The organism is Longimicrobium sp., from assembly GCA_036377595.1.
GTDB lineage: Bacteria > Gemmatimonadota > Gemmatimonadetes > Longimicrobiales > Longimicrobiaceae > Longimicrobium.
Window position 1 is genome coordinate 1 of the sequence record DASUYB010000089.1, and the last position, 111,390, is coordinate 111,390.

Consider the following 111,390-nt stretch of genomic DNA (forward strand, 5'->3'; position numbering starts at 1 on the left):
CCGGTGCCGCTGTTCCCCGGCTTCGACACGCTGGGCACGCTCGAGCACATCATGACCACGGGGCACGAGCACACCTGGTTCATCCTCACCCAGAAGATCATCGAAAAGGAGTTCGCGCTCAGCGGCAGCGAGCAGAACCCCGACCTCACCGGCAAGAACGTGCGCATGGTGCTGGGCCGCGCGCTTCCCGGCGCGCCCGCCCCGGTGGAGGCGTTCAAGCAGAAGGGCGCCGACTTCGTGGTGGAGAAGAACCTGCCCGACCTGGTGCGCCGGATGAACGCGCTGACCCCCGAGCCGCTGCTGGACCCCGCGCAGGTGGAGCGCGAGGTGCGCGCGCGCGACCGCGAGCTCGACAACGTGTTCACCAAGGACGCGCAGCTCACCGCCATCCACGGCGCGCGCAACTACCTGGGCGACAAGCTGATTCGCGTGGCCAAGCCGCATCGCCTGCTCGACCCGAAAGCCGGCCCGCTGATCGCCGTGCGCCTGCACATCCTCACCCGCAAAACGCTGGGCGGGCTGGAGACGGACCTTTCCTCGCGCGTGCTGCGGGAGGACGGCGAGCCGCTCTCCGGCCTGTACGCCGCGGGCGAGGCGGCCGGCTTCGGCGGCGGGGGGATGCACGGCTACCGCGCGCTGGAAGGCACCTTCCTGGGCGGCTGCATCTTCTCCGGCCGCGCGGCGGGGCGCGCCGCGGCGGGCGCGGTGGGGTGATGCGGACGGAGGAGAAAGGTGCCGAGTCGGGTGAAGCATTGGCGGGTCTGACCGAATCTCCGTGCTGACGCAATGATAGATCCTTCGGCCTGCGAACGCTTGCGCAGACGCTGATTGCGGTCTGGCCGGCCTCAGGATGACGTCGGCGTGGGATCGGTCCGGGTGCATCAACCCAATTCCCGGATTCCGTATGATCATCCTATGATTGAGACAAAGCGACGGGGCGGGAGGCCGCGCCGCCTCCCGCCCCGTCCATCCGTCGGCCCGGTCAGCGGTCGCGACCGATGGCTCTCTGGGCCTTCCCGAAGGTTTCCTGGATCTTCCCCTTCACCTGGTCGAGCTTGCCTTCCCGCTCCAGGCCCTCGGCCCGGGCACCGAGCTCCTCCTTCACCCGCCCCTTCACCTGGTCGAGCTTGCCCTCGCGCTCCAGGTCCTCGGCGCGGGCGCCGATCTCCTCCTTCACCCGCCCCCGCACATCCGTGGCGCGGCCCTCGAGCTGGTTCCCGACGCCCTTTCTGGTCATGTCGCGGTCCGCCATCGCACTACCTCGCTGTGAGAGTTCTCCGGCACCGAGGGGGGTGGGGAGGCCGCGCAAGGACGATACCCCACACCCGCGATGTGAACGGGGCTATCTTCAGGTCTGCCAAGAACGTACAACGCGAAACCCGGCGCAGGCGCGGGCGCTTGGATCCCCCTCCGGGGATCTCGGACCTCCGCACGAGACGGGGCGGGAAGCCGCGCGGCCTCCCGCCCCGAATTCCGTCACCGCGCCCCGGTCAGAGGTTGCGGCCGACGTCCTCCTCACCCTTGCCGAAGGTGTCCTGCAGCTTCCCCTTCAGCCGGTCGAGCTTGCCCTCGGCCTGGAGGCTCTCGTCGCCGGTCAGGCCCCCGACCGCGTCCTTCACGCGGCCCTTGAGGTCCTCGCCCTTGCCCTCGAGCTGGTTCTCCACGCCCTCGTTGATCATGTCGCGGTCCGGCATCACTCCACCTCCCAGGTGATAGGTCTCCGTCACCGGCAGGCGGAGGGGAGTGCAAAGCCTGTACCGCACCCGCCCGACGTGAGCGGAGTCATCCCCTTACGATTGCATCACTTGCACGGCGTCCAATCACGCCGCCGGCGCGGGCTCGTGGATCCCCTCCAGCCGCAGCGCGCCGGGCGCCAGCGGGTGCGCCTTCAGCAGCTGGGCGTAGTAGACGAGGTTGCGGGCGAGGTTCCGCGCCATGGCCGGCGAGGCGGGGTTGCGCAGGCGCTTCTCGCGGTCGTCCGCGGGCGGGAAGCCCACCTCGCCCACCCAGTACGCGGCGCACTCGGGCGGCAGGGTGAAGCCCATCCAGGTGAGCACCATCATGATGCTCCCCATCGTGGCCAGCGCGCCGTCCTCGCTGCCGGTGATCACGATCCCCGCCACCTTGTTGTACAGCGCGCTGCGCCCCGAGGCGTGGTACTCCTCGTCGAGCGCGTCCAGTCGCTCGATGGCGCGCTGCATCAGGCTCGACCGCCCGCCCCACCACACCGGCGTGGCGAAGAGGACCACGTCGGCCGCCTTCAGCAGCCCCACGATCTCCGGCCACCCGTCGTCGTCCGACTCGCGGAAGCCCAGCCCCACGGGGATGTTGCGGTCCGCCAGCCGCACCACGTCGGCGTGGACGGGCGCGTGCTCGCGCATGGCGTCGAGCACCAGGTCGGCGAGCTCGGCGGTGTTGGAGATGCCGGGCGCGTGCTTGAGCGAGCCGTTCAGCACCAGCACGCGCAGCTCGCGCGCGGCCGGCATGGGGCACGGAAGATGGGGCTTCGGCTTGTACATCGGCGGGATCTCCGAGAAAACGCGGGGATGACGGACGGGCGTGAATCACACCGCGTTTGGAGATCACGCCGCCGCAGCCGGTTACAGTCGACGGCAGGCGGGAACAAACGCTCCACTTGGAATTGTGGCGCCCGCGCACCACCTTGGTGCGGCTGCACCAGCGCGGTTCAGCCGCCGCGAATGGGACATCAGGTTCTAAGTACAATCCCACCAATTACTTAGAAATGTCGAGCCAGGCGCCGTGAGATGGCGCCGGGCTTGCCGCGACCAGCGACCGTGCGATTCCCATCGCCACACCACCACCCGACCTGTCCTGCCGGGTGACGGACGTCTCACTCAGCTCCAGGAGATCCCACGCATGGCACGTCTCCACACTGCGGCCGTGGCCGCGCTGGTGCTGGCCGCCGCCTGCGCCGACGGCGGCGACACGGCGCTGGCCCCGACCACCGACGGACCGCAGCCCTTCGCGATGAAGGCCGTTCCCGAGCAGGTGATGCCGGGCGAGGTGCTGGTGAAGATGAAGCCGGGGATGAGCGCCTCGGTGCTCAGCGCCGCCCACGGGCTGCGCCTGAGCGCCACCGGCTACGCCGCCGCGTTCACCGTGCTGCAGGCCGAGGTCGGGCAGGAGCGCGCGGTGGCCGCCGAGCTGGCGAAGGACCCGCGCGTGCAGTGGGCCGAGCCCAACTACCTGCGCCATGTCGACGCCATCAATCCCAACCTGTGGGCGTTCTTCAACCCCGGCGGACTGAACATGACGTTCACGTCCGGGAAGAACTCCGGGCAGCCCATCGGTCCGAGCTACGCCTCGACGCTGGACTCCGACATGGACAACATCGAGGGGTACGCGGCGGGCGGCAGCGACGTGGTGATCGGCAGCATCGACACCGGCGTGGACCTGACGCACCCCGAGTTCACCGGGCGCCTGATCGCCGGGCAGGACTGGTACAACAACGACAACAACCCGGCCGACGACGACGGCCACGGCACGCACACCACCGGCACCATGGCCGGCGCCACGGTGGGCGTCGCCGGCGTCTCGGGCGCCGCGGCGCACGTCCGCGTGTACGTGCAGAAGGTGTGCGGCCGCCGCGGCTGCCCGGTGAGCGCCACGGCCAGCGCCATCCGTGCCGCCGCCGACTATCCGGGGATGGTGGCGGTGAACGTGTCGATCGGCGGCGCCGGGCTGTCGAGCGCCGAGGCCGACGCCATCGCCTACGCCACCGGCAAGAACGTGCTGGTGATCGCGTCGGCGGGGAACAGCAACGTGGGCACGGTGGAGTGCCCCGCCTGCGACCCCAACGCCATCTCGGTGGCCGCCACCACCTGGGCAGACCAGAAGGCGCCGTACTCCAACTGGGGCTCGGGGCTGGACATCAGCGCGCCGGGCGGCAGCTGCTACAGCAACACCACGTCCAACGGGTGCATCTACAGCGCGTACAAGGGCGGCGGATACGCCTGGATGCAGGGCACGTCGATGGCGGCTCCGCAGGTCACCGGCACGGCCGGCGTGGTGGCCTCGGTCACCGGCCTGCGCGGCGCCGCGCTGCGCAGCCGCATCCTGGGCACCGCCGACGACAAGGGCGCCAACGGCTACGACACCACCTTCGGCAACGGCCGCCTGAACACCTACCGCGCGGTCACCAACAGCTCGCTGGCCGCGGGGCTGTAAGCCTCTCCGGTCTCCGCGGACAAGACGGCGAGGCCGCACCTCCGGGTGCGGCCTCGCCGTTTTTTTGGTGCGAGAGTGCGAAAGTGCGAGAGTGCGAGAGTGCGAGAGTGCGAGAGTGCGAGAGTGCGAGAGAGTGCGCCAGTTCCGGCGCGAACTGCCGCACTCAGCACTCAGCCTCAGCACTCTCGCACCTTCGCACCTTCGCACCTTCGCACCTTCGCACCTTCGCACCTTCGCACCTTCTCACTCTCACGCCGTCGCCAGCATCGCCGCCGGGTGCTCGTGCCCCTCGGGGAGCGCGTCGACCACGCGGCCATCGAACAGGTGGATGGTGCGCTCGGCGTACTCGGCGTAGCGCGGGTCGTGCGTCACCATCACGATGGTCGAGCCCTGGCGGTGAAGGTCGGCCAGCAGGTCCATCACGTGGCCGCCGTTGGCCGAGTCCAGGTTCCCCGTCGGCTCGTCGGCCAGGAGGACGGAGGGTCCGCCGGCGATGGCCCGCGCCACGGCCACGCGCTGCTGCTGGCCGCCGGAGAGCTGCGACGGGTAGTGCTTCGTCCGGTGGTCCATCCCCACCTTCTGCAGCGCCTCGGCCACGCGCGCGCGGCGCTCGGCGGCGCCCATCCCGCGGTAGGTCAGCGGCAGCTCCACGTTCTCGGCCACCGTCAGGTCGCCGATCAGGTTGAACGCCTGGAAGATGAAGCCGATCTCGCGGTTGCGGATCGTGGCCCGCTGCGCCGGGGTCAGCCGCGCCACCGGCTGCCCGTTCAGCACGTGCTCGCCCGCGGTGGGCGAGTCGAGCAGGCCGAGGATGGACAGCAGCGTGGTCTTGCCGCACCCCGACGGGCCGGCGATGGACACGTACTCGCCGCGGCGGATGTCCAGGCTCACGCCGGCCAGCGCGTGCGTCTCCACCTCCTCGGTCAGGAACACGCGGGTCACGTCCGCCATCCGGATCAGGGCGTCGTTCGCTTTCATCGTTCTTTATCTCCGGTCTCAAGTCGGTGCGCCGGCCCGCGCGGGGCCGGCGCGGTTCGGTTCACTCGTAGCGGAGCGCCACCATGGGGTCCACGCGGGTGGCGCGGCGCGCGGGGATCCACGACGCGGCCAAGGCCGACAGGATCAGCACCGCGAAGGTGACGCCCACCACCACCGGGTCCAGGAAGCTCACCTGGAAGAGGATGATCTTGAGCCCGCTGGAGAGCAGGAACGCCAGACCCGAGCCGAGCAACAGCCCGATCGCCAGCTGAATGGCCCCCTGGCGCATCACCAGCCGCACCACGTCGGCGGGCTGCGCCCCCAGCGCCATGCGCACGCCCATCTCGCGGGTGCGGCGCGCCACGTTGAAGGCCATCACCCCGTACAGCCCCACGGCGGCCAGCACCAGCGCCACCGCGCCCATGATCATGAACAGCGCCCCGAACACCCGGTAGAACCAGGTCTGCTCGTCGATCCGCTCCTGCAGCGTCTTGACGAAGTAGATGGGAAGGTCGGGGTCCATGCTGCCCACCAGGCCCCGCACCGGCGCCGTCATGCTCCCCGGCGTCACGCCGCGCGGGCGGATCACGACGGAGACGAAGCGCTGCGGCGACTGGGCGAAGGGAACGTAAACCGACTCGGGATCCTCGTTCTCGGGCCCGTCGTTCCACATGTCGGGCACCACGCCCACGATCGTCCGCCACGGCTCGGTGCTCTTCGAGTCGCCGAAGCGCACGCGCCGGCCGATGGGGCTCTCGCGCCCGAAGTGCTTCACCGCGAACGCGTGGTTCACGATCGCCACCGGCACCCCCGCCTGCGTGTCGGAGGTGTTGAAGTCTCGCCCGTCGACCGACACCTGGAAGGTGCGGAAGTACCCCGGGTAGGTGTTGATGAAGTGCGCTTCGGGAATGTCGCGGTCCTGCGCGTACACCTTTCCCTCCACCATCATGGAGATGGTCGGCGCGCCGAGCCCGGGAAGCATCCCGGTCAGCGTGTAGCTCTCCACCCCCTGCACCTCGGCCAGGCGCTGGTAGAGCTGGTCGTAGAAGCGGATCTGCGCCGCGCTGTCGCGGTAAGCGGTCTCCGGCAGCCCCACGCGCGCGGTGAAGATCGACCGGGTGGGGAAGCCGTAGTCCATGTTGCGCAGCTTGGTCACGCTCTTGATCGTCAGGCCGGCAGCGACGAGGAGGCCGACGGAGAGCGCGATCTCGAACACCACCAGCGCGCGCGACAGGCGGCCCCCGCGGAAGCTGCTGGACCCGCGCGACTCGTCCTTCAGCACCTCGTTGACGTTGGCGCCCGACGCGCGGATCGCGGGAAGGACGCCGGCGACGAAGGTGGCGAAGAGGGTGATCGCCAGCACGAACAGGAGGATCGGGCCGTCGATCCGGATGTCGATCCAGAAGGGCGGCTCGGTGCTGGCGATGGCCGCGTTGAACAGCTTCACCCCCTCGGCGGCCAGGCCCACGCCGAGAACGGCGGCCACGATCGCCATCGCCAGCGGCTCGGTGAGGAACTGGAGGATGACGCGGCCGCGGCTGGCGCCCATTGCCGTGCGGATCCCCACCTCCTTGGCGCGCATGGCGGCCTGGGAGAGGAGGAGATTCGCCACGTTGGCGCAGGCGATCAGCAGCACCAGGAAGACGGCGAAGAGCATGGTCTGCAGCAGCCTGGTCGGCTCGTCGCCGATGAAGCTCTTGGTGTACGGCTCCACATAGGCGGAGATGTCCTTGTTGCTCTCGGGATACTGCGCGGCCAGGCGCCGGGCGATCCCCCGCATCTCCACGTTGGCGCGGTCGATCGTCATCCCTTCCTTCAGCCGCGCGAACACGAACAGGTCGGTGCCGTCGCCGCGCTTGGCGGGAAGCGCCTGGCGGAGCGGAAGCCACAGCTTCTCGCTGGCGGGGAAGGCGAAGCGCGGCGGCATCACGCCGATGACCTCGGCCTGCTCGCCGTTGACGCGGATGGTGCGGCCGATGACGCCGCGGTCGCCGCCGTAGCGGCTCTGCCACAGCTCGTAGCCCAGGATGGCCACGGCGGGCGCGCCCACGGCGTCCTCGCCGGGGCGGAAGGTGCGGCCCAGATACGGCTTGGCGCGCAGGAGCTGGAAGGCGTTGGCGCTCAGGTAGGCGCCGTCGAAGCGCTCGGGCTTCTCGGCGCCGCTCACGTTCATGGTGCCGTTGGTGAACGCGGCCACGCCCTCGAACACGTGCTGCTGCGCGCGGTAGTCGGCGAAGTCGTGCAGCGTGACGGAAAGCTCGTGCTGGTCGCGCACCGGGTTCTCGCGGCGGACGCTGACCACGCGCTCGCCGTGCTCGAAGGGGAGCCCGCGCATCAGCGCGCCATACACGATGCTGAACATCGTGGTGGTCAGCCCGATCCCCAGCGCCAGGGTCACGACCGACACGGCCGAGAACCCCGGGTTGTGGAGGAGCTTCCGCGCGCCGTAGCGGAGGTCCTGTAGAAGGCTCATGGGTCCGGCTCTGCTGTAGGGGTGCGGAGCGCGCGGGTCGCCGCCCCGGGCCCGGTCGGCCGGGCGAGAGTGGAGGGAGGCCCGGTGCCGGTGTTCTGAGATTGCGCTGGCCCCTACGGGAGCACCCGGACGGAGGTTTCGCTCCCCCGCGGATTCGTTCCACCGCGGCACGAAGCGGCCATGACGGGGATGAAAAAACGAGGAGGAGCGATCAGGTTCGATCTCTCCCTCCTCTTCACTTCTCTCGCGCGATAATCACGCGGAGCGCCAATCACCAAAAACGCTTACATAGTTTCGTCTTCACCGTAGATGTCGCGGATGCTGTGCGAGCCTGCCATGCGTCGCACACCCTCGAGCACCTCTGCTTTGAAGGCGATCATATCGAGCGCGGCGTCGACCGTCTCGGATGCCGTCCTGGTTCCGAGGATCTTCTGTACACGCTCGAGCTTGTCCTGTGAAATCCGCATGGTTTTGCGGACGATGCGCTCGGGCCGATGCATGGTCTCTCCACCGGTTACGCGGGGCCGATGCGGGTGCGGACGTCGGCGAGGAAGTGGGGCGGGAGGACGGGCTTGATGAGCACGCCGTCGAACCCCTCGCGCTCCAGCCCCTCGCGGTCGATGGAGAGCGCCATCGCCGTCAGCATCACCACGGGAATGTGGCGGGTGCGCGCGTCGGACTTGATCAGGCGCGTGGCCTCGCGGCCGTCCATCACCGGCATGGCCAGGTCCATCACCACCAGGTCGGGATGGTGCTGCAGCACCATCTCCACCGCCTCGCGGCCGTTGCGCGCGCCGAGCGTGCGGTAGCCCTCGCGCTCCAGCATCAGCTGCAGCGCGACGCGGTTGTCCTCGTGGTCGTCGGCCAGCAGGACGGTTTTCGGCATCGCGGCGCGGTTCGGGAGGGTGGTGCCCGTGTGTGGCGGTATGCGGAAGGTGACCAGCGCCGCGCCGCCGCGCAAGCGCCCGCCGCCCTGCATCGCAGGCCTCGCCCGACGCGCAAGAACGGCGCCGTCAAAGTAACGGAGTGTACGCCCTTGCACTTACGCGAACAGGTCCTCCTGCACCCCGGGCGTGGCGGGGTAGATGACGGTGCCGTCGCCGCGGACGAGCGCGTGCTCGGAGAGCCGGGCCGGTGCCGCCCCACCCGGCCCGGTGATGTCCTCGACGGGGATGCCGCGGGCCAGCAGCGCGTCGGTGATCAGCCGCCGGTGGCAGCGCCAGGGGACGGCCTCGGCGCACATGATCGTCGTCCTGCGCTCGCGCGAGAGGGAGATCAGCCGGTCCAGCGCGGCGCGGAACCCGGGCGTGGCCATGTAGTCGGCGTAGGCGCGGAAGGCATCGTTGCGCCACGCCGTGTTCGGCGACGCCGCCACGGCCTCGCCGCTCCGCCGGCCGCCCAGCAGCTCGGCGTGCACGTAGCCGATCCCCGCCTCGGCGAGCGAGGCTGCCAGCTGCGCGCTGCCGAACTGCGGGTGCCGCCGCGAGCCGGGAAAGCGCCGCACGTCCACCAGCAGCTCGATCCCGTTCTCCCGCAGCAGCGCGATGAACTGCTCGATCGTCCGCGTGCTGTGCCCGATGGTGTAGATCGTCGCTGCGTCGTCCATCGCCCTCGCGCTGTTGTGATCCTCCCGATCCTACCCGAAGCGCAGGTTGCGTGCACAAACCGGACGGGTGGACGCGCTCCGCGGTGATGCGCTGCCGGAGAAATCACCATCTCCCGCATGTACAAAGCTTGTACACGCCAATGACGCTCAACTCGGGATTCCGCTTCGACTTACCGAATCCGTACAGCGGCCCGATGCTTGCGTTTCGCCCGCGGCGCACCCTGTGGACCCGCTGGTCGAGGACGATGAGGACGCTGCAAGACAACGAAGGACGGACCTGGCGCGCGTGGCACGTGCGCCCGCAGAGCGGGGTCCTGAAGGGATCGTCGCCCGAGCTGGCTCAGGGGTGGCTGTGCTTCGAGACGGACGGCGAGAAGCGCCGCCTGCCGCAACCGCGGGCCGACTGGGAGTCGATTCCCGACGCGGAGCTATTGGAGTTGCTGGCGCAGGCCGGCCTGGTGCCGAGCAAGCGGGTGCCTGCCTGAGCGGGATGTGATCGAACCTCACGAGGGGCGGCGGTCCGGAGAACCGGGCCGCCGCCTCTTCGTCTCGACCACCATCACTCCCGCTGGTGAGGGCGGGTCGCAAACCGTAGTTTGCACCGCCGTCCATCCCCCGATCTCCACCCGATTCCGCGAGGGCTTGCCCGTGCTCGTTCGCTTCGCCGTGCCCGCGGCGCTGCTGGCGTCCGCCGCCGCGCTCCACGCCCAGCAGATGCCGGGCTACTCCGCCGACGCCGCCGCGCGCGAGCAGCGCGTCGAGGCCGCCGCCGTGGCCGCCACCCGCCCCGACCGGGCGTCGGCGCACTCGCGCGCGCTCTCGGCCGAGGTGCACGTGGCCGGCACCCCCGCGCAGGCGCGCACCCGCGACTACGTGGTCGACCAGATGCGGCGGATGGGGCTGGAGACGGAGGTGCGGCGCTACCGCGTCTTCCTTCCGCACGCCACCGCCGTGCACGTCTGGCGCGTCTCCCCCGATCCCCGCGAGCTCACGCTGGCCGAGCCCGCCGTCCCGGGGGACAGCACGTCGGGGCTCTGGCAGTATCCCACGGTGAACGGCTCCAGCGCGCCCGGCGACGTGCGCGGCGAGGTGGTCTACGTCAACTACGGGCTGGTGGAGGACTACGCGAAGCTCGACTCGCTCGGCGTCTCCGTGCGCGGGAAGATCGCCGTGGCGCGCTACGGGCGGAGCTTCCGGGGGATCAAGGCGCGCGAGGCGGGGCGGCACGGCGCGGTGGGGCTCGTCATCTACAGCGATCCCGCCGACGACGGCTACGTGCGCGGCGACGTCTATCCCGAGGGCCCCATGCGCAACGAGCGCGGGGTGCAGCGCGGGAGCATCCTCAACACCGACGGCGATCCGACCACGCCGGGCTGGGCCTCCACCGACAGCGCGCGGCGGGTGACGCCGGACGTCCCGCGCATCCCCGTGGTCCCCGTCTCCTACGCCAACGCGGCGGAGCTGCTGCGCGGCGTGCGGGGGACGGGCGTGCCGCAGACGTGGCAGGGCGGGCTCCCCTTCCGCTACCACGTGGGGCCGGGACCGGTGGTCGCGCGCATCCAGGTGGAGACGGACGCGGCGAGCAACGCGTACAAGGAGATCTGGGACACCTTCGGCGTCATCCGCGGAAGCGAGCTCCCCGACGAGATCGTGATGGTGGGCGGCCACCGCGACGCCTGGAGCCCCGGCGCGGCCGACAACGTGAGCGGCACGGTGAGCGTGCTGGAGTCCGCCCGCGCGATCATGGACCAGGTGCGCGCCGGCCACCGCCCGCGCCGCACCATCGTCTTCGCCACGTGGGACGCGGAGGAGTGGGGGCTGGTGGGCTCGACCGAGTACGTGGAGGAGGATTCCGCGCGGCTGATGCGCGGCGCGGTGGCGTACCTCAACCAGGACGTGGCCGCGCAGGGGACGGCGTTCAACGGAGGGGGATCGCCCTCGCTGCGCGCGACGCTGCGCGACGTGGCGCGGCTCGTCCCCGACCCCTCGGGCAGCGGGAACGTGTACGAGGTGTGGCGCAAGCGCTCGAACCTCCCCGACTCGGCCGAGGTGTCGATGGGGAACCCGGGCGGGGGCTCGGACTTCGCCGGCTTCTACAACCACCTGGGGATTCCCATCACCGACTGGGGGTTCGGCGGGCCGGGCGGCGTCTACCACTCGCAGTACGACTCGTACGCGTGGATGAGCCGCTTCGGCGACCCCGGCTTCCTCTACCACGCGGCATCGGCCTCCGTCGGCGCGGCGCTGCTGCTGCGCCTGGCGAACGCCGAGATCCTGCCCTACGACTACGCCGAGTTCGCGCGCACCATGCGCGGCTACCTCCCCGACGTGCAGCAGATGCTGAAGGGAAAGGGGTGGGATACGACGACGGTGGCCCCGCTGCGCACGGCCATCGACGGGATGGAGGCCGCCGCGCGCGACTTCGCCACCGCGCGCGACCGGGCGCTGGCGGGCGCGCTGCCGTCCGCGCGGCGCGACGCGACCAATCGCGCGCTGCTGGGCGTGGAGCGCGCGCTCACGCGGCCGGAGGGACTGAAGGGGCGCGAATGGTTCCGCAACCTGATCTACGCATCGGACCCGGACAACGGCTACTCCGACATGGTCTTCCCCGGCGTCGCCACCGCCGTGCGCGGCGGCGAGCGCCCGCTGGCCGAGAGCGAGCTGGCCGACCTCGCCCGCCGCTTCGCCGCGGCAACGGCGGCGCTGCGCGAGGCGACCCAGGCGCTGAGTGGGAGCTGAGGTTCCAAACAGATTGGGCTCACGCAGAGTTAGCAGGGTCAGCAGTAATCAGCAGCGGTTTCCCTGCTGTTTCTGCTGACCCTGCTGACTCTGCGTGAGACATTACGGTCTGTCCCAATCTTCTGGCGGAACTCGGCCGCGCACCCTATGTACACGGGTGCCACCATCCCTCGTCATCTCCAACCGCGGTAACTCACGATGATCCGATCGCGAATCGGGCTGGCCGCCGCGCTCGCCACCCTCGCCGCCGGCACGACGGCGGCGGTGCGCGCGCCGGACGGCGTGGCGGCGGTACCGCGCGGCGCCGCCTGCGCCGACACCACCGGCCTGGCGTGCCGGGACTTCTACTCCTTCGCCAACCAGGCGTGGCTCGACAGCACCAGGATCCCCGCCATCTACCCCGCCTGGGGCGCGTTCTACGAGCTGGCGGAGAACAACGAGAACGTGCTGAAGACGGTGCTCGAGGACGCCGCCGCGCACCGCGGCGACGCGTCGAACCCCTACGCCAGGCTGGGGACCTTCTACGCCGCCTGCATGGACTCCGCGGCCGCCGAGGCCGCCGGCGCCGCGCCGCTGCAGGCCGTGCTCGCGCGCATCGCCGCGGCGAACACGCCGGCCGCCATCGCCGCCGAAGCCGCGCGGCTGCGTCGGTCGGGGGTGGGCGCGCTCTGGTCCATCGCCGGCGGGCAGGACGACAAGGCCAGCGACCGGGTGGTGCTGCAGATCGCCCAGTCGGGGCTGGGGCTGCCCGACCGCGACTACTACCTGAAGACCGACTCGGCCTCCGTCGCGCTGCGCAGCGAGTACGTGGTCCACGTCGCGCGCATGCTGGAGCTGGCCGGCGAGACGCCCGCGAAGGCGAGGGACGACGCGCAGAAGATCCTGCGCATCGAGACGGCGCTGGCGCAGGCGTCGATGACGCGGGTGCAGCAGCGCGACCCCAACGCCATCTACCACAAGCTGTCGATGGCGCAGCTGCGCGCGCTGGCGCCGGGCTTCGACTGGACGGCGTACCTGCGCGAGGTGGGCGCGCCCACGGTGGACAGCGTGCTCGTCCGCCAGCCCGACTTCGTCTCCGCGGCTGGGCGGCTGCTGACCACCGCGCCCGTGGCCGACTGGCAGGCGTACCTGCGCTGGCAGTTGGTGAACCAGGAAGCCGCGCGGCTGTCGTCCGCGTTCGTGAACCAGAACTTCGCGTTCGGCAAGCGCTTCACCGGCGCCACCGAGCTGCAGCCGCGCTGGAAGCGGTGCATGTACGAGGCCGACAACGGGCTGGGCGAGCTGCTGGGGCAGGCGTACGTGGCGAAGGCGTTCACCCCCGAGGCCAAGTCGCGCGCCGACGAGATGGTGCGGAACCTCCGCGCCGCGCTGGCCGAGCGCATCCGCGGGCTGGCGTGGATGTCGGCCGCCACCAAGCAGGCGGCGCTGGCCAAGCTCGAGGCGTTCATGCCCAAGATCGGCTACCCCGACCGCTGGCGCGACTACTCGGCGCTCGAGGTGCGGACGGGTGCGTACGCCGCCAACGCGATGGAGGCCGACCGATTCGAGTTCGACCGCCGGATGCGCAGGATTGGCCGCCCGGTGGACCGCGCGGAGTGGGGAATGACGCCGCCCACGGTGAACGCCTACTACAACCCGTCGCTGAACGAGATCGTGTTCCCCGCGGGGATCCTGCAGCCGCCCTTCTTCGATCCCGCCGCGGACGACGCCACCAACTACGGGGCGATGGGCGCGGTGATCGGGCACGAGGCCACGCACGGCTTCGACGACCAGGGGCGGCAGTACGACGCGGTGGGCAACCTGCGCGACTGGTGGACGCCCGAGGACGCGGCGCGCTACAACGCGCAGGCCGACCGCATCATCGCGCAGTTCAGCGGCTACGTGGCGGTCGACACCATGCACCTGAACGGGCGGCTGACCGCGGGCGAGAACATCGCCGACCTGGGCGGGCTGACCATCGCCTACGCGGCGCTGCAGAAGGCGCTCGAGGGGAAGCCGCGCACGGTGATCGGCGGCTTCACCCCCGAGCAGCGCTTCTTCCTGGGATGGGCGAAGGTGTGGCGCGAGCTGCGCCGCCCCGAGTACCAGCGGATGCTGACGACCATCGACCCGCACTCGCCCAGCCAGTGGCGGGTGAACGGGCCGCTCAGCAACATGCCCGAGTTCGCGCGCGCGTTCGGGTGCGGCGCCGGCGACCCCATGGTGCGCGCCGACCCGCTCCGCGTGCAGATCTGGTGATCTTCCTTCTCGGAAGATGAGAATCGAGGCGGTGGAGAAGCATCTCCGCCGCCTCGGTTTTTCTTGAACTGCTTTGGATCACACGGAGGGAACGGAGGAAACGGAGTTAGTTCCTCCGTTACCTCCGTTTCCTCCGTGTGACATCCTTCTTTTTGAAGATCGGGGGGATGGAGATCGGCTTCTCCGGCGCTTCATCCCACCCGGGGCCAGGGGATGTCTTCTCGTCCCACGGGTGCGGGATCTCGACCTTTTCCGCCGGCGGACCGGGGCGCTTTCGCGGTTGATTCGATCCGAACACGATTCCCCTCCTTCCTGCGAACCTCGAAGAAATCTCTCACAGAGGGCACAGAGGTCACAGAGAACAGAAGCGCCTCTCTGTGTTCTCTGTGTCCTCCGTGAGAGACCTGCTTTTTCGATGCCAGACGCCGGACCTTACAGCAGCGTCCCGCCGAGGATCATCTGGGCGATGGAGAAGTAGATGACCAGCCCGGTGACGTCCACCAGCGTGGCGACGAAGGGCGCGGACGAGTTCGCGGGGTCCAGTCCCAGGCGCCGGAGGACGAGGGGGAGCATCGAGCCCGTGACCGTGCCCCAGAGCACGATCCCCACCAGGCTGAACGCGACCACGGCCGCCACCAGCATGTAGTGCGGCCCGTAGACGTGGCCGACCGCCTGCCACACGAGGATGCGCACGAAGCCGATGGCCGCCAGGATCAGCCCCAGCGCGAACCCGGTGGCCACCTCGCGCCGGATCACGCGCCACCAGTCGCGCAGCCGCACCTCGCCCAGCGCCATGGCGCGGATCACCAGCGTGCTGGCCTGGCTCCCCGTGTTGCCGCCGGACGAGATCATCAGCGGGACGAACGAGGCGAGCACGACGGCGCGGGCGATCTCGTCCTGGAAGTGCGCCATCGCCGTGGCCGTCAGCATCTCGCCGATGAAGAGGACGACCAGCCAGACGCCGCGCTTGCGCACCATCGCCGCCAGGCCCACGTCGAAGTAGGGCGCGTCCAGCGCCTCCATCCCGCCGGCCTTCTGGATGTCCTCGGTGGCCTCTTCCTGCACCACGTCGACGATGTCGTCGACGGTCACGATCCCCTTCATCCGCCCCTGCGAGTCGAGCACGGGAAGGGCGAGGAGGTCGTTCTCGGCCAGCAGCAGCGAGAGCGCCTCCTGGTCCATGTGCTCGGGGACGGTCACCAGCTCCGTCTCCATCACCTCGTGGATCGGCCGGTCGCCGGGAGAGGCGAAGAGCTCGCGGAAGGAGACCACGCCCTGCAGCCGCTGCTCGGCGTCGAGCACGTAGGCGTAGTAGATGGTCTCCAGGCGGCGGCGGGCCTGGCGGCGGAGGTAGGTAATGGCCTCGTCCACCGTCATCTCGCGCCGCACGCGCGCGAAGCGGGGGCTCATCAGCCCGCCGGCCTCGTCCTCCTCGTACGCCAGCAGCGCGCTGACCTCGCGCCGGGTGACCGGGTCCAGGAAGTCGATCACGTGGACGCGGTCGTCCGGATCCAGCTCCTGCACCAGGTCGGCCGCGTCGTCGGGCGGGAGGAGGCGCACCCAGCGGCGGCGCGCGCCCTCGCGCAGCTCCATCAGCAGCTCCGCCTGGTCGCGCGTGCTGAGCCCCAGGAAGAAGTCGTCCGCCTCGTCCGCGGGCAGCAGCGTGAACCCCTCCGCGCGCTCGTCGCGGGAGAGGATCGGCCACACGTCCTGCAGCTCTTCGGCGGTCAGCGCTTCGGAGGCCGGCGGAATCATCCGGTTCGGTCGCGGTCGGCTACGGGTTCGGAGACGGCGGAGCTTCGGCGGGCGTACGATACCCGCGGGGGCGCGGGCGCACCAGCGTTTTCAAGCGCGGAAGTGCGTCAGTGCCGAAGTGCATCAGTGCGCCGCCTTGCGATGAGTGAACGCACTCACGCACTTCCGCACTCTCGCACTCTTCCGCTCAGATCCACTTCTTCCGGCGGAAGTATACGTACAGCCCCAGGCCGACGGTCAGCATCACCCCGATGGCCCACGCGTAGCCGTACTGCCACGACAGCTCCGGCATCACGTGGAAGTTCATCCCGTAGATCCCCGCCACGACCGCGACGGCCATCAGGATGATCGACCACGCCGCCATCAGCCGCATGGTGATGTTGAGCTGGTTGGAGACCACCGACAGCTGCGCCTCCATCGCCCCCGTCAGCAGGTCGCGCAGCGTGTCCAGCTCCTCCACCACGCGCATGAGGTGGTCGTGCACGTCCTGGAAGTACAGCATCAGGTCGGCCGACAGGAACGGCAGGTCGCGGCGCAGCAGGGTGGAGAGGAGGTCGCGCTCGGGGCCCAGCACCTTGCGGAAGAGCGTCATCTCCCGCCGCACGTTCAGCAGCCGCTCCAGCCCGCCGGGATCGTGCCCCGTGAAGATCTGCCCCTCCATCTCCTCCACGCGGTCGGCGAAGTGGTCCATCACCGGGAAGTAGTGGTCCACGATGCTGTCCATGATCGCGTGGCCCAGCACCCCGACCGAGTGGAACGCCCTGGGGTCCGCGCGCCAGCGGGCCAGCACCTCGCCGAACTCGTGCACCTTGTGGTCGTGCACGGTCACGATGTAGCGCCGGCCCAGGAAGATGTGCACCTCGTGCAGCGCCATCCGCTCGCGCTGGGGGTTGAACGCGGCGGCGTAGAGGACCAGGAAGTAGTAGCCGGGATAGCGGTCGAGCTTGGGGCGCTGCCGGCCGCGCACGCAGTCCTCCACCGCGAGGGGATGGAAGTGCAGCCGCTCGCGCAGGAGCTGCTCCTCGCCGGGCCCCGGGCAGGCGATGTCGATCCAGACGAGCGGCGCCTCGCGGTCGTCGGCGCTGCGGGCCTCCTGGCAGCGGTCGAACAGCGCCAGCCCGTCTTCCAGCGGCACCGCGTGCACGCCGCTGCCGTTGTCGGCGTAGCAGACGGTGCGCGACCTGGTGGGCTGGTCGGCCTCGGTCAGCTCGCGCGCGTGGAAGTGGCGGTCGGCGGGGAGCGACGGCTCCGGCCCGCCGAACCCCATCTCGTCGGCGGGGATGATGTCACCGCGCGCGGCGCCGCTCATAGCCCGGTACGGTGTCGGTGATCACGGCCACGGCGATCTCCAGCAGCCCCAGCGCCACGTGGGGGATCCACACCTCGGTGTCGAAGCCGAACAGCCAGGGGCTGACCGCCAGCAGCACGCCCGAGATCCCGTCCAGCCAGAGATGGACGGGCATCTGCAGGCGCTTGACGACGCCGAGCTCGTAGTCGGTGAACAGGGAGTAGACGATGGCCGCGCCGCCCAGCGCGACGAAGATCCACGTCTGCGGGCCCGGCCCGAAGCGCAGGACGAACGGGAGCGCGATCATCAGCGCGCCCACCGTGTAGTCCAGCACGCCGTGGGTGCGGGTGGGAATCCGCATCAGCGTTCCTCCATTGGGGGGGATTTGCGATTCGCCCGTTTACGCGGCGGGCGATTGCAAGGGGCGCGCCCTAACTGCAGTGCTGAGTGCTGAGTCGAACTTCGCGCGGCATCAGCTCCAGCGCTCGATGATGCCGTCCGCCGCGTCCGCGGGGAAGACGTCGGGGTGCAGCCAGGCGGCGAGCGCCTCGATCCCCGCGACCACGCGCGGGCCGGAGCGGCTGAAGTACGCGCTGTGGCCGATCGCCGCCGCGCCACGCTCGATCGCGCGCGGGGCGAGCGCGTGCAGCCGCTCGCGCGCGCGATCCGCGTCCACCCGCGCCTGCTCCAGTGCGTAGCCGCAGGGAACGAGGAGGAGGCGGTCGGGATCGAGTCCCTCGACGTCCGACCACGGCACCTCCACCGAGTGCCCGCCCGGCGCGCCGATCAGCCCGTCCCCACCCGCGATGTCGATCATCTCGGGGATCCAGTGGCCGGGCGCGAACGGCGGGTCCAGCCACTCCAGCGCCAGCACCCGCGGCCGCGCCCGCCCGGCGACGGCATTGCGGACGCAATCGATGCGCGCGCGGAGGCCGGCCGCGGTCTCGTCGCCGCGCGCGGGCTCGCCGGCCGCGTCCGCCACCTGCTCGACGGAGTCGATGATCTCGTCCAGCGTGTGCGCGTCGAGCGACAGCACGTGGGGACGGTGCGGCAGCGCGGCAACGGCGTCGTGCACCGACGGCGTGGGGACGGCGCACACCTCGCACACGGCCTGGGTGAGGATCAGCTCAGGGCGCGAGTCGGCCAGCGCGCGGGCGTCGATCTCGTAGACGCTGCCGAACTCCTGCATGCAGCGCCGCACCTCCGCGTCGATCTCGCCGCTGGTCAGCCCCGACGGGTCGAAGCGCACGCGGCTGAGCCGGGGGAGGCCGAGCGCCTCGGGCGGCCAGTCGCACTCGTGCGAGATGGCCACGAGCCCGTCCTGCAGCCCCAGCTCGTACACGATCTCCGTTGCGCTCGACAGCAGCGACGCGATCCGCACCATTCCTCCGCCGTTCGGGTGTGCCGCCACAACCTGCGCGCGCGCCGTTCCCCCGCGCAAGCGAAACGGTGGCGCGCGACCCGTTGTCCGCGCGGCGGCGGCGGCCTAGTTTCCGCGCCCACCCGCACCGTCCACGGAGCCGACCCCCATGCAGATCATCCGCCAGCCCCGCGTCACCGTCATCGCGCGCCAGCAGTTCACCGTGCCGCCGCACATCAACTGGCGCAGCGACAGCGAGGTGGCCGGCGAGGCCCTGGCGGAGTTCGCAGGCCGGCTCTGCTACCTCAGCTTCGGCGAGGACGCGGGACTGGAGGGCGGCCACAAGACCATCCCCGGCCGTACGACGAACCAGGCCTATCTCGCGAACATCCTGAAGACGAAGCACGGCAGTGTGCTCGAGCACGCCGTCTGGAGCTTCCTGTTCGAAGGAGTCAGCCGTTCGCTGACGCACGAGTTGATCCGGCACAGGGCAGGCATGGGATACAGTCAGCTGAGCCAGAGGTACGTGGACGAGTCGGAGATCGGGTTCGTGCTCCCGCCGGAGATCGAGGAGGGCACGCCCGAGTTCGAGACATGGCGGCAGGCATGTGAGCGCTCGCTGGCTTCCTATCAGCAACTCCTTGCCGGGGTAGCGGAGAAGGTTGGCGATGAAGGCCCGGCAACGATGAGGAAGAAGCGCGCGCGGCAGGCTGCACGCTCAGTGCTGCCCAACTCGGCAGAGACGAAGATCGTAGCTACCGGGAACGCCCGCGCACTGCGCCACTTCTGCGAAATGCGAGGCGCAGGGAATGCAGATCTGGAGATTCGCCGTCTCGCGGGTGCGGTGCTGCGCGTGCTGCATCAGGAAGCACCAAATATGTTTGGCGACCTCCGCTTGGTTCCCAGCTCAGACGGGATCGACACGATCGAGACGGAGTTTTCAAAGGTCTGAGGCCGTAATCACAGCAAGTCCAACCTCTCTCCTTATCTCACCAGGCTCAAGCCGTGAGCACCCCGCGCGTTCCGCATACGCTCTGGACAGAACGCGCGGGTATTATCGCTGTTGCTTCCGAGATCAACCGGCTCGGGTTGATCTGGCGTGAGCAGCCCTCCGTCGACGTCGGTATCGACGGTCAGATTGAACTGGTGGATCCAAACGGCCGTGCAACGGGCAGGATCGTAGCCGTTCAGGTGAAGAGCGGACCTTCCTTTTTCAAGGATGACGGCGAGCACTGGATGTTTCATCCTGACGAGAAACACCGGTTCTATTGGGAAATCTTCCCGCTACCGGTGCTTCTGATGCTCCATTCACCGGCTGACGGAATCACATACTGGGTCGACGCGCGTCAAGCATTACGGAGTACGCCGGCCGAAGCTATCAAGGTGCCCAAGAACAACCAGCTTCAGAGCGCAACCGCTGCAGATCTCTTCTATACGGCTGGACATCCGACCCAGTCCCTCCTCGAGCTTCCGGCGGTAATCGACGCCCTCTGCAGGGCGAGAACCGCTTCGGCAACGTTCCATCTCACGTATTTCGACTTGTTTGTAAACGGACTTACGAACATCGCCAATGCCATCTACTTCGGGATGGATTTAGCAATGGAAGTAGCGGAAGCAAAGCTTCCCGAGGATGTAGAGTGGATGTCGTTCGGTTCGGAAGCGCATGATTTCTTGTTCGGATTCCTGAACTTCCTCGTCGAGCAGAATCTTGCGACTGTAGACGTGTCCAGCTGTCTGGTCGATTGGAATACGCGGGGGTTGCTTCCAAAAACCATCGCCCCGCTCACCTCGCGAGGACGCGCGCTGGTCCGGGTCATCTGGGAATTACAGGAACGATTTCAACGTGAGGGTCGCCTCGACGTTCCTCCCGGGCTGGGAGTCGCCCAGGAGGATTTCGTCCGGATGGAGTTCACTGCCTCGCACTATTATCGGATCCCGCTGATCACTGCGTTCCAGCAGCTCATCCGAGAAGAATCGGATCGAGCCACCTCATAGCTCCTCATCGCGCTGTAGGCGCTCCAGAATAACCGCCAGCTCCGCCACAGCCTCCTCCAGCGGCCGCGAGGTGTCGATGACGGGGAGGGCGAGCGCGTCGGCCTGGCCGCGGAGGTAGGCGGCCCAGCAGTCCATGTCGCGGGTCGCAAGCTCGGGCTGGCAGCGGGGGCCGTGCAGCCGCGCGTTGCGTTCCGCGTGGCCGCAGTCGGCCAGCGCGATCTGCCAGCGCCGCGCGCCCAGCCGCACCAGGTGGTCGCGCGCCATGCTCGCCCGCACCTGCCCGTCCAGCACCGCCACGCGCACGCCGTCGTCGTTGCGCAGCAGACGGGCGATCCACTCCGCCGTCATCGCCGACTGCCACCCGTCCCCGCTCCCGAAGCGGCGCACCATCTCCTCCGGCGAGGGGACGCCGATGGAGTCGAAGAAGTAGCATCCCACGCCCGGCAGTCGCAGGGCGTCGAGCGCATGGACGAGCGTCGTCTTCCCCGCGCCGGACGCGCCGGTGAGGACGAGGATTGCGGGTTGGGGATTCATCGGGATGGAGATTTGGACGACGTCGGCTCTGCCGCGAATGGGCAGGCGTACGGCTCCGCTTGGGATGGCGTTTCAGCGGGAAGATGCCGAGGGCGGGAGTGGAGATCGTATCTCCTTACGCGACCACACGGTCCTTCCCGAGGCGCTTGGCTTCGTAGAGCTTGCGGTCGGCGTCGGCGAGGAACGTCTCGGGCGTGGGGTGCCGGCCCGCCTCGGCCACGCCCGCGCTGATGGTGACGGCGAGCCCCGGATGCACCGTCTCCCAGGCGTGCTCGCGGACCAGGCGGCAGACCTTCTCGCTCGCCGCGGCCGCCTGCTCCAGCGTGGTGGCGGGGAAGAGGACGACGAACTCCTCGCCGCCGAAACGCGCCACCACGTCGCTCTGGCGCACGTGCTGGCGCAGGATGCCTGCGACGGCGCGCAGCACCTCGTCGCCCACGGCGTGCGAGCAGGTGTCGTTGATGCGCTTGAAATCGTCGAGGTCGCAGATCATCACGCTCAGCGGCTGCACGCCGCGCACGGCCAGCGGCAGCGCCTCGGCCAGGCGCTGGTCCAGGTAGCGACGGTTGAACGCGCCGGTCAGCGGGTCGCGGATGGTGAGCGCGTGCAGCTCGCGGTTGCGCTCCTCCAGCTCTGCCTGCGCGCGGGCCAGCGCCGCCTCGGCCTCCTTCCGCTCGGCGATCTCGCGCTCCAGTTCGATGGTGCGCAGGCGGTGGATCTCGCGCTCCTGCAGCGCCCGCTCGGTGTCGAACTGCACCATCATCGCCGCCATCTTCGCGTTCGCCTGCTCCTGCAGGTGCTGCACGCGCAGCTCGTCGAAGCGCTCGAAATAACGCAGCGCCTCCTCGAACCGCCCCATCGCCGCGTACGCGCGCGAGAAGCGCCGCTGCAGCTGCGCGGTGTGCGAGGGCGGCCGCTCGGTGCGGACGAACAGCGCCTGCGCCTGCTCGTAGCACGCCAACGCCTCGGCGGGTCGGCCGCGGTGCAGGTGCACGTCGCCCTGCACCCACACGGCGTCGGCATAGTAGCCCACGTGCAGGGGAGCGTCCGCGAGCGCGTCGAGCGAGCGGACGATCGAGGCTTCCGCCGCGTCCACGTCGCCGCGCTCGAGCAGGAGCTTCGTCAGCCCCAACCGGCCCAGCGCAGCGCCGGCGGCGTCTCCCTCGCGCTCGTACAGCTCCAGGCAGCCGCGGTAGTATTCCTCCGCCGCCGCGAGATCCTCCAGCTCCTCGGCGGCGATCCCCATGCGGTACAGCGTGCGCGCGGTGTTGAGCGGATAGCGGTCGCCCATGCTCTCCAGCGCCACGCGGTAGTAGGAGAGCGCGCGCTCGAACTGGTCCATGTTGCTGTAGACGATGGCGATGCGGCCGACCAGCTCGGCGCGCTCCCACCGCCCCTCGTCGTCGGCGTCGCCCGCCCATCCGCCGGCGGTGGACTCGTGCAGCTCCAGCGCCTGCAGCAGCAGCGGAAGCGCCTTCACGAAGCCGCCCTGCGCGGTGAGCACGGTGCCCATCACCCGCAGCGCGCGCGCCTCCTCGTCCGGCCGGCCCGCCGCGCGCGCGGCCTCGATGGCGTCGCCCGCGTGGCGGAGCGCGAGGTCGAAGTCGTACGTCGACGCGCGGTTGGCGGCGAGCTCGACCAGCACCTCGCAGCGCAGGGCGTCGTCCCCCGCGCGCTCGCAGCGGGCGAGCGCGTCGTGCAGGATCTCCCGCGCGCGCGGCACCTCCGCCGCGACGGCGGAGAGGCACGCGCCCAGCGCCGCCATCGCCCGCCGCTCCATCTCCGCATCGCCGAGCTTTTGCGCGGCAACGAGCGCGCGCTCGGCCAGCCCGCGCGCAGCCTCGGGCTCGCGGTGGCGGATGGCCAGCGCGCGGGCGCGGAGCGTCGCGGCGTTCTCCTGGTCTGCGGCGGAGATGAGCGCGGGAGCCATCGGGGCAGATCTGTCGGCGGAGACGCGCGGGAGGAGGGGATTGCACCGCGCGCGGCTGCGGAGGGCGTAGTAATAGTTTCCCGCGGGCTCGAACGGAAGCCTCGTCGCTCGCGGCGGCGCTCTTGACCGGCGTCGCCGTTGCGTATCCCTTCCCCGGGGATCGCGCGATCCCAATCTCTCACGTACTGGGGATTTCGATGGGGCTGTTCGACTTCCTCCGCAAGCGCGGCGGCGATGATCGCGCCGCGGCGACGCCCGCGCCCGGCGAGTTGCCGACGCCGCTGTCGGAGCTGATGGCGCGGGTGATGGAGGACGGGTCCGACGCGTCGTGGCGCGCGTTCGGCGAGGCGTTCCTCCGCTCGCGCGTGGGCGTTGTCGCCAGCGACGTGCCCGCCCCGGGCGAAGATCCCCCGCGTGGGCGGCCGATCGCGCCGATGCCGCCGGGCGGCGGATCGTACGTCGTGCCCGCGGGCCGGGCCGGGCTCGGGAAGGCGGCCACGCCGGACGGGCGGGTGATGATCCTGGCCTGCGCGGACCGCGATGCGTTCGTACGGAAGTTCCACGCTCGCTTCAACCGCGAGGTCATGGGGCGCGATCTCGCCCAGGTCGCGCTCGCCATCCCCGACTGCGAGGGGATCCTGCTGAACAGCGCCGCCAGCCTCCATTCCATCGCCCTCGACCGCACGCGGCTCACGAGCCTGCTCGAGCAGCGACCGTGATCTCCCGTGCACCCATACGGGCCTTGGCGAAACTGCTGTCACTTCCGCGCTGAGAGTCGCGAGCGAAGCGAGCCCAGGTCCCTCCCCAAGTCGGTTTTGGGGGAGGGACAGGCGCGAAGCGCCAGGGAGAGGGCGCGGGAGCGGCGCCGCGCGCAACGCGGACGATCGCCAGCGGATCGAGCGTGCGCTCCGGGCCCGCGCAGCGTAGGTTGTCGGCGTCCGCGGGGAAGTCTTCGTCACCCCGAGTCGGCTTGACACCCCCGCGGACCCGGCCTAAACTACCGCCGCCGAACGAGCGTTCGAACGAGACTCCTTGGCGAGGGTAAAAGGGGCGCGGGCACGGCCTTCGCGGCTGCCCGCGTCCGGTGTTTCCCCGCCGGAGACGGGGGGAGATTGTTCAGTGTCCGAGCAAAACCATCCAACGATACGGGAGACCAGCGGATGGCCCGCTACACCGATGAAGAGCTGAAGGAGAAGGTCCACAACGGCTTCATCGTCGAGTACCCCGACGAGATGACCGAGGGATACAAGAGCGCGCTGATCGTGCAGCTGCTGGTGCAGGCCGACACCGAGCTGATCTCCGCGCCGGCGTACTTCGGCGCCAGCCGCGACGCGCCGTCGACGAACACCATGGTCTCGGCCACGGCCATCATCCAGGACGAGCTGGCGCACGCCAACATCGCGTACCGGCTGCTGGAGGACCTGGGGCTCGACAAGGAGCAGCTCGTCTACGGCCGCGAGCCGCACGAGTTCAAGCACCCCTACGGCTTCGACCACCCGCTCGACAACTGGGCGGAGCTGGTGGTGGCCAACGGGCTGTACGACCGCGCCGGCATCACCCTGCTGGGCGACGTCTACAAGAACACCAGCTACGGCCCGCTCAAGCGCGCGCTGGTGAAGGTGGACCAGGAGGAGACCTTCCATCTCCGCCACGGCGAGATGTGGATGAAGCGCCTCTCCAAGGCCGGCGGCGAGGCCAAGGCGCAGATCCAGCGCGCGGTGGACTGGATGTTCCCCATGGCCGTGGAGTGGTTCGGGCTGCCCGACGACATGAAGCGCCATTCCGGCCAGTTGGAGTACAAGCTGAAGGGGATGACCAACGACGAGCTGCGCCAGACGTGGATGAAGTCCACGGTGCCGCTCTGCGAGGGGATCGGCATCGACGTTCCAGCGCACTGGAGCGACGAGGAGCAGAAGTTCGTGCTCGACTATCCGTTCCCGTGCGAGTACGACGAGAGCGAGAAGCGCTGGCTGTTCGACGAGGGCGAGATCTCCTGGTCGAAGGTTTTCGAGCGCTGGAAGGGGCGCGGGCCCGCGAACAAGCGGTACGTGGAGATGATCCAGGAGGGCCGCGGCTTCCGCCACCAGCTGGAGATGGCCGCCTGATGGCCGCCTGCGCATCGTCCGCATCGCGCTTCGCGGCGGAGGGTGACGGGGGGACGGCGCTGCTGGACGCGCCGTCCGCGTACCCCGTCCCCTTCGACGAGCGCACCGGCCCGCTGTGGGACGCGCTCCGCGAGGTGATGGACCCCGAGATTCCCATCTCCCTCGTGGACCTCGGCCTGATCTACGACGTCCGGCAGGAGGGGAACCGGGTGGAGGTGGACCTCACCTTCACCGCCACGGCGTGCCCGTGCATGGCCTTCATCCACTTCGACATCCAGGACCGGCTGCAGCGCGAGCCGGGGGTCGACGAGGTGAAGGTGAACGAGGTCTGGTCGCCCGCGTGGACCAAGGCGCGCATCACCCCCGAGGGCCGCGAGACGCTGCGGACCTTCGGCGTGTCGATGTAGATGAACAACTGAAAGTCCTAAGTCCTTAGTCCCAAGTCCTAAGTGGATCCGCTGCGCGGGATTGGGCTCAAGGACGAAGCACTCAGGACTTAGGACCCAGGACTCAGGACTTCTTCTCCCCGATGAAAGAGCCCGTATTCGAAGTGTTCGCGCGCAAGTCGCGCGAGGAGCCGCTGCGGCACATCGGCTGGGTCAACGCCATGGACGGCGACCTGGCCCGCGTGTACGCGTGGAAGACCTACGACGAGCAGAACTGGGCGGAGATGTGCGTGATCCCGCGCTCCGCCATCATCCCCGTGGACCCCGACGAGAGCCAGTTCGTGACCGCGGCGAAGAGCGACGGCGAGGACGAGATCGTCCACAGCCGCGGCACCGGCAGCTACGGTGGCGGCGACGTGGCCGGCAAGGAGGGGCGATGACCGAGACGCTCGCCGCGGCCACGTACGAGGCCGCCGACCAGCTCCCCGCCGACGCGCGCGCGGCGCTGCGCGACCTGGTGCTGGCGCTGGCCGACAGCAAGCGCGTGCTGGGGCTGCGCTACAGCGACCGGATGCTGGGCTCGCCCACGCTCGAGGCGGGGATCGCCGCGTCGTCGATGGCCCAGGACGAGTGGGGGCACGCGCGGCTGACCTACGCGCTGCTGGGCGACCTGGGCGACGACCCCAAGGCGCTGGAGCACGAGCGCGACGCCGCCGAGTACCGCAGCATCGGCACGCTCGACGCCGACCTCGACGGGTGGAACGGGATGACGGCCGCCGGGCTGCTGATCGACATGGCGCTGACCGCGCAGTACGCGGCGCTGGTCGACAGCCGCTACACGCCCGTGCGCAACCGCGTGCAGAAGCTGCTGGACGAGGAGAAGTTCCACTTCCAGTACGCCGCCGGCTGGGCGCGCCGCATCGCCCAGGCACCGGAGCTGCGCGACGGGCTGGCCGCCGCGCTGGCGAAGGCGCTCCCCGAGGCGCTCCGCTGGCTGGGCCGCGACGACGCGCCGGGGATCCGCCGGCTGGTGGAGGAGGGGATCGTCCGCGACCTGCCGTCGGACCGGCGCTCGCGCTTCCTGGCGCGCGTCGGGCCGGTGCTGGAGGAGATCGGGATGGCCGGCGCGCTGGGCGTGGTCCGCGACGCGGGCGAGTGGACGTACGCCGGCGAGCTGGACTGGAGCGGGTGGGACGACGCCACGCGCCGCGCCGGCGGCTCGCTGGACGAGCAGACGGCGGCCCGCGCGCGCGGCGACAAGAACCGCGCCCTGCTGATGGACTGACGATGGAGCCCGCCACCCGCGAGGCCGGCACCCCGCCGGAGCACGCCCCCTGCCCCTTCTGCGAGGGGACGGACACGCGGCTGCTCAACCCGTTCGGCGGGCAGCTGTCGATGGCACAGTACTGGTGCAATCGCTGCCGCACCGGCTTCGAGTACATCAAGTGGGAAGACGACGGAGAGGGATTCGACTCCTGATCCGACACGAAATATCCAAGCAGCGGCCCGGCGGAGACCCTCTCCGCCGGGCCGTTTCGCATTCATCTCACGTGCGCTCCGTTCACGCCACGGCCGGATCATCGGACAACCCTTCTCATCTATTCTACTTTAAATGACGGTAAATATTGTTGTCTGAAGGATGGCTCAGATTGCATCTGTAGCAGCCACTCGTGGATGAATCCAACTGTTTCTACCGGTGAATGTGGCTGTTGATCGGAATTTATACAGATAGAATGCACGGAGTCACCAAGCCGCGCGATGCCAATCAGTTGCAGACACACTTGCGGAAGTTGTACAGTGTCGCTATCCTGTACGCTGGATGTTGCGGCTGAATGGGTGCGGTCTACCCGATCCGCCGCTCCGCTGGTACCGGTTCGGCCTGCCCCGCCCCGCTGCCACGCAATCCCGCAGACAGATCATTCACTTTCCGCCCTCGCGTGTCCCCGGCTGGAGACGCGATGGGAGCCACACAACGTCCTAGGGAGAGACGATGGACACTCGCAAGTACGCAACCCTGCTCTCGGTGGCCCAGGAAGCCCAGGCCGGACGCGAGGCCTCGGCGCGCGCGCTGCTCGACCGCGTGGTGAAGGAGCGCATGGACGCGGGGGGCGGCGCCGGCGACCTGCACTTCTACCTCTTCGCCCGCGCGCTGTCGAAGCGGCTGTCGTCGGAGAAGACGGAGGAGATCAACCTGTACCTGCGCCAGTTCCAGGACACGCAGATCTCCCTGTTCAACCTCCTCGCGCGCCATCTCCCCACCGTGGCGCTGACCGCGCCGCTGGCCAACCAGCTGCTGGCGCGCTTCGTGGGCGGCCACGAGGAGGTCACTATCTTCGACATCGGCATCGGCTCGGGGCACCAGGAGATCGCCATGCTGCGGCTCCTGGCCGCGCAGCACCGCCTCCCCCAGCGGCTGAACGTCGTGGCCGTCGAGCCCGACGCGGGGAGCCTGATCGAGGCGCAGATGGGGCTGTTCGAGGCCAGCGTGGAGCTGGGCTTCGAGCTGGAGTTCGTCCCCGTGCACAAGGTGGTGGAGGACATGACCGAGGCCGAGTGGGCCGAGCTGGCGGTGTTCGACTGCCCGCTGGTGGTGAACGCCTCGTTCGCGGCGCACCACATCCAGTGCACCGAGGGGTCGCGCCTGCGCGACCAGATCTTTTGCCGCATCCGCGAGCTGGACCCCAACGCGGTGGTGCTGGCCGAGCCCAGCTCCAACCACCACACCGCCAGCCTGGTCGAGCGCTTCAAGGCCTCCTGGCACCACTTCGGGCTGACCTTCCGGCTGATCGACGAGCTGGAGGTGGAGCCGCACGAGGCCGCGGCGATGAAGATGTTCTTCGCGCGCGAGATCGAGGACATCGTGGCCAACGGCGAGGCCACGCGCTACGAGCGCCACGAGCCGGCGGAGGTCTGGGTGGAGCGCCTGCGCCGCGCCGGCTTCACCCCGTACGCCGACTTCGAGTTCGCGCGCGAGACGCGGCACGACCTGGTGCGCGTGGCCCCGCGCGAGGGCTACATCGGGCTCGATTACGCCGACGAGACGCTGGTGGCGGTGATCTGCGCCACCTCGGGTGTTCCCGCCGCCCCGCGCGTGCGCCGCGTCCACCGCGCCCGCGCGTTTACTCCATCCCGCTGCTCCGCCGGTCTCCAGGTTGGCCGCGGGGTTCCGAATCAGCCGCTTTGGCCGGAGCGGGACGAAGGGGACTGCATGGAAAGTAAATGGCTCCCGTACAAGGTGTTACACTTGACGGTAGCAGGTGCGCCCGGCATATTCCACGCTCTGTCCGTGACATCGGGTGCCGGAGCACGCTCCGGCGCCGAACGAAGCCCCCTCCCGCCTCCCTTGCGCGCGCGTCCGGTGCCGTCCCGGGCCGCCGCGGGCACCCCCCTCCGGGAAGCACGATCCTTCAGACAGGACGTACAGGACCTTGAGCGACGACGTGCGCGTACCCGCAGACGCCACCGTGAGCGGTGGCAACATCCTTTCCATGCTGGCGGCGATGGGTCCGTTCCGGAAGCGCGGCGAGCAGATCCTGGAGGAGTACGGCATCCACGGCGTGGACGTGGAGAAATGGTATCCCCTTCCCGCCTACGTGCAGTCGCTGCGCACCATCGGGCAGAAGATGGGGCCCAACACGCTGCTGCAGATCGGCAAGCAGATCCCCCACCACGTGCCGCTGCCGCCGGGGCTGGACACCTTCGAGAAGGTGCTGGCGTCGTTCGGGATCGCCTTCGACATGAACCACCGCGGGATCACGCCCGGCGCGATCAGCTACCGGCTGCAGAGCGAGCGCTCGGCCGACATCACCACCGGCACGCCCTATCCATGCGAGTTCGACCGCGGCGTGATCCAGGGGTTCTTCCAGGTGCTGCTGAGCAAGCGGGTGACCGTGCAGCACGGCGACGGGGGATGCAAGAACGAAGGCGCGGCGACGTGCACGCATCACGTGGTGGTGCCGCTGGCATGACCGAAGTGCGTGAGTGCGTGAGTGCGGAAGTGCGAGGGTACGGATGTACGGAAGTGCTGAGTGCTGACGAAAATGGCCCTGCTCGCCGAGTGGCGAGCAGGGCCGTTTCCATTGCGCGCGGCGCCCTCTCCCTGGCGCTTCGCGCCTGTCCCTCCCCCAAAACCGACTGGGGGAGGGACCCGGGCTCGCTTCGCTCGCGGCGACTCAGCGCGGTCCGGGTGAGGGCCTACCGCAGGCGGTAGCTCAGCTCGAAGGTGCCGTAGGTGTGGGGCGTGGGCTGCGTCTCGTACTGGCGGGCCTGGGTGAGGGCGCGGTACTCCAGGGTGAGGCCGCCCAGCCGCGCGCCCGCGCCCACCTCGTACTGCCAGAGGAACGGGCGCCGCGCCACGCTGGGGCTGCCGCCCGCGCCGTCCAGGAACAGGTCGCGCGCCACGGCGTCCTCGCGCACGCGGGCGATGGCGTACACCGACGCGGGGCCCGCGCGGCGGTCGGCGGCGCGGCTCCACGGGTGCGGCACGTTCCACCCCGCCCGCAGCGTGGCGCCCGCGTGCGCGCCCACGTGCACGTTCCCGGCGTCGGCGCCCCACTCAGGCGCGAGGGTGGCGACTCGAACATCCCCCGAGCGCAGGTCGGCAAGGATGCGCGACTCGTCGTAGCGCACCACGATCCCCGGCTCGAAGCGGAGCTGGTTGTCCCATCCCTCCGGGTCCCAGAATCCCGCCAGCCGGTGCCAGCCGGTGTGGATCGCCTTTCCCAGCGAGGGCGGGCCGGTCACCCCGATCTCCACCCCCACCGAGCGGCGGCCGGCGGCGGTGAGGACGTTCCCCGTCGCCGACAGGTAGAGCCACCCCGCGTACGGGCGCTCGCCGGGGACGGGCTCGGCGGCGTCGACGCGCGGGGTGAACAGCTTCTGCCCGAACGCGAAGGTGGTGCTGGTGCACGCGCTGTCGGCGGACTCGCCGCCGGAGCAGCGGGCGGAGCGCGGCGCCAGCTTCCCCGCCCACAGCGGCCCGCCGGCGATCTCCATCGACAGGTCCACGCCGTTGGTGTAGTCGTGGTCCGGCCGGCTGTCTACGGGGATCCAGAAGTCGTACGCGTCGTTGTCCAGCGACAGCCGGACGTCGCGCACCTGCGCCGACGCGGGCGCGGCGGCCAGCGCCAGCGCGAACGCGAGCACGGCACGGCCGGGGCCGCGTCTGTGTGAGCCTGCTTTCATTCGGGGAACCTGCCTGGGGAACCGGTCCGGAGCCTCGGTCGCCGATGCGCGGAGGGGACGCGGATGCCGCGCTCGCATGGGGAGCGCGCGACAAAGGTAATGCATCTCCTCGCAACGACCAACCGCCTCACAGCGAACGCGCGTCGGCCGCAATCTCTGACGACACGCCATCTCACCATCACCCTCGGGCCAGGGATACGAGCGTCACGTCACGGTTGGATCTCCGTCTCACCATCTCCTGAACACGTCCGTGAAGTGCTTGCGTGGCATGGGGTTGGCAGAACAGAAGGGATCGGGAGACGAGGGGAACCGGACCAGGGGAGGAGACGATGCCGAGAGGGTGGAGCAGCAAGGACGAGCGGATGTACGACCACATCAAGGACAGCAGCCGCGAGCGCGGGATGAGCGAGGACCGCGCGGAGGAGATCGCCGCGCGGACCGTGAACAAGCAGCGCCGCGAGGAAGGGCGCACGCCCAACCGGACCACGCAGGGCACCGGCAACCCCAACCGCGGCTACGAGGCGCGCAGCCGCGACGAGCTGTACAACATCGCGAAGGAGAAGGACATCCCCGGGCGCAGCAAGATGGACAAGGACGAGCTGATCCGCGCCATCCGCGGGAAGTAACGGAAGATAGCTCACACGGAGGGAACGGAGGAAACGGAGGAGGTCTTTCCGTTCCCTCCGTTCCCTCCGTGTGAGACTTCCAGGATCGCCTGACCGTGCGCGTTGCTCGCCCTTTCGCGCGGGCGTATCTTCGCATCCGTGCGCAGGATGAGCGCGCGAGCCACCCCGATCGACACGACCGATGCCGTCCCAGATCGCGCCCGCCACCCTCGAAGGGTGGTACGCGCTGCACCAGATGTTCTCCATCGACTGGCCGCTGGGCAGCCGCGCCGCCGCCTTCGCCGACGAGGCGCGCGCGCTGTTCGAGCGGCTGAACGCCTCCGCCGGCGAGGGATGGAGCGAGCCGGTCCGTCTCGTCGGCGCGAGCGGCGCCGACTTCATGTTCATCCACTTCCGCCCCACCCTCGACGCGCTGGCCGAGGTGCAGCGCACCATCGCCACCTCCGACGTGGGCCGCGCGCTGACGCTGGTCTACGAGTACCTCTCCGTCACCGAGGCGGGGCTGTACCACGCCACGGCCGAGGCGGCGGGGCTGGGCGAGCCCGAGTCGGACGCCTTCAGGCAGCACCTCGCCACCGTCACGGCGGCCGAGGCCGGGTCGGCGCACGTGAAGACGCGGCTCTTTCCGCAGGTGCCCGAGGGGATGCGCTACGTGTCGTTCTATCCCATGACGAAACGACGCGGCGCCGGGCAGAACTGGTACGCGCTCGACGTGCGCGAGCGCAGCCGGCTGATGCGCGACCACGGGATGACGGGGCGGCGCTACGCCGGGCGCGTGTTCCAGGTGATCACCGGCAGCATCGGGCTGGACGACTGGGAGTGGGGCGTGACGCTGTTCGCGCGCGACCCGCTGGACTTCAAGCGGCTGGTCACCGAGATGCGCTTCGACGAGGCCAGCGCGGTGTACGGCGAATTCGGCCGCTTCTTCACGGGCATCCGATTTGCTCCCCCGGAGTGGGGCGGCATGCTCGGCGCGGGCTGAACGCCGCGCCCACGCGCCCTCCCGGACGGCCTCCAGACGCCCGGGCCCGGTCGGGGTCCGGGCGTTCCTGCGAGCCCCGGCCTCGCATCGACTCAGACGCGATCTCCACGGGTGCCCGTGCTGGCGTGGCACTCCGGACGCCCCGTATCTTGCGCCGCATGGACCTGAACCGAAGCCTCACCGCGCTGGGCGCCGCCACGCTGCGCATGTTCGGCGGCGTGGGCGTGTTCAGCCGCTTCACCGCCGAGGCGTCGCGCTCCGCCGGCAACGTGCGCACCTGGGGCCCGCTGCTCGTCGGGCAGATGCGGCGCCTGGGGGTGGACTCGCTGCCCATCGCCCTGTTCCTGTCCGCGTTCACGGGGATCGTGCTGGCGCTGCAGGCCAGCTACACCTTTACCGGGGCCGTGCCGCTGTACTTCGTGGGCACGCTGGTGGAGAAGACGATGGTGCTGGAGCTGGGCCCCGTACTCACCGGCCTGGCGCTGGCCGGCCGCATCGGCGCCAACATCGCCGCCGAGCTGGGAACGATGCGCGTGTCGGAGCAGATCGACGCGCTGGAGACGATGGCGTACGACCCGGTGGCCTACCTCGTCGTCCCACGCGTGCTGGCGGGGATGCTGATGTTTCCCATCATCGTGATCTTCGCCAACCTGGTGGCCATCTTCTTCGGCCTCGTCACCAGCATGGCGCTACTGGAGATGAGCGCGCAGACCTTCATCCGCGGGCTGCGGCTCTTCTACCGGCACTTCGACATCATCTACTCGGTCATCAAGTCGTTCTCGTTCGGGTTCGTGATCACCCTGGTGGGGTGCTACCAGGGGTTCCACACGCGGGGCGGCGCCGAGGGCGTGGGGATCAGCACCACGCGCGCGGTGGTGATCTCGGGGATGCTGATCCTGGTGCTGGACGCCTTCTGGGCCGCCACGATCCTGAAACAGTGAGCATCGAGCTGCGCGACGTCCATAAGGCGTTCGGCCCCAAGCGGGTGCTGCGCGGCCTGTCGCTGGACGTGGAGGAGGGCGAGACGGTGTCGCTGGTGGGCTTCTCGGGCGCGGGGAAGTCGGTGGCGCTCAAGCACATCAACGGCCTCCTCCGCCCCGACCGGGGCACGGTGTTCGTGGACGGGCAGGAGGTGCCGCGGCTGCCGCGCGAGGAGCTGTACCGGCTGCGGCTGAACATCGGCTACGTGTTCCAGTTCGCGGCGCTGTTCGACAGCATGACCGTGGCCGAGAACATCATGATGGGGCTGGTGAAGAAGGGGGGCTTGAGCGAGGGGGAGATGCGCGAGCGGATCGCCCAGTCGCTGGCGCTGGTGGACCTCTCGGGCTACGAGGACCGCTTTCCCGCCGAGCTCTCGGGCGGGCAGCGCAAGCGCGCGGGGCTGGCGCGGGCCATCGCCTATCGCCCCAAGTACCTGCTGTACGACGAGCCGACCAGCGGGCTGGACCCGGTGACCACCACGGTGATCGACCGGCTGATCATGCGGATGAAGGAGGAGCTGGGGGTCACCAGCCTGGTGATCACCCACGACATGAAGAGCGCGTACTCCATCAGCGACCGCATCGCCATGCTCTACGAGGGGCGGGTGGTGGAGGTGGGCACGCCCGACGAGATCCGGAGCAGCGAAAACGAGACGGTCCGGAGCTTCGTGGAGGGCCGCCCCGACCTGGCGCACGACGCCGAGCAGCCGCTGGAGCAGCCACGGAGGGATGCATGAAGCTGAAGAACGAGGCGCTGGTGGGGATGGTGGTGATCGCCGGCATCCTGGTGGCCCTGGCCGGCGCCATCTGGCTCTCGGGGAAGTCGTTCGGCACCCCCACGCGCGAGCTGTCCGCCGTGTTCGCCGAGGTGGGCGTGCTGGCCGAAGGGAGCCCCGTGAAGTACCGCGGGGTGAAGGTGGGGCGGGTGACGCACATCGAGCTGGCCCCGCGCGGCGACGGCGTGCTCGTCTCCATGGCGGTGGACGAGCGCGTGGTGCTCCCCCGCGACCCGGGCGTGCTGGTGGAGCCCGAGTCGTTCTTCGGCGACTGGCAGGCGGCCATCGTGTCGCGCTCGGCGTGGAAGACGCTGGACTTCGTGCAGATGCCCGGCGTGCGCGCGCTTCCCGGCGCCACCATGCCCGACATCACCCAGCTGACAGCGGTGGCGGCCGACATCGCGGGGAACCTGCAGACGCTCTCCGACCGCATCGGGCTGGCGTTCACCGAGCAGACGGCGCTCGACATCCGCCGCACGGTGGGGAACGTGGAGGACATCTCCGGCCAGCTGAAGGGCTTCATCGACCAGCAGACGCGCCTCTACGGGCAGGTCGGGCAGAACGTGCTGGACGCCACGGGGAACATCCGCACGGCCACCACCGAGTTCACGCTGACCGCGCGCGACGTGCGGCGCAACTTCAACTCGGGCGACGTGCAGCAGATCCTGGGGAACGCGCGGCAGGCCAGCGCCAACCTGGAGCAGTTCAGCCGGCAGCTGAACACGGCGGCCAGCGGCGTCCCCGGGCTCGTCGCCAGGACGGACACCACCATCCGCACCTTCGGGCAGACGGCGACGACGCTGAACAGCACCATCCAGGGGATGCAGCCCGGGCTGGCGCAGGTGGCGCCCACGCTGGCCCAGGCGCAGCAGGCGATGACCACGCTGAACCAGGCGATCCAGAAGATCAACGAGGGGAACGGCACGATGGGCCGCCTGATCGCCGACCCGGCGCTGTACGAGGAGACGCAGCGCGCCATCCAGACGCTGCAGCGGCTGATGGCGGACATCCAGCAGAATCCCGGGAAGTACATCGGGCAGCTGCAGGTGTTCTGAAGTGGTGAGTGCGTGAGTGCGTGAGTGCGTGAGTGCGTCGAGCCTTGGTGCATCCAGCCCCACGCGCAAAGACGTCATCCTGAGGGAGCGCCGCACCGACCCGGCGTCCGCACCGAATTCCGGCGCTCCCGAAGGATCTATCGCCGGCCCACGAGCGACAGCCGGGCTCACGCGCGGAGGCAGGCCACGGATCCTTCGGCCTGCGACCTTCGGCGCCGGCGCGATGACGGTGTGGCCGGCCTCGGGCTGACGTCCGTCGGTGGCGCGGAGGCCCGACACGGCGACGTGGCGAAGAGCAGGTTCTGACCGTCAACACATCACCTGATCCATATGCTGCTGGTCCAGAAGTACGGGGGAACGTCGGTGGGGTCGCCGGAGCGGATCCGCGCGGTGGCGATGCGCGTGGCGAACGCGCGCCGGCGCGGGCACGACCTTGTGGTCGTCGTCTCCGCGATGGGCGACACGACGGACGACCTGACGACGCTCGCCTCGCTGGTGACGGGACGCGAGCGGCCGCAGGACGAGCATCCACGCGAGATGGACATGCTGCTGACCGCCGGTGAGCGCATCGCCGCGGCGCTGCTGACCATGGCCATCCGCGAGCAGGGCTTCGAGGCACGCTCGTTCACCGGCAGCCAAGCCGCCATCATCACCGACACGCGCCACACCGCCGCCCGCATCCGCGAGGTGAAGGCCGGCCGCGTGCGCGAGGCGCTGGACGACGGCTGCATCGCCATCGTCGCCGGCTTCCAGGGCGTGTCGACGGAGAAGGAGATCACCACGCTCGGCCGCGGCGGGTCGGACACCACCGCCGTCGCGCTCGCCGCCGCGCTGGGGGCGGACGCGTGCGAGATCTACACCGACGTCGACGGCGTCTACACGGCCGACCCGCGGCGCGTCCCCGGCGCGCGGGTGATCCGCCAGCTGACGCACGCGGAGATGATGGAGATGGCGGCCAACGGGGCGCAGGTCATGCATGGCCGCGCGGTGGACATCGGCGACCGCTTCGGCGTGGACATCCGCGTGCTGAGCAGCTTCGTGGACGACGGCGGCGACGGGGAGCGCGGGACCCTCATCACCCACAGGGCGCGGACGATGGAAGAGATGGTGGTGACCGGGGTTGCGCCGAAAGGCGGGCAGGCCAAGCTGGTCCTGCGCGGGCTGGCCCCGGGGATGCAAACGCAGACGGTGCTGCTGGAGGCGCTGGCCGCCGCCGGCATCAGCGTGGACATGGTCAACGAGAGCTTCGCCGGCGATGGGCGGATGCAGCTGCAGCTGACCGTACCCGAGGAAAGCGCGTCGCAGGCCGAGGAAGTGCTGCGCGGGGCGCTGGAGCCGCTGGGCGGCGGGCACGTGGCCGCGCACACCGGCCTCTCGCGCATCGCGCTGGTAGGGAACGGGATGACGGGGCGGCCGGGCGTCTACGCCAGGGCGTACCGCGCGCTGCTCGACGCGGGGATCGAGGTGCAGGGCGTCTCCACCTCGTCCATCTCCATCACCGTCCTGGTCCCCACGGAGCGCGAGACCGAGGCGGTGCAGGCGCTGCACGGCGCCTTCCGGCTGGAGGAAGCGGGCACGGCCGCCGGGGTCGCGGAACGATAAAAGGGGAGAACGATGCACGTTGCGGTACTGGGTGCCACGGGCGCGGTGGGACGGACCATGCTGGACGTCCTGGCCGAGCGGCGGATCAAGGTCGATCGCCTGACGGCGCTGGCCTCGGAGCGCTCCGCGGGGAAGACGGTGCGCTTCGGCGGGCGCGACGTGACCGTAGAGGCGCCGCGCCCGGGCATCTTCCAGGGCGTGGACGTGGCGCTCTTCTCCGCCGGCGCCACGCGCTCGAAGGAGTGGGGCCCGCGCGCGGCGGACGAGGGCGCGGTGGTGATCGACAACTCGTCCGCCTGGCGGATGGATCCCGACGTCCCCCTGGTGGTTCCCGAGGTGAACATGGCCGCGGCGGAAGAGCGGCCGAAGGGGATCATCGCCAACCCCAACTGCTCCACCATCCAGATGGTCGTCGCCCTCCAGGCGGTGCGGCGGGCGGCGGGGCTCGCGCGCGTGGTGGCCACCACCTACCAGTCCGCCAGCGGCGCGGGCGAGACGGGGCGCGACGCGCTGCTGCGGGAGCTCGAGGGCGAGGGGCTGCAGGCGGTGAAGCTCGGCGCGCCGGTGGACGGCTCTCCCTTCACTCGCCGCATCGCGGGGAACGTGGTGCCGCAGATCGGCGACTTCGACGACGAGGGGTGGACGGGCGAGGAGCGGAAGATGATCAACGAGACCCGCAAGATCCTCGGCCTTCCCGACCTTCCCGTCGCCGCGACCTGCGTGCGCGTTCCCGTCGAGGTCGGCCACAGCGTGCAGGTGATGGTGGAGACGGAGAAGGAGATGCTGCTGGACTCGCTCCGCCGCGCGCTGGTGGTGTTCCCCGGGATCCTGATGGCGGGGGGGCCGGAGTCGTTCCCCACGCCGCTGGAGATCGCGGGGCGCAACGAGGTGTTCGTGGGCCGGCTGCGGAGCGACCCCGACCTGCCGCGCACCTTCCACCTCTGGGTGGTGGCCGACAACCTGCGCAAGGGCGCGGCGACCAACGCCGTGCAGATCCTGGAGCGGCTGGGCGGTGGGTAAGCGGCGCGGACGCGGCGGGCGCGGCGGCGCCATCCGGCCGGTGGTGGAGACCAGCGCGGGCGGGGTCATCTACCGCTGGAGGGACGGCGCCGCGCACGTGCTGCTGATCCGCGACCGCTACCACCACTGGGGCTTCCCCAAGGGCCACCTCGAGGGAGCGGAGACCGCCGCCGACGCCGCGCTCCGCGAGGTCGTCGAGGAGACGGGGCTGCAGGAGCTGCGTCTCGGTCCCGAGCTGCGCACGATCGACTGGTTCTTCCGCTTCCGCGGCCGCCTGATCCACAAGTACTGCCACTTCTACCTGATCGAATCTCCCGAAGGCGACACCTGTCCCCAGCTGGAGGAGGGGATCACCGAGTGCGTGTGGCTGCCGCTGCACGAGGCCATCGCCAGCATCAGCTACGACAACGCGCGCGAGGTGCTGGAGATCGCCGCGCGGCTGCTGCTGGGCGATGGGCGGCCGGCGAATCCTCCCGGCCGCGACGGCGGCGACCCGCTGGACCTGCACGCGGCGGAGGAGCTGGTGGAGGTGATGGAGGCGGACCGGCGATCCTGATCGAGCTCACCTCGAGCGAAGACGACGGCCTCGCGCGGAAACGCGTGAGGCCGTCGTGCTTACGGACGGGTGACGATTCGTCGCGGCCCCCTCCCCAGCGCAGCGGCGGAAGGGTCCGTCCCCGCTTCCGCGTCAGCGTCCGGCGCGTGAGTACGGGTGCTCCAGGCTCAGGTAGAGGAACACGCCGCGCTCGCCGCGGCTGGGTCCGATGCCGATGGGCACCGCCACGCCCGGAACCACCTGCAGCCCCGAGGGGAAGTCGATGGCGAAGCGGACGCCGGGGGAAAGGAGGAGGCTGCTCGCGGCGGCGCGCTCACCGGGGCCGGTGACCTCCTCCTCGCGCGTCCAGGCCGCCTCCAGCAGCAGGTTCGCCTTCGGATGGACGAGCCAGACCAGGCTCTGGCCCAGGTTCACGCCGGTGGTGCGCGCCTCGTTCCCGTCCGCGTCGCGGGCGGCGGGCGTCAGCGTGGCCCCGGCGTTGGTGTGGGCCACGACGCCGGCGGAGAGGGTGAGGCTGACCGGGAGGTTCACCTGCACGGCCGCCCCGCCCGCTCCCCTCCCACGGGCGGCGTCGCCCGTGGGAAGGAGCACGCTCAGCCGCGGCGCCACCGCCAGCGGTCCGCCGGCGGCGCCGGCGAGCTGGTAGCGGTAGTGGAGCGCGACGTCGCCCACCCCCACCCCGCCGCCGGACGCCCCGCCCGCGTTCTGGAAGGGAAGCGTGAAGCTCGCCTGATGGCGCCGCCCGAAGAGCGGCCACTCCTGCGTGAAGCCGTACTCCCACGAGCGCCCTCCCCTGGTCAGGGAGACGGCGCTGATGTGCTGCACGACCCCCGACTCCTGGTTGTAGGCCTCCTCGATCAGGAAGCTGTTGTCCTGGATCGGGGCGGGCGGCGCCGACTGCGCGCGCGCGGACGGCGCCGCGAGCAGGAGGAGGGCGACCGGCAGAGTACGCTTCATGGCAGGCGTTCCCGGAAACGTGGGTTCAGGCGGGCACGAGCAGCCCGGTGGCGTACATCACCAGCAGGCCGGCCAGCAGCCCGGCCGCGTTCAGCGGGCGCAGGAGCGCGCCGCCCTCGCGCCCGGCCAGCATGCGCCAGAGCACGAACACCACCTGCGCGATGGCGCCCACGCCCACGGCAAAGAACAGCGTGGTCCAGAACGGCGAGTGGGTGAAGCCGCCGATCCACGCGCCCACCACCGTGGGCACCCCCGCCAGCGCGCCCAGCAGCAGCAGGCGGCCCGGCGCCGGCCGCTCGCGCGCGAGCGGGGCCACGATCCCCAGCCCCTCGGTGGTGTTGTGGATCAGGAAGCCCACCACCAGGAAGGTGCCCAGCGCGATCTCGCCCGTGGCGTAGGCGCTCCCGATCAGCAGCCCCTCGCCCAGGTTGTGCAGCCCGATCCCCGCCGCCACCAGCGTGGCCACGGCCCACGGCGTGGCGGCGCCCGCGCCGGACCTGCCGCGCCGCCCCAGCGCGCCCAGTGCCAGCGGCGTGCCCGCCACCCCCAGCAGCACCAGCCCGGTTCCCTGGTACGGACCGGGAACGCGCCCCGCGAACTCCAGCGCCTCGCCCAGCGCGTCGACCCCCAGGAACACCAGCAGCCCCACCGTCAGGCTCAGGAAGAAGTCGACCCAGCGGCGCTCGAGCGTGCGCAGGAAGGGGAGCCAGAGCAGCCCCAGGAAGACGGGGATCACCCCCGCGTAGATCCCCAGCAGCGCGAAGGTGCCCACGAAGCGGCCGCTGGCCCGCGGCGTCTCGGTGGCCACCGCCACCTCGCCGTCGAAGGTCAGCCCGGTGGCGGTCACCAGCTTCACCGCCACCGGCTCGCCCTCCACCCAGGGATAGGGGATGGTCACGGTGCGCCGCTCCAGCCGGCCCAGGGTGCGGCCGCCGTCGAGCGAGTGCGCCCACGCCGCGTCGTCCACCAGCACCTGCGCGATGGTCACGGGCTCGGGCCCGCTGTTGACCACCGACACGCGCAGCTCGCCCGGCCGGGGAAGGGTGATCCGCTCCACCGTGAGCTCCTCGACGGGCGGAAAGCCCTTGCGGAACACGCCGACCGGGCCGAAGCGCAGGAAGGCCAGCACCAGCACGGCCAGCAGGAGGAGCGGGCCGGCGCCCTTCGCCCACCCCGGGAGCGCGCGCCGCGGGCCCGGCGCGGGAGGCGCGGCCTCTCCGCGCGGCCCGGGCGGCGCCGTCAGCGTCTCAGGCATGGGGCTCCTCCCGGACGTCGAACACGCCCGTCCACCCGAGCTCGGCGAACTCGCTCTGGTGCGCGTGGAACATGTACTTCCCCGGGTACTTGAACGAGAACTCCAGCACGGCGCGCTCGCCCTGGCAGAGCATCACCGTGTCGGTGTACTCGTAGCGCTCCAGGTCTGTCCCCGTGCGGTAGCAGCGGAACAGGTTCCCGTGCAGGTGCAGCGAGTTGATCAGGTCGAACTCGGTCACGTTCACCAGGTACAGCCGCACCAGCTCGCCCAGGCGCACGGGGATGGGGTGCTTCTGGTAGTGGTGCGCCACCGTGTTCACCGCGTAAACCTCGTTCTCGCCGTCGAGGTTGGTGTCGAAGCCGTTCATCACCATCACCAGCTCGCGCGCCGGGGGGCGGCCGCCGCGGGGGTCGATGATGAAGGTGCCGTACAGCCCCTTGTGCAGATGGCGCTTGAGGGGAACGGCGTGGCAGTGGTAGAGGTGGAGGCCGAAGGGCTCGGCGTCGAACTCGTAGAGGAAGCTCCCCCCCGGCGGCACGATCTCGAACGAGCCGTCCATCCCGGCGGGGTGGATGCCGTGGAAGTGGATGGTGTGCGGGTGGCTGCCGGCGTTGGCGAAGCGCACGCGCAGGCGGTCGCCCTCGGTGCAGCGGATGGTGGGCCCCGGCACCTGGCCGTTGTACGTCCACGCGGGGAAGAAGACGCCCGGCGCCACCTCGATCTCGCGCTCCATCGCCACGATCTCGTACTCGCGCAGCGTCTGCCCCGAGGCCAGGCGCGACACCTTGCCGCCGTCGAAGTGGCCCAGGAACGCCGCCGGGTCGAACCCGCCCGGCCGCAGCTCGCCCACGGCCATCATGCTCTCGTGCGAGCCATGCGCGCCCAGGTGGCCGCCGCCGGTCACTACGCCCGCCAACCCGGCGGCGGCGGCGTGCCGGGGAAGCGCCAGTGCGCCGGCGGCGGTGGCCAGCGCGGCGCCGCCCAGCACGCCCGCGCGCAGCAGCTCGCGGCGGGTGAGCCCGGGGGTAGAAAGCGCCGGCTCGACTCCGGCGGTGGGGCCGTCGTCCACGTACATCGTTCCTCTCTCGTTCAGGCCGCGCCGGGCGCGGCTCCCATGATGTCCGGCACCGTCCTCCGCACCGCACCCGGGCGGGCAGGGATCGGCGCGCCGTGCGGGTCGTGCTCGGGACTGCCGAGGAAGCGCGCCATCGCCTCGACGAGCTCGTCCGACGCGGCGTGCTCCAGCCGCTCGGCCTCGGGATGCACGGCGTCGGGGCGGAAGCCGAGGGTGCGCACCAGGAAGGTTTCCAGGATCCGGTGCCGCCGCAGCACGCGGACGGCCTCGTGGCGCCCGCGCAGGGTGAGCCGGGCGCCGTGATACGGCTCGTAGTCCACCAGGCCGGCCTCGGCCAGGCGCTTCAGCATGGCTGTGGCCGCCGCCGCGCTCACGCCCAGCAGGTCGGCCAGCACCACCGTGCGCGCCTCCTCGGCCCGGTTGGCGAGCGCCAGCAGGGCCTTGAGATAGTCTTCGACGGTGGCAGTCAGGCGCATGGGTATCAACAGGTCCGAAGTCTTTATTTAGACTAATCTAAAATTTTTCTTCGTCAAGACGCATCTACCGCAAAAATTCCATCTCCTCTTGGTGAAGACGTCGATCGAAACAGATGCCTGTCGGGCTAGAAGCTTGCGCCGACGCGGGTTGCGGTGTGCGATGGAGGTCTGGAGCGATGGCCATGCGAGGAACTGCGAGCGGTGCCGGGAGAACCGTCTCCCGGCGCCGCTTCTTCATCCCCCTGCCCCGCCCTTTCAGGCGAAGCGGCGGCGGGCGTAGCGGGCGATGGGGACCAGCGCCGCGGCGGTGGTCAGCGCGTGGCCGGTCAGGCGCAGCGCGCGGTGGTCCTTGTCGCGCAGCTTCTTCCCCGCCCAGCGGCTGGCGCCCGCGACGGCCGCCGCCTGGAGGCCCTCCAGCGCCAGGAACGTAAGCCCGGCCCGCTTCGCCAGGTTCAGGATCCGTCTACGCTTGCCCATCTCGTTTCCTCCGTTGTAGTTACGGCATCTCTCGCTTGCCGTTTTCCATCGCAGGAAGCGTGCGCGATCCATCTCGCATCTGCTCCAGCAAACCGTCGCAGAGGGGAAACATGCGGATCATTTCATTGCGGCGTCTCCATTGGGGACGTACTATACGCGCGCTTCCCCACCCCGCCATGGACCACCCGGGCGACGCGAACTCGGCGGCGCGTGGTGAAGCACTGCCGGTCTGGACATGGTGAGGGGAGCGCCGCGCCACCGTTGCGGTTTCGGGCGGAAGCGTGGTGGGGTGGATCCGAAACCTGTTCCCGGAGGGGAAATGATCACGAACCGCGTCGACCACGATACCAATCAGCCGCGAAGACGGCTGCGGCCCGCGAAGGTGATGGCTCCCGCCTTCGTGCTGCTGATCTCCGCCACGGCCCTGGCCGAATGGGCCTGCGCGCCGCGCACCCGCACCGCCGCAGAGCCCGCCGGATCGAGCTCCTTCGTCTCCGCCGCGCAGGCCGCCGTCCTGCAGACCCCCGCACCCGATCCGCAGCCCGCCGCCGCGGCGCCCGCGCCCGCCCAGCCCGCCACGCTGGCCGAGCTCGACGCGCAGCTGGTGGCGCGCATGCGCCAGCAGATCACCGACGAGGTGACGGCGCAGATGCAGGGGCGCGTGGAGCAGGCGGCGGCCGAGGCGTTCCCGGTGCGCCAGCGGATGGAGATGAGCTCCACCATGTACTGCCTGAAGGGGCACATGCGCACCGGCGTCCGCACCCGCGACGGGATGGCGGCGGGCGACCCGCGCGTGCTGCCGCTGGGCTCGGTGGTGCGGGTGAGCCGGCCGAACGGCGAGCTGATCGGCATCTTCGTGATCATGGACACGGGCGGCGCCATCAACGGCAACAAGATCGACCTGTACGTCGACTCCTGCCGCGAGGCCGAGCGCTGGGGCCGCCACCCGGTGGTCGCCGAGGTGCTGGACATCGGCAAGCGGATCTGATCTCCGCCGATCGGGAACGAGAAGACGGGCCCGGCGCATCCCGCGCCGGGCCCGTTCTCGTTGCCGCGGTGGAGGCTAGAAGTCCTCCGGGCCGTCGTATCCCACGTCCGAGGTCTTCGTCAGGACGAAGTGGCCGCTGCGCGTGGCCGGGATCGGCTGGTCTCTGGCGAGGCCCTCGTACGCCTCGAGGTAGCCCTCGATCTGCGTCGGGTGGAGCTCGCCGAAGCTGTGCCAGTCGCCCGAGAAGGAGAAGTGCACCCGCCCGTTCTCCACCTCGCCCTCCATCCGCCACGCCTCGGAGTTCAGCGTGTCGGGCTTCCCGGTCACCGGGTGCACGCAGATGCGGGGCGCCGGCTCGGACTCGCCGAAGACGTGGGACCCGTTCTGCCGCAGATGGAGGGTGATCTCCGCGTGGCAGTGCATGTTCGGGATGGTGTAGGGGAACATCCTGTACTCGGTGGCCGTGTACCGCCACGTGCCGGTCAGGGGCCCGTCGGGGGCGTCGCTCAGGGCGTTCTGGCAGGCGGGGAGGGCCAGCACGAGGGCCGCCACGGCGGCAATACGGAGCTTGGGCATATGGGTCGCCTCTTGAAGATAGCGTTCGGGAAGATGGTCTCGGTACCGGGGCCCGGGGCGGCGCCGCCCTTCGACCTGTAGAATTCGCCACCGCGGATTTTTATGACCCGTCACCGGAAGATTGGACATTCTGCTGTCGGTCCGCCTCGGGGGACGGGCGGCTGAAGCCGCGGCTACAGGAGATGGGAAGCCTCGCAAACCGCGCGAGGCTGTTTGGGAGATTTTAAGGGCGGCCGACTCGTTTGTCATAGAACCCATGCGCGGGGCATTGCAGGGGAAACGGAACCGCCGCTCCCTCCCCTCGTACGCGCATGCCGATGCTTCCATCCCGCCGCGCCTCCGCCGTGATCGCCCTGTTCCTCCTGTTGCCGCCGGCGGCGGAGGCGCGCGCGCAGTGCGAGCACTGTGCCCCGCCCAGCGTGCGCGGCGAGGCGCTGTCGCTGGCGGGGAACGCGCTGATCGGCGGCGTTACGGCGGGGATCGGCGCGCGGCTGCGGGGACGGCCGTTCCTGCGCGCGTTCGCGGGGGGCGCGGCGGGCGGCGCGGTGACGTACGCGGGGAAGCGGATCGCCGCGGAGCACGTGGAGGGCGCCGGGTTCGCGGGGCGCGAGGTGGCGGCCGTGGGGTCGTCGATCTCCGCCAACGCGGCGGCGGGGCGCGGCGCGCTCGACCGGCTGGTGCTTCCCGTCGGCCCCGTGCGCGTGTACCTGGCCCCGCGCGGCGAGGGGCCGGCGGTGCGCGCGCGGGTCGACCTGGCCGCGGTGGCCGCCGCGGCGTTCGCGGCCACCGCGCGCGGCTCGCGCTTCGACGCGCGCGAGAGCCTGTCGTCGGGCGCGCTGGTCTTCCGCGTGCCCGGGGCGCTGGAGGAGGTGGGATACGACGGGCGGCACCTGGCCGGCGTGGTGCAGGTGCGCCAGGGCGGCGACTCGCTGCGGGCCGAGCGCACCGGGGCGCACGAGCGCGTGCACGTGATCCAGTACGACCAGTCGTTCATCCTCTGGGCCGCCCCCGCCGAGGCCGCGCTGATGGACCGCGCGCGCTGGAGCCGCGGTCTCCACCGCTGGATCGACCTGGGGATCAACGCGCCGGCGCTCGCCGGGCTGGGCGCCGTGGTGCCGTACCGCGCGCAGCCGTGGGAGACCGAGGCCGTCTACCTCGCCCGCACGTCGGCGGGCGAGGCGCGGTGAGGATGATGGTGCCGGCGCGGACACCCCCTCGGGTGTCATCCTGAGGGCGCATGCGCCGGCGCGTCCACCGCGCGGATGTCCGCGCGCCCGAAGGATCCAGCCGACGCGGCCGGAAGCTCCGCCCGGTAGCGCAAACATCTCCGCGGGATCGAGTAGATCCTTCGGTCGGCGCCAAGTCGGGGTGTGGACGCGAGTTGGGCGCGGCGCCTCCCTCAGGATGACATCGTTGCGGGAGCGCGATCACAGGCCCCCCGATATCATCCCCGGTCATAAAGATCAGCCGTCGCGCATTCAGTCTCCGCCGGGTCCGGACGCGGACGCGGCATCGAACATCGAATCCGGATCAACGGTGAAGGTTTCTTCCATCCTCGTCTCGCTGGTGATCGCGTCCGCCGCCGCCGGGCCGCCGCTGGGCGCGCAGGCGGTGACGCAGGCGCGGCCGGTGGCGGGCGCGGTGTCCGGCAGCATCGTGGACGCGCAGAGCGAGCTGCCGCTGGCCGGCGCGTCCGTGGCGCTGGAGGCGCGGGCGGGCGGCGCCGCGCGGTCCACGCGCACCGACGCGGCGGGGCGGTACGCGTTCGACGGGGTGACGGCCGGCGAGTACACGCTGCGGGTGCAGCGCATCGGCTACGTGGCCGGCTCGGTGGACGTGGTGCTGCAGGGCGCGGCGAGCGCGTCCGTCTCCCTCGGCCTGCAGGTGCAGCCGGTGCGGCTCCAGCCCATCGCGGCCACCGGCAGCATCCCGGCCGCGCCCGCCAACCCGTTCGCCGCGCGCGAGGGAGCCGCGGACGCGGCGGGCGAGGCGCGGATGGAGGCCGAGCGGCGGCGGCAGCGGACGAACCTGGCCCCCGACGTCCGCGTGCTGACCCGCGCCGACGTGGACGAGGCGGTGCCGCTGGCGGAGAGCGACCTCTTCCGGACCCTGCAGCGCCTTCCCGGCGTCTCCGCGCGCGACGACTACAGCGCGGAGCTGTGGACGCGCGGCGGCTCGTGGGACCACACGCGCGTCTACTTCGACGGGCTGCCGCTCTTCAACCCCGTCCACTCCTCCGGCCTCTTCTCCGGGCCCAATACCGACGCCGTCGGCGCCGCCGCGCTCCACCCCGGCGCGCAGCCGCTGTCCACCGGCGGCGGCGCGGCGGCCACGCTCGACGTCACCTCGCGCCGGGGCGGCGAGCGCGGGCCGGTCGCCGCGGCGGGCGAGCTGTCGCTGGCCAGCGCGCGGCTGGCGCTGGACGGGCGCGCGGGGCCGCAGTCGTGGATGATCGCCGCGCGCAGCAGCCACTTCGGGACGCTGACGCAGCAGGTGGAGAAGCACAGTCGCGACGAGGAAGTCTGGGTCACCCGCCACTTCGCCGACGTGGCCGCGCGGTACGACCTGCGGCTGGGGGATCGAAGCGGCGTCGAGGCGAGCGCGCTCTGGCAGCGCGACGTGGTGGGCGACGGCCCGCAGAGCGACTGGCTGCGCGAGAGCACGCCCACGTGGGGCAGTCTCGCCGCGCGCGCCACCCTCCGCGCGCCGCTCGGCGGGCTCGACGCGCGGGCGACGCTGGGCGGCAGCGGCTTCGGCGCCGAGGTGCGCGACCTCGGCAGCGCGGAGCCGCGCTCCGGCGGCCTCATCTCCTGGCCCACCCTGCTGGCCGCGGAAAGCAGCGTCCGCCACGGCTTCGCGGAGATGCGCGTCGAGCCCGCCGTATCTCCATCCACCGTCACACCCTGGGCGATGGGAATCGGCGCGGTCCGCGAGGAGGCGCGCTACGACGGCCCGCCCATCTACCCGCTCGACGAGTCGCTGCCGCCCCGCACGGTGGATCGCGACGCGGCGCTGACCTATGTCTACGCGTGGGGCGAGCGGCGCTGGAAGCCGGCGCGCACCCTCTCCGCCGAGGCGGGCGTGCGCGTGGAGGCGGGCGAGCGCGTCCCCGGCGCGGGCGCCGTGCGGATCGCGCCGCGGGCGGCGGCGCGGTGGCAGACGGGGCCAGAGCTGACCGTCTCCGCCGCGGCGGGGCGGAGCTGGCACACGCTGCAGGCGGGGCCGGAGCTGCAGGAGCAGGCCATCACCCAGCACCTCTGGCTCCTGGCGGGCGGCGACGTCCCCGCGCTGCGCAGCGACGTGGCGACCGTCGGCGCGGAGCGGTGGATGGGCGGCGGCTGGCTGGCCTCGGTCACGGGGTACGCGCGGCGCTCGACCGGCGTCGCCGTCCGGGACCCCGAGCCGGGGGTGGTGATCGGCCGCGGCTTCGTGGCGGGAACGCTGGACGCGCGCGGGGCGGAGATCTCGCTGCGGCGCCTGGCCGGGCCGTGGACCGCGTCCGCCTCGTACTCGTGGGGCCGCGCGACCATGCGCGCGAGAGGATTCGCCTTCCCCGCGGAGACGGACCAGCGGCACACGCTCGACCTGGCCGCCCGCGTGCGCGTGCCCTTCGGCGTCCGGCTCGGCGCGGCGTTCTCGGCGGGGACGGGCGGCGCGTTCACCCGCTTCTACGGCGGCGTGGCCACCTGCCGGCCGAACCTGGGGTGCGAGTGGACGGAGCTCCCGAGCTCGGGCGAGCCTGGGGGGCTGCGCGCGCCGGCCTTCGCCAGCCTGGACCTGTCGGCCGAGTGGTCGCGGGAGATCGGGGGGATGCGGATCGGCGCGTACGCGCAGCTGCACAACGCGCTGGACCGCGACAACCCCGCGCGCTACCACCGCAGCATCCGCTACGAGCGCTGCGGCTACGGCGCGCCCGACGGCAACGGAGGCTGCACCGACGACGTGTGGGGACGCGGGCTGCCGCGCCTGCCGCTGGCCGGCCTGCGCGTGACCTTCTGATGGACGCGGCCGGGCTGTTCGCGGAGCACCACGCGCCGCTCTTCCGCTATCTCTCGCGCCTGACGGGAGATGCGGACGTGGCGGAGGACGCCGCGCAGGAAGCGTTCGTGCGGCTGATGGAGCGCCCCCCCGCGCCGGGAGAGACGCGCGCCTGGCTCTTCCGCGTGGGGACGAACGCGGCGTGGATGGCGCTGCGCACGCGCGGACGGCGCCGCCGGCTGCTCGAGTCCGCGCCCCTGCGCGCCCCGGTGGGCGACGCCCCGCCGGCGCCGGACGCGGCGGCGGAGACGGCGGAGGTGCGCACGAAGGTGCGGCGGGCGCTGGACGCGCTGGGCGAGCGCGAGCGGCAGATCCTGCTGATGCAGCAGGAGGGGTTCAAGTACCGGGAGATCGCGGAGGCGGTGGGCACCACCACCCAGTCGGTGGGAACGATGCTGGCCCGCGCGCTGAACAAGCTTGCCGCCGAGCTGCGGCTGGACGAGGAGGACGGATGGCACCCGACGCGCTGACGAACGCGCACCCCGACGACGGGCTGCTGCTGCGGCTGATGGACGGCGAGGCGGACCCCGCCGAGCGCGCCGACGCCGCCCGGCACGTGGAGACGTGCATCGCCTGCCGCGAGCGGATGGCGCGCGTCCGCCTGCGCCGCGAGCGGCTCACGGCGATGCTGGCGGCGGCGGACTTCCCCATCCCCGGATCGATCGCGCCCGCATCGGCGAAGACGGAGCCGGAGGTGATCCCGCTGCGTGCGCGCCGCCCGGCGCCCGCGCGGCCGCGGGCGACGTGGCTCCGCGCGGCCGCCACCATCGTCCTCCTCCTCGCCGCCGCGGCGATGGCGACGCCGGCGCGCGCGTGGATCGCGCAGTGGCTGGGCGCGCGCTGGGCGGCGATCACGCACCGGGAGACCACGCCGCGCCCCGCGCCCGCACCGGCGCCGGCCGCTCCGGTGGCGCCGCAGACGCGCACGTCGGCGCAGGTGCGCTTCGTCCCCGCGGGGAGCGAGCTGCGGGTGGACGTCGCGCATCCGCAGGCGGCGGGCGCGCTGACGCTCGTTCCCGTCGCGGGCCCGTCCGCCGGCGCCGAAGTCGTCGGCGGCGACGAGGTGAACCTGCTGGTGATCCCCGCGGGCGTGCGCATCGGCAACGCGGACGGGACCGTCGCCAGCTACCGCATCACCGTCCCCGAAGCCGTCCGCCGCGTCCGCGTTCGCATCGCTGGCGGCGGCGAAGTAGTCGTCCCGCGCGCGGAGATCGGCGGCGGGCGAACGATTCCGCTCGCGCGGTAGGCATGAAATCACCCTCCCCCCAGTCGGGTTTGGGGGGAGGGTCGCGCGAAGCGCGGGGAGGGGGGCGGGGATGCCGCGGCCGCACCGTCCTCTGCGCCCCGCGCCCTGGGTATCCGTCGAAGATCCCGCCGCACGGTCGGTTGCGCCGCATCTGCGGGCGGGCGAAGTTCGTGGGGTGACGATCGAATTCATCATCGCCCACCCGGTCGTGGGGCTGCTGGCGCTGATCGGCGCCGCCGCGATCATCTACCGTCTCGCGCGCGCAACGCTCCGGCTGGGGCTGTCGACGCTGGAGAGCGCGTCCGCGGGCGGGCTGGTGGAGATCAGCATCCGCCACGGCGACCTGACCGGGATGGCCGAGCGCCAGGAGCAGGCCCGCATCGCCCGCCGCGCCCGCCTCCGCGCGATCCTCTTCGCACTGCTCTGGCTGGCACTCCTCGTCGTCCCCGTCGTGGCCGGCATCTCGCGTCCCGTCTTCGCCGCGGCCGCCCTCCTCTGGCTCCTCCCCCGCAAGCCCATCCGCCTCGCCACCGCGAATCCGACGCGGACCCGGGTTCCGCGCGAGAGCGACTGATCCCGCCCGACCAACCTCTGTCGGGCGAATAAATTCGCTGCAACAACTACACGAAGTCCGCCTTCGCGGACTACTGGCCACGGTGTGGCCGCAATGCCGGTGCGCGCGACAAATTTCGGAGAGGTGCTCACCGAACTTCGTCGCGTGCACCGCTCTCTGGTCTGAGCCGAAGCTGGTAGTCCCCGCAGGGGGACTTCGTGTTGTTGTTGCCGCGAATTTATTCGCCCCCCCCAACCGATTTCCATCCAACCCCTCCCCGTAGCCCCGATGCCGGTACGCGTCGTGCACGCGGTCCGCGGCCCGGAAAACCGCGCATTGCGACCGAGCAGAGGAGCGAGGATGGGCGAGGAGCACGTGAAGACGTTCGGCGCCGGTAAGGCTACGTCCCGCTGATGGCGATGCGCGTCGGCTACCACTGCAGTCACGAGCAGTACCCGCCGGGCGAGCTGCTGCGGCTCGTCACCCGGGCGGAGCGTGCGGGGTTCGAGTGCGCCATGTGCTCGGACCACTACATGCCCTGGAGCGAGACGGAGGGGCAGAGCGGCTTCGCGTGGAGCTGGCTGGGTGCCGCGCTGCAGGCCACGAAGCTGCCGTTCGGCGTCGTCACCGTGCCGGGGGGATGGAGATACCACCCGGCGGTGCACGCCCAGGCGGCGGCCACGCTGGCGGAGATGTTCCCCGGGCGCTTCTGGATGGCGTGCGGGAGCGGCGAGCGGCTGAACGAGCACGTGGTGGGCGGCGAGTGGCCGCCGAAGGAGGAGCGCAACGCCCGCCTCCGCGAGGCGGTCGACATCATGCGCGCGCTCTGGGCGGGCGAGACGGTGACGCACCGCGGCCGCATCGCCGTGGACGAGGCGAAGCTCTACGTGCGCCCCGCCGAGCCGCCGAAGGTGATCGCCGCGGCGCTGAGCGCGGAGACGGCGGAGTGGGCGGGCGCGTGGGCCGACGGGCTGATCACCATCGTCGGCGAGCGGGACGGGATGCGGGAGATCGTCGACGCGTTCCGCCGCGGCGGCGGCGAGGGGAAGCCGCTGTACCTGCAGGCGCAGCTCTCCTTCGCGCGGACGGACGACGAGGCGCTGGAGGCGGCGTGGCGGCAGTGGCGCGCGGCGATGTTCCCCAGCCCGGTCCTCGCCGAGCTCAAGCTCCCCGCGCACTTCGACGCCGCCGGCCAGCACGTGCGCCGCGACGACGTGGCGGCGAAGATGCGCATCTCCGCCGACCCCGCGCGCCATCTCGAATGGCTGCTGGGCGACGCGGAGATGGGGTTCGAGGAGATCGATCTCCATTGCGTGAACCGCGCGGAGCAGGAGCGCTTCATCGACGTCTTCGGCGAGCGTGTGCTGCCGGAGCTGCGCAAGGTGGGGTGAGGTTTTCATCGCGATCCCAGCTGACATCGGGATTGGCGTGGGGAACGGCGGGGGCGCTTCGCGCGGGCCCTCATCCCCCCCGACCCCCCTTCTCCCGAACTGCAGGAGAAGGGGGGAGACCTCAGCACGGGGACAGGGTCCGGAGCGAGTTGGGATGTATCCGGTCCGCCGCGGTTGGCCCCCTCCCCCGCTGCGCAGGGGAGCCACTCAGCGCGGCGGCGATGGTGGCGCGGAAAGCGGGATTCGCCGCCACGATCGCATCGCACCGGATTATCGAGGTGCGCCGTGGGCTGCGGCGGCGCGCTCGAAGTTACCCCCTCCCGTTATCGGGAGGGGGTACGCGGCCCCAGCCGCGGGGGGAGGGTCCGCGGGGGGAGGGTCCGCGGGGGGAGGGTCTCACGGGGGCCGCGCAGAAGATCTGAGATCAATCACGGAGCCGGAGGCGGATGGACGGGACGTATCTGTGGTGGCAGCGCGGGGTGGTCTACCAGGTGTACCCGCGCTCGTTCATGGACTCGGACGGCGACGGGGTGGGCGACCTCCCCGGTATCACCTCCAGGCTCGACCACCTGCGCTGGCTGGGCGTGGACGCGGTGTGGATCAGCCCGATCTACCCCAGCCCCATGGCCGACTTCGGCTACGACGTGTCGGACTACTGCGGCATCCATCCGCTGTTCGGCACCATGGACGACTTCGACCGCCTCCTGCGCGAAGCCCACGCGCGCGGGCTGAAGGTGCTGCTCGACTTCGTCCCCAACCACTCGTCCGACCAGCACCCGTGGTTCCAGGAATCGCGCTCGTCGCGCGACAACCCGAAGCGCGACTGGTACATCTGGCGCGATCCGGCTCCGGATGGCGGGCCGCCCAACAACTGGCTGAGCAACTTCGGCGGCCCGGCTTGGACGTTCGACGAAGCGACCGGCCAGTATTACTACCACGCCTTCCTCCCCGAGCAGCCCGACCTCAACTGGCGCAACCCCGAGGTCGTGGACGCGATGCTCGACGTGCTACGCTTCTGGCTCGATCGCGGCGTCGACGGGTTCCGGGTGGACGTGATCTGGCACCTGATCAAGGACGACGAGTTCCGCGACAACCCCGCGAACCCCGGCTTCCGCGCAGGCGACAACCCGTTCCACCAGTTCGCGCCCGTCTACACCACCGACCGCCCCGAGGTGCACGACGTGATCGGCCGCATGCGCGCGCTGTTCGACGAGTACGACGAGCGCGTGCTGATCGGCGAGATCTACCTCCCCGTGGAGCGGCTGGTGACGTATTACGGCGCGGACCTGAAGGGGGCGCACCTCCCCTTCAACTTCCAGCTCATCCAGGCCCGCTGGGACGCGCGCGGCATCGCGGCGATGGTGGACGAGTACGACCGGGCCATTCCCGACGGCGGGTGGCCCAACTGGGTGCTGGGGAACCACGACCAGCACCGCATCGCCACGCGGGTTGGCGCGGAGCAGGCGCGGGTGGCCGCCGTGCTCCTGCTCACCCTGCGCGGCACGCCCACGCTGTACTACGGCGACGAGATCGGGATGCACGACGTTCCCATCCCCCCCGGCCGGGTGCAGGACCCGTTCGAGAAGAACGTCCCCGGCAAGGGCCTCGGCCGCGACCCCGAGCGCACGCCGATGCAGTGGAGCGCCGCGCCGAACGCCGGCTTCACCACCGGCGAGCCCTGGCTCCCCATCGCCGACGACTTCGCGGCGATCAACGTCGAGGCGGAGCGCGACGACCCGCGCTCGATGCTCTCGCTCTGCCGCCGGCTGATCGCGCTGCGGCGCGCGGAGCCGGCGCTGGCGGTCGGCGCCTACCGCTCCGTCCGCGCCGACGGCGACGTGCTGGCGTACGTCCGCAGTGCGGGAGATGCGCACTTCCTGGTGGTGATGAACCTGGGCGCCGCGCCCACTGCCCTCCGCCGCCGCGAGGGCGACCCCGGCGGCACGGTGGCGCTGGGGACGGAGCTGGAGCGCGAAGGAAAGCGGGTCGAGGGAGATGTCGATCTGGCTGCAAACGAAGCGGTCGTGATCCGGCTGGACGCGGCGCCGCCGTCGCGATGAAGATGGTCGCGGCGGACGGATGGGGATGACGATCGAGGCGGCGAAACCGGTCGATTCAAACCGCCGCAGGCCGTGGCGCATCCAACCCCCTGCGAACACCCTCCATTCACCCGCGGACCCTCCAATGACCAGACTCTCTCTCCGCGCCGCGCTGCTCGCCTGCACGCTGGGCGGGATCGTCACCGCGCCCGCCGCGGCACAGGAAAGCACCATCGACCGCACCTTCCCGGCGCGCCCCGGCGGCACGCTGAACCTGGACCTGCGCCCCGGCGGCTCCGTGCGCGTGGAGGCGTGGGACCGCGACGAGGTGCACGTGCAGGGCACGCTGGGCGGCCGCGACTGGCGCGAGCAGGTGGTCACCGCGCGGCCCACGGGCGACGGCGTGGAGCTCCGCGTCAGCTTCGAGGGCGAGCGGGAGAGCTACAGCACCGACAACCGCTTCGAGGTGCACGTGCCGCGGCGCTACTCGGTGCGGATGAGTTCCGGCGGCGGCGACCTGTCGGTGCGCGGGCTGGAGGGCGAGTTCTCCGGCAGCACCGGCGGCGGCGCCATCCGGCTGGAGAACGTCTCGGGCGAGGCGCACCTGAGCACCGGCGGCGGTGGCATCAACGTCACCGACTCGCGGCTCGACGGCAACGTGTCCACGGGCGGCGGCAACGTCGTCTTCCGCAACGTCACCGGCAGCGTGAATGGGCGCACCGGCGGCGGATCGGTGACCCACGAGGATTCGCCGCGCTCCGGCACGGTCCGGCGCGCGTCGGCCTCGGGCGGCCGCGGGCGCACCATCGAGACGGGCGGTGGCGACGTGAACATCCCCTCGGCCGACGGCGACGTGCGCGCCTCCACCGGCGGCGGCGACATCACCATCGGCACGGTGGACGGCGGCGTCCGCGCCAGCACGGGCGGCGGCGACGTGCGCATCGCCTCCGCCGCGGGCGACCTGGAGCTGCGGACGGGCGGCGGGTCGGTCGTGGCCACCCTCGTGCGCGGTGCCGACGTCGACATCACCTCCGGCGGCGGCGAGGTGACGCTGTACCTGCCGCGGGGCATCGGCGCCGAGTTCGAGATCGAGACGTCGACGCAGCGCAACCGCCGCCACGTGGTCATCGACGGCGATTTCCCGCTGCGGGTGACGGAAGACGACGACTGGGACGACGACCACCGCCGCGTGCGCGCCACCGGCCGCACCGGCGACGGCAGCCATCGCATCGTCATCCGCACCGCCGGCGCCGACGTCCACATCCGCAGCCGGTGATGCGATCGCGGCGATACACCGCCAGACGTCATCCCGAGGCCGGCCAGACCGTGACCGCGTCCGCGCCGTAGGTTGCAGGCCGAGGGATCTATAGCCTGCATCCGAGCACCAGCCAGGCTGTCGCTCGGATGCAGGCGATAGATCCTTCGGTCGGCGCCAAGCTCCGGCGCGGACGCAATGCCGGTGCGGCGCCTCCCTCAGGATGACGTCATCGTGGGGGATTCCTCATCAAACAATACGGAAGGGCCCCGGCCAGTCAGCCGGGGCCCTTCGCATCCGCGCGCGATCGCCGTCAGGCGACCATCATCATCGGCTCCTCGAGGTAGCTCTTCAGCGTCTCCAGGAACTTGGCGCCAGTCGCGCCGTCGATCACGCGGTGGTCGCAGGACAGGGTCACGCGCATGCGCTGGCGCACGGCCATGTCGCCGTTCTCATCCACCACCACCTTCGGCGAGATGGCGCCGACGGCCAGGATGGCGGCCTCGGGCGGGTTGATCACCGCGGTGAACTCCTCGATCCCGAACATCCCCAGGTTGCTGATGGAGAAGGTGGAGCCCGTGTACTCCTCGGGCTTCAGCTTCTTCTCCCGCGCGCGCCCGGCCAGCTCGCGCACCTCCGTGGCGATCTCGGTGACGCCCTTCCGATCCGCGTCGCGCACCACGGGGGTGATGAGGCCCTCGTCCACCGCCACCGCCACGCCCACGTGCACGGCGTCGTGGAAGCGGATGGCGTCGCCCGTCCACGCGGCATTGACCCATGGATGCTTCCGCAGCGCGGCGGCCACCGCCTTGATGATCAGGTCGTTGGGGCTGACCTTCACCCCCTCGTCCTTGAAGCGGTCGTTGATCTTCGCGCGCAGCCGCATCGCCTCGCCCATGTCGATCTCGACGGTGAGGAAGAAGTGCGGCACCGGGCCGATGGACTGCGTGAGCCGCTTCGCGATGGTCTTGCGCATCGGCGAGAGCGGGAGGTCGCGGTCGCCCGCACCCGGGGCGCCCGCCTGCACCGGCGCGGGCGCCGGGGCCGCCTCGGGCCGCGCCTCGGCGGGCGCCGGAGCCTCGGCCTGCGCGCCGCCCTGCATCGCGGCTTCGACGTCACGCTTGATGATGCGGCCGCCGGGGCCGGAGCCCTGCACGCTGCCGATCTGCATCCCCGCCTCCGACGCAATCCTGCGCGCCAGCGGCGACGCCTTCACCCGCCCGTTCCCCGCCGCGTCGCCCCCCGCGGCCGCGCCGGCCTCCGCGGCGCCCGACGCGGGAGCGGCCGTCGGTGCCGCGCCCTTCGGCGTGCTCTCGGAGTCCTCCTCCGTCTGCCCCGCGGCAGCCACCGCAGCCGCGCCGCGGCCGACGTCGGACGACCCCTCCGCCATAGCCGCCGTCTCCTGCTTCGGCGCCTCGGCGGTGGACGCGGCCTGGCTCGCCTGCGCCTCGCCGCCGCCGGTGAGGGCGGAGACGTCCTCGTCCGCGCCCGCGATCACGGCGATGACGGTGCCGACGTTGGCGGTGTCGCCCTCGTTCAGCATGCGCTTACGCAGCACGCCCGAGCCGCGGGCCACCAGCTCCATCGTGGCCTTGTCGGTCTCGACCTCGGCCAGGACGTCGCCCTCCTTGACGTGGTCGCCCTCGTTCTTCAGCCAGGTGGCCAGGCGCCCTTCCTCCATCGTGGGCGAGAGCGCCTCCATGTAGACCTTGGTCGCCATCTTCTTTTTCAGTAGAAAGTGCCCAGTGCCAAGTGCCCAGTGCCCAGTGCGCGCAGGTCAGTTCCTGGGCACTGGGCACTGGGTACTGGGCACTTATCGGTACAGCACCCGGTTCACCTTCTCCACCACCAGCTCGGCGCTGGGCTTCACCGCCTTCTCCAGCGCCTTGGCGTAGGGCATCGGCACGTCGGCCTGGGTCACGCGCAGCACCGGCGCGTCGAGCAGGTCGAACGCCTCCTCCTGGATCAGCGCCGCCACCGTCGCGGTGATCCCGCCGTGGGGCCACCCCTCCTCCAGCAGCACCGCGCGGTTCGTCTTCCCCACGGAGTTGAGGATCGCCTCGGTATCGAGCGGGCGGATGGAGCGGAGATCGACGACCTCGGCGTTCACCCCGTCCTTCTCCAGCATCCCCGCGGCCTGCAGCGCCACGTGGATCATCTTCCCGTGGGTGATGATGGAGACGTCGCTCCCCTCGCGCTTCACCTCGGCGACCCCGAGCGGGATGACGTAGTCGTCGTCCTCGGGGACCTCGCCCTTGAGGTTGTAGAGCATCTCGCCCTCGAACACGCAGACGGGGTCGTCGTCGCGGATGGCGGCCTTGAGCAGCCCCTTGGCGTCCGCCGGCGTGCCGGGGACCACCACCTTCACGCCGGGATAGTGGGCGACCTGGCTCTCCAGCGCTTGGGAGTGCTGCGCGGCGAGCTGGAGGGCGGCGCCGGTGGGGCCGCGGAAGGTGACCGGCATGCTGAACTGGCCGCCGCTCATCGACCTCATCTTGGCCGCGGAGTTGAAGATCTGGTCGAACGCCAGGATGGCGAAGTTCCAGGTCATGAACTCGATCACCGGCCGCACCCCCGTCATCGCCGCGCCCACACCCAGCCCCGCGAACCCGAGCTCGGTGATGGGCGTGTCGACCACGCGCATCTCGCCGTACTTGTCCAGCAGCCCCTTCGACACCTTGTAGGCGCCGTTGTACACGCCCACTTCCTCGCCCATCAGGAAGACGTCGGGGTCGCGCGCCATCTCTTCGTCGAGCGCCTGGTTCAGCGCCTCGCGATACGTGATCACCGCCATCGTCAGCGATTCCTCTCCGTTAAAGTGCCCAGTGCCAAGTGCCCAGTGCCCAGTAACTGCTTATCTCTCTCCAGCGATTTACGCAGAGAGACGAGCATGCGGGTGATTTCCGAGCACTTCTCCAGCAAGGCACCGAAATCCTTTTCTCCGACGTACTCCAGGTCGCGCGCCAGATACAACTGACTCCGGACCTCGCCGGCAGATCCGCGCGCGAAGGTGATGAAGCGCGCGAACTCCGGCTTGCTGTTCCGCTCGAACCCTTCCGCGATGTTCGACATCACCGACACGGATGCGCGCTGGATCTGGTCTCTCAACCCAAAATCCCTCGCGAACCTGCCGCTGCCGGTTACCCGATAGATGTCCACGCACAGTTGCTTCGCCTTCTGCCATGCTTTCAGGTCCTCGAACCTCGAAACCGGCAAGCGAGCCTCCCGGGTTTGGGGTTACTGGGCACTGGGCACTTGGCACTGGGCACTTCAGTTCAGCGATTCCTCATGTCGAAATAGAGCCTGCCGTTGACGTCCTCTTCGGCGTAGATGTCGGTGTAGACCTGGTCCACGCCCGGCTCGGGCGACTTGTCGGCGAACTCGGCGGCCTCCTCGGAGACGCGCTTGGCCTCGGCGTCCATCTCCTCGAGCTCCTTCTGGCTCAGGATCTCGTTGCGAGCCAGCAGCTCGCCGAAGATGGTGATGGGGTCGTTCGCCTTCTCCTTCTCCACGTCCTCCTTGGTCCGGTAGACGCCGGAGACGGGGTCGGACATCGAATGGCCCACGTAGCGGTAGGTGCGCGCCTCGATCAGCGTGGGCCCCTCGCCCGCCCGCGCGCGGTCCGAGGCTTCCTTAGCCACGCGGTACATGTCGAGCACGTCCATGCCGTCGGCGACGGCGCTCGGCATGGCGTAGGCGCTGGCCTTCTGCCAGATATCGTAGAGCGACGCGGCGCGCTCCCACGCCGTGCCCATCCCGAAGCGGTTGTTCTCCACGATCAGCACGAGCGGGAGCTTCCAGAGCGCGGCCATGTTCAGCGACTCGTGGAAGGCGCCCTGGTTCACCGCCGCCTCGCCGCAGTAGACCTGCATCACCCGGTCTTCCTGCTTGTACTTGATCTTCCACGCCACGCCGAGGGCCAGCGGGATCTGCGCGCCCACGATGCCGTGGCCGCCCAGGTACCCCGTGTCGGCGCGGAACATGTGCATGGAGCCGCCCTTCCCCTTGCTGCACCCGTCGGCGCGGCCGTACAGCTCGGCCATCACCGCGCCGGGGTCCACGCCCTTCTGCAGCGCGTGCACGTGCTCGCGGTAGGCGGTCATCACGTAGTCGTCGTCGCGCAGCGCGTGGATGGCGCCGATGGCCACCGCCTCCTGGCCGATGTACAGGTGGCAGAAGCCGCCGATCTTCCCCAGCGCGTAGCTCTCGGCCGCCTTCTCCTCGAAGCGGCGGGCCAGGAGCATGTCGTACATCATCTGCCGCAGCGTATCGCGCTCCAGCCCCTGCAGCCGCTCCTCGTCGCTCTTCGGCTGCTGCTGCTCGGGCTGCGCGGCGGGCGCTCCGTCCTGGCGGAGCCCGGCATCGTCGTGGGAGGGCTCGGCCGCGCGGGCGACCGGCTGGCGGGTCTTGGTCTCAGGCATCGTATCCATCTCGAACCAGTGATTTTCCCGGGTTCGTGTCGGTGATCTCGGATCGGTTAATCGCGCGTCTAAGCCGCGCGCGTAGGTGCTGCTGTGCCTTCTCCCGCGCGCGCTGCCCGCGCCCGCTCGGCGGCCACGCGCGGGTCAACGGCAGGCGGAAGCCCCAGCTCCCGCGCACCGTCTTCGCCCTCTCGGTTGATGAACTCGACGCGTTGCTCCGGCGTCATGTATGCCATCTTGCGGGACAGATCATCACGCAGCTCGCGCATCAGGCGCACAGCGTCGAACGGCTTCTCAGTCGTCATCGTCCACCACCTCCTGCGGAGTGCGGATCTCCAGTGGCCGCAGTCCCGATCCGAGGTTCACGGCGTTGAAGCCCTTGATCCGCAGCAAGTTGACCACATGCTTGAAGTTCCAGCTCACCAGCACGTCCACTTCGGCCAGCGTCGCCGCCGCGATGTGCTGCGCGTCGGCGGTCATTCGCTTGGGGATTACGCCGGCCGCGAGATAGAGCGCTGCAAGGCGCTCGCCCTCACTCGTCAGCTGCAACCGCTCGATGTGATCGTCCGGCACCCGGTTGAGCACTTCCTGCACTGCGGTGGGTGCATTCCGCAGTTCTCCGACAGTGACGCTGGACAACACGAGCACGTGCTCGCCCGACTCGAACTTGCTGAACAGATTCCGCGACGCGGCCTCGAACTCCGGATCGAGACAGCCGCCGATCACCGAAGTGTCGACGTAGATCCGCAGCCTGCCCGAGCCCGCCGGCGTCCCGCTCACAGGCTCCCGAGCTGCACCAGGCGCGGGGCGGGCGGGGTGACGAGCGAGGCGCGGAGGGCGGCCTCGGCCTCGTCGATGCGCACGTCGCCGTCCACGTCGGCCTCGACGATCTCGGTGATGCGGCCGGGGCCGTCGGGGTCGATCGTGCGCGCCTGCTCGCGCGCGTGGTAGCTGGAGCGCACCAGCGGCCCGCTCTCCACGTGCCCGAAGCCCAGCTCGCGCTCGCCCGTCTCCTTCCACGCGCGGAACTCGTCGGGCGTGACCCAGCGGTCCAGCGGCACGTGGTGCTCGCTGGGGCGCAGGTACTGCCCTAGCGTGAGGATGTCGACACTCGCCTCGCGCAGGTCCTGCATCGACTGGCGGATCTCGTCTTCCGTCTCGCCCATCCCCAGGATGATGGCGCTCTTGGTCAGCTGCCGCGGGTTCATCCGCTTGACCGCGCCCAGCAGCGAGATCGACCGCCAGTACCGTCCGCCGGGACGCACCCAGCGCGAGAGGCGCTCGACGGTGTCGATGTTGTGCGCCAGGATCTCGGGCCCGGCCTCGACCACAGTGCGCAGCGCCGCCTCGTTCCCCTTGAAGTCGGGGATCAGCACCTCCACGGTGCACCCGGGGACGCGCTCGTGGATCTGGCGGATGGTCTCGGCGTAGATGGCCGCGCCGCCGTCGGACAGCTCGTCGCGGTTCACCGAGGTGATCACCGCGTGCTCCAGCCCCATCGCCGCCACCGAGTCGGCCACGCGCCGCGGCTCGTCCCGGTCCAGCTCGGTGGGCATCCCGTGGGCGACCGCGCAGTACTTGCACGCGCGGGTGCACACGTCGCCCAGGATCATGAAGGTGGCGGTGCCGCTCTCCCAGCACTCGCCGATGTTGGGGCAGTGCGCCTCCTCGCAGACGGTGTGCAGCCCCTGCGAGCGCATCAGCCCCTTCAGCCGCAGGTAGTTGGCCCCGCCGGGCGCGCGCACCTTCAGCCACTCGGGCTTGCGCGCGCGGTGGTGCACCGGCTCGCGCCCCTCGGCGCGCGGCAGGTTCACCGTTCCCTTGCTCTTGACGATCCCGTTGTCCTTGCCCCGCGGCGCGTAGCCGCCGGGCGCAGGCACGTCGGGCGCCTGGGTGCTCATATCTCCCTCTCCCGGGCGGCGCCGCCCCTCGGGCCGCCCACGGATCGAACGCCTGTAAAGCCGGCGCGGACACGGCACGGGTCCGGAGCCGAGCCCCGGACCGCATGGACCGTTCCGCGCCTGTGGCTCGGAAAAACGATGAAAGTTACTGTCCGTGCAGGGCGCGAGCAACCGCGCCCCCCGTCTCCACCCCGCGGCGGCGTTCGCGACATTCTGCGGTCGCGCCGCCGTCCGCGCCGCGCGATATTCGCTGGGAGCCTCCCGGTCCGCGCCGGTGTCCCCCGACCCTTTGCGCCATGAGAACCGCGTCCCGCCCGTTCCTTCTCCTCCTCGCCGCCCTCCTCTGGTACCCCGCGCGTTCCGCGGCGGCGCAGGGGAGCGCCGTCGTCTTCACCGTTTTCGCGGCGGAGACGCAGGCGCCGCTGCCGGGCGCGCAGGTGTCGGTGGACGGGCGGGGGCGCGGCGTGGCAGACGCGCAGGGCGTCGTCCGCGTCGAAGGCCTCTCCCCCGGCCGCCACGGGGCCAGCGTGACGCTGATGGGCCGGATTCCGCGCGGCGTGCGGATCGACCTCACAGCGGGCGAGGAGCGCGAGGTGATGGTGGTGATGGAGGCGCTCTCCGTGACGCTCGCGCCGCTGACCGCCGCCGCGCGCGCCCGCTCGCGCGACTGGCGCATCGAGGACTTCTACCGGCGCGCACAGAACTCCAGCACGGGCCGCTTCATCACCCGCGCGAAGATCGAGGAGCAGAACGCAATCCGCTTCACCGACCTGTTCTACGGGGTGCCGGGCGTGCGCGTGCAGCCGGGGCCCGACGGCAACACCGTCCGCTCCACGCGCGCGCTGTCGATGAGCCAGGGCGGCGACTGCCCGCCGCGCTTCTTCGTGGACGGCTTCCCCTACACGCTGAGCGGGCCGGTGGACGTGGAGTTCGGGGTGACGGAGATCGAGGGGGTGGAGATGTACTTCGGCAACGTCCCCGCGCAGTGGGGTGGATCGAGCGCGATGTGCGGGGTGATCCTGGTATGGACGCGCACCTCCGCGGCGCCGGCGACGCGAAGCTGACCGCCCTCCCGTGACGGATCCCGATAAACAGAAAGGCTCGCGCAGAGTCAGCAGGGTTAGCAGAGGGAACTGCGGTTCTCTGCTGACTCTGCTAACTCTGCGTAAGACCTTCTTTTAGCGGTGGAGACTTACGCGCCGTTGGCCGCCCGCGGCTCGCGGCGGAGGATGCGGGCCAGCGTGGGGCGGGAGATGCCGAGGAGCCGGGCCGCCGCGCTGCGGTTGCCGCCGGTGAGCTGCAGGGTCACCGCGGCGGCCTCGCGCTCGATCTCCTCCAGGCTCTTCCCCTCGTGCGGGATGCGGATCTCCGCCGCCGCGGGAAGGTTGGGCGACGCGCCCGAGCGCGCGGTGCGGTACTGCACCACCAGGTTCCCGGCCAGGATCGCCGGCCCCTCGGCCGAAAGCGCGAAGGGCCGCGGCTCGGGGTGAGCCGCGGCCCTTCGTTACTCCTGGAGGCGCCGCGTCAGAAGCCGCAGTGCTTGTAGTCGAGCGTGCAGCTCACCCACTCGGTCTCTTCGCCGCAGGTGTCGCCGGCGCTGTAGTAGCCACCGCCGCCACCGCAACCGGCGTAGCACGAGTAGAACGCCGAGCACCCGTCGCCGAGGTCCGAGGCGCCCGCCTCGGTGCCGGACTCGTGCGCGTTCACCGTACCGGTCGCGCGGTCGGTGGTGCGGGTGGTGAACGATTCCACGCTCAGGTCGTCGAGGTTCAGGCTCAGCTTCTTCATGGTCCGGATATCCTTCTCGGTTTCCCGTTGGGCCGATCCGGGCGCCACGCGCCCGTCGATCGATGCGGCAGCGTGCCGCTCCACGCCGCGCCGTGACGGAGGCGGGCATTGCGCCGGTGAGCCCGGCGACGACCCCCGATAAGTCAGGATGTGTGCCGGGCCGGACCCCGCGACATTCTGCGTGTGAGGCGCTCTCCGTGCGGCGGATCCGGGGTGCCGGGTTCCCGGTGGTGCAAGGCGTTTTTGCGGAACGAGATGGGGATTCAAGCAAACGCGCACGGAAACACTTATTTGTCCAATCCGGGAAACATCTGTCAGAAAATTAGATCCTTACGAGTCCTGAGGAGAAGATGGTACAACGTGGGACGTCCGATCCACAGCCGGTGCGCCATTCCGGCATCTCCTACCCATGACGCGCGTGGCGGTGTGTGGGGAGTCGCGTCGCATTCGGGGGAATCACCTCGCCTCCCCGGATGGCTCCGGCTCCGCGGCAGGAACGTCCTGCGGCTCGGGCACGCGCGCGTCCAGCAGTAGCCGCGAATCGTCCGCGTCCACCGCGGCGATGAGATCGAGCCCGTTCGCGGCCAGGCGGCGCGCGGCGGCGGCGGGGCGCAGATCGCCGCGATCGAGCGACCACTGAGCGTGATGCGCGAGCAGAGCCGTCTCCACCGCACGCCCCAGCGTCATCGCGAAGCGTCGCGCACCCGCCTGCACCGCCGGCTCGCCCGCGCGGGTGGCGGCGCGCAGCCACTCCGCCGCGCGCTCGAGGGACCGCAGCGCCGCGCGCGTCGGCGCGCCGAGCGAGGGGTCGCGCACCTCCGACGCGCACCGCGCCACCTCGGCGACGAGCGGGTCCAGACCGCCCGCGTCCTGCAGCGCGCGCAGGGTGTCGAGGGAGAGCACGTTCGTCGTCCCCTCCCAGATCGTCAGCACCTGGCTGTCGCGCAGCAGCGTGGGCAGGCCGGTGTCCTCCACGTATCCCGCGCCGCCGAACGACTCCACGATCTCACTGGCGACGGCCACCGACTGCCGCGCCGTGGTCAGCTTGGCGATGGGGGTGAGGATGCGGAGAAGCGCGCGGCCGGCGTCGTCCAGCTCGCCGGCCTCGGCGCGGCCGAGGAGCTCGACCACGCGGAAGGTCAGGTGCAGCGCGCCCTCGAGCTCCGCCTGCGCGCCGGCGAGGGTGTCCACGTGCAGCGGCAGCCCGGCCAGCGGCGCGCCGAACGCCCGCCGCAGCGGCGCGTACGCCCGCGCGAGGGCCACGCCGCGGCGCATCAGGGCGGCGGCGCTCACCGCGTTCCAGGTGCGCGTCACGTTCAGCATCGGCGCGATGCTGCGCACGCCGCCGTCCAGCCCGCGCACGGGAACGGCGACCGCGCCGTCCAGTGTCAGCTCGGCGGTGGGCAGCTTGCGCGTCCCCAGCTTGTCCTTCAGCCGGTCGATGCGGATCCCGTTCAGCCGCCCATCCTCCCCGCGCGTCTCCAGGTAGAAGAGCGCCAGCCCGCGGCCGCCGGGCGGATTCCCCTCCGGCCGCGCGAGCGTCAGCGCCATCTGCGACGTGGCGGCGGAGGTGAACCACTTCCGCCCGTAGAGGCGCCATCCGCCGTCATCTCCCCGCCGCGCCACCGTCTCCGTGTTGCCGACGTCGGAGCCGCCGGGCGTCTCCGTCATCCACTGCCCGCTGGTCCAGAACGTCTCCGGGTCGCGCGAGGTCAGGCGCGGAACCGCGCGGCGCACCAGCTCGTCGTTCTCCGCGGCGATCAGCGCGCGGGCGGCGCCGTCCGTCATCGCCAGCGGGCAGGAGTAGATGTCGGTGGACGGGGTGAAGAGGTACGCCAGCGCGAACTGGTGCACGCGCGAGAAGCGGCCGTGCGCGCGCTCGTACGCCACGGCGACGACGCCGTGCTCCGCCGCGATGCGCTCCGCCGTGCGCCAGAGCGGCGTCAGCTCGATGCGGTCGACGCGGTTCCCCCACGCGTCCCACTGCACCAGCCGCGGCTCGTTCGGCAAGTCGGCCAGCTGCGCGGGATACAGCTCCGCCGACAGCCGCCCCATCTCCCGCAGCGACGGCTCGACCTCGGCCAGGACGTCGCCCGGCAGCACGCGCGCGAGCAGCGACCGCAGCGCGAGGTCTTCGTCCCACTGGTTGCCGAGCGTCGGCGGCGTCTGCGTGAAAGACATGGGGAGATGGAGATGGGGGATCGACTCAGCGCCTGCAGCACATTCGGTGATGAACGACACTCACGCCAGCGACCATTAAGTAATTTAAATTACGGTAATCTGAATTACTCAGATTGACTTTCTCCATTTATAGCGTAATTTGAATTACCGTAAATGAAATTACTCTGGAGCGAGTGGCGATGGAAACGGTATTCGTTGGCCGGGAACGAGAGCTCGCCGCGCTCGGCGCCGAGTTCGACAGCGCGAAGCCTTCGCTGGTAGTGATCTTCGGCCGCCGGCGCGTGGGCAAGTCGACGCTGCTCCAGAAGGCGCTGGAGGGGCGCAGGCACGTGTACTTCCAGGCCACGCGCGTGACCGATGCGGACTCGCAGGCGCTGCTGAGGAACGCGATCGCACAGGCGCTCGGGCCCGATCCGCTGCTGGCCGCGGTCTCCGGCTGGGAGGGCATCTTCGCGTACCTCGTCTCGCGCGTGGGATCCGACGCGGAGGGCGGCCTGGTGGTGGCGCTCGACGAGTTCCCCTACCTGTGCGAGGACAACAAGGCGCTCCCCTCCATCCTCCAGAAGGTCTGGGACGAGGTACGGCGGAGCGGCGTGCCGCTGAAGCTGGTGCTGTGCGGATCGGCGGTGGCGTTCATGGAAGACCTGCTCGCGGAGCGCAACCCGCTGCACGGCCGGCAGTCCCGCGACCTGGAGGTGGGGCCGCTCCCCTACCGCGAGGCCGCGAAGATGCTGCCGGGCTGGGGTGCGGAGGAAGCGTTGCGCGGGTTCGGCGTGTTCGGCGGGATGCCGTACTACCTGTCGCTCTGCGACCCCGCGGAGGACCTCGCGGCGAACGTCCACCGGCTGGTGCTGGACGACGGCGCCCCGCTGCGCGACGAGCCGATGCACCTGCTGCAGGCCGAGCTGCAGTCGCCGGCGCGCTACGCCAGCATCCTGCGCGCCGTGGCCGACGGCCTGACCGAGCGCGGAGACATCGTCAACCGGGTGATGCACAAGGGCGAGCAGAGCTCCAGCATCACCCCCTACATCGACCGGCTGGAGCGGATGCGGCTGCTGCGGCGGATGTGGTCGATGGACGTGCAGGCGCCGGAGAAGAGCCGCAACACCCGGTATTTCCTGGACGACCCCTTTCTCAGCTTCCACTTCCGCTTCGTGCTGCCGAACCTGTCGGCGCTGCAGTCGGGACACGCGGACGCGGTGTGGAAGCTCAGGATCGAGCCGTACATGGACGACTACATGGGGCTGCGGTTCGAGGAGATCTGCAGGACGTGGGTGGCGCTGTACGGCCAGGAGAAGCTCGGCGTTCCCGCTGGCCCGGTGGGCAAGATCTGGTCGTCCGACTACGACGTGGACGTGGCCGGCGAGCTGCTGGACGGGCGCCGCGTGGCCGGCGAATGCAAGTGGTGGAAGAAGCCCGCGGGCATCAACGTTCTCGCGGACCTCCGGAGCGAGGCGGCGAAGAACCGTTACTACGCCGGGTCAGATCCTGTGCACCTCGTCTTCGCGCGCAATGGGTTCACCCCTGAGCTCGCGGCCATCGTTCAGCGCGAGTCGGACGTCCTGCTGCTGGGTCTCGCAGACCTGCTGGAGAGCAGAACAACGTAATTCTAATTACCGTAATTCAAATTACCTTACCTGATGGATCTTCCCCCTTCTCTCTGCTCTTCAGGGAGAAGGGGACTTTTGCGTCCGGCCTCCCGCGCGTGGATCACACCCGCACCTCGCAGCGGGAGATGACAGGCGCGAGCCGCGCCGACTCCAGCACGCGGGCGGCCAGGTCCACGCGGCGCCAAGGGATAGGCTGGGTGACGGCGACGAGCCGGTCGCCGTCGGCCACGACGTCCGACGCGGTGATGCGGGCGCGGTGCAGCGTTCGGTCGAGCGTGATCTCCGCGCGGTCGTCGCGGGCGATACTGACGACCCAGGCGTGCTGGCGCGCATCCTCTATGGGCGCGCGCGGTGCGGCGTGCGGGCGGCCCGCGCGGGCGGCGGAGCGGAGCACGTCGCCGAGGAGGGCGCTGGCGGTGGGGGCGCCGCCCGCGCCGGGGCCGGCCAGTCGCACGCGGCCGTTCCACCGGCTCTCGATCACGATCGCGTTCTCTTCGTCGCGCGTGCGGCCCAGCTCCGACGCGGCGGGGACGATCACGGGCTCCACCGCGGCGGCGATCCCATCGCCCGTGTCCACCACCTCCGCGACGAGCCGGGGGATGCCGCCCAGCAGCGCCGCATCCGCCGCCAGCCGCTCGGGATCGGGGGTGATGCCGCGGCGGCGCACCACCAGCCCGCCCGGCGCGATGCCGAACGCCAGCCACGCCAGGATGCGCAGCTTGTCCGCCGCGTCCTCGCCGGAGAGGTCGCGAGCGGGGTTGGCCTCGGCGAAGCCGCGCGCCTGCGCGTCCGCCAGCGCGTCGGCGTAGCGCCACCCCTCGCCGAGACGGGTGAGGATGTAGTTGGTCGTGCCGTTCAGCACCCCACGGATCGCCGAGATCCCGGTGAGTCCCAGCGAGTCGCGGAGCGCGCGGACGATGGGGATGCCGCCACCGACCGCGCTCTCGAAGTCCAGCCGCCCGCCCGTGCGCCGCGCCAGCGCCGCCAGCTCCGGCCCGTGCGCCGCCAGCAGTGCCTTGTTGGCCGTCACCAGCCGCCGCCCCGCGCCCAGCACCGTCCGCGCGATGCGGAGCGCCGGCTCGATCCCCCCGATCGCCTCGACGAACACCTCGGCGTCGGTGGCGAGGAAGGCGTCCACGTCCGTCGTCAGCGCGCGCCGGTCGAGCTCGTCCGGGCGGGGACGATCGGGATGCTTGACCAGCACGGAGGCCAGGTCGAAGCGCAGGCGGTGCCGCGTGCGGATCTCGTCCGCGCCGTGGGCGAGCAGCCGCACCAACTCGCCGCCCACGACGCCGCACCCCGCCAGCGCGATCCGCACCACGCGAGGCGGCCGGACGATCCGCGGCACCACCGCGATAGGTTCCACGATGCTCATCTCCCACCTCCAATAGCCGCCCTTGCGAGCGGATAGCTGGCGTCAGTCGCGAAGCGACTTCGTGCTGTTGTTGCCGTGAATTCATTCGCCCCGTCCCAACCCGAGGCACGGGACTCCCCCGCCTCCAGCGCCTCGCCCAGGATCTCCGCCACCTGCTCCGGCTCCAGCAGGAAGGCGTCGTGGCCGCGCGTGGAGACGATCTCCCGGTACTCCGCGCCCGCCGCGTCCACCCAGGCGCGCACGTCCTCCGGCGCGTACAGCAGGTCGCCGGGGATGCCGACGCCGACCAGCCGCCCCTCGATCCGCCTCAGCGCCCTCGCGACGCCGCCCCGCCCGCGCCCGACGTCGTGCGCGTCCATCGCCTGCGTCAGCGCCACGTAGCTGTCCACGTCGAAGCGGTCCAGCAGCTTGCGCCCGTGGTGGTCGAGATACGACGCGATCGACCAGCTCCCATCTCCATCGCGCGCGCGGCCGAAGCGCTCCGCCTGCTCGGCCGCGGTGCGGTACGTCATCATCCCCACCATCCGCGCGATCTCCAGCCCGCGCTGGCCGGCCGCCTCGATCGCCGCGCGCTGCACGTGGTTCCACGCGATGGCGTACGCCGTGTGCGCCGCCGGCGCCGCGAAGACGACGACGGAGCGCGCCAGCGTCGGGTTCCGCGCCGCCCACTCCATCGCCACCATCCCGCCCAGCGAGCCGCCGGTGGCCAGGGCGACGGAGCGGACGCCGAGCTCGTCGACCAGCAGCTGGACCAGCCGCGCCTGGTCGCCCGGGGTGACGGCGGGGAACGGACGGACCTCGCGCGGGCCAGTCGTCCCGTAGCACGAGCCGAGCAGGTTGGTGGAGAGGACGGCGTAGCGCTCCGTGTCCACCGTCTTCCCCGGCCCCACCACCGTTCCCCACCACCCGCCCGCGTCGTCCGGCGAGCCGGTGAGCGAGTGGAAGACGATGACGAGGTTGTCGCGCGCCTCGTTCAGCTCGCCGTCCAGACGGTACGCCTGCACCACGCCGTCGAGCACGTCCCCGCCGTCGAGCTCGAAGCGGCCGGTGTGGTGCAGGCGGCGTTCGCGCGCGCTCACAATCCCACCGCCGTTCGCAGCGCCCGGTCGAGGTCGTCGACCAGGTCGTCCACGTCCTCGATCCCCACCGACAGCCGCACCAGGTCGGGGGTGACGCCCGCGGCCACGCGCTCCTCGTCGGCCAGCTGCTCGTGCGTGGTGCTCCACGGGTGGATGATCAGGCTCTTCGCGTCGCCCACGTTGGCCACGAGGGAGAAGAGCTTCGACTCCGCGATCACGCGCTTGGCCGCCGCGTCGCCGCCGAGCACGCCGAAGGTGAGCACGCCGCCGAAGCCGCCGCGCAGGTAGCGCCGCGCCGTCTCGTGGCTGGGGTGGGATGCGAGGCCCGGATAGCTCACCCACGTCACCGCCGGATGGCCTTCGAGGAAGCGGGCGATGGCGAGCGCGTTCTCGCTGTGGCGCTGGATGCGGAGATGGAGTGTCTCCAGCCCCTGCAGGAAGAGGAAGGTGTTGAAGGGAGATGCGGACGCGCCCACGTCGCGCAGCAGCAGCACGCGCAGCCGGATGGCGAACGCCAGGTTGCCGAACGTGGACGCGAACGACAGCCCGTGGTACGCCGGCTCGGGATCGACGTACTGCCCGCGGAAGCGCTCGCTGGCCGCCCAGTCGAAGGTGCCGCCGTCGACGACGACTCCGCCGATTGCCGTCCCGTGCCCGCCGATCCACTTGGTCGCGGAGTGGAGGACGACGTCCGCGCCATGCTCGATGGGGCGGACGAGGAAGGGCGTGCCGAAGGTGTTGTCGACCACCAGCGGAACGCCATGCGCGTGCGCCACGTCCGCCAGCCCGCGGAAGTCGGGGACGTCGAGCTTGGGGTTGCCGATCGTCTCCACGTAGACGGCCTTCGTCGTCTCGTCGATCTGCGCCGCGAAGTCCGCGGGATCGGACGAGTCGACGAAGCGCGTGGTGATGCCCAGCCGGCCGAGCGTGTACTTCAGCAGGGTAAAGGTGCCGCCGTACAGGCGCGACGAGGCGACGATGGAATCTCCCGCCTGCGCCAGGTTCAGCAGCGCCAGCGTCTGCGCCGCCTGCCCGCTGCTGGTGGCGACGGCGGCGACCCCGCCCTCCAGCTCGGCGATGCGGCGCTCGAACACGTCGCTCGTCGGGTTCATCAGCCGCGTGTAGATGTTGCCGAACTCGCGCAGCCCGAAGAGGCTGGCGGCGTGCTCGGGGCCGTTGAACACGTAGCTGGTGGTGGCGTAGATCGGCACCGCGCGGGCGTTGGTCGCGGGGTCCGCCGTCTCCTGCGCGCTGCGGACGGCCAGCGTGCCCAGCCCCAGCCTGCGCTCGCTTGAATCGATGATCGTGCTCATCCTCGTGTCTCCCGTGGTTCAGGGGTAAAAAAATCCCGGCCCTCTCGCGGGGAGAGGGCCGGGGTGGCGTGCGACCGTGCCGGGAGATCCGGCTACGCGGTCATCCTGCCAGTACGCGTCCGATGGGTGCGGCCGCGCCGGTCCCGTCTCCCTTGGGGAGGCGGCACATGCACATGCTGCACATCATCGTGTGGACGCGGGCGAAGCTCATCTGCTCGTTCGTTCGTGCTCGTGATTCGATCTTCGTGGACTGCGACCGCTGAACGGCGTCTCCGCCGCCTCCGTGGGCCCTCTCCCTGGCGCTTCGCGCCGGTCCCTCCCCCAAAACAGACTGGGGGAGGGACGGGAGCTCGCTTCGCTCGCGGCTACTCAGCGCGCGCCGAAGCTTCCCGTCGTTCTCCCCCTTCTCCCGCAGTTTGGGAGATGGGGGTCGGGGGGATGAGGGGTCCTACTGCTCCCAGGGCAGCTCCGGCTTGCCGAAGTGGCCGTAGTTCGTGGTCAGGCGGTAGATCGGGCGCAGCAGGTCCAGCCGCTCCACGATGGCGCCCGGGCGGAAGTCGAAGTTCTGCTTCACGAACTCCGCCGCCGCGCGCTCGTCGCCCGTGCCGAAGGTGTCCACCTTCACCGACACCGGCTGCGCCACGCCGATCGCGTACGCCACCTGCACCTCGGCGCGCTTCGCCAGCCCCGCCTTCACCACCTGGCGGGCCACGAAGCGGCAGAAGTACGCGCCCGAGCGGTCCACCTTGCTCGGATCCTTGCCGCTGAACGCGCCGCCGCCGTGGCGCCCCATCCCGCCGTAGCTGTCGACGATGATCTTGCGCCCGGTGACCCCCGCGTCGGCCGACGGGCCGCCCTGCACGAAGCTGCCGGTGGGGTTCACCATCAGGTTGATGTCGTCGTGGTACCACTGCCCCAGCGCCTCGGGCACCACGTTCAGCGCGATGAAGTGGCGGATGGTCTCGCGGTCGGCGTCGGCCGCGTGCTGTGTGCTCACCAGCACGTCGGTGATGGCCACCGGCACCCCGCCCTCGTAGCGCACGGACACCTGCGTCTTGGCATCCGGCCGCAGCCAGGCCGCCGAGCCCTTGCGGCGGTGGTCGGCCAGCGAGCGCGCCAGCTTGTGCGCCAGGAGGATCGGCAGCGGCATCAGCTCGGGCGTCTCGTCGGTCGCGTAGCCGAACATGATCCCCTGGTCGCCCGCGCCCTGCTCGCCGGAGAGACTGGTGTCGGCGTCCACCCCCTGCGCGATCTCGGCCGCCTGGCGCGACAGGAAGAGGTGGATGTTCAGGTTGTCGGGGCGGAACACCTGGTCCGCGTCCACGTACCCGATCTCGCGCACCACCTCGCGCACCAACTCCTCGTAGTGCACGCCGTGGTTCGAGGTGATCTCGCCGGCCAGCACCACGTGGTTCTCCTTGCACAGCACCTCGCAGGCGACGCGGCTCGCGGGGTCGGCGGCCAGGTGCGCGTCGAGGATGGAGTCGGCGATGGTGTCGCACACCTTGTCGGGGTGGCCCTCGCTGACGGACTCGCTGGTGAAGGTGTACGCCACCGTGGCCGGGGCGCGGGTGGGGTCGAGGACGGTGCTCATGGTCTCCCGGTCTCGCGAAAGATTGGGGTTGGGCGCGCGGGCGCTTGGGTCCGGCACGCGAAAAGGGTCCGCCGTCGCATGGGGACGGTGGACCCTGACGACGCTTTAGGCGGCGATCCGTTGCTGGCGCGGGCCCGCCAAGCTGTCGCTGTTCAAAGCGCCCGCGCCGCCCGCGAAGCCGCGGGCCGGATCCCAGGAATGTCAAAGGGGTCCCCGGCGTGCACCGCCGGGGACCCCCGGGCGGTTTAGCACATTTATAACGCGGAGCAATCGCCAGAACTCGCCGCGGCGCCACGGAGGCGCGACAGGATGATAATCCCCCCCGCCGGATCGGTCAACCCGCGCCTCGCATCCGGCCTCGGGAGGGTGCCGCCGGATCCGGGGGGACGCGGACCTCATCCCGGCGATGGCTGCCTTCTCGGCTCGTACCGCATCGCCACCGCCCCCGAGGCGAGCTCCAGCCGGCCCACGAGCGTCAGGTCGATCGGCTTCGAGAGCCCCGCGAACAACGTGGGCCCATGGCCGGCCAGCCTGGGATGCACGATGAGCTCGTACTCGTCGATCAATCCCAGCTCCGCCAGCGCCCGCGGGAGGGTCACGCCTCCCACGTACACTCCCCTGCCCGGCTCGCTCTTGAGCCGCCGGACGGCCGTCTCCAGGTCTCCGCGCACGAGCTCCGCGTTCCAGTCGACCCGGTCCAGCGTGCTCGACACGACGTACTTCTTCGCCGCGTCGATCGTCCGGGCGAAGGGTTCCATCCAGTCGGGCCTCGCTCCCGCGGGCGCCGGCCCCCGCCACGCGGCCTCCATCATCTCGTACGTCACCCGGCCGAAGAGGAGGGCGTCGGCCCGGGCGATGATCCCGGCCGCGTGACGGTGAAGCTCCTCGTCCGGGATGATCCCGCGATGATCGCAGCACCCGTCCAGGGTGACGTTGATGGAATATCGAAGCGGGCGCATCGCTCCAGCGTCTCGGCGAGGCCGCGGCCCGCGCGAGGAGCGCGGCCGCGGCGGCATCCTTGTCCCGGCCTTCCCGGAGAGCGGCCCGTCAGCCGCGGCGGCGCTCCAGCAGCAGCATCATCAGCAGCGAGAGGACGATGCGCACCTCGTCGTGCTCGGGAAGGTCCACGATCTCCTCCACGCGGAACTTCCCCTGCATGAACGCGGGCTCCTTCACCAGCCGCATCAGCACGGTGCCGTCGGGCGCGGTCACCGAGTAGGCGGGGTTGAAGACGTAGCCGGCGAACATCCCCACGATGGGCAGGTCGCTGAACACGGCGTCGGCCACCTTGATCCAGGGGTTCTCTTCCTGGATGGTCAGCATCACCTGGCCGTTGACCTCGATGTCGTAGCGCGCGCGCCAGATGGAGCGGGCGCCCTGGCGCTTGACCGAGCCGATGTAGTTGCCCTGCGGGTCGGTGAAGTGGTAGCGGGCGCGGAAGTCGATCACCCGGTCGGCCTGCAGGTGGTACAGCGGCCGGGTCTGCTGCTCGTCGGCGAAGACGGTGACCTGCTCCTTCAGCTTGAACGCCTTCTGCTTCACGTACATCTTCAGGACCCCCGCGGCGTCGATCACCGAGATCTGCGGCGACAGGGCGAACAGCTTGAAGGTCAGGCTGAGCGGGTATTGCATCGGCGTGGGCGGTCGGGTCAGGGTCGGACTGCGGCGCCCGGGCGGGCGCATCGGTGAGGCGCGGGAAAGTACGCCGCGGCGGGATGAAGTGAAAGTGCCCAGTGCCCAGTCCCCGCGCTACTGGGCACTGGGCACTGGGCACTGGGCACTGGGCACTGGGCACTGGGCACTGGGCACTGGGCACTGGGCACTGGGCACTCCCATCGCCGGGCGCCAAGCCCGGCGCCTCACAGCCAGAAGGGGATGGCGAAGGGCGGGTTCGGCTTCTTCGCCTCCTCCGGATCGCGCGGCGGCAGCTTGGCGACGGTGATGACGTGCTCGCCCTTCGCCAGCGCGGCGACGGGGAGGTAGGCGACGATCCCGCGCACGCCCGTCTTCGGATCGGCGGCGAAGCGCCAGGCGGAGGCGATCGGCTTCCCGTCCAGCGTCGCGGGCTGCAGCGAGGCGAGGCAGGCGAGCACCGCCTGGCCCGCGCGGTCGCCCTCCGGCCGCTCCGCGCCGAAGACGCCGCCGGCGGGGACAGCGGCGCGCACCCGCGGACAGCGCTCGCGCACCAGCTGGTTGTGCCGCCGCGGCCGGTAGGGGACGAACAGCCGCACGTAGGGGTCGCGCACCATGTCGGACTGGATGAAGGGGAGCTCGGCGAAGTCCGTCCCGTCTCCCCGCCGGTCGTCGTAGTAGCCGCGCGCCACGCCCAGCGCGCCGGGCGCGTCGGGGAGGAAGTCGTAGCCGTCGGTGTGCACCGCGCCCGTCTCGTCCACCACCTTCTTCGCCGCGATCCCCACCCCGCCCACGACCAGCAGCACGGTGACCACCCGCAGCCCGCGGCGGCCGCGCAGGTTGGTCAGGAGCGTCATCATCAGCGGCGTGAACGGCACGACCTCCTGCATCCGCGTGTAGGCGCGCCCCACGCCCCGGATCACCCGCGCCAGGCGGCTGCCGGGGTCCAGCCGGTCGCCCAGCCGCTTGTCCAGCAGCGTGACCACCATGATGGGGATCACGTACAGCGCCATGACCGCCTCCATCAGCAGCGGCCCCCGGTCGGACGCGCCGAACGCGCCGGCCACGGCGAACCCCAGCAGCATGGCCGAGCCGCCGATCATCAGCGCGTACACCAGCAGCAGCGCCAGCGCGAACGCCCCGCCGAACACCATGCTGGCCAGCCGGTCGGCGCGGTCGATCACCGTCTGCATCCGCGGCGTGCGCTGCCGCTGCATCTCGCGGACGATGGGGCCGCCGCGCGCCCGCTCCCACACGATGCCGTTGGGGAACACCGCCTCCAGCCCGATGGCGCCCACCCAGTATCCCCGCACCGCCAGGTGCACGCTGAAGCCCACGGCCAGCGCGTACACGGCCAGCTTCACGTAGAACCAGGCCAGGAACACCATCTGGAAGCGCGCGCCGTCCATCCGCGGCTCGATCCCGTGGAGCCACGCGTCCAGCTGCCCGGGGATCTGCAGCATGGAAAAGACGAGCGCGCCGGAGATCAGCAGCTCCAGCTCCCACGGGCGCACCGCGGGCTCGTGCGGCGTCTGCCCCAGCGTGCTCGCCGGCGGCGGCGCCACGTGGAGATCGGGGATCGGCAGCTGGCCGGAGGCCGGCGCGTCTGCGGTCTGATCGGGCATGGAGACCGGGGGACTGCGGGAGATGCGGATTTCGACCGTGGGAGATGCAAATCTCTACAGGCGAACGAGTTGCCGCAAGCCTTCCCCCACCGGCGCGATACGCGATGGATCGATTCACTTGACACCGGCGCGTCTACCTGCTGATAATTCAGCACGTGCGGAATTTTCCGCACGTTTCCACCGAGCGCGCCCCGGAGAGGCACCGTCCCCGCCGCCCTGTCCGCCGCGCGAACGCAGCCGCACACCGCACCCGCCGTCCCCATGCCCGAGATCGACCTGGCAGGGCTCAGCCGCCGCGAGCGCCAGATCATGGAGATCGTGTACCGCCGCGGAAAGGTGACCGCCGCCGAGGTGCTCGACGAGCTTCCCGATCCCCCCACCTACTCGGCGGTGCGCGCCGCGCTGCGCCTGCTGGAGGAGAAGGGGCGGCTGGCGCACGAGATGGACGGCAAGCGCTACGTCTACCTGCCCACCACGCCGCGCAGCCGCGCCCGCACCACCGCGCTGAAGGACGTGGTGCGCAACTTCTTCGGCGGCAGCACCGAGCAGGTGGTGAACGCGCTGCTCGAGGAGCAGAAGCCCACGGCCGCCGAGCTCGAGCGGCTGGCCGCGCTGATCGCCCGGGCCCGCGCCGACGAGGAGGAGGCCGCATGAGCGCCGCGCTGCCCGCCGCCGTCTTCGCCGCGCTGGCGGACGCGGCGCTGAAGGGGTCCGTCGTCCTCGTCGCCGCCCTGGCGGCCACGCACCTGATGCGCCGCCGCTCGGCCGCCGCGCGCCACCTGGTCTGGGTGGTGGCGCTGGCGTCGATGCTGGCGCTGCCGCTGGTCACGCGCCTCCTTCCCGCGTGGCGCGTCGTCCCCGTCCCCGCGCCGCTGCGGCCCGCGACGGAGTTCGTCGCCGCCACGCCCGCGGCCGCCGCCGCGCCGGCGACGCCATCTCCATCCCCCGCGAAGCCCCTCGCGGACGCCGCCACGCCCGCCGCGGGGACGGCGTTCGCCCCCGCGCCCACATCTCCATCCCCCGCAAAGCCGTTCGACTGGAAGCGGGTGATGACGATGCTGTGGGCGGCGGGCGGCATCCTGCTCGTCGTGCGCCTGGGCTACGGGCTGGCGCGCGTGTGGTGGATGGAGCGCCGCGCGACGGAGATCACCGACGAGGGATGGGTCCACATCGCCGACCGCCTCGCGCGGCGCCTGCGCGTGGGCCGGCTGGTGACGCTGCTGCGCGAGACGCACGCGCTGGTGCCGATGACGTGGGGGATCGTGCGCCCGGTGGTCCTCCTTCCCGCCGACGCGGAGGAGTGGGACGACGAGCGCCGCACGGTTGTCCTGGCCCACGAGCTGGCGCACGTGCGCCGGTGGGACCCGGCGACGCAGTGGATCGCCCACGTGGCGATCGCGCTCTTCTGGTTCCACCCGCTGGTGTGGCTGGCCGCGCGCCGGATGCGCGAGGAGCGCGAGCACGCCTGCGACGACGCGGTGCTGTCGCTGGGGACGCGCCCGGTCGCGTACGCCGACCACCTGCTCGACATCGTCCGCTCGCTGGGCCAGGCCGAGGGCCCCGCCGCCGCGCTGGCGATGGCGCGCCGGTCGCAGTTCGAGGGGCGCCTGCTGGCCATCCTCGACGCCGCCACGCCGCGCGGCGGGGTGAGCCGCGGGCTGGGCTTCGCCGCGCTGATCGTCGCGGCGGCGGCGGTGGCGCCGCTGGCCGCGCTGCGCGCCGTCCCCTCGCCCGCCGCCGCGCTGCAGGCGACGCCGGCGCCGGAGGACGTGTCCACGCTGACGGTGAGGATCGCCGGGATCGACGCCCCGCCGCCGCGGGACGGGGGGATCGCCGGCAAGATCCGCGATTCCTCCGCGTCGGTCCGCCGCTCCGCCGCGAAGGCGCTGGGGCTCGGCGGCACGCCGGCGGCGACGGAGCAGCCGGCCGTCCCCGCCGCCGCCGCGCCGGCGACCGAGCGCACGCCGGTGACGACCGCGCCGGCGGATACGCCGCCCGCCGCCGTGGCGAGCCTGGCCGGCGCGGACACGCACACGCTGATGAGCCGGCTGGGGACGGCGGATCCCGGGCTGTACGCCGCCATCATCCGCGCCGCGGACGAGATCAAGTCGTCCACCGACCGCCGCCTCATCCTCACCCTGCTGCTGGAGAAGGGCGACCTGAGCGCGGACAACGTCACCGCCATCATCCGCTCGGCGAAGACGATCGAATCCGACACCGACCGCCGGCTGGTGCTAGACGCGGCCCTGCATCACCGCGCCTTCCCCTCGAACCCGGTCCCCCACGTCTTCTACGAGGCGCTGGCCGCCTTCTCCTCCAACACCGACGAGCGGCTGGTGATGTCGGCGCTGCTGGACGCGCACCGGCTGAACGCCGACTGCCTGGCGCTGCTCTTCGCCGAGCTGGCGCGGATGGGCTCGGACGCCGAGCGGCGGCTGGTGCTGATGACCGCCGCCAGCACGCAGCGGATGGACGCGCGCAACCGCGATGCGTACGTGGCCGCCACGCGCGCCATGCGCTCGGACTCGGAGCGGATGCTGGCGCTGAACGCGCTGCTGAGCGCCGCCGGCGGATCGTCCTCGCGCGGCGGCACGGGCGCACGCGGCGAGTCCACCGCCGCCCAGCCCTCCGCCGCCCGCGGCGAGCAGACGTGGGACGCCGACACGCACATCGAGGCCGACGGGCGCGACGTGATCCTCCGCACGCGCGGCGTGGTCTTCACCCGCAACCGCTGGGAGATCGTGCGCATCCGGCGCGGCGGCTCGCTGGTGGCGCAGGAGACGCGCGGCGGCACCGTCCGCAGGCTGACCGCCCGCCCCGGCGAGGACGGCCGCCCGGTCTACACCTACACGGTGGACGGACGCGCCCGCGGCTACGACGGCCCCGCGCGCGGCTGGTTCGAGGCGCTGGTGCGCGAGTTCACCGGCAGCTGATCGCGGCGGGCGCGCGAGCCCCGCGCGCCCGCCGTCCTTTTCGTCTCAAATGCTGATTTTTCAACAGTTGCAACCACCCTCCCCGGAGCAACGATGCGAACCGCCGCCCTGATCCTCCCCGCCCTCCTCCTCCTGGCGCCGCCCGCGCGGGCACAGGAGCGCCACAGCTACGGCGAGACGCAGATCGTCTCGTCGCACGACGGCCGCCAGCTGGAGGTGCGCGCCCGCGGCCGCGTGGAGTTCAACGACGCGGGCGACTGGGTGGAGTCGATGGAGCCCGGCGCGTCGCTGACGGTGCGCGAGGAGCAGGGCGGCCGCGAGCAGCGCATCGAGTTCCGCTCGGACGGCGACGGCGTGGAGATGCGCTACCGGGTGAACGGCCGCGAGCGCCCGCTCGACGCCGCGGGGCGGGACTGGGCGCGCCGCACGATCCGCGAGGCCACGCGCGAGAGCGGGATCGGCGCCGACGCGCGCGTCGCCCGCATCCGGCGGCGCGCGGGGGTGGCGGGGGTGCTGGCCGACATGGCCGACCTCCGCACCGACACCGGGCGGCGGCTGTACTACCGCGCGCTGCTGGCCAGCGGCCCCATGTCCGACGCCGACTTCGCGCGGGTGATGGACGACGCGGGCGCGCGGATTCGCTCGAACACCGAGCGCCGGCTGGTGCTGGTGGAGGCCGCGGACCGGGTGAGCGGCGGCCGCGGGCTGGCGGCGCTCCTCCGCGCGGCGGGAGGGATGGAGAGCGACACCGAGACGCGCCTCGTCCTCACCCGCGTCGCCGAGCGCAACGCGCTGGCCGAGCCGGCGGCGCGCGACGCCTTCTTCCGCGCCGTGGAGGGGATCGGCAGCGGGACGGAGCGCCGGCTCGTCCTCCTCACCGCGCTCCGCCGCGGCGCGCTGGCGGATGCGGGCTTCCGCGCCGCGTTCTTCCGCGCGGTGGACGGGATCGGGAGCGACACCGAGCGCCGGCTCGTGCTCGTCTCCGCGCTGGAGCGCGCGTCCGAGCCGACGGCCGTCGCCGCGCTGCGCTCCGCGGCGGAGATGGGGTCGGACACGGAGAAGCGGCTGGTGCTGACCCGCGTCCCCTCCGGGCTGCTCGGCTCGCCGCGCGTGACGGACGCCTACCGCGCGGTGGTCGGCGGGATGCGCTCCGACACCGAGCGGCGCCTGGCCCTCTCCTTCCTGGTGAACGGGGGGCGGTGATGCACCGCGCACTCCCCGCGCTCGCCCCGGCCGCGCTGGCGCTGCTGCTGGCCGCGCCGGCGGCGGCGCAGCAGCGGGCGGACACGGCGCGCGCGGACACCGCGGCGGCCACGCGGCCCCGGCGCGCCGACGCCGCGCGCATCCAGGGCCGCGCGCCCGAGCTCGACGGGCGGCTGGACGACGAGGCGTGGGCGGCCGCGCCGGCGCTCGGCGGCTTCTGGCAGAAGGAGCCGCGCGAGGGCGCGCCGGCCACGGAGCGCACCGAGGTCCGCATCCTCTACGACGACCACGCGCTCTACGTCGGCGCGCGGATGTGGTCGAGCGACCCCGCGCGCATCCGGGCGCCTGTCTCGCGGCGCGACGTGACCGACGCGGCGGAGTTCATCTCCATCTCCCTGGACACCTACCACGACCGGCGCACCGCGTACACCTTCGCCGTCACCGCCGCGGGTACGCGGGGGGACGTCTATCACCCCCGCGACAGCGACTCCGGCGACGCGCAGTTCAACCCCGTGTGGGAAGCCCGCGTGGCGCGCGACACCGCCGGGTGGACCGCGGAGATGCGCATCCCCCTCTCGCAGCTCCGCTTCAACCCCGGCCAGGCGCAGACGTGGGGGGTGAACGCGCGCCGCTGGATCCCGCAGAAGGAGGAGGACGACTACTGGATCGTCGTTCCCAAGAGCGTGTCGGCGTGGGCGTCGCGCTTCGGCGAGCTGGGCGGGATCACCGGCGTACACCCCGAGCGGCGGATCGAGCTGTCGCCGTACGTGGCCACCGGCGCGTCGTTCAGCCAGGGCGTCGATCCCGTCGACCCCTTCCACTCGCCGCGCGAGCAGACGGTGCGCGCGGGCGCCGACGTGAAGGTGGGCTTCGGCCCCAACCTCACCCTCGACGCCACGGTCAATCCCGACTTCGGGCAGGTGGAGGCGGACCCGGCGGAGGTGAACCTGAGCGCGTTCGAGACCTTCTTCGCCGAGAAGCGCCCGTTCTTCACCGAAGGGAGCGGGCTCCTCTCCGGCGGCGGCGCGGGCTACTTCTACTCGCGGCGCATCGGCGCGGCGCCGCACGGCGTGGCGAGCGGGGATTTCGTCTCCACCCCCTCCAGCAGCACCATCCTCGGCGCGGCGAAATTGACGGGGCGGCTGCCGAGCGGCCTTTCCGTCGGCGTCCTGGGCGCGGTGACGGCGCGCGAGCGGGCGCGCACTTTCGACGCCACCACGGGCGAGTTCGGCCGGGTGGAGGTGGAGCCGGCGACCGGCTTCGGCGTCGTCCGTCTCCAGCAGGAGCTGGGGAAGACGGGCTCGACGGCGGGGATCATCCTCACCGGCGTGCACCGGGCGATCGGAGACGACTCGCCGCTGGGCGCGCGGCTGGACAGGGACGCGGTGGCCGGCGCCGCCGACTGGAACCTGCGCCTGGGCGGCGGGACGTACGAGGTGAGCGGCGCGCTGGGCTTCAGCCACGTCGCGGGCGATTCGCTGGCGATCCTGCGCATTCAGCGCTCCAGCGCGCGGTATCTCCAGCGGCCGGACGCGGACTACGTCACCTACGATCCGTCCCGCACCACGCTCTCCGGCTACACCGCGTCGCTCTCCGCGCAGAAGATCAGCGGGAAGCACTGGCTGTGGACCGTCGCCGGCGACCTGCGCTCGCCCGGCTTCGAGCTGAACGACGCGGGCTCGCAGTCCGTGGCCGACTATCGCCAGGTCTCCGGCGAGCTGCGCTACCGCGAGACCACGCCGCGCGGCCCCTTCCGGCGCTGGGCCACGTACGTCACCCCGATCGCGCAGTGGAACGGCGGCGGGGTGTTGGAAGACCAGGAGCTCTGGCTCGACTGGGAGGCGACGCTGAAGAACTTCTGGCGCACCACCTTCACCGCGTTCCGCGTCTTCCCGGCGCAGAGCCAGACGCTCACCCGCGGCGGGCCGCTGGCGGGCACGCCCGGCTCGTGGGCGGTGATCGGGCTGCTGCAGAACAGCGCGGCGGCGCGCTTCCAGTGGCGCGGCCGCATCTACTACGGGATGACGGACACCCGCGCCGTCACCAAGCGCTACAGCGGCCGCCTCTCCGTGCGCCCGGGGCCGCGCTGGCAGCTGTCCATCGAGCCCAACTACCTCCGCTACACGCCCACGCGGCAGTACGTGGCGACGTTCGAGGGCGGTCCCGCGGAGACGTTCGGGCGCAGCTACGTGTTCGCGTCGATGGACCGCAGCGAGTTCTTCGCCGACGTGCGGCTGACTTACCTGTTCACCCCCGACCTGTCGCTGGAGCTGTATGCGCAGCCGTTCGCCAGCAGCGGCCGCTACCACGATTTCGGCGAGCTGGGCGCCGCCCGCGCGCGCGAGTTGCGGCCGCTGGACGGGGATACGATGCGCGTCGTCCGCGACGGCAACAGCGTGCGGGTGAAGCTGGGGGACCAGAGCCGCACGGTGAACGACTTCAACGTGCGCTCGTTCCGCAGCAACGCGGTGCTGCGCTGGGAGTGGCGGCCGGGGAGCACGCTCTACCTGGTCTGGCAGCAGGACCGCTCCGGCGACCGCGACCGTATCTCGCTCGTCGGCCCGCGCTCGCTCCTCGAGACGCTCGACGAGCCCGGCGACAACTTCCTCGCGCTGAAGGTGACCTACTGGCTGCCGCTGCACTGATGGCCTCACGCGGAGCCGCGGAGAACTGCGGAGGGGAGGGAGGGATCAGAAGCTGAGGTCTGTCATTCCGAAGGCGCTGCACCGAAACTGTCGCTGCGCCGAACCCTGGCGCCTGTGGAATCTGTAGCCGGCGGCCGCGCGGATCTCCGTCATCCGCGCGGCGGCCGTTTTGTTCAACCTGATGCAGAGTAGATCTTCGTCAGGCAGGCACCATCTCCAGGACGGACCCATCCGCCAGCCGGTAGATCCGGAAGTGCTGATCGAGCGTAAAGATCTGGCGATGCTCGTGGGTCTCCGCGGCCGCAACCAGGGTCGCGTCGGCCAGGTCCATCGGAGCGTCGCGATACTTCTCCATCAGCATCGCGGCGCGATCCACCTCGGTTTCCGAGAGATCGTGGAGGACAAGGTGCCCCTCCCGGCGAAGCCTCCATAGCGTCGCCTGATAGTAGTATCCGCCAGCCCTGCCCAGCAGATACATGGCCTCTGTGTAACACGGCCATGTCGTGAGCATCGGCCCGTCCCGGAGAGCGGCGGCCGTGCGGGCACACCGCTCGTGGTACGGATCGTCCGCATCGAGGAGCGCGACGATCGCACCCGCGTCCGTGAGAGTCACAGCCGACCTTGGGCTCGCTTCTCTAGCATTCCTGCCGCGAACTGCTCTCCCGTGCGCTCCGACATCCGCGCCCCACCGGGTACGTGCTCGCTGCTGTGGAGGACGCCGATGAAGTCCTTCAGGCGATCCGCGAGCGACTTGCCGGGCTCGACTTCCGGATCCGGGCCCGCCGGCAGGTGCTTACGGAGAACCTGCTCCGCGAGCAGGTCCGGCGTGGTGCCACGGGCCTCCGCCTCTTCGGCGAGGCGAGATTCGAGCTCAGGGGAAAGATGAATACTCACGGAGCGCTCCCTCGACTGAGAATGGGCGATGCCGGATCTGCGCGACCGGGGCGAGCCGCCGATGAGTCTGAAATATGTCACTCTGCGCGCATTCCACCAACCCGTCCGGAACCGACATCAAGAGCTGCGAAAGGCCGGCAACCCCATCGGGGCTGCCGGCCTCCGTCTCCATCGAAGATCAGGAGATCAGAACGGCTGCTGGGTGCGGTACTTCGACAGCGCCTCGAGGAAGACCTTGCTGGCGCGGGCGAAGGCGCCGCGGCGGCGCAGCTCCGTGGGGCTGGAGCCGACGAACTTCTGCGTCACGCGCCGCAGCCCGCTGTCCGACGAGTAGCCGCACGCGTGGGCCACGGAAAGCACCGTGCGCCCCGGGTCGTCCAGCATCTCGCAGGCGAGGAGGATGCGCATCCACGCCAGCAGCTTGCGGGGCGGCGGCAGCTCCGCGCGCTCGCACCAGCGCAGCAGCGTGCGCCTCGAGAGCTGCAGCGAGCGCGCGAGGTCGCGCCCGTGGCCGCCGACCGCCACCACCTCGGCCGCCGCGTCCACGATGGCGCGGGCGCGCCCCGGGGTGTCGGGCGGCAGGGTGTTCTCCAGCAACGCCTTCAGCGGCCGCCCCTGGCTCTGGCGGAAGCGCTGCACCAGCGCCTGCGGGGTGTCGTCGTGGCCGATGGAGATCACCTGCACCACGCCCCACTTCCCCAGCGTCCGCAGGTCGTCGATGCGGTCCGGCTTCACCTCCAGCGCGGCGAAGACGGCGGTGGACGGGAACTCCACCAGCAGCGAGCGCAGCGCCGGCGACGGGCCCACGCGCCCGTTGCCGTCCTCGTACGGGTTCACCACCACCAGCGCCGAGGGCGGAGAGTCGCGCACCGCCTCTTCGAGCGCCGACCAGTCGGACACGTGCTGGAACGTGTACTCCTTCCCCGCGACCTTGCGGACGCGCTCGCGGAATTCCTCGTTGCTGTGCAGCACCAGCAGGGGGCGTGCGGCGATCTTCATGGCGTGTCCCGATGGTTGAGTGTCACGGCAGGCGCGCGGGTGTGTCTTTCGGTACCGGTCGAGGGCCGCGCGGCTGCATCCGGATGGCGCCGGCGCGGCCCCCGCAAGAGGGGCCGCGCCGGCGGCGGGTCTCTAGCGCGTCACCAGCGACGCGTTCAGCGAGCGCACCAGGTCGGTGGCGAACATCTCCGTCTCCTGCGGCGCCTCGGGGTGCGGGGCCTGCGCGGCCGCCGCCCGTCCGCGCGCGCCGCGTCCCCGCCGAACCGAGTCGAGGACCGACTCGGCGGTCAGCAGCGTCTTCCCCTCGCCGCGCTCGCGCGCCGTCCTCACCGCGCGCTCGGCCGCGCGCTCGGCGCGCTCGAACTCGCCCAGCTGCGCGGCGCCGTGGGCCAGCTCCAGCAGCACCTGCGCGGCGTTGGCCGTCCCTTCGTCGCGCGAGAGGCCGTCCCACACCTCGTCCCAGGTCTGCTCGAACTGCCGGCGCTCGCCCGCGCCCGCGGCGGCGCGCACGATGTTGGCCAGGCACACCAGCCGGTCCTCCTGCCGCGCCATGTGCGGCAGCAGCGCCTCGAACACCGTCAGCGCCGGAGCGAAGTGCCCGCGCTCGACCCAGAAGTAGGCGATGTCGTTCGCCAGCGCCGGCAGACGGGGATGGTCGGGGCCGTAGCTCTCGAAGGCGCCGCGGGCGTAGCGCTCGGCGTCGTCCTTGTGGTTCCCCCCCGCGGCGATCACGAACAGGTCGTGCAGCGCCGAGCCCTGGATGGGGCGCAGCGAGTGGCGCCGCGCCGCGCGCAGCGCCCGCACGTGGAAGCGCCGCGCCGCGGGGTAGTTGCCGCGCTGCATGTACAGGTTGCCCATCCCCGAGAAGGCCAGCGCGTAGCTCGTCCAGTCGCCGCTCTGGCGCGCCAGGGCGATGGAGCGGCGGTACCACGTCTCCGCGCGCGAGTGCTCGGCCCGCCGCCGGGCGATGCGCCCCACCGCGTACGCCGCGCCCGCGTCGTACGGCACCGTGAGCGCCGCCGCCTGCGCGAAGGCGATGGCCGTGGCCAGGTGCCCGTGCAGGTCGGCCCAGTGCGCGATGTGCTGGCAGGCCAGCTCCACCGTCTCCGCGCGCGCCGTCTCGGGCTGGCCCACCATGCGCACCACCGTCATCAGCGGCGACTCCAGCTGCACGTCCACGCCGGCCGAGCGGATCAGCCCGTGCAGCAGCGCGTCGGCGCCGGGCTCGAACAGCCCCGGGCGCTCCTCGGGCGGGAACTGCGCCCACAGCGCCACGTCGCGCGCCGCCTGCCAGAGGAGGAAGCCGAGCGGCCCCGGGATCTCCTCGAGCACGGCCAGCCCTTCGTAGGCCTCCGCGCCGGTGGTGATGGCGGGCGGGGTGCGCCAACGGCGCGCGGTGCGCCGGACCGGCGGGGAGAGTCGCTTGGGTCGCATCGACGGGACTCCGGGAGTGGCCGCGGGGTGTGGAGGGAGGGACCCGGACTGCCGGGATTTTGAAATTGTACGGTATGATAAGGCGCAACCCCCTGCCGCGCCATAGTCTTAGCGGGGACCCCGGGGAAAGCTTCCACCACTTTCGGTGATCCAGTGGCGCATTCGGAACGCACGTGAAACGGACATCACACCGCTACCGACCGGCCACAAGATCGCTCCCGGGAAACGGCTGAACACCATGCAAGTCCGCTCCCATCCTTCCTTACGCTGCGATTGGGCGCGCCGCCCGGACCCCGTCCGGCGGGGTCTCCAAATCCTTGCGCGCGGTGGCGCAATATGTCGGGTTGTGCGTGAGCCACGTTCAGTGGCGGGACAACGGCGTACAACCCGTCGCCCGGGGGTGGTGAATTCGAGCTACGTCCCCGACGATAGGTCGATCGCACCGTTCCGGATCCACGCCGCCACCTCGGCCGGCCGTGCGATGATCACCTCGTGGTCGGGCGTGCGATGTAGCGCGATGCGGTCCGGCTTGAGAATCTCTGTCCGGTAGCCGATGAAATCCACGAGATTGCCCGTGACGAGGACGTCTGCGCGCCCGGCGACGGCAACCTCGAGCACGTGCACGTCTTCCTGGTCGCGGAGAGGAATGACGCCCGCACCGCCCAGGATGATCAGCGGGTCGCCCGGATCTGGACCGAGACGGCTGGTGAGGATCATTTCCTCCAGCACCGTTTCAAGCGCAAGGCGCGAGAAGCCGAGCTTTCGCGCGAGCACCTGCGCCAGCCGGTTGATCAATCCCCACGAAATCACCAGCTGGGTCAGACCCAGGGCACACTCGCCCCGCCGAACGGCCTCGACCAGCATCTGGATAGTGTTCTCGTTGCGCTTGCGAGCGTTCGCGAGTGCGTAGGCACACCAGATGTTCAGGTCGAGACAGAGGCGGAAGATCGGAGGAGAAGGGAGCTGCGCAGCGCTGGGCCGCAGACTCACCGCTTGCGCCGTCGCCGCGCGACGGCCTCCGTGTCCGCGGCCTCACTCCGTCGCGCGCTTCGCACGGACGTGGAGCTCTCGGCCTCGGCTTCCGCCGTGAGCCGCACCGCTTCGGCAAGGATCTCTTCCTCGGTCTGCAGCCGATCTCCATAACGCTCGTTGATCGCCGGGGCCATGCTGTCCATCGCTGCATCGAACGACGCATCGCTGATCGCGCGGGTGACCTCGCGGCGCATCAGCGTGAGGTGCTCTGGCGCTGCAAGCGCTTCCAGCCGGCGGAGTGCTGCATGCGCCTCGATCGGCAGACGTACGTAGAACGCGAGTGCGGCGGCGGCGATCTGCGACGGCTTCCGCTGCTCCACCAGGGCGATGTGCTCCACGAGCTTCGCCGTCTCTTCGTCAGTGTAGGCCGAGATCGTCTTACCGGGCATTTAGCATCTCCAAGTTCTAAGGTTTCTATAGAAATGATAGAAACCATTCCTACTCCTGACAAGTCTCACTCCTTCGCCGCGCGCTCGGTGACGCTGACGGCGGGGTCGAGCTGGTCCACCTCCTCCTGTCTCCCATCCTCCCAGCGTACCACGGCGTACAGCGCGTACGCCTCCAGCACCACGCCGGCGCGGCCGCCGACGTGCTCCACCTTGTCGCCCTGCTTCAGGAAGTGGCGGGACTCCAGTTGCGTGCTCACGAGCCTCCCGGGGTGTGGTCTGCGGAGGCATCAACTTGACGGTGGCTCCCGCCGCGGGGCAACTTCTCCCCCGCCGGACAATCCGGCCGAACCCGCACCCGCGTCCGCTCCCGTGGAAGACTCCCCGCCCGCCGCCGAGGTCGTCGAATCGCCCCGCCTCCTCGTCCGTACGCTGCGGCCGGGCGACGAGGCGCGGCTGCAGGCGGTGTTCGACGCCGCGCCCGACTGGCACGCCGCGCTCGGCCGCCCCGCGGACCCCAACGCCGCGTCCGCGGAGATCCATGCCTCCGCCGACAAGGCCGGCCGCGAGATCGCCGTGCTGACGCTGCGCGAGACGGGCGAGGACGTGGGCGCCGTGGGCTGGTGGCGCGGGAACCCGGCGCCGCGGGTGGCGCTGCTCGGCACCCTCCTGGTCGTCCCCGCGCACCGCGGCCGGGGGCTGGCGCGCGAGGCGCTGGCGGCGGTGGAGGCGTGGCTGGCCGAGGGCGGCGTCACCGAGCTGCGGACGGCGTTCCCGCGCGCCCTTCTCCATCTCCACCCGCTGGTCCGGGCGCTCGGGTTCGCGGAGATGAGCATCGCCGAGCACCAGAAGCTCGGGTTCGCTGGGGCCGGCACCTCGCTCTGGTCCAGGCCGGTGAGGACGGCGTGACGAACGTACCCGGACGGCCCCTGCCGGAGACGCGGCGGCTGCGCTTCGAGCGCGCGGGCCCGGCCGACGAGGCGCGGCTGCAGGCGATCTACGATGCCCGGCCATGCATCCAGAGCATTCTCGTCCGCCGGCTGGCGGAGTGGACGATGGACGACCTCCGCCAGCGCGCGGCCGCCGGCGATGCCCTGGCCGCCGCCAACCTCCGCCACTTCTCGCGCATCGACACCGCCGCCCACGAGCTGGCCGCGTCCGCTGCCGACGCGAACCGCGTCACCGCCTTCGCGGTGCTGCGCGAGACGGGGGCGGACGCCGGGGCGTTCAGCTGGCGCTGGCCGTGCGAGGTGGACGGCGTGGCGGCGCTCGGCCCCATCTTCTTCGCTCCGGACCCTCCCAACGACCTCTTCCACGAAGCGCTGGCGGCGCTGGAGCGGACGCTCGCGGCCGGCGGCGCCAGGGAGATCTGGGTGCCGATGAAGTGCGGGTTCCTGCCGCACCACATCATGTACGTGTCCGGCTACCGGGAGCTGCGGCCGGAGGGCGTCCAGCTCGGGCTGGGATACGAGAGCTGGCAGAAGCGGCTGGGGGACGGATGACCGCCGTCGTCACCACTTTCCCGCTCCCCGAGCGGGCGCTCGCGCTCCTCTCCGAGGTCGGCGCCGTCGCCGGGCCGGAGGGGTGGGGCGAGGCGCTGGGCGACGCGGAGGCGCTGCTCTGCCTGCTGACCGATCGCGTGGACGCCGCGCTGCTGGAGCGCGCGCCGCGGCTGCGGATCGTCGCCAACGCGGTCGTCGGCTACGAGCACGTGGACCTGGCGGCGTGCGCGGCGCGCGGGATCGTCGTCACCAACACGCCCGACGTGCTGACGGAAGCGACCGCGGACCTGGCGTGGGCGCTCATCCTCGCGACGGTGCGCTGCCTGCCGCAGGCGGAGATGAGCCTGCGCGCGGGCGAGTTCCACGGCTGGGGATTCTGGGACTATCTGGGGGGCGATCTCACTGGCGCGACGCTGGGGATCTACGGGATGGGGCGGATCGGGCGCGCGGTGGCGCGGCGGGCGACCGGGTTCGGGATGCGCACCATCTACCACTCCCGCTCGCGACTCTCTGCGGACGAGGAGGCGGCGCTCGGGGCCGGGTTCGTCTCCTTCGACGAGCTGCTGGCGCGCGCCGACGTCCTCTCGCTGCACGCGCCGCTGACGCCGGAGACGCGCCACGCGATCGGCGCGGACGCGCTGCGGCGGATGCGGCCGGGGAGCTACCTGATCAACACGGCGCGCGGCGCATTGATCGACGAGGCCGCGCTGGTGGACGCGCTGCGCGACGGCCGCCTCGCCGGCGCGGGGCTGGACGTCTACGAGCGCGAGCCGGAGATCGCGCCGGGGCTCCTCGATCTCCCCAACGTGGTCCTCCTCCCCCACGTCGGCTCGGCCACCCGCGAGACGCGCACGCGCATGGCCATGCTGGCCGCGCGCAACGTGCACGCGGTGCTTTCCGGCCGCCCGCCCCTCACCCCCGTGCGCCTCCCGTGAGCCCGCGCGACGACGCCCGCCGCATCCTCGACGCCGCCATCGCCGCGGCGGACGCGCGCGATGCCGTCCGCCGCGCGCTGCGGGTGGAGGGGGATGTTTTGATGGTGATGGACGACGAGCGGATCGACCTCGCCGCCGTCGACCGCATCTGGCTGGTCGGCGCGGGGAAGGCGGCGGCGGGGATGGCGCTCGGCGCGCGCGACGTGCTGGGCGACCGCATCGCCAGCGGGACGATCGCCACGCGCGACGGCTACGCTGCGGAGGTGCCGGGGATCGACGTGTGGGAGGCGGCGCACCCGGTGCCGGACACGCACGGACTGGCGGGCGCGGCGGCGGCGCTCGAAGTGGCTCGGCGGGCGGGAGATGGCGATCTCGTGCTGTGCCTGCTCTCCGGCGGCGCGTCGGCGCTCTGGCCGTGCCCGCCGGCCGGCGTGTCGCTCACGGATCTCAAGGCGCTGACCGCGGCGCTCCTCCGCGCCGGCGCGGCCATCGGGGAGATGAACGCCGTGCGCAAGCACCTGTCGCGCATCGCGGGGGGATGGCTGGCGCGCGCCGCGCACCCCGCGCGCGTGGTGACGCTGGCCGTGGCGGACGTGGTCGGCTCGCCGCTGGACGTGATCGCGAGCGGGCCGACCGTCCCCGATCCCACGACGTTCGGCGACGCGCTGGAGATCGTGCGCGCGTACGAGGTCGCCGCGCCGCCGGCCGCCGTCGCGTATCTCCAGCGCGGCGCTGCGGGCGACGAGCCCGAGACGCCGAAGCCGGGGGATCCGGTGTTCGCGCGCGCGTCCGCCCACGTCGTCGCGAGCAACCTGGACGCGCTCCGCGGCGCCGCGGCCGAGGCGGAGCGGCTGGGTTACCGCGCGGAGATCGTGGCCGACGACCTGGAGGGCGAGGCGCGGCAGGTGGCGCCGGGGATCGCGCGGCTGGCGCTGGACCGGCAGCGCGCGCTCGCGTCCGGCGATCCGCCGCTCGCCCTTCTGCTCGGCGGCGAGACGACGGTGACGGTGCGCGGCCGCGGCGCCGGCGGCCGCAACCAGGAGCTGGCGCTGGCGCTGGCCATCGAGCTGGAGGGATGCGCCGGCATCGTCGCCGCCGCGCTGGGGACGGACGGGACGGACGGGACGACCGACGCCGCCGGCGCCCTGGTCGACGGCGGCACGACGGCGCACGCGGCGGCGCAGGGCCTCGACGCGCGCGACGCGCTGGACGCGAACGACTCGCACCCGCTCCTCCGCGCCGCCGGCGACCTCCTCGTCACCGGCCCGACCGGCACGAACGTGTGCGACGTGGTGCTGCTGATCGTCTCCGCGTCAGCGTAACTGGCCCGCCGGCAGTCCGGGGGATTGTAGCCGGATTGAAAGAAAGCCCACCCGCGCCGATGCGTGGGTGGGCCTTTTTACCCCGTCATGACCGACCACAGGCCCGGAGGCTACCGCGAGGTCAGTCACGTATCGAGGAATTCCCTCAGGACTACTTACATCAGAACGAGGAAACCAGCTCTACGGTCACGCCGGCCTGCTCCTTCCACGCGGGCCGCGGACCGACCTGGATGCGAACCTCCATGTCGAGCGCGTTCAGGAATCTCTCCAGCCGTTCCATACTGAAGCGCGCCAGCTTCCCGCGAGTGAGATCGGAGACGTCGGGCTGCTTCACCCCCAGCACGTCGGCCGCCTGCGCCTGCGTCAGTCCCCGCTCGCGGATCACATTCCGGATCACACGCGCCAGTTCGGCCTTGGCCAGCCGCTCTTCGGGATTCGGCAGGCCCAGGTCTTCGAAGATGTTGCCGGAGCTGTCGTGCACGGTCGTCTCATCGCTCATCCTGGGCCTGCCTCGCGTAGTGGATCCGGTAGTGCTCTTCTGCCAGCTTCAACCGTGTACGAACGAGATTCCGATCCGGCAGCGGCGTAGCGATCCCTGATTTCGATTTCTTCTTGAAGACGTGCAGGACGTAGACCGCGCCGACGAATTCCACGGTATACGCCGCCCTGTACGTATCTCCATCGAAATCCTCCGCCAGCTTCATCACCGAGCTGGGAAGTCCCTCCCCGAAAGGACGCGCGCCTTCAGGACGATCGCCGTACTGGACGTCGAGCAGCGCCCAGCCGAACGCATCCTTCACATCTTCCGGCATCGACCGGAGATCCTTGTGCGCGCTCCCGATGAAGTGAATCGGCTTCCTGTCCGCCATCGAGCCGCCTCATGGTTGAAAATAGCAGATTTGCTATCATCTCTCAATTGTCCTCACTTCGCGTTCGCGGCGCGGATGATCTCGATGATGATGGGGGTGGCGCCGTCGACGATGAACTGCACGGCGATGACCGTCACCAGCAGGCCCATCACGCGCGTCATCACGTTCAGCCCCGTCTGCCCGAAGAAGCGCACCAGCCGCGGCGCCGCCGACAGCACCGCCCAGGTGATCGCCAGCACCACGATCACCGCCCCCAACACCAGCCCCACCCGTAGCGGCGTGCCGGCCTGCGTCATCAGCACCATCACCGTGGTGATCGCCCCGGGGCCCGTGATCATGGGGATGCCGAGCGGGGTGACGCCCACGTTCTCGCGCACGCGCCCCTCCTGCTCCTCCTCTTCCGTCGCCTTGCCGCGCCGGCTCTTGGCCTGGAGCATGTCCATGCCGATGCCGAAGAAGATGAATCCGCCGGCGATGCGGAACGCGTCGATGGTGATGCCGAAGAGCTGGAAGATGGCCCCGCCCACCAGCGCGAACACCGCCAAGATCACGAACGCCGTCACCACGCCCGCGCGCAGCGTGCGGCGCCGCTGCTCGCGCGTGTAGCCGTCGGTGATGGCCAGGTACATCGGCGCCGCGCTCAGGGGATTGATGATCGACAGCAGCGAGGTGAAGCAGAGGAGCGCGAACTTCCAGAGCGTGTGTTCCATCCGCCGGGCCGGCTGGGGTGGGAAGATGGTGCGTAGCGTACCCGCCGGACCGGCACGCGTCAAATCTCACAGCAGGGGATAGGGAACAGGGACAGGGGACAGCGTTGATGGGGATGATCGCGCCGTCGACCCGGCGTTCGTCCCGCGGCATCCACGATCCGCCCCAATCTGGTTCACCGCCGAGTCGTCTCTCCCGAACTTCATGCTGCCGATGCGCTCCCGCGCGGCCTCTCCGCGCGGGGACCGAACCCTTGCCTTGGAGGGACTCATGAGCCGTGCAGCCCGATCGATCCGTCGCGCCGCGTTCCCCGCGCTGGTGCTGGCCGCGCTCGCGTTCGGCGCCGCGCAGACGCTCGCCTCGCCCGGCGCGGCGAAGAAGGCCGCCGCGGTGTGCGGCAGCGAGCGCTGCGACCTCATCTGCGTCTCGCACGGCCACGCCGGCGGTGACTGCATCAACGGCGTGTGCAAGTGCTACGACCTGTGATTCCGGATCACTACGATCCACCGAGCGATGTCATTCCGAAGGCGCTGCGCCAACCCATCCTCCGCGCCAACTCGAGGCGCCTGAGGAATCTCTGACCGGCTTCCGAGCAACAAGCCGCTTGTCGCTCGGAGGCATGCCACAGATTCCTCGGGCGGCGCCAGGGATCAGCGCGGGTGAAGCCTCGGAGCAGCGGCGCCGCTCGGAATGACAGCTTCCGGGCCACTGGATTGAACCGCGGCGACAGAGCGACATCACCGCAGCACGGACGAAAGGGGCGCGGCCCGCGAGCCGCGCCCCTTCGTTGTCGATCACCCGATCCTCCTACCCGCCCGACATCACCCGCACGGGTTCGCGGGGTTCACGTCGCATTCGCTCTGCGGGTAGGGGAGGAAGTCGAGCGACGGGCGCTTGCTCGTGTACGCGCTGAATCTCCTCAGATCCTCCCATCTCAATCCCTGCGCGTACAGCTCGAAGCGGCGCTCGTAGAGGATCTGCGTGAGCAGCTGCGCCTCGGTGGCCAGGCTGGCGTCGGGGATGGCCGGCATCCCCGCCTTCGGCTCGTCGACCGGCGAGGCGGTCTGCGTGTGCACGGCGTTGATCAGTGTGCGCGCCTGCGGATAGTTGTTCTGGCGCACGTACACCTCGGCCATGATCAGCCGCATCTCGTCGGGCAGGTACAGCGGATAGTCGTCGTTGCGCCCGCCGTACTTGGCGAAGTCGAACACCGAGTCCGGCTGCCCCACGGCCCCCGCCGTCCGCACCGCCCAGTACGCCGGGCGCTTGTCCGCCGGGTCGGCCTCGGTGAACAGCACCTTGCGCGCGCCCGTGTACCGCGCCACCCCGGAGTAGTTGTAGATCGGGTTGATGGCCGCGCCCGGATAGCTGAGCACCGACAGCACGGTCAGCGGCACCCGCTGCGCCGCGGCCAGCGCCTCGGCGTACCGGCCGCGGAACAGGTAGTAGCGCGCCAGCATGGCGTCGATCGTGGCCCGCAGGTTGAACTTCTGCCCCGACACCCGGGTGCGGAACCCGGCCAGGTCGGCGTCGCTGTAGCTGGCGATGTCGCTCCGCGCGGACTCGAGCAGCGCCAGCACGCTGTCCTGCACCTGCGCGCGGGGGAGCGGGAGCGCGCCCTCTCCCGAGTTGGCGGGGAGCTGCACGTACTGCAGGGAGAGGTTCCCCAGCGCCATGGCCTTGAACAGCTTGGCCATGGAGACGATCCCCGCCTCGGTGGCCGCCGAGCCGATCTTGCCGCCGGTGTTGGCCACCAGGATGTCGGCCGAGCGCGCGATGCGGTATCCGGCTGCGAACGGGTCGGAGACCACGCCGAAGGTCGGGTCCGTGGTCCCCGTCACCAGCGAGACGTCGGCGGCCAGCGCCAGCTGCCGCGTTCCCCACTCGTCGGTGACCAGCGAGGGCGCGCGCAGGAAGATGTTGAGGTTGTCGGCGTACTGCGATTCGAGCCCCACGGCCAGGGTGATGATCCCGTCGGCCGAGTTGATCACCCCCTCCTCGGCGGGGGCGTTGGGGTTCACCAGGTCGAGCGAGCACGCGCCGAGCGCGGCCGCCATGGCGATGGCGAGCCCGAGGCGCGGTGCGGCGCCGCGCGGGCGCCGGAGAATCGGCTTCTTCATCGTCGTCAACTCCTTAGAAGTCGAAGCCCAGGCCCACGGACCAGGTGCGCGGGATCGGCGTGGTGGCGAAGTCCACCCCGCGCGACACCGTGCTGGCCGCGAACAGGTTGATCTCGGGGTCCATCCCCGAGTAGCTGGTCCAGGTGTGGAGGTTCCGCCCCGCCAGGCGCAGCCACGCGCCGTGCGCGCCGGTGAAGCGCCGCACCCACGGCTGGTCGAAGCGGAACTGCAGCGCCACCTCGCGCAGCTTCACGAAGGTGCCGTCCTCGATGAACTCCTCGTACAGCAGGTTTCGGTCGGCGTTGCGGGTGAAGGTGCCCGCCACCGTGTCGCCGCGCGACTCGATCCCCGCGTTGGCGGACGAGCCGAAGAAGTCGCCGCTGCGCCGGGTGAAGTTGGCCACGTCGTTGCCGAAGCGCCCGTCGAGGAGCACGGAGAGCTCGAGGTTCGGCCCGAAGGTGAAGGTGTTCTGGAACGAGGCGGTGAAGTCGGGGTTGGGGTCGCCGATGACCTTGCGCAGGATGGTCGACGAGTCGCCGCGCGCCGCGTTGAAGCCGCGCGCGCGGCTGGGCACGCGCGGCCCCGGGAGCCAGAACCCACCGGCGTTGCGCGGCCCGGCCAGGATGATGTTCCCGTTGGCGTCGCGCGGATAATAGGCGCCGAAGAACACGCCGATGGGCTGCCCCTCGATCACCGCGTTCAGGTAGTCGAAGATCAGCGTGTCGCTGGCCGCGTTCAGCTTCTGGATGCGGTTGCGGTTGGCCGCGTAGCCCAGGCGGCTGGTCCACCCGAAGCGGCTCCCCTGCACGTTCACCGTGCTGAGCGTGATCTCGACCCCACGGTTGCGCAGCGTGCCGATGTTCTGCAGCTGCGAGCTGAACCCGGTGGTCAGCGCCTGGGGCACTGAGAGCACCAGGTCGCGCGTGGTCTTGTCGTAGTAGGTGAACTCCACCGAGGCGCGGTCCTTCAGGAACCCGGCCTCGAAGCCGGCCTCCCACTCGTGCTGGAACTCGGGCTTCAGGTCGGGGTTGGGCGCCGACACGTTGGGCCGCAGTCCCGGAAGCCCGTTGTACGAGACGTTGAGGTAGGTGGTCTGCGACGCGTAGGGCGAGGGCGGCTGGGCGCCGGTCTCGCCCCAGGCGGCGCGAAGACGGAGGGTGCTGAAGACGTTGCCGAAGCGCGAGTCGGCAAAGAAGGGCTCGTCGCTCAGGTTATACGACGCGCCCAGGCGGCGGAAGGTCTGCCAGCGCTGGTTGCTGCCGAACGCCGACGACGCCTCGCGGTTCAGCCCGGCGGTGATGAACAGCCGGTCGCGCAGCGACAGCCGCTCCTGCAGGAACCCGCCCAGCGTGCGCAGCTCGGTGATCCCCTGCGACACCGACTGCGTGGCGCCGATCAGCGTGGTTCCCCCCGGCGGCAGGTTCGACGCGCTCGCGGCGATGGTGTTCACCCGGTCGGAGGTGTAGCGCATCCCCAGCGTCGACGTCAGCCGCATCCCCGGGCGCAGCCCCAGCTCGTAGTTGCCGGTGAGGTCGCTGTTGATGCGGCGCACGTCGCGCACCGGGTTCTGGATCAGCCCGGTGAAGCCGGTGCTGGTGGAGAGCGGCGGCTGGAAGTAGGTGTCCTGCTCGTTGCCCTGGTCCATCCCCAGCAGCGCCGTCAGCGTCAGGTTCTGCACCGGGGTGAAGCTGGCCTGGGCGCTCCCCAGGAAGCGGTTCACGTCGGTGCGCGCCATCCAGTTGGCGATCACGTCGAGCGGGTTGGTGCCGATCACCGGGCTGTAGGGGTAGCGCGCGGTGCTGGGGTCGAACGCGGGATTGAAGTAGGGCGGGGTGAAGAGCACGCTGGTCAGCACCCCCTGCGTCTGCTCGCCCTCGGGGACCAGGTCGCTGCGGGTGTGCAGGTAGCTGAGCGTGGCGCCCACCTCGAAGAGGTCCGACAGGCGCTGGTTCAGCCGCGCGCGCACGCCGGCGCGGTCGTACCCCGTGCTCTCGAAGATCCCCTGGCTCTGCGTCCAGTTGCCCGACAGGTAGTACTGCGTTCCCGACTCGCTGCCGCCGGAGATGGCCAGGTCGTTGATGGTGCCGTAGCCGGTGCGGAAGAGCTGGTCCTGGTAGTCGAAGCGCTGCACCGGCGCGCCCACGCGGATGGCTCCCCCCGCCGCGATCGAGTCGGCGCGGTTGGCGATGGGCACCATGTTCAGCGGCAGGCGCGCGCCCGTGCTGGCCGCGCTGGCCTCGGTGCGGAAGGAGACCGAGGGGCGCCCCGGGCGTCCGCGTTTGGTGAAGATCTGGATGACCCCGGCGTTGGCGCGCGAGCCGTACAGCGCCGCCGCCGACGCGCCCTTCAGCACCTCCACCCGCTCGATGTCGCTGGGCGGGATGTCGCTCAGGCGGTTGCTGATGGCGGCGTTGCCGCGGCCGGCGTTGGCGCCCAGCCCCACCAGCGCGTCGCTGCCGTTGTCCACCAGCACGCCGTCGATCACGATCAGCGGCTCGGACCCGCCCAGGATGGAGTTGGTGCCGCGCAGGCGGATGCTGACGCCGCCGCCCGGCTGCCCGGTGTTCTGCGAGATCACCGCGCCGGTGATCTTTCCCTGCAGCGCCTGGTCGACGGCGTTGGCGCCGGGGGCGCGGTTCACCGCCTCGCCGCTGACGCTGGCCACCACGTTGCCGACCTCGCGGCGCTCGGTGGGGGCGCCGGTGCCGGTGGCCACGATCCCCTCCAGCTGCAGCGCCGTCTCCTGCAGGGTGATGGGCTGCACCTCCACGGCGCGCTCGGCGCCGAGCGTCACCGTGCTGGTGCCCTGGCCGCGGCCGAGCTGCGCGGCGACCACGGTGTACGCGCCGGACGAGACGCTGGCGACGAGGGTGTACTGGCCGGTGGCGTTGGTGGTGGTGCGCGCCTGCGTGCCGCGCAGGCTCACGCTCACGTCGGCCAGCGGCCGGCGGGTGGCGGCGTCGACCACGGTGCCGCGCAGGGTGTAGGCGTTCTGGGCCACCGCGGGCGCCGCCGCGGCGCCCAGCGCCAGCAGCACCGCCGCGCCGAGCAGCCGGCGCATTCGGGTTGGGGGCATCTGCGTTCTCCTGCTGATGCGTGGATCGGGAAGGCCCGTCCGGTGGATGTCCGCGAACGGGGTGGGAGACGAGGGGAACGCGCGGGGCGGCGGACGGGCCGCCGGTCCGCGCCGGGTGTGCGATGAATGGATGTTTGTATACGCGCGGGCGCCGTCCCCCCGCAAGGATTGACAACTTCACCGGAGAAGACGAGGAGGGCGCGGGGGATCGTGTCCCCCGCGCCCTCCTCGCTTCTCTGGCCGTCGCCGTCGATGGATCGCTATCCCCCGGCCGACACCTCCGCCGACACCTCGCGGATGACCGCCTCGGTCGGGTTGGGGTGCCGGAGATGGCGGCGCTCTTCGTCGAGCCCCTCTCGCGCGATCTCCGTCCAGCGCGCCAGCACCGCCGGGCTCTCGACCAGCTCCACGAGATGGGGATCGAACTGCCGGCCGGCGCCCTCGTCCAGCTTCTCCAGCGCCTCCTCCACCGGCATGGCGTCCTTGTAGGTGCGCGGCTGCGTCATCGCGTCGAACACGTCGGCCACGGTGATGATGCGCGCCGCCAGCGGGATCCGCTCGCCCGCCAGGCCGTTGGGATAGCCGCTGCCGTCCCAGCACTCGTGGTGGCTGCCCACGATGCGCTGCAGCCCGGGGTGCATCTCCTCCAGCGGCGCCAGGATCGCCGCGCTCTGGTGGGGATGGTGCTTGATCTCGGCCCGCTGTGCCTCGTTCAGCCGCTTGCGCGAGTGCACGATCACGAAGAAGCGGTCGTCGATCTTCCCCATGTCGTGCAGCAGCGCGCCGACGCGCAGCGTGGCCATTTCGTCGCGCGACAGGCCGCCGCACGCCTGGGCCAGCGCGAAGCTGAGGTCGGCCACGCGCCGGCTGTGCCGCGCGGTCACGGGGTCGTCGGCGGTCAGCGCGTTGAGGAGCAGGTCCACGAGCTTGCGGTGCATCAGCCGCGTGGTGCGCTCGCGCCGCGCCGCGTCGAGCGCCCAGCCGATGCCCACGAGCCCGGCTGTGGCGAGCGCGGCGCTCGCGAGGGCCGCCGCCTGGCGCCTGTTGCCCGGGAGAATTGCCATTGTCGCAGTCGGGGTGGTCGCAAGTCCCTGAATCGCAAGTAGATGCCCGCACCTGCACAACGTACGCCACGGCTTTGTGGATGCTCGTTCCCGCGCCCTTTCAGGCCACCGTGAGCACGCAAACCGGACACACTTGCGCAACCTCGGCCCGACGTTTAGGTTGAACGAAGTAGACCGCCGCGCAAGGAGGAACGAAGTGATCAGCCTGATGCCCCGGAGGGAGCGCCGGATTGTGGACCAGCTGGTCCGGGTCGCCGGCAGCGAAGGGGCCTTCGAAGCCGCGATCCACGAGACGCGCCGGCGCGTTGGGCGTACGCCGCAAGCAGCCGAAGTGCTGTTGACGATCCTGAGGAAGAGAGAGCGAGAACTGGAGCGACAGATCGCAGCTGGTGGCTGACTCCCTGGCGGCGGCTTCCACGAGCGCCCGGCGGCCGACCCGGCTGCCGGGCGCTTACTCATTCATCCCGGCTCCGACCTCACGATGCCTTCGATCGCGTGGTCCACCGTTGCAGTGCTGGCGCTGCTACTGCCCGGGTTCCTGTTCTTTACCGGGCTGAACACGCCCGAGGGGTTCTCCCGCGACCTGGCTCCCCGCAATCCGCTGGGGACGCTCTCCGCCGTGGTTCTCGTTTCGTTCGTGACACACTCGGTCTTCACCGCAATTTCCGCGATGACGGGGGTTGGCGTGGACTGGGCGGCCGCACTCTCGGTGGTCCAGCTCTCACCGCCGTCCGGGCCCGTTGCGGCTGCGCGTGCCTTCGCAGAACACCCGTGGCGCGTGACGACCTACATCGTCATGAGCTCTGCCGCCGGGCTGGTGTGCGGAGCGGCGGCGGGAATGCTCGTGGTCGGAGTGAAGCTGCGCGGAAAATCGTGTGCGCCGCTTCGATTCCTGGCACAACATCGCTGGGTGTACGAACTCGATCCCGGCCGGGCGGAGACGATCCGCTACGTCCACGTGCTCGCGGACCTCGGGTACGACGGCCGCCATGTCCTCTATCGCGGCCGCCTTGAAGGCTTCGGGATCAACTCCGACGGTGCGTTCGCCTACCTGCTCATTTCCGGCGCCCAGCAGCGATTTCTTCGTCTCGACCACAAAGACATGCCCGGCGGAGCCGTGCCGCATACCGGCCCACTGGAAGCGATCGGCGGCGGCTCCTCCGACCCCGCTCACCTGGTGATCGCCGGTGCCGCGATCAAGAACGTCGTGTTCCAGGGGATGAATGTGGGTAACCTCCGAAGAACCAGCCCCGCCATAGAGCGGGCCGCACGACTCGAAGCGAAGGCGCATGGGGGAGCGATCGATCCCGCTGGAGAGCTCGCGAAGATCCGGGCAATCATTCGCGAGGTCGCCGCTTCGCTTCCGGAGAATGGCGAGGCGGCGCCCACATCGGCCGAGGAGGCTGGATGCCCCGATTCCGGCCCGTCCATTGGCAACGCGGATGAACCTGCGGCGCGCGAGGACGGACTCTGAACCCGAGCGGCGGTCGAACGAAGCTGGCGCGCGTCATCGTTGCGACGGCGGATAAGGCGCGTTAGCGTGGCGGGTGATCCCACCATCCGCAGGTCGGCGGCGGCCCACCTCCCGCCGGGTGCGCGGCGCCCGCTACGGGGCGGGCGCGGTCTTTCCCATCTGCCGCGAGGTGAGCGATGAACGACAAGCTGAGGCTGGATCCCGACGCGCTGCGCGTGGAGAGCTTCGCCGCGCAGGCGACACCCACCGCGCGCGGAACGGTGCGCGCGAACGAGGAGGCCACGCAGAACATCTCCTGCCGCACCTTCTGCTTCACCACGCCCTGCTGTCCGGAAACGGTCACCTGCCCCGCGTGAGCGGGTGACGCGAAGCACGCGGGCCCGGGCCTCCACCGCCCGGGCCCGCGATTTCGTGCACGAAGGTTGCGGCTCGCGGGAGCCGACATCCCCATCACCCCTTGCCGGAGGAAATCCCGATGCGGAAGACCCTCGCGTTCGTCGCCCTGCTGGCGCTGTGCGCCGCCCCTGCCGCCGCGCAGCAGTCCGGCCCCGCCGCGCCGCCGGAGCCCGTGGCCGCCGCCGCCAACGAGCAGCCGGCGCAGGCCCCCGCGCCCTCGCTCTTCCCCACCCGCGACGAGGTGCGGGCGCAGGTGCGCGCGGCCGAGGAGTCGCGCGGCTCGCGCGGGGCGATGGTGGAGGGCGAGTTCATCGCCCTCGTCCTCGCGATCATCGTGGGCATCGTCATCGCCGCGGTGGTCCTGGACTGATTCGCCCGACACCCGCGGAGATCGAGGAGCAGGGGAAGACCGGTCTTCCCTGCTCCCTTCCGTGCGTCACCCCAGGTCCGGGTGAAGCATGGGCGCGTCCGACCGAATCTCGTGCTGCCGCGATGATAGATCCTTCGGCCTGCAAAACTCTTGCAGGGACGCTGATTACGGTCTGGCCGGCCTCAGGATGACGTCAGCGTGGTATCGGGCTGGGTGCATCAACCACATGCCCGGATTTCGTATCAACTCCAGCTCAGCCCCGCCACCTGGCGCGTGGCCACGTTCAGGCGGTTCCACACGTTGATGGTGGCGATGGAGAGGAGGAGCGACGCCAGCCCCTGCTCGTCGTAGTGGCGCGCCGCCTCGTTCCACACCTCGTCGGGCACCGGGTCGGCGCGGTCACCGATGCGCGTCACCGCCTCGGTGAGCGCCAGCGCGGCGCGCTCGGCGTCGCTGTAGTAGGGCGCGTCGCGCCACCCGGCCAGCGCGAACAGGCGCTCGTCCGTCTCCCCCGCCTTCCGCATCATCCGCGGATGCTGGTCCAGGCAGACCGCGCAGCCGTTGATCTGGCTGGCGCGCAGGTGCACCAGCCCCATCGTCTTCACCGGCACGCCTCCCTTCTCCGACGCCACGTTGAGCGCCTGCAGCGCCTTCAGCGCCTCGGGAACCAACACCGCCGGGTTGCTCATGCGTGCTTCCATCGCTCGTTTCTCCCTGATCTCCAGTGTTCGCTTGCCGGCCCGGTCATTCGGGCTCGATCCGACGACGCGGCCGGCCGAATCCCCTTCGTCACATCGGCCGCGTTCCGTTCGTCAGAGCGTTGACGGAACGCGAACCGGAAACGTGACCGATGACCGAGACCGACTGGCTAGCACGGCGATTCGAGGCCAACCGCACGCACCTGCGGGCGGTGGCGTACCGGATGCTCGGCTCCGCGGCCGAGGCCGACGACGCCGTGCAGGAGGCGTGGCTGCGCCTGGCCCGCGCCGACACGAGCGGGGTGGAGAACCTGGGGGGATGGCTGACGACGGTGGTGGCGCGCGTCTGCCTTGACATGCTGCGCACCCGCCGGTCGCGCGGAGAGGAATCGCTGGACGCCGCGCCGGGTGATGCGATCGGCCGCGGCGGCGGGGCCGATCCCGAGCGCGAGGCGCTGCTGGCGGACTCGGTCGGCCTCGCGCTGCTGGTGGTGCTGCAGAAGCTGGCGCCCGCCGAGCGCGTGGCCTTCGTGCTGCACGACATGTTCGACCTGCCGTTCGACGAGATCGCGCCGATCGTCGGCCGCACGCCCACGGCGGCGCGGCAGCTGGCCAGCCGCGCGCGACGCCGCGTGCGGGGCGCGGACGCGGCGCCGGACCGCGCGCGCCAGCAGGAGATCGTGAAGGCGTTCCTCGCCGCGTCGCGCGGCGGCGACCTGGAGGCGCTGCTGGCGGTGCTCGACCCCGACGTCGTCTTCCGCGCCGACCGCGTGGCGGCGGCGATGGGCGGACACGGAGAGCTGCGCGGCGCCGCGGCGGTGGCGGCCACGTTCAAGGGCCGCGCAAGGGCAGCCCGCCCGGCGCTCGTCGGCGACGGCGTGGGCCTCGCCGTGGTCGTTGGCGGCGAGCTGCGCATCGTGCTCGCGACAACCATCGCCGGCGGGAAGATCGTGGGGATCGATGCCATCGCCGACCCCGAACGCCTGCGCGCGCTCGATCTCACGATCCTCGACGAGTGATCGGGATACGGAGCCGACTGCGTGTGTTCGAGTGCCGCCGGGGAGTGAAACTGACGGCGATCAGGTGGGTGCGAAGTTGATGACGGCCCGTCCCGCACGCTTCGAAGTGGGGATGGGTTGTCCTCCGAGCGGCGAAAGATACTTAAGCGAATGCTTACCTATCGGGTGACGAGGTGATCGAGGATGCGGCGCCGACTGCGTCTGTTCGAGTGCCACCGTGGATTGAAACTGACGGCGATCAGGTGGGTGCGCCGTCGATGACGGCCCGTCCCGCATGCTTGGAAGTGGGGATGGGTTGTCCTTTAAACGGCGAACGATACTTAAGCGAATGCTTAACTATCGGGTGACGAGGTGATCGGGGATACGGAGCGACACCGTCTCTTCGCATGTCGCCGGGGATTGAAATTGACGATCGGGTGGGTGCGAAGTCGATGACGGCCCGCCGCACGCTTCGAAGTGGAGATGGGTTGTCTTCTGAGCGGCGAACGATACTTAAGTGAATGCTTAACTATCGGGGGTAATAGGATTCGGTGCGTGCGACTGAATCGCGTGCTGCCGCGGTTATAGATAGATCCTTCGGCCTGCACGCGCTTGCGCCGACGCTGATTACAGTCTGGCCGGCCTCAGACTCAGGATGACGTCGGCGGTGGGATCGGTGTGGGGGCATCGACCTCCCGTCCAGCACCGGGGACAGCGGACACAAACGGATGCCCTCCCGGTACCGACCCCCCTGATGACGCAGTTGGCGATCTTTGCGGCCGCGCTGCCGGCGGCGGTGCAGCGAAAGCCGGTCCCGGGAGCAGCTCCCGGAGACCGGCCTCTCGTTCACGCCGCCGCGATCGCGCTCAGTGGCGGCTGGCGTGCAGCACGCGGTAGATCCGCCCGCCACGGTCGTCGGTGATGTAGAGCGAGCCGTCCGGCCCCTGCGCCAGCCCGACCGGGCGGTGGTCCGCGTCGGCGGGGAGGTTCACCGCGCCGGGGCCGATGAAGCCGTCGGCGAACACCTCGGAGCCGCCCGACGGCAACCCGTTGCGGAAGGGGACGAACAGCACGTCGAACCCCTCGTCGCGGAACGGGTCGGGGCGGTTGAAGCCGCCGTGGAACGCCACGAACGCCCCGTCGCGGTACTTCCCGGGGAACTGCGTGCCGCTGTAGAAGAGCAGCCCGTTCGGCGCCCAGTGCGCCGGGAAGGTGAAGATCGGCCGCTCGGCCGTGGCGCAGCGCCCGATCGTGTGGCCGTCGCCGCCGTACTCGGGGCCCAGCACCTTGGTGTTCTGCCGGCCGTCCCAGTAGCAGTACGGCCACCCGTACGCCGCGCCCTGCCGGAAGCGGAGGAACTCCTCCGACGGCAGCTCCGCCTGGTCCTGGGGCGTGAACAGCGCCGGCCAGTAGAAGTTCAGGTTGTCCCGCCCGTGCATCACGCCGTACAGCTCGCCGTTTGCGGAGTTCAGCGCCAGGGCCACCACGTTGCGCGTCTGCGTGAGGAAGCGCGCGGCCGTGTTGTGCACCTGCCCGGTGAGGTTGGCGTCGTAGCGCCAGATGCCCGAGCGGACCGGCAGCTCCGGGCACGGATCCACCCCCGGCGACGCGGGCTGCCGGTTCACCACCTGGCACACGTCCGACGCCGAGCCGAGGTTCACGAACAGCGACCCATCGTCGGTGACTACGATCGACTTGGTGACGTGGTCGCCGGTCGCGGGCATGCCGGAGACGATGACCTCGGGGCCCGACACCGGCGTCAGGCTGGCCGGCGACATCCGGTAGCGCTCCACCCGGTCGTTCGGGGCGAAGTAGAGATACGGATCCTTGAAGAAGATCCCGTGCCCCGGACCCGATCCGAAGGTGGCGGTCTGGTCGGCCTTGCCGTCGCCGTTGGTGTCGCGCAGCGCCAGCACGCCGCCGCCGGGCGACTGGATCGCCACGAACACGTCGCCGTTGGGCGCCACGGCGATGTGGCGCGCGGCCGCGGGCGTGGTTCCGTCGGGGCGCCCGGCGTCGTAGACGACGAGCGCGCAGAAGCCGCCCGGCAGTGTCAGGCCGGCGTTGTCGGCGTCGCAGATCGCCCGCACGACGCCGCCCCGCGCCAGCGCGGGATCGTCCGGCAGCTGCGGCGGCCGGTCGCACGCCGCCGCGGCGGCAAGGACCAGCGGAAGCGTGACCCTGAAGCGAACGCGCATGTGCACCTCCCCGGTGGGCTCGGTTCCTCCACCCGCGGAACCGCTGCCGCGGGATGGGGCGTGCACGCGTCCAAGTTGCAGGCCATGCGACGAACATCGTCACCACGGGGATTTTACTGCATTCGCGGATCCGGCCGTGTCGCGTTATGTGACAGTGGCGCAACGGGTTGTATTCTCCTGCACCACGCCTTTCTGTTGCGTGGCGGGCGATCTGAACTGACGGCGATCAGGGAGGCGTGGCGGCCGATGACAGTCCGTCCCGGAAGCTTCGGCGTGGGGGATGGGTTGCCGTCTGAAACGGCGAACGATACTTAAGTGGATGCTTAACTATTATCCCGTCGACCAGGTCTTCCACGCGCTCGCCGATCCGGCGCGGCGGGCGATGGTGGAGCGGCTGTGCCATGCGCCGGCCACCGTCAGCGCGCTCGCCGAGCCGCTGGGCATCTCCCTACCCGCGGCCATGCAGCATCTGCAGGTGCTGGAGGCGAGCGGGCTGGTGCGCTCGGAGAAGGTCGGGCGGGTGCGCACCTGCCAGTTGGAGCCGGCTGCGTTGCGAACCGCGGAGGATTGGCTGCGCAAGCGGCGGCTGACCTGGTCGCGGGTGAACCGGCCGGGCGAGATCCCGGTGGAGGACGGAGACGGCGAGCGCGATGGACCTGCTGGAATGGCCGGCGCGGGGTGACGGATGAGCGCCGGCCTGTCGAGGCCGCGGCTCGAGGTGGATGGGCGCGGATCCCCGGCCCGCGTGCCGAGGCCGGGTCCGCAGCCTGCGCAGCAGGCTTCCCATTCCTCGTAGCCGCGGGTTTACCCGCCCGGGATGATCGTCGCCCCCAGACCCGGTGGGTGCCGGACAATATCGTCTCCGCTTGCACGATCCCGCCGCCGCGCGTAGCCTGATCGCCGTCTCCCGGCCCACACGCAGGCGAAGCTCCCATCTCCTCGCTGGAAGGAGTGCCGATGGTCCGCTTTCCGGCCGCCGCGGCCGCGCTCGCCGCGCTCTTCGCCGCGTCCGCGGACGCGCAGGCGGTGCACCGCCTGATGCCGTCTCCGACCACCGTGGCGTGGGGCTACTACGACGCGGCGGCGGCGCCGGTGCTGCGCATCCGCTCGGGCGACCGGCTCGTCGTCGGCACACTCATCACCTCCAGCCCCGAGCGGCTGCAGGCGGCCGGCGTGCCGCCCGCGCAGGTCGAGCCGGCGCTGCGCGACATCTACCGCACCGTTACCAACCGCGGCCCCGGCGGCCACATCCTCACCGGTCCCATCTACGTCGAGGGCGCCGACAGCGGCGACGTGCTGGAGGTGCGCATCGAGCGCGTGGAGCTCGCCATCCCCTACGCCTACAACGCATTCGGTGTGAACCGCGGCTTCCTTCCCGAGGACTTCCCGTACGCGCGGATGCGCATCATCCCCCTCGACCGGCGGCGCATGGTCGCTCGCTTCGCGCCGGGGATCGACGTGCCGCTGCGCCCGTTCTTCGGCAGCATCGGCGTGGCGCCGCCGCGCGCGCGGGGAAAGGTGAACAGCGCGCCGCCCGACATCCACGCGGGCAACCTCGACAACAAGGAGCTGGTGGCCGGCACCACGCTCTACATCCCCGTGCACACCCCCGGCGCGCTGCTGGAGATCGGCGACGGGCACGCCGGCCAGGGGAACGGCGAGGTCGACATCACCGCGCTGGAGACGTCGCTCACGGGCACCTTCCGCGTCACCGTGCGCAAGGACATGCACCTCGCCTGGCCGCGCGCCGAGACGCCGACCCACTGGATCGCCATGGGGATGGACACGTCGCTGGTGCAGGCCACCAGGATCGCCGTGCGCCAGGCGATCGACTTCCTCGTGACCACGCAGGGCCTTTCGCGCGACGACGCGTACATGCTCACCAGCGTGGCCTGTGACGTGGAGATTACCGAGCTGGTGGACGGCAACGTGGGCGTGCACGTGATGATCCCCAAGCGCATCCTCCGCCGCCCGGCGTACGGCGCGCGATGACGCTGTACGTGCGGGAATTCCGCCCCCGCGCGTGGTTCCTGCTGGGCGACCAGGAGCGCGCCGAGGACTGGTATCTCGACGTCAACTGCGACCAGGGCGCGGCCGGGTTCTCCCTGCTGGTGAAGCTCTCGGAGACGGAACGCGAGGAGCATCGCGTCCCCGGGCGAGTCTTCATCGAGTACCTCGCCGCGAGGATCGCGGCGTGGCCTGAGCAGTACCGCGACCGCGACCTGACCCGCGAGATGGGTGGCGAGGTCACCGACGCGATCGTGAAGTTCAAGCAGGCCCGGACGGACGTGGACTGGTAGAACGGGGTCCAGCTCATTGTCAGGTATCATCGTCGCAGCCCGCGCACTCACGCACTTTCGCACTTTCGCACCACGCAACCGCAATCACCCCAAGCACCGGGAGCGCGACACATGTGCAGATTCGCCGCACTGCTGGTCCTCGCCCTCGCCGCGTGCGCGCCGCGCACGGGCGCGCCCGCCGGCTCGTCGGGCGCGCAGACGACCATCCCCGCGGGCGCGGCGGAGGCGCAGGCGCGCCTGGCCGCGTCGCCCCGCCACGGCGAGTGGGCGATGGTGGACGCGGGCTCGGGCGACAGCGTGCGCGCGTGGGTCGTGTACCCCGAGCGGCGGGATCGCGCGCCGGTCGTCGTGGTCGTGCACGAGATCTTCGGGCTGTCGAGCTGGATCCGCGGCGTGGCCGACCAGCTGGCGGCGGACGGCTTCATCGCCATCGCGCCCGACCTGCTGTCGGGGAAGGGCGTCCCCACCGGGCCCGACGGCGAGCCGGTGCGCGACTCGGCGACGGCCGCGGTGCGCCGGCTGGACGCGGGCGAGGTGCAGCGCCGCATCGACGCCACCGCGCGCTTCGCGATGGCACTCCCCGCGGCGCTGCCGCGCTACGGGATCGTGGGGTTCTGCTGGGGCGGCGGCGTTTCGTTCGCGCACGCGGTTCACGCGCCGAACCTGGGCGCGTCGGTCGTCTACTACGGCGTCTCCCCCGCCCCGGCGCAGCTGGCGAGCGTGCGAGCGCCGGTGCTGGGGCTGTACGGCGAGAACGACGCGCGCGTGAACGCCACCATCGCCCCCGCCGACTCGGCCATGCGCGCGCTGCGGCGCACCTACCAGCACGAGATCTTCCCCGGCGCGGGGCACGGCTTCCTGCGGCAGCAGGACGGGCAGAACGGCGCCAACCTGCAGGCCGCGCGCGCCGCCTGGCCGCGCACCGTGCAGTGGTTCCACCGCCACCTGCGGGGGTAAGACCGAACCCGGGTGAAGTATTGGTGTGTCCGACCAGATCTCGTGCTGCCGCAGCGATAGATCCTTCGGCCTGCAAACGCTTGCACAGACGCTAATTACGGTCTGGCCGGCCTCAGGATGACGTCAGCGTGGCATTGGTCTGGGTGGATCAACGAAATTCCCGGATTTCGTATAAGGTGTTTCGGTGATCCGATGCGGTGGCGGAACCGCAGGGACGGGTACGCGGTACCGCTGGTCGGCCATGGCGTCACGAACCCTCGAACGCGGGGAGGCGGCATGAAGCGCACGGCACGGATTCTCGTGGTCACCGCGGGGCTGTTCGCGGGCGGGGCGCTGTTCGGCGCGGCGTCGGCCGTGGCGTCGCTGCTGATCGGCACCGCGCTGCGCGGGAACCTGCAGGATGCCTTCGCCCACGGCGCGGTGGGGTTCGTCGCCGTCGTGGGCGCGGTGTTCGGGATGGCGCTCTTCCCCGCCGCCGCGTGGCTGCTGATGCGCCGCGTTCCCGTGGGGCTGGCGCTGGCCGGCACCGGCGCCGGAACGGTGGCGGGCGGGGTGCTCGGCTGGCTGATCCCGGCCAACGACGCGTTCCTGATCTCCGTGGGTCCCGTCTCTGGCCCCGACCAGGCCGTGGACGCCGTGACCGGCGCGGTGATCGGCTTCGTACTCTCGATCGTCTTCCTGCGCATCGCAACCGCGCGGGCCGCGCGCCGCCGGGCCGCCGGCGTCGCCGTGACCTGATCTCCAGCCCATCCCGATACGCGAGCGACCCGGCAGCGGGCGATGGCTGCCGGGTCGTTTCACGTGGGCTACTCGCGCCGCGGGCGCCGGCCTGCCGGCCGGGGCCTGGTGCACCCCGGCCTTGGGCGGCTCACCGGGGCGGCACGCGGAGCAGCACGTAGCTGCCGTCCGTGTCGGCGGTGGCGACGCCGTCCGGGAAAGGGCTCGGGTTCGAGTCGGGCTGGGTGGAGTTGGGATCGTACCAGCCGAAGAAGGCGTAGTCGCTGCCGAACTGCTGCGTTTCGTGGTAGATCTGGTACTCGAACCGCCCGGGCTCGCTGCCGAAGTAGACCCACCCCCAGAGATGGGTCCCGTTGTCGACCAGGTTGGCGACATTGGTCCACTCGCCCACCGGGAGAGGCTTGTCGTTCGCCCAACGCACGGTGACGTCGCCCTTGTGGCCGGTGACGTACAGCTTGATCTGGGGATCGAGCTTGATCTTCATGGTGCACTCCTGTGGCAGATGTGTTTGCGATGCGGATCGGCCGCTCGGCCGGTCCGTCCAGCGGGATTGCGTGCGGCCCGAGGCGGAGGCGCGCGCGCCCGGGCGTCGCTCCGGATCGCGCTCATCGCGGCACCTCTCCGCCGCGCCGCGCCACGCGCATCACCTCCGCGCGCGCCCGCTCGGCGTAGACGTCGAGCATCCGCGCCCACGCGTCGCCGCCCGCGCCGCCCTCCACCGCCAGGCGGCGCATGGTCTCCACCTGCTCGCCGGCCAGCACCGCGGCGCGGCGGGCGCCCTCGTCCGCGGCGTCGCGCCCCAACTCGGCGGCCAGCGCGTGGCGCGCGTGCGTCACCGCCAGCAGCAGGGCCTGGGAGCCGGCGCCCGCGGCCAGCGCCGTTCCCGCCAGCGCCCACCACGCGTTCCCCGGCGGGTTCAGCGCGAGGAGCGCCACCGGGGCGGCGGAGCCCACCACCAGCTTCTCCAGCGCGGCGGCGCCCCGCTCGCCCCTCCGCCGCGCGGCGCCGGCCACACGCTCCGCCGCCGCCGCGCCCGCCACGCCGCACGCCACCGCGCTGGCCAGCGAGAGCCACGCGGGTTCCGGGAATCCCCCGCCCTCCGACATCGCGCGCAGCCGCCCCCGCCCCCCCACATCCGCCGCGGACTGCGCGTCCCCGGCCGAAGCCGCCAGCACGGCCGCCAGCGCCGCCGCCGCGGCCAAGCGCGTCCGGCGCCCGGTGCGGGCGGATCGTCCGGCGGCGAGGGGGGAGGGGATCATGCTCCGGCTCCGGGGGTGACGGGTGGCGGACTGGCCGCTCGCGACGAGGCCGCTTGCCGGTGCCCCGATGCGCGGACAGATTCTGATCGCCCTCCGTCAACCCGCCCTGCCCCCCGCCATCATCCCGCAGGTTGATCGTCGTGAAGCCCCCGGATTTCCGTCTTTCCCTGCTGGGCGACCCGGCCTTTTCCGGCCCGCGCGGGCCCGTGCAGGGACGCGCCGCGCACAAGCGGCGGGTGGCGCTGCTGGCCGTGCTGGCGGTGGCGCGCGGGCGGCCGGTGGCGCGCGAGCGGCTGATCGGCCTGCTCTGGCCCGAGCTCACCACCGAGGCGTCGCGCCACAACCTGTCCGAGTCGCTGTACGTGCTGCGGAAGGAGCTGGGCGACGAGGCGCTCGTCTCCGCGTCCGCCGGCGACGTGGCGCTGGACCCGGCGGTGGTGGCCAGCGACGTGGCCGAGTTCCAGGCCGCGCTGGAGACGGGAGATGCCGAGGCGGCGGTGCGGGCGTACGGCGGGCGGCTGCTGGACGGCTTCTACGTGGCCGACGCGCCGGAATTCGAGCGCTGGGCCGAGGGCGAGCGCGACCGGCTGGCGCGGCTGTACGCGAAGGCGGTGGAGGGGCTGGCCGAGGCGGCCGAGGCGGAGGGGAGCGCCATCCGGGCGGTGGACTGGTGGCGGCGGCTGGCGGCGCACGACCCGTTCAGCTCGCGCACCGCGCTGCGGCTGGTGCGCGCGCTCGACGCCGCCGGCGAGCGCCCGTCGGCCCTGCGCGCGGCCGAGGCGCACGCCACGCTCCTGCGCGAGGAACTGGGCGTCGATCCCGACCCCGACCTCCTGGCCTTCGTCGCCCGGCTGCGCGCGGAGCCGGCGCGCGAGGCGTCGCCCCCGTCTCCCCTCCCCCGCCCGCCCATCCCCGGGCCCGGGGAGCCGCCCTTCGCCGCGCAGCCGTTCGATCCCCTCCCGCTCGATCCCGTCCCCACGAAGAAGTCGGGAGACGGCGGGGAGGTGGCGGACGCGCCGTCATCTCCCATCCCCCAGGACCGCGAAGACGTGGCGCGGGAGATGGAGAAGCGGGGGGATGGACGGCGCGGGGCGGGGGGACGCGTCCGCGCGGGGGCGGCCTACTACGCGGGGATGGCGGGGGTGGTGCTGGGGATGGCGCTGTCGGTGCTCGGCGTGCGCGCGGCGGAGCGGCGGGCACGCGAGGCCGCGGCGGCGTACGACCCGCGGCGCATCGCCGTGCTCTACTTCGACGACCTGAGCCCGCGCGGCGAGCTGCAGTACCTGGCCGCGGGGCTCACGGAGATGCTGATCCACGAGCTGGGGCAGGTGCGCGCGCTGGACGTGGTCTCGCGCGGCGGGGTGAAGGCGTATCGCGGCGGCGCGGTGCGCTTCGACAGCATGGTGGCCGAGCTGCGCGTGGGAAGCGTGGTGGAGGGCACCATCCAGCGCTCGGGCGACAGCGTGTGGGTGACGGTGGACCTGGTGGACGCCAACACCCGCGGGCACCTGGAGAGCCGCGTGCTGGGCCGGCCCCTGGGCGACGTGGTGGCGCTGGAGCGCGCCGTGGCCGAGGAGGTGTCGGCCTCGCTCCGGCGGCGGCTGGGCGAGGAGGTGCGGCTGCGCGAGGCCGCGGGCGAGACGAGGAGCGCCGTGGCGCTGGAGCGGGTGCTGCAGGCC

At 71.2% G+C, this 111,390-nt stretch carries 109 protein-coding genes (1 of these 109 only partly in view); 53 read left to right on the top strand and 56 right to left on the bottom strand.

Annotated features, from left to right (window positions below):
* Positions 1 to 714 (top strand): FAD-binding protein (locus VF092_12710; GenBank protein ID HEX6748148.1); only part of this gene is annotated, 714 nt, incomplete at its 5' end.
* A 268-nt stretch (positions 715 to 982) separates the two neighbouring features.
* Here the strand turns inward: VF092_12710 and VF092_12715 are convergent.
* The 3 genes from VF092_12715 to VF092_12725 form a co-directional block, all read right to left on the bottom strand.
* Complete coding sequence (locus tag VF092_12715) at positions 983 to 1,252, bottom strand: CsbD family protein (protein ID HEX6748149.1); 270 nt, start codon at positions 1,250 to 1,252, stop codon at positions 983 to 985.
* Between the two features lie 238 nt (positions 1,253 to 1,490).
* A complete protein-coding gene (locus tag VF092_12720; protein ID HEX6748150.1) occupies positions 1,491 to 1,694 on the bottom strand; it encodes a CsbD family protein in 204 nt (67 codons plus the stop codon).
* 126 nt (positions 1,695 to 1,820) lie between these two features.
* Positions 1,821 to 2,519: an NAD(P)H-dependent oxidoreductase gene (locus tag VF092_12725; GenBank protein HEX6748151.1), complete on the bottom strand. Its 699-nt coding sequence runs from the start codon at positions 2,517 to 2,519 to the stop codon at positions 1,821 to 1,823.
* Between the two features lie 358 nt (positions 2,520 to 2,877).
* On the opposite strand from VF092_12725, the gene VF092_12730 reads away from it, so the two are divergent.
* On the top strand, positions 2,878 to 4,188 hold the full coding sequence (locus VF092_12730; GenBank protein ID HEX6748152.1) for a S8 family serine peptidase: 1,311 nt from the start codon (positions 2,878 to 2,880) through the stop codon (positions 4,186 to 4,188).
* A gap of 249 nt (positions 4,189 to 4,437) precedes the next feature.
* Here VF092_12730 and VF092_12735 read toward each other — a convergent pair whose 3' ends face one another.
* The 5 genes from VF092_12735 to VF092_12755 all read right to left on the bottom strand — a co-directional run bounded on the left by VF092_12735 (position 4,438) and on the right by VF092_12755 (position 9,245).
* The gene (locus VF092_12735; GenBank protein ID HEX6748153.1) at positions 4,438 to 5,166 is read right to left on the bottom strand and encodes an ABC transporter ATP-binding protein; all 729 of its coding nucleotides are present in this window, start codon (positions 5,164 to 5,166) and stop codon (positions 4,438 to 4,440) included.
* Positions 5,167 to 5,227: 61 nt separating this feature from the next.
* The gene (locus VF092_12740; GenBank protein ID HEX6748154.1) at positions 5,228 to 7,639 is read right to left on the bottom strand and encodes an ABC transporter permease; all 2,412 of its coding nucleotides are present in this window, start codon (positions 7,637 to 7,639) and stop codon (positions 5,228 to 5,230) included.
* Between the two features lie 284 nt (positions 7,640 to 7,923).
* On the bottom strand, positions 7,924 to 8,139 hold the full coding sequence (locus VF092_12745; GenBank protein ID HEX6748155.1) for a hypothetical protein: 216 nt from the start codon (positions 8,137 to 8,139) through the stop codon (positions 7,924 to 7,926).
* A 14-nt stretch (positions 8,140 to 8,153) separates the two neighbouring features.
* Entirely contained in the window at positions 8,154 to 8,525 is a 372-nt protein-coding gene (locus VF092_12750; GenBank protein ID HEX6748156.1) for a response regulator, read from the bottom strand.
* A 156-nt stretch (positions 8,526 to 8,681) separates the two neighbouring features.
* Entirely contained in the window at positions 8,682 to 9,245 is a 564-nt protein-coding gene (locus VF092_12755; GenBank protein HEX6748157.1) for a DUF488 domain-containing protein, read from the bottom strand.
* 245 nt (positions 9,246 to 9,490) lie between these two features.
* On the opposite strand from VF092_12755, the gene VF092_12760 reads away from it, so the two are divergent.
* From VF092_12760 to VF092_12770, 3 genes are all read left to right on the top strand, one after another.
* Positions 9,491 to 9,730 carry a hypothetical protein gene (locus VF092_12760; protein HEX6748158.1) on the top strand — a complete coding sequence of 80 codons (240 nt, stop codon included), beginning with the start codon at positions 9,491 to 9,493 and terminating at the stop codon, positions 9,728 to 9,730.
* 163 nt (positions 9,731 to 9,893) lie between these two features.
* Positions 9,894 to 11,984: a M20/M25/M40 family metallo-hydrolase gene (locus tag VF092_12765; GenBank protein ID HEX6748159.1), complete on the top strand. Its 2,091-nt coding sequence runs from the start codon at positions 9,894 to 9,896 to the stop codon at positions 11,982 to 11,984.
* A 198-nt stretch (positions 11,985 to 12,182) separates the two neighbouring features.
* On the top strand, positions 12,183 to 14,222 hold the full coding sequence (locus VF092_12770) for a M13 family metallopeptidase (protein HEX6748160.1): 2,040 nt from the start codon (positions 12,183 to 12,185) through the stop codon (positions 14,220 to 14,222).
* A 432-nt stretch (positions 14,223 to 14,654) separates the two neighbouring features.
* Here the strand turns inward: VF092_12770 and mgtE are convergent, their stop codons facing one another.
* The 4 genes from mgtE to VF092_12790 all read right to left on the bottom strand — a co-directional run bounded on the left by mgtE (position 14,655) and on the right by VF092_12790 (position 18,646).
* Positions 14,655 to 15,977, bottom strand: a complete 1,323-nt coding sequence (gene mgtE, locus VF092_12775; protein HEX6748161.1) for a magnesium transporter — start codon at positions 15,975 to 15,977, stop codon at positions 14,655 to 14,657.
* A gap of 187 nt (positions 15,978 to 16,164) precedes the next feature.
* Positions 16,165 to 17,286, bottom strand: a complete 1,122-nt coding sequence (gene corA, locus VF092_12780; GenBank protein ID HEX6748162.1) for a magnesium/cobalt transporter CorA — start codon at positions 17,284 to 17,286, stop codon at positions 16,165 to 16,167.
* Positions 17,264 to 17,626, bottom strand: coding sequence for a hypothetical protein (locus tag VF092_12785; GenBank protein ID HEX6748163.1), 363 nt, complete (start codon positions 17,624 to 17,626; stop codon positions 17,264 to 17,266). The genes corA and VF092_12785 overlap by 23 nt, the downstream gene beginning before the upstream one ends.
* 111 nt (positions 17,627 to 17,737) lie before the next feature.
* Positions 17,738 to 18,646, bottom strand: a complete 909-nt coding sequence (locus tag VF092_12790) for an ABC transporter substrate-binding protein (protein ID HEX6748164.1) — start codon at positions 18,644 to 18,646, stop codon at positions 17,738 to 17,740.
* 148 nt (positions 18,647 to 18,794) lie between these two features.
* Between VF092_12790 and thyX the strand changes: the two genes are divergently transcribed.
* Positions 18,795 to 19,577: an FAD-dependent thymidylate synthase gene (thyX, locus tag VF092_12795; protein ID HEX6748165.1), complete on the top strand. Its 783-nt coding sequence runs from the start codon at positions 18,795 to 18,797 to the stop codon at positions 19,575 to 19,577.
* 53 nt (positions 19,578 to 19,630) lie between these two features.
* Positions 19,631 to 20,620, top strand: coding sequence for a DUF4365 domain-containing protein (locus VF092_12800; protein ID HEX6748166.1), 990 nt, complete (start codon positions 19,631 to 19,633; stop codon positions 20,618 to 20,620).
* Here VF092_12800 and VF092_12805 read toward each other — a convergent pair.
* Both VF092_12805 and VF092_12810 read right to left on the bottom strand, forming a co-directional pair.
* The gene (locus VF092_12805) at positions 20,615 to 21,154 is read right to left on the bottom strand and encodes a hypothetical protein (protein ID HEX6748167.1); all 540 of its coding nucleotides are present in this window, start codon (positions 21,152 to 21,154) and stop codon (positions 20,615 to 20,617) included. The genes VF092_12800 and VF092_12805 overlap by 6 nt on opposite strands.
* A 115-nt stretch (positions 21,155 to 21,269) precedes the next feature.
* Entirely contained in the window at positions 21,270 to 23,084 is a 1,815-nt protein-coding gene (locus tag VF092_12810; protein HEX6748168.1) for a tetratricopeptide repeat-containing diguanylate cyclase, read from the bottom strand.
* A gap of 197 nt (positions 23,085 to 23,281) precedes the next feature.
* On the opposite strand from VF092_12810, the gene VF092_12815 reads away from it, so the two are divergent.
* The 6 genes from VF092_12815 (at position 23,282) to VF092_12840 (ending at position 27,054) form a co-directional block, all read left to right on the top strand.
* Positions 23,282 to 23,803 carry a hypothetical protein gene (locus tag VF092_12815; protein ID HEX6748169.1) on the top strand — a complete coding sequence of 174 codons (522 nt, stop codon included), beginning with the start codon at positions 23,282 to 23,284 and terminating at the stop codon, positions 23,801 to 23,803.
* Positions 23,804 to 24,244: 441 nt separating this feature from the next.
* Complete coding sequence (locus VF092_12820) at positions 24,245 to 25,189, top strand: Phenylacetic acid catabolic protein (GenBank protein ID HEX6748170.1); 945 nt, start codon at positions 24,245 to 24,247, stop codon at positions 25,187 to 25,189.
* Complete coding sequence (locus tag VF092_12825; GenBank protein ID HEX6748171.1) at positions 25,189 to 25,596, top strand: metal-sulfur cluster assembly factor; 408 nt, start codon at positions 25,189 to 25,191, stop codon at positions 25,594 to 25,596. Before VF092_12820 ends, VF092_12825 begins: the two co-directional genes overlap by 1 nt.
* A 122-nt stretch (positions 25,597 to 25,718) precedes the next feature.
* Entirely contained in the window at positions 25,719 to 26,015 is a 297-nt protein-coding gene (locus VF092_12830) for a hypothetical protein (protein ID HEX6748172.1), read from the top strand.
* Positions 26,012 to 26,860: a Phenylacetic acid catabolic protein gene (locus VF092_12835; protein HEX6748173.1), complete on the top strand. Its 849-nt coding sequence runs from the start codon at positions 26,012 to 26,014 to the stop codon at positions 26,858 to 26,860. Before VF092_12830 ends, VF092_12835 begins: the two co-directional genes overlap by 4 nt.
* Before the next feature lie 2 nt (positions 26,861 to 26,862).
* Positions 26,863 to 27,054: a hypothetical protein gene (locus VF092_12840; GenBank protein ID HEX6748174.1), complete on the top strand. Its 192-nt coding sequence runs from the start codon at positions 26,863 to 26,865 to the stop codon at positions 27,052 to 27,054.
* A 651-nt stretch (positions 27,055 to 27,705) separates the two neighbouring features.
* On the opposite strand, the gene VF092_12845 is transcribed toward VF092_12840, so the two are convergent.
* Positions 27,706 to 28,434: a hypothetical protein gene (locus tag VF092_12845; GenBank protein ID HEX6748175.1), complete on the bottom strand. Its 729-nt coding sequence runs from the start codon at positions 28,432 to 28,434 to the stop codon at positions 27,706 to 27,708.
* A 569-nt stretch (positions 28,435 to 29,003) separates the two neighbouring features.
* Between VF092_12845 and VF092_12850 the strand changes: the two genes are divergently transcribed.
* A complete protein-coding gene (locus VF092_12850; GenBank protein HEX6748176.1) occupies positions 29,004 to 29,543 on the top strand; it encodes a hypothetical protein in 540 nt (179 codons plus the stop codon).
* Between the two features lie 226 nt (positions 29,544 to 29,769).
* On the opposite strand, the gene VF092_12855 is transcribed toward VF092_12850, so the two are convergent.
* Entirely contained in the window at positions 29,770 to 30,759 is a 990-nt protein-coding gene (locus VF092_12855) for a lipid A deacylase LpxR family protein (protein HEX6748177.1), read from the bottom strand.
* Between the two features lie 329 nt (positions 30,760 to 31,088).
* On the opposite strand from VF092_12855, the gene VF092_12860 reads away from it, so the two are divergent.
* The 8 genes from VF092_12860 to VF092_12895 all read left to right on the top strand — a co-directional run bounded on the left by VF092_12860 (position 31,089) and on the right by VF092_12895 (position 38,356).
* Positions 31,089 to 31,385: a Rho termination factor N-terminal domain-containing protein gene (locus VF092_12860; GenBank protein HEX6748178.1), complete on the top strand. Its 297-nt coding sequence runs from the start codon at positions 31,089 to 31,091 to the stop codon at positions 31,383 to 31,385.
* A 181-nt stretch (positions 31,386 to 31,566) separates the two neighbouring features.
* Positions 31,567 to 32,367, top strand: coding sequence for a chlorite dismutase family protein (locus VF092_12865; protein HEX6748179.1), 801 nt, complete (start codon positions 31,567 to 31,569; stop codon positions 32,365 to 32,367).
* Between the two features lie 158 nt (positions 32,368 to 32,525).
* Positions 32,526 to 33,308, top strand: coding sequence for an ABC transporter permease (locus VF092_12870; protein HEX6748180.1), 783 nt, complete (start codon positions 32,526 to 32,528; stop codon positions 33,306 to 33,308).
* On the top strand, positions 33,305 to 34,084 hold the full coding sequence (locus VF092_12875; GenBank protein ID HEX6748181.1) for an ABC transporter ATP-binding protein: 780 nt from the start codon (positions 33,305 to 33,307) through the stop codon (positions 34,082 to 34,084). Before VF092_12870 ends, VF092_12875 begins: the two co-directional genes overlap by 4 nt.
* Positions 34,081 to 35,178, top strand: coding sequence for an MlaD family protein (locus VF092_12880; GenBank protein ID HEX6748182.1), 1,098 nt, complete (start codon positions 34,081 to 34,083; stop codon positions 35,176 to 35,178). Before VF092_12875 ends, VF092_12880 begins: the two co-directional genes overlap by 4 nt.
* A gap of 330 nt (positions 35,179 to 35,508) precedes the next feature.
* A complete protein-coding gene (locus tag VF092_12885) occupies positions 35,509 to 36,780 on the top strand; it encodes an aspartate kinase (GenBank protein HEX6748183.1) in 1,272 nt (423 codons plus the stop codon).
* A gap of 12 nt (positions 36,781 to 36,792) precedes the next feature.
* On the top strand, positions 36,793 to 37,800 hold the full coding sequence (locus VF092_12890; GenBank protein ID HEX6748184.1) for an aspartate-semialdehyde dehydrogenase: 1,008 nt from the start codon (positions 36,793 to 36,795) through the stop codon (positions 37,798 to 37,800).
* Positions 37,793 to 38,356: an NUDIX hydrolase gene (locus tag VF092_12895; GenBank protein HEX6748185.1), complete on the top strand. Its 564-nt coding sequence runs from the start codon at positions 37,793 to 37,795 to the stop codon at positions 38,354 to 38,356. Before VF092_12890 ends, VF092_12895 begins: the two co-directional genes overlap by 8 nt.
* A gap of 132 nt (positions 38,357 to 38,488) precedes the next feature.
* Here VF092_12895 and VF092_12900 read toward each other — a convergent pair whose 3' ends face one another.
* The 5 genes from VF092_12900 to VF092_12920 all read right to left on the bottom strand — a co-directional run bounded on the left by VF092_12900 (position 38,489) and on the right by VF092_12920 (position 42,596).
* Positions 38,489 to 39,313, bottom strand: a complete 825-nt coding sequence (locus VF092_12900) for a hypothetical protein (GenBank protein HEX6748186.1) — start codon at positions 39,311 to 39,313, stop codon at positions 38,489 to 38,491.
* 25 nt (positions 39,314 to 39,338) lie between these two features.
* On the bottom strand, positions 39,339 to 40,568 hold the full coding sequence (locus VF092_12905; GenBank protein ID HEX6748187.1) for a hypothetical protein: 1,230 nt from the start codon (positions 40,566 to 40,568) through the stop codon (positions 39,339 to 39,341).
* Positions 40,561 to 41,643, bottom strand: a complete 1,083-nt coding sequence (locus VF092_12910) for a multicopper oxidase domain-containing protein (protein ID HEX6748188.1) — start codon at positions 41,641 to 41,643, stop codon at positions 40,561 to 40,563. Before VF092_12910 ends, VF092_12905 begins: the two co-directional genes overlap by 8 nt.
* Positions 41,644 to 41,657: 14 nt before the next feature.
* Positions 41,658 to 42,119, bottom strand: coding sequence for a metal-dependent transcriptional regulator (locus VF092_12915; GenBank protein HEX6748189.1), 462 nt, complete (start codon positions 42,117 to 42,119; stop codon positions 41,658 to 41,660).
* 255 nt (positions 42,120 to 42,374) lie between these two features.
* Positions 42,375 to 42,596: a hypothetical protein gene (locus tag VF092_12920; protein ID HEX6748190.1), complete on the bottom strand. Its 222-nt coding sequence runs from the start codon at positions 42,594 to 42,596 to the stop codon at positions 42,375 to 42,377.
* Positions 42,597 to 42,915: 319 nt separating this feature from the next.
* On the opposite strand from VF092_12920, the gene VF092_12925 reads away from it, so the two are divergent.
* Positions 42,916 to 43,584, top strand: coding sequence for a 3D domain-containing protein (locus VF092_12925; protein ID HEX6748191.1), 669 nt, complete (start codon positions 42,916 to 42,918; stop codon positions 43,582 to 43,584).
* 75 nt (positions 43,585 to 43,659) lie between these two features.
* Here VF092_12925 and VF092_12930 read toward each other — a convergent pair whose 3' ends face one another.
* On the bottom strand, positions 43,660 to 44,160 hold the full coding sequence (locus VF092_12930) for a hypothetical protein (GenBank protein ID HEX6748192.1): 501 nt from the start codon (positions 44,158 to 44,160) through the stop codon (positions 43,660 to 43,662).
* A gap of 317 nt (positions 44,161 to 44,477) precedes the next feature.
* On the opposite strand from VF092_12930, the gene VF092_12935 reads away from it, so the two are divergent.
* The 8 genes from VF092_12935 to VF092_12970 all read left to right on the top strand — a co-directional run bounded on the left by VF092_12935 (position 44,478) and on the right by VF092_12970 (position 54,703).
* Positions 44,478 to 45,347, top strand: coding sequence for a hypothetical protein (locus tag VF092_12935; protein HEX6748193.1), 870 nt, complete (start codon positions 44,478 to 44,480; stop codon positions 45,345 to 45,347).
* A 349-nt stretch (positions 45,348 to 45,696) separates the two neighbouring features.
* Positions 45,697 to 48,159, top strand: a complete 2,463-nt coding sequence (locus VF092_12940) for a TonB-dependent receptor (protein ID HEX6748194.1) — start codon at positions 45,697 to 45,699, stop codon at positions 48,157 to 48,159.
* Positions 48,159 to 48,668, top strand: a complete 510-nt coding sequence (locus tag VF092_12945; GenBank protein ID HEX6748195.1) for a sigma-70 family RNA polymerase sigma factor — start codon at positions 48,159 to 48,161, stop codon at positions 48,666 to 48,668. Before VF092_12940 ends, VF092_12945 begins: the two co-directional genes overlap by 1 nt.
* Positions 48,650 to 49,444, top strand: a complete 795-nt coding sequence (locus tag VF092_12950; GenBank protein HEX6748196.1) for a hypothetical protein — start codon at positions 48,650 to 48,652, stop codon at positions 49,442 to 49,444. The genes VF092_12945 and VF092_12950 overlap by 19 nt, the downstream gene beginning before the upstream one ends.
* 175 nt (positions 49,445 to 49,619) lie before the next feature.
* On the top strand, positions 49,620 to 50,018 hold the full coding sequence (locus VF092_12955; protein HEX6748197.1) for a hypothetical protein: 399 nt from the start codon (positions 49,620 to 49,622) through the stop codon (positions 50,016 to 50,018).
* A gap of 392 nt (positions 50,019 to 50,410) precedes the next feature.
* Positions 50,411 to 51,388, top strand: coding sequence for a TIGR03885 family FMN-dependent LLM class oxidoreductase (locus tag VF092_12960; GenBank protein HEX6748198.1), 978 nt, complete (start codon positions 50,411 to 50,413; stop codon positions 51,386 to 51,388).
* Between the two features lie 446 nt (positions 51,389 to 51,834).
* Positions 51,835 to 53,448 carry an alpha-amylase family glycosyl hydrolase gene (locus VF092_12965; protein ID HEX6748199.1) on the top strand — a complete coding sequence of 538 codons (1,614 nt, stop codon included), beginning with the start codon at positions 51,835 to 51,837 and terminating at the stop codon, positions 53,446 to 53,448.
* Between the two features lie 124 nt (positions 53,449 to 53,572).
* Positions 53,573 to 54,703, top strand: coding sequence for a DUF4097 family beta strand repeat-containing protein (locus tag VF092_12970; GenBank protein HEX6748200.1), 1,131 nt, complete (start codon positions 53,573 to 53,575; stop codon positions 54,701 to 54,703).
* Between the two features lie 292 nt (positions 54,704 to 54,995).
* On the opposite strand, the gene VF092_12975 is transcribed toward VF092_12970, so the two are convergent.
* From VF092_12975 to lipA, 7 genes are all read right to left on the bottom strand, one after another.
* Entirely contained in the window at positions 54,996 to 56,402 is a 1,407-nt protein-coding gene (locus tag VF092_12975) for a pyruvate dehydrogenase complex dihydrolipoamide acetyltransferase (GenBank protein HEX6748201.1), read from the bottom strand.
* Positions 56,403 to 56,495: 93 nt separating this feature from the next.
* Complete coding sequence (locus VF092_12980) at positions 56,496 to 57,476, bottom strand: pyruvate dehydrogenase complex E1 component subunit beta (GenBank protein ID HEX6748202.1); 981 nt, start codon at positions 57,474 to 57,476, stop codon at positions 56,496 to 56,498.
* A 2-nt stretch (positions 57,477 to 57,478) separates the two neighbouring features.
* On the bottom strand, positions 57,479 to 57,898 hold the full coding sequence (locus VF092_12985; GenBank protein HEX6748203.1) for a four helix bundle protein: 420 nt from the start codon (positions 57,896 to 57,898) through the stop codon (positions 57,479 to 57,481).
* A 59-nt stretch (positions 57,899 to 57,957) separates the two neighbouring features.
* Positions 57,958 to 59,103 (bottom strand): pyruvate dehydrogenase (acetyl-transferring) E1 component subunit alpha, encoded by a 1,146-nt coding sequence (gene pdhA / locus VF092_12990; GenBank protein HEX6748204.1) that lies wholly within the window; start codon positions 59,101 to 59,103, stop codon positions 57,958 to 57,960.
* A 68-nt stretch (positions 59,104 to 59,171) separates the two neighbouring features.
* Complete coding sequence (locus VF092_12995) at positions 59,172 to 59,408, bottom strand: hypothetical protein (GenBank protein HEX6748205.1); 237 nt, start codon at positions 59,406 to 59,408, stop codon at positions 59,172 to 59,174.
* Complete coding sequence (locus tag VF092_13000) at positions 59,398 to 59,883, bottom strand: hypothetical protein (GenBank protein ID HEX6748206.1); 486 nt, start codon at positions 59,881 to 59,883, stop codon at positions 59,398 to 59,400. The genes VF092_12995 and VF092_13000 overlap by 11 nt, the downstream gene beginning before the upstream one ends.
* On the bottom strand, positions 59,880 to 61,004 hold the full coding sequence (lipA, locus tag VF092_13005) for a lipoyl synthase (protein HEX6748207.1): 1,125 nt from the start codon (positions 61,002 to 61,004) through the stop codon (positions 59,880 to 59,882). The genes VF092_13000 and lipA overlap by 4 nt, the downstream gene beginning before the upstream one ends.
* A gap of 296 nt (positions 61,005 to 61,300) precedes the next feature.
* Here lipA and VF092_13010 point away from each other — a divergent pair, with 296 nt between their 5' ends.
* A complete protein-coding gene (locus VF092_13010) occupies positions 61,301 to 62,068 on the top strand; it encodes a TonB-dependent receptor plug domain-containing protein (GenBank protein ID HEX6748208.1) in 768 nt (255 codons plus the stop codon).
* A gap of 128 nt (positions 62,069 to 62,196) precedes the next feature.
* Here VF092_13010 and VF092_13015 read toward each other — a convergent pair whose 3' ends face one another.
* The 3 genes from VF092_13015 to VF092_13025 form a co-directional block, all read right to left on the bottom strand.
* Positions 62,197 to 62,427 (bottom strand): helix-turn-helix domain-containing protein, encoded by a 231-nt coding sequence (locus tag VF092_13015; protein HEX6748209.1) that lies wholly within the window; start codon positions 62,425 to 62,427, stop codon positions 62,197 to 62,199.
* Positions 62,428 to 62,528: 101 nt separating this feature from the next.
* A complete protein-coding gene (locus VF092_13020; protein HEX6748210.1) occupies positions 62,529 to 62,792 on the bottom strand; it encodes a hypothetical protein in 264 nt (87 codons plus the stop codon).
* Between the two features lie 456 nt (positions 62,793 to 63,248).
* Positions 63,249 to 64,973, bottom strand: coding sequence for an acyl-CoA dehydrogenase family protein (locus VF092_13025; GenBank protein HEX6748211.1), 1,725 nt, complete (start codon positions 64,971 to 64,973; stop codon positions 63,249 to 63,251).
* Positions 64,974 to 65,152: 179 nt separating this feature from the next.
* On the opposite strand from VF092_13025, the gene VF092_13030 reads away from it, so the two are divergent.
* Entirely contained in the window at positions 65,153 to 66,580 is a 1,428-nt protein-coding gene (locus VF092_13030; GenBank protein ID HEX6748212.1) for an ATP-binding protein, read from the top strand.
* A gap of 103 nt (positions 66,581 to 66,683) precedes the next feature.
* On the opposite strand, the gene VF092_13035 is transcribed toward VF092_13030, so the two are convergent.
* The 7 genes from VF092_13035 to VF092_13065 all read right to left on the bottom strand — a co-directional run bounded on the left by VF092_13035 (position 66,684) and on the right by VF092_13065 (position 75,201).
* Complete coding sequence (locus VF092_13035; GenBank protein ID HEX6748213.1) at positions 66,684 to 67,958, bottom strand: homoserine dehydrogenase; 1,275 nt, start codon at positions 67,956 to 67,958, stop codon at positions 66,684 to 66,686.
* Entirely contained in the window at positions 67,955 to 69,037 is a 1,083-nt protein-coding gene (metX, locus tag VF092_13040) for a homoserine O-acetyltransferase (GenBank protein HEX6748214.1), read from the bottom strand. Before metX ends, VF092_13035 begins: the two co-directional genes overlap by 4 nt.
* Positions 69,034 to 70,350: an O-acetylhomoserine aminocarboxypropyltransferase/cysteine synthase family protein gene (locus tag VF092_13045; protein ID HEX6748215.1), complete on the bottom strand. Its 1,317-nt coding sequence runs from the start codon at positions 70,348 to 70,350 to the stop codon at positions 69,034 to 69,036. The genes metX and VF092_13045 overlap by 4 nt, the downstream gene beginning before the upstream one ends.
* A gap of 448 nt (positions 70,351 to 70,798) precedes the next feature.
* Entirely contained in the window at positions 70,799 to 71,944 is a 1,146-nt protein-coding gene (gene metK / locus VF092_13050) for a methionine adenosyltransferase (GenBank protein ID HEX6748216.1), read from the bottom strand.
* 395 nt (positions 71,945 to 72,339) lie between these two features.
* Positions 72,340 to 72,903, bottom strand: a complete 564-nt coding sequence (locus VF092_13055; GenBank protein ID HEX6748217.1) for a dihydrofolate reductase family protein — start codon at positions 72,901 to 72,903, stop codon at positions 72,340 to 72,342.
* 88 nt (positions 72,904 to 72,991) lie between these two features.
* Positions 72,992 to 73,576: a hypothetical protein gene (locus VF092_13060; protein ID HEX6748218.1), complete on the bottom strand. Its 585-nt coding sequence runs from the start codon at positions 73,574 to 73,576 to the stop codon at positions 72,992 to 72,994.
* 227 nt (positions 73,577 to 73,803) lie between these two features.
* Positions 73,804 to 75,201, bottom strand: coding sequence for a hypothetical protein (locus VF092_13065; GenBank protein HEX6748219.1), 1,398 nt, complete (start codon positions 75,199 to 75,201; stop codon positions 73,804 to 73,806).
* 261 nt (positions 75,202 to 75,462) lie between these two features.
* Between VF092_13065 and VF092_13070 the strand changes: the two genes are divergently transcribed.
* From VF092_13070 to VF092_13085, 4 genes are all read left to right on the top strand, one after another.
* Positions 75,463 to 75,855 carry a BlaI/MecI/CopY family transcriptional regulator gene (locus tag VF092_13070; protein ID HEX6748220.1) on the top strand — a complete coding sequence of 131 codons (393 nt, stop codon included), beginning with the start codon at positions 75,463 to 75,465 and terminating at the stop codon, positions 75,853 to 75,855.
* Positions 75,852 to 78,134 carry a M56 family metallopeptidase gene (locus VF092_13075; protein ID HEX6748221.1) on the top strand — a complete coding sequence of 761 codons (2,283 nt, stop codon included), beginning with the start codon at positions 75,852 to 75,854 and terminating at the stop codon, positions 78,132 to 78,134. Before VF092_13070 ends, VF092_13075 begins: the two co-directional genes overlap by 4 nt.
* Before the next feature lie 93 nt (positions 78,135 to 78,227).
* Positions 78,228 to 79,337, top strand: coding sequence for a hypothetical protein (locus VF092_13080; GenBank protein ID HEX6748222.1), 1,110 nt, complete (start codon positions 78,228 to 78,230; stop codon positions 79,335 to 79,337).
* Complete coding sequence (locus tag VF092_13085; protein HEX6748223.1) at positions 79,337 to 81,982, top strand: DUF5916 domain-containing protein; 2,646 nt, start codon at positions 79,337 to 79,339, stop codon at positions 81,980 to 81,982. The genes VF092_13080 and VF092_13085 overlap by 1 nt, the downstream gene beginning before the upstream one ends.
* A 199-nt stretch (positions 81,983 to 82,181) precedes the next feature.
* On the opposite strand, the gene VF092_13090 is transcribed toward VF092_13085, so the two are convergent.
* From VF092_13090 to VF092_13120, 7 genes are all read right to left on the bottom strand, one after another.
* Positions 82,182 to 82,460, bottom strand: a complete 279-nt coding sequence (locus VF092_13090) for a hypothetical protein (GenBank protein HEX6748224.1) — start codon at positions 82,458 to 82,460, stop codon at positions 82,182 to 82,184.
* Between the two features lie 131 nt (positions 82,461 to 82,591).
* Positions 82,592 to 82,876 (bottom strand): hypothetical protein, encoded by a 285-nt coding sequence (locus VF092_13095; GenBank protein HEX6748225.1) that lies wholly within the window; start codon positions 82,874 to 82,876, stop codon positions 82,592 to 82,594.
* A 186-nt stretch (positions 82,877 to 83,062) separates the two neighbouring features.
* A complete protein-coding gene (locus VF092_13100; GenBank protein ID HEX6748226.1) occupies positions 83,063 to 83,875 on the bottom strand; it encodes a helix-turn-helix domain-containing protein in 813 nt (270 codons plus the stop codon).
* Positions 83,876 to 84,007: 132 nt separating this feature from the next.
* Positions 84,008 to 85,309, bottom strand: a complete 1,302-nt coding sequence (locus VF092_13105) for a tetratricopeptide repeat protein (protein HEX6748227.1) — start codon at positions 85,307 to 85,309, stop codon at positions 84,008 to 84,010.
* Between the two features lie 414 nt (positions 85,310 to 85,723).
* Positions 85,724 to 86,299 (bottom strand): PIN domain-containing protein, encoded by a 576-nt coding sequence (locus VF092_13110; GenBank protein HEX6748228.1) that lies wholly within the window; start codon positions 86,297 to 86,299, stop codon positions 85,724 to 85,726.
* A complete protein-coding gene (locus VF092_13115; GenBank protein ID HEX6748229.1) occupies positions 86,296 to 86,730 on the bottom strand; it encodes a hypothetical protein in 435 nt (144 codons plus the stop codon). The genes VF092_13110 and VF092_13115 overlap by 4 nt, the downstream gene beginning before the upstream one ends.
* A gap of 65 nt (positions 86,731 to 86,795) precedes the next feature.
* The gene (locus VF092_13120; GenBank protein ID HEX6748230.1) at positions 86,796 to 86,987 is read right to left on the bottom strand and encodes a hypothetical protein; all 192 of its coding nucleotides are present in this window, start codon (positions 86,985 to 86,987) and stop codon (positions 86,796 to 86,798) included.
* Positions 86,988 to 87,099: 112 nt separating this feature from the next.
* On the opposite strand from VF092_13120, the gene VF092_13125 reads away from it, so the two are divergent.
* Genes VF092_13125 through VF092_13140 form a run of 4 tightly spaced genes read left to right on the top strand, consistent with a single transcriptional unit; the run spans position 87,100 to position 90,486 of the window.
* Positions 87,100 to 87,636, top strand: coding sequence for a GNAT family N-acetyltransferase (locus tag VF092_13125; GenBank protein HEX6748231.1), 537 nt, complete (start codon positions 87,100 to 87,102; stop codon positions 87,634 to 87,636).
* Positions 87,633 to 88,229 (top strand): hypothetical protein, encoded by a 597-nt coding sequence (locus tag VF092_13130; GenBank protein HEX6748232.1) that lies wholly within the window; start codon positions 87,633 to 87,635, stop codon positions 88,227 to 88,229. Before VF092_13125 ends, VF092_13130 begins: the two co-directional genes overlap by 4 nt.
* Positions 88,226 to 89,164 carry a D-glycerate dehydrogenase gene (locus VF092_13135; GenBank protein ID HEX6748233.1) on the top strand — a complete coding sequence of 313 codons (939 nt, stop codon included), beginning with the start codon at positions 88,226 to 88,228 and terminating at the stop codon, positions 89,162 to 89,164. Before VF092_13130 ends, VF092_13135 begins: the two co-directional genes overlap by 4 nt.
* Positions 89,161 to 90,486 (top strand): DUF4147 domain-containing protein, encoded by a 1,326-nt coding sequence (locus VF092_13140; protein HEX6748234.1) that lies wholly within the window; start codon positions 89,161 to 89,163, stop codon positions 90,484 to 90,486. Before VF092_13135 ends, VF092_13140 begins: the two co-directional genes overlap by 4 nt.
* 160 nt (positions 90,487 to 90,646) lie before the next feature.
* On the opposite strand, the gene VF092_13145 is transcribed toward VF092_13140, so the two are convergent.
* The 3 genes from VF092_13145 to VF092_13155 are packed head-to-tail and all read right to left on the bottom strand — an operon-like array spanning position 90,647 to position 92,065.
* A complete protein-coding gene (locus tag VF092_13145) occupies positions 90,647 to 90,967 on the bottom strand; it encodes a helix-turn-helix transcriptional regulator (protein ID HEX6748235.1) in 321 nt (106 codons plus the stop codon).
* 7 nt (positions 90,968 to 90,974) lie between these two features.
* Positions 90,975 to 91,355 (bottom strand): type II toxin-antitoxin system RelE/ParE family toxin, encoded by a 381-nt coding sequence (locus VF092_13150; protein ID HEX6748236.1) that lies wholly within the window; start codon positions 91,353 to 91,355, stop codon positions 90,975 to 90,977.
* A gap of 53 nt (positions 91,356 to 91,408) precedes the next feature.
* The gene (locus tag VF092_13155) at positions 91,409 to 92,065 is read right to left on the bottom strand and encodes a MarC family protein (protein HEX6748237.1); all 657 of its coding nucleotides are present in this window, start codon (positions 92,063 to 92,065) and stop codon (positions 91,409 to 91,411) included.
* Positions 92,066 to 92,333: 268 nt separating this feature from the next.
* Between VF092_13155 and VF092_13160 the strand changes: the two genes are divergently transcribed.
* Positions 92,334 to 92,549 carry a hypothetical protein gene (locus VF092_13160; GenBank protein ID HEX6748238.1) on the top strand — a complete coding sequence of 72 codons (216 nt, stop codon included), beginning with the start codon at positions 92,334 to 92,336 and terminating at the stop codon, positions 92,547 to 92,549.
* A 335-nt stretch (positions 92,550 to 92,884) separates the two neighbouring features.
* Here the strand turns inward: VF092_13160 and VF092_13165 are convergent, their stop codons facing one another.
* The 3 genes from VF092_13165 to VF092_13175 form a co-directional block, all read right to left on the bottom strand.
* Positions 92,885 to 94,183, bottom strand: a complete 1,299-nt coding sequence (locus VF092_13165; protein ID HEX6748239.1) for a RagB/SusD family nutrient uptake outer membrane protein — start codon at positions 94,181 to 94,183, stop codon at positions 92,885 to 92,887.
* A 13-nt stretch (positions 94,184 to 94,196) separates the two neighbouring features.
* Positions 94,197 to 97,259, bottom strand: coding sequence for a SusC/RagA family TonB-linked outer membrane protein (locus VF092_13170; protein HEX6748240.1), 3,063 nt, complete (start codon positions 97,257 to 97,259; stop codon positions 94,197 to 94,199).
* A 260-nt stretch (positions 97,260 to 97,519) separates the two neighbouring features.
* Positions 97,520 to 98,323, bottom strand: a complete 804-nt coding sequence (locus VF092_13175; GenBank protein ID HEX6748241.1) for an HD domain-containing phosphohydrolase — start codon at positions 98,321 to 98,323, stop codon at positions 97,520 to 97,522.
* 196 nt (positions 98,324 to 98,519) lie between these two features.
* On the opposite strand from VF092_13175, the gene VF092_13180 reads away from it, so the two are divergent.
* From VF092_13180 to VF092_13195, 4 genes are all read left to right on the top strand, one after another.
* Positions 98,520 to 98,720, top strand: coding sequence for a hypothetical protein (locus VF092_13180; GenBank protein ID HEX6748242.1), 201 nt, complete (start codon positions 98,520 to 98,522; stop codon positions 98,718 to 98,720).
* Between the two features lie 84 nt (positions 98,721 to 98,804).
* The gene (locus VF092_13185; GenBank protein ID HEX6748243.1) at positions 98,805 to 99,797 is read left to right on the top strand and encodes a hypothetical protein; all 993 of its coding nucleotides are present in this window, start codon (positions 98,805 to 98,807) and stop codon (positions 99,795 to 99,797) included.
* Positions 99,798 to 99,973: 176 nt separating this feature from the next.
* Entirely contained in the window at positions 99,974 to 100,153 is a 180-nt protein-coding gene (locus tag VF092_13190) for a hypothetical protein (protein ID HEX6748244.1), read from the top strand.
* Positions 100,154 to 100,272: 119 nt separating this feature from the next.
* Complete coding sequence (locus VF092_13195; GenBank protein ID HEX6748245.1) at positions 100,273 to 100,563, top strand: hypothetical protein; 291 nt, start codon at positions 100,273 to 100,275, stop codon at positions 100,561 to 100,563.
* A 242-nt stretch (positions 100,564 to 100,805) separates the two neighbouring features.
* Here VF092_13195 and VF092_13200 read toward each other — a convergent pair whose 3' ends face one another.
* On the bottom strand, positions 100,806 to 101,264 hold the full coding sequence (locus tag VF092_13200; GenBank protein ID HEX6748246.1) for a carboxymuconolactone decarboxylase family protein: 459 nt from the start codon (positions 101,262 to 101,264) through the stop codon (positions 100,806 to 100,808).
* A 149-nt stretch (positions 101,265 to 101,413) separates the two neighbouring features.
* Between VF092_13200 and VF092_13205 the strand changes: the two genes are divergently transcribed.
* A complete protein-coding gene (locus VF092_13205) occupies positions 101,414 to 102,280 on the top strand; it encodes a sigma-70 family RNA polymerase sigma factor (GenBank protein ID HEX6748247.1) in 867 nt (288 codons plus the stop codon).
* An 845-nt stretch (positions 102,281 to 103,125) separates the two neighbouring features.
* On the opposite strand, the gene VF092_13210 is transcribed toward VF092_13205, so the two are convergent.
* Positions 103,126 to 104,457 carry a PQQ-dependent sugar dehydrogenase gene (locus VF092_13210; GenBank protein ID HEX6748248.1) on the bottom strand — a complete coding sequence of 444 codons (1,332 nt, stop codon included), beginning with the start codon at positions 104,455 to 104,457 and terminating at the stop codon, positions 103,126 to 103,128.
* 319 nt (positions 104,458 to 104,776) lie between these two features.
* On the opposite strand from VF092_13210, the gene VF092_13215 reads away from it, so the two are divergent.
* The 5 genes from VF092_13215 to VF092_13235 all read left to right on the top strand — a co-directional run bounded on the left by VF092_13215 (position 104,777) and on the right by VF092_13235 (position 108,452).
* A complete protein-coding gene (locus VF092_13215; GenBank protein HEX6748249.1) occupies positions 104,777 to 105,139 on the top strand; it encodes a metalloregulator ArsR/SmtB family transcription factor in 363 nt (120 codons plus the stop codon).
* A gap of 275 nt (positions 105,140 to 105,414) precedes the next feature.
* The gene (locus VF092_13220) at positions 105,415 to 106,449 is read left to right on the top strand and encodes an acetamidase/formamidase family protein (protein ID HEX6748250.1); all 1,035 of its coding nucleotides are present in this window, start codon (positions 105,415 to 105,417) and stop codon (positions 106,447 to 106,449) included.
* The gene (locus tag VF092_13225) at positions 106,446 to 106,757 is read left to right on the top strand and encodes a hypothetical protein (protein HEX6748251.1); all 312 of its coding nucleotides are present in this window, start codon (positions 106,446 to 106,448) and stop codon (positions 106,755 to 106,757) included. Before VF092_13220 ends, VF092_13225 begins: the two co-directional genes overlap by 4 nt.
* A 111-nt stretch (positions 106,758 to 106,868) precedes the next feature.
* Positions 106,869 to 107,714, top strand: coding sequence for a dienelactone hydrolase family protein (locus VF092_13230; protein HEX6748252.1), 846 nt, complete (start codon positions 106,869 to 106,871; stop codon positions 107,712 to 107,714).
* Positions 107,715 to 107,990: 276 nt separating this feature from the next.
* Positions 107,991 to 108,452 (top strand): hypothetical protein, encoded by a 462-nt coding sequence (locus tag VF092_13235; GenBank protein HEX6748253.1) that lies wholly within the window; start codon positions 107,991 to 107,993, stop codon positions 108,450 to 108,452.
* Between the two features lie 130 nt (positions 108,453 to 108,582).
* Here VF092_13235 and VF092_13240 read toward each other — a convergent pair whose 3' ends face one another.
* Positions 108,583 to 108,936: a hypothetical protein gene (locus VF092_13240; GenBank protein HEX6748254.1), complete on the bottom strand. Its 354-nt coding sequence runs from the start codon at positions 108,934 to 108,936 to the stop codon at positions 108,583 to 108,585.
* Positions 108,937 to 109,057: 121 nt separating this feature from the next.
* Positions 109,058 to 109,711, bottom strand: a complete 654-nt coding sequence (locus VF092_13245) for a hypothetical protein (GenBank protein ID HEX6748255.1) — start codon at positions 109,709 to 109,711, stop codon at positions 109,058 to 109,060.
* Between the two features lie 140 nt (positions 109,712 to 109,851).
* On the opposite strand from VF092_13245, the gene VF092_13250 reads away from it, so the two are divergent.
* Positions 109,852 to 111,390, top strand: partial view of a BTAD domain-containing putative transcriptional regulator gene (locus VF092_13250; protein HEX6748256.1) — the 5' portion only. Its footprint extends 1,098 nt past the window's final position; the window shows 1,539 of its 2,637 coding nt (coding positions 1-1,539); it begins with the start codon at positions 109,852 to 109,854; its stop codon lies beyond the right edge, outside the window.

Excerpts from the sequence above, each read along its gene's own strand:
- VF092_13230 (HEX6748252.1), top strand. The coding sequence starts at position 106,869 with ATGTGCAGATTCGCCGCACTGCTGGTCCTCGCCCTCGCCGCGTGCGCG.
- VF092_13090 (HEX6748224.1), bottom strand. The coding sequence starts at position 82,460 with ATGTATCTGCTGGGCAGGGCTGGCGGATACTACTATCAGGCGACGCTA.
- pdhA (HEX6748204.1), bottom strand. The coding sequence starts at position 59,103 with ATGCCTGAGACCAAGACCCGCCAGCCGGTCGCCCGCGCGGCCGAGCCC.
- VF092_12890 (HEX6748184.1), top strand. The coding sequence starts at position 36,793 with ATGCACGTTGCGGTACTGGGTGCCACGGGCGCGGTGGGACGGACCATG.
- VF092_12740 (HEX6748154.1), bottom strand. The coding sequence starts at position 7,639 with ATGAGCCTTCTACAGGACCTCCGCTACGGCGCGCGGAAGCTCCTCCAC.
- VF092_12905 (HEX6748187.1), bottom strand. The coding sequence starts at position 40,568 with ATGCCTGAGACGCTGACGGCGCCGCCCGGGCCGCGCGGAGAGGCCGCG.
- VF092_12750 (HEX6748156.1), bottom strand. The coding sequence starts at position 8,525 with ATGCCGAAAACCGTCCTGCTGGCCGACGACCACGAGGACAACCGCGTC.
- VF092_13165 (HEX6748239.1), bottom strand. The coding sequence starts at position 94,183 with ATGAAGAAGCCGATTCTCCGGCGCCCGCGCGGCGCCGCACCGCGCCTC.
- VF092_12855 (HEX6748177.1), bottom strand. The coding sequence starts at position 30,759 with ATGAAAGCAGGCTCACACAGACGCGGCCCCGGCCGTGCCGTGCTCGCG.
- VF092_13060 (HEX6748218.1), bottom strand. The coding sequence starts at position 73,576 with ATGCAATACCCGCTCAGCCTGACCTTCAAGCTGTTCGCCCTGTCGCCG.
- VF092_12880 (HEX6748182.1), top strand. The coding sequence starts at position 34,081 with ATGAAGCTGAAGAACGAGGCGCTGGTGGGGATGGTGGTGATCGCCGGC.
- VF092_12910 (HEX6748188.1), bottom strand. The coding sequence starts at position 41,643 with ATGTACGTGGACGACGGCCCCACCGCCGGAGTCGAGCCGGCGCTTTCT.
- VF092_12845 (HEX6748175.1), bottom strand. The coding sequence starts at position 28,434 with ATGTCCTCGATCTCGCGCGCGAAGAACATCTTCATCGCCGCGGCCTCG.
- VF092_12745 (HEX6748155.1), bottom strand. The coding sequence starts at position 8,139 with ATGCATCGGCCCGAGCGCATCGTCCGCAAAACCATGCGGATTTCACAG.
- VF092_12920 (HEX6748190.1), bottom strand. The coding sequence starts at position 42,596 with ATGGGCAAGCGTAGACGGATCCTGAACCTGGCGAAGCGGGCCGGGCTT.
- VF092_12830 (HEX6748172.1), top strand. The coding sequence starts at position 25,719 with ATGAAAGAGCCCGTATTCGAAGTGTTCGCGCGCAAGTCGCGCGAGGAG.
- VF092_12725 (HEX6748151.1), bottom strand. The coding sequence starts at position 2,519 with ATGTACAAGCCGAAGCCCCATCTTCCGTGCCCCATGCCGGCCGCGCGC.
- VF092_12960 (HEX6748198.1), top strand. The coding sequence starts at position 50,411 with ATGGCGATGCGCGTCGGCTACCACTGCAGTCACGAGCAGTACCCGCCG.
- VF092_12970 (HEX6748200.1), top strand. The coding sequence starts at position 53,573 with ATGACCAGACTCTCTCTCCGCGCCGCGCTGCTCGCCTGCACGCTGGGC.
- VF092_12870 (HEX6748180.1), top strand. The coding sequence starts at position 32,526 with ATGGACCTGAACCGAAGCCTCACCGCGCTGGGCGCCGCCACGCTGCGC.
- VF092_13240 (HEX6748254.1), bottom strand. The coding sequence starts at position 108,936 with ATGAAGATCAAGCTCGATCCCCAGATCAAGCTGTACGTCACCGGCCAC.
- VF092_13195 (HEX6748245.1), top strand. The coding sequence starts at position 100,273 with ATGCGGAAGACCCTCGCGTTCGTCGCCCTGCTGGCGCTGTGCGCCGCC.
- VF092_13055 (HEX6748217.1), bottom strand. The coding sequence starts at position 72,903 with ATGCGCCCGCTTCGATATTCCATCAACGTCACCCTGGACGGGTGCTGC.
- VF092_12865 (HEX6748179.1), top strand. The coding sequence starts at position 31,567 with ATGCCGTCCCAGATCGCGCCCGCCACCCTCGAAGGGTGGTACGCGCTG.
- VF092_13200 (HEX6748246.1), bottom strand. The coding sequence starts at position 101,264 with ATGGAAGCACGCATGAGCAACCCGGCGGTGTTGGTTCCCGAGGCGCTG.
- metK (HEX6748216.1), bottom strand. The coding sequence starts at position 71,944 with ATGAGCACCGTCCTCGACCCCACCCGCGCCCCGGCCACGGTGGCGTAC.
- VF092_12950 (HEX6748196.1), top strand. The coding sequence starts at position 48,650 with ATGGCACCCGACGCGCTGACGAACGCGCACCCCGACGACGGGCTGCTG.
- VF092_13190 (HEX6748244.1), top strand. The coding sequence starts at position 99,974 with ATGAACGACAAGCTGAGGCTGGATCCCGACGCGCTGCGCGTGGAGAGC.
- VF092_13235 (HEX6748253.1), top strand. The coding sequence starts at position 107,991 with ATGAAGCGCACGGCACGGATTCTCGTGGTCACCGCGGGGCTGTTCGCG.
- VF092_12945 (HEX6748195.1), top strand. The coding sequence starts at position 48,159 with ATGGACGCGGCCGGGCTGTTCGCGGAGCACCACGCGCCGCTCTTCCGC.
- VF092_12760 (HEX6748158.1), top strand. The coding sequence starts at position 9,491 with ATGAGGACGCTGCAAGACAACGAAGGACGGACCTGGCGCGCGTGGCAC.
- VF092_13185 (HEX6748243.1), top strand. The coding sequence starts at position 98,805 with ATGCCTTCGATCGCGTGGTCCACCGTTGCAGTGCTGGCGCTGCTACTG.
- VF092_12885 (HEX6748183.1), top strand. The coding sequence starts at position 35,509 with ATGCTGCTGGTCCAGAAGTACGGGGGAACGTCGGTGGGGTCGCCGGAG.
- VF092_13105 (HEX6748227.1), bottom strand. The coding sequence starts at position 85,309 with ATGCGACCCAAGCGACTCTCCCCGCCGGTCCGGCGCACCGCGCGCCGT.
- VF092_12810 (HEX6748168.1), bottom strand. The coding sequence starts at position 23,084 with ATGGCTCCCGCGCTCATCTCCGCCGCAGACCAGGAGAACGCCGCGACG.
- VF092_12965 (HEX6748199.1), top strand. The coding sequence starts at position 51,835 with ATGGACGGGACGTATCTGTGGTGGCAGCGCGGGGTGGTCTACCAGGTG.
- VF092_13045 (HEX6748215.1), bottom strand. The coding sequence starts at position 70,350 with ATGAGCACGATCATCGATTCAAGCGAGCGCAGGCTGGGGCTGGGCACG.
- VF092_13010 (HEX6748208.1), top strand. The coding sequence starts at position 61,301 with ATGAGAACCGCGTCCCGCCCGTTCCTTCTCCTCCTCGCCGCCCTCCTC.
- VF092_13115 (HEX6748229.1), bottom strand. The coding sequence starts at position 86,730 with ATGCCCGGTAAGACGATCTCGGCCTACACTGACGAAGAGACGGCGAAG.
- VF092_12805 (HEX6748167.1), bottom strand. The coding sequence starts at position 21,154 with ATGAATCCCCAACCCGCAATCCTCGTCCTCACCGGCGCGTCCGGCGCG.
- corA (HEX6748162.1), bottom strand. The coding sequence starts at position 17,286 with ATGAGCGGCGCCGCGCGCGGTGACATCATCCCCGCCGACGAGATGGGG.
- VF092_13170 (HEX6748240.1), bottom strand. The coding sequence starts at position 97,259 with ATGCCCCCAACCCGAATGCGCCGGCTGCTCGGCGCGGCGGTGCTGCTG.
- VF092_13100 (HEX6748226.1), bottom strand. The coding sequence starts at position 83,875 with ATGAAGATCGCCGCACGCCCCCTGCTGGTGCTGCACAGCAACGAGGAA.
- VF092_12735 (HEX6748153.1), bottom strand. The coding sequence starts at position 5,166 with ATGAAAGCGAACGACGCCCTGATCCGGATGGCGGACGTGACCCGCGTG.
- mgtE (HEX6748161.1), bottom strand. The coding sequence starts at position 15,977 with ATGATTCCGCCGGCCTCCGAAGCGCTGACCGCCGAAGAGCTGCAGGAC.
- VF092_13155 (HEX6748237.1), bottom strand. The coding sequence starts at position 92,065 with ATGGAACACACGCTCTGGAAGTTCGCGCTCCTCTGCTTCACCTCGCTG.
- VF092_12980 (HEX6748202.1), bottom strand. The coding sequence starts at position 57,476 with ATGGCGGTGATCACGTATCGCGAGGCGCTGAACCAGGCGCTCGACGAA.
- VF092_13150 (HEX6748236.1), bottom strand. The coding sequence starts at position 91,355 with ATGGCGGACAGGAAGCCGATTCACTTCATCGGGAGCGCGCACAAGGAT.
- VF092_12770 (HEX6748160.1), top strand. The coding sequence starts at position 12,183 with ATGATCCGATCGCGAATCGGGCTGGCCGCCGCGCTCGCCACCCTCGCC.
- VF092_13225 (HEX6748251.1), top strand. The coding sequence starts at position 106,446 with ATGACGCTGTACGTGCGGGAATTCCGCCCCCGCGCGTGGTTCCTGCTG.
- VF092_12730 (HEX6748152.1), top strand. The coding sequence starts at position 2,878 with ATGGCACGTCTCCACACTGCGGCCGTGGCCGCGCTGGTGCTGGCCGCC.
- VF092_13075 (HEX6748221.1), top strand. The coding sequence starts at position 75,852 with ATGAGCGCCGCGCTGCCCGCCGCCGTCTTCGCCGCGCTGGCGGACGCG.
- VF092_13070 (HEX6748220.1), top strand. The coding sequence starts at position 75,463 with ATGCCCGAGATCGACCTGGCAGGGCTCAGCCGCCGCGAGCGCCAGATC.
- VF092_13215 (HEX6748249.1), top strand. The coding sequence starts at position 104,777 with ATGCTTAACTATTATCCCGTCGACCAGGTCTTCCACGCGCTCGCCGAT.
- VF092_12930 (HEX6748192.1), bottom strand. The coding sequence starts at position 44,160 with ATGCCCAAGCTCCGTATTGCCGCCGTGGCGGCCCTCGTGCTGGCCCTC.
- VF092_12815 (HEX6748169.1), top strand. The coding sequence starts at position 23,282 with ATGGGGCTGTTCGACTTCCTCCGCAAGCGCGGCGGCGATGATCGCGCC.
- thyX (HEX6748165.1), top strand. The coding sequence starts at position 18,795 with ATGCAGATCATCCGCCAGCCCCGCGTCACCGTCATCGCGCGCCAGCAG.
- VF092_12975 (HEX6748201.1), bottom strand. The coding sequence starts at position 56,402 with ATGGCGACCAAGGTCTACATGGAGGCGCTCTCGCCCACGATGGAGGAA.
- VF092_12820 (HEX6748170.1), top strand. The coding sequence starts at position 24,245 with ATGGCCCGCTACACCGATGAAGAGCTGAAGGAGAAGGTCCACAACGGC.
- VF092_12825 (HEX6748171.1), top strand. The coding sequence starts at position 25,189 with ATGGCCGCCTGCGCATCGTCCGCATCGCGCTTCGCGGCGGAGGGTGAC.
- VF092_13220 (HEX6748250.1), top strand. The coding sequence starts at position 105,415 with ATGGTCCGCTTTCCGGCCGCCGCGGCCGCGCTCGCCGCGCTCTTCGCC.
- VF092_13030 (HEX6748212.1), top strand. The coding sequence starts at position 65,153 with ATGGAAACGGTATTCGTTGGCCGGGAACGAGAGCTCGCCGCGCTCGGC.
- VF092_13035 (HEX6748213.1), bottom strand. The coding sequence starts at position 67,958 with ATGAGCATCGTGGAACCTATCGCGGTGGTGCCGCGGATCGTCCGGCCG.
- VF092_12995 (HEX6748205.1), bottom strand. The coding sequence starts at position 59,408 with ATGACGACTGAGAAGCCGTTCGACGCTGTGCGCCTGATGCGCGAGCTG.
- VF092_13135 (HEX6748233.1), top strand. The coding sequence starts at position 88,226 with ATGACCGCCGTCGTCACCACTTTCCCGCTCCCCGAGCGGGCGCTCGCG.
- VF092_13210 (HEX6748248.1), bottom strand. The coding sequence starts at position 104,457 with ATGCGCGTTCGCTTCAGGGTCACGCTTCCGCTGGTCCTTGCCGCCGCG.
- VF092_12840 (HEX6748174.1), top strand. The coding sequence starts at position 26,863 with ATGGAGCCCGCCACCCGCGAGGCCGGCACCCCGCCGGAGCACGCCCCC.
- VF092_12785 (HEX6748163.1), bottom strand. The coding sequence starts at position 17,626 with ATGCGGATTCCCACCCGCACCCACGGCGTGCTGGACTACACGGTGGGC.
- VF092_13245 (HEX6748255.1), bottom strand. The coding sequence starts at position 109,711 with ATGATCCCCTCCCCCCTCGCCGCCGGACGATCCGCCCGCACCGGGCGC.
- VF092_12720 (HEX6748150.1), bottom strand. The coding sequence starts at position 1,694 with ATGCCGGACCGCGACATGATCAACGAGGGCGTGGAGAACCAGCTCGAG.
- VF092_12925 (HEX6748191.1), top strand. The coding sequence starts at position 42,916 with ATGATCACGAACCGCGTCGACCACGATACCAATCAGCCGCGAAGACGG.
- lipA (HEX6748207.1), bottom strand. The coding sequence starts at position 61,004 with ATGAGCACCCAGGCGCCCGACGTGCCTGCGCCCGGCGGCTACGCGCCG.
- VF092_12860 (HEX6748178.1), top strand. The coding sequence starts at position 31,089 with ATGCCGAGAGGGTGGAGCAGCAAGGACGAGCGGATGTACGACCACATC.
- VF092_13080 (HEX6748222.1), top strand. The coding sequence starts at position 78,228 with ATGCGAACCGCCGCCCTGATCCTCCCCGCCCTCCTCCTCCTGGCGCCG.
- VF092_12915 (HEX6748189.1), bottom strand. The coding sequence starts at position 42,119 with ATGCGCCTGACTGCCACCGTCGAAGACTATCTCAAGGCCCTGCTGGCG.
- VF092_12755 (HEX6748157.1), bottom strand. The coding sequence starts at position 9,245 with ATGGACGACGCAGCGACGATCTACACCATCGGGCACAGCACGCGGACG.
- VF092_12935 (HEX6748193.1), top strand. The coding sequence starts at position 44,478 with ATGCTTCCATCCCGCCGCGCCTCCGCCGTGATCGCCCTGTTCCTCCTG.
- VF092_13085 (HEX6748223.1), top strand. The coding sequence starts at position 79,337 with ATGCACCGCGCACTCCCCGCGCTCGCCCCGGCCGCGCTGGCGCTGCTG.
- VF092_13025 (HEX6748211.1), bottom strand. The coding sequence starts at position 64,973 with ATGTCTTTCACGCAGACGCCGCCGACGCTCGGCAACCAGTGGGACGAA.
- VF092_13160 (HEX6748238.1), top strand. The coding sequence starts at position 92,334 with ATGAGCCGTGCAGCCCGATCGATCCGTCGCGCCGCGTTCCCCGCGCTG.
- VF092_13020 (HEX6748210.1), bottom strand. The coding sequence starts at position 62,792 with ATGAAGAAGCTGAGCCTGAACCTCGACGACCTGAGCGTGGAATCGTTC.
- VF092_12900 (HEX6748186.1), bottom strand. The coding sequence starts at position 39,313 with ATGAAGCGTACTCTGCCGGTCGCCCTCCTCCTGCTCGCGGCGCCGTCC.
- VF092_13065 (HEX6748219.1), bottom strand. The coding sequence starts at position 75,201 with ATGCCCGATCAGACCGCAGACGCGCCGGCCTCCGGCCAGCTGCCGATC.
- VF092_12835 (HEX6748173.1), top strand. The coding sequence starts at position 26,012 with ATGACCGAGACGCTCGCCGCGGCCACGTACGAGGCCGCCGACCAGCTC.
- VF092_13205 (HEX6748247.1), top strand. The coding sequence starts at position 101,414 with ATGACCGAGACCGACTGGCTAGCACGGCGATTCGAGGCCAACCGCACG.
- VF092_13175 (HEX6748241.1), bottom strand. The coding sequence starts at position 98,323 with ATGGCAATTCTCCCGGGCAACAGGCGCCAGGCGGCGGCCCTCGCGAGC.
- VF092_12715 (HEX6748149.1), bottom strand. The coding sequence starts at position 1,252 with ATGGCGGACCGCGACATGACCAGAAAGGGCGTCGGGAACCAGCTCGAG.